Annotated in this window: 106 protein-coding genes, 1 other RNA gene and 1 pseudogene (2 of these 108 cut by a window edge); 58 read left to right on the top strand and 50 right to left on the bottom strand. The window is 66.2% G+C overall.

Annotated features, from left to right (window positions below; translation table 11 throughout):
• The 23 genes from fliM to LE197_RS14695 form a co-directional block, all read left to right on the top strand.
• Positions 1-798, top strand: the 3' portion of a protein-coding gene (gene fliM, locus LE197_RS14805; RefSeq protein ID WP_003083045.1) for a flagellar motor switch protein FliM. Its footprint begins 174 nt before the window's first position; 798 of the gene's 972 nt are visible here — the last part of the coding sequence; the start codon falls outside the window, past its left edge; its stop codon occupies positions 796-798.
• Positions 799-825: 27 nt separating this feature from the next.
• Entirely contained in the window at positions 826-1,299 is a 474-nt protein-coding gene (gene fliN, locus LE197_RS14800) for a flagellar motor switch protein FliN (protein ID WP_003083049.1), read from the top strand.
• Position 1,300: 1 nt separating this feature from the next.
• Positions 1,301-1,753, top strand: a complete 453-nt coding sequence (fliO, locus tag LE197_RS14795) for a flagellar biosynthetic protein FliO (RefSeq protein ID WP_003083051.1) — start codon at positions 1,301-1,303, stop codon at positions 1,751-1,753.
• Positions 1,750-2,517 (top strand): flagellar type III secretion system pore protein FliP, encoded by a 768-nt coding sequence (gene fliP / locus LE197_RS14790; protein WP_003083052.1) that lies wholly within the window; start codon positions 1,750-1,752, stop codon positions 2,515-2,517. The genes fliO and fliP overlap by 4 nt, the downstream gene beginning before the upstream one ends.
• A gap of 44 nt (positions 2,518-2,561) precedes the next feature.
• A complete protein-coding gene (gene fliQ, locus LE197_RS14785; protein WP_003083053.1) occupies positions 2,562-2,831 on the top strand; it encodes a flagellar biosynthesis protein FliQ in 270 nt (89 codons plus the stop codon).
• The gene (gene fliR, locus LE197_RS14780) at positions 2,831-3,607 is read left to right on the top strand and encodes a flagellar biosynthetic protein FliR (RefSeq protein ID WP_003083054.1); all 777 of its coding nucleotides are present in this window, start codon (positions 2,831-2,833) and stop codon (positions 3,605-3,607) included. Before fliQ ends, fliR begins: the two co-directional genes overlap by 1 nt.
• Before the next feature lie 2 nt (positions 3,608-3,609).
• Positions 3,610-4,746 carry a flagellar biosynthesis protein FlhB gene (flhB, locus tag LE197_RS14775; protein ID WP_003083056.1) on the top strand — a complete coding sequence of 379 codons (1,137 nt, stop codon included), beginning with the start codon at positions 3,610-3,612 and terminating at the stop codon, positions 4,744-4,746.
• 72 nt (positions 4,747-4,818) lie between these two features.
• Positions 4,819-6,075 carry a TPM domain-containing protein gene (locus tag LE197_RS14770; protein ID WP_003122943.1) on the top strand — a complete coding sequence of 419 codons (1,257 nt, stop codon included), beginning with the start codon at positions 4,819-4,821 and terminating at the stop codon, positions 6,073-6,075.
• Positions 6,076-6,107: 32 nt separating this feature from the next.
• On the top strand, positions 6,108-7,451 hold the full coding sequence (locus LE197_RS14765) for a TPM domain-containing protein (protein ID WP_023109017.1): 1,344 nt from the start codon (positions 6,108-6,110) through the stop codon (positions 7,449-7,451).
• 138 nt (positions 7,452-7,589) lie between these two features.
• Positions 7,590-9,713: a flagellar biosynthesis protein FlhA gene (flhA, locus tag LE197_RS14760; RefSeq protein WP_003083059.1), complete on the top strand. Its 2,124-nt coding sequence runs from the start codon at positions 7,590-7,592 to the stop codon at positions 9,711-9,713.
• A gap of 83 nt (positions 9,714-9,796) precedes the next feature.
• Entirely contained in the window at positions 9,797-11,086 is a 1,290-nt protein-coding gene (flhF, locus tag LE197_RS14755; protein ID WP_003117138.1) for a flagellar biosynthesis protein FlhF, read from the top strand.
• Between the two features lie 138 nt (positions 11,087-11,224).
• Complete coding sequence (gene fleN / locus LE197_RS14750) at positions 11,225-12,067, top strand: flagellar synthesis regulator FleN (protein WP_003083064.1); 843 nt, start codon at positions 11,225-11,227, stop codon at positions 12,065-12,067.
• The gene (gene fliA / locus LE197_RS14745) at positions 12,064-12,807 is read left to right on the top strand and encodes an RNA polymerase sigma factor FliA (protein ID WP_003083070.1); all 744 of its coding nucleotides are present in this window, start codon (positions 12,064-12,066) and stop codon (positions 12,805-12,807) included. Before fleN ends, fliA begins: the two co-directional genes overlap by 4 nt.
• 101 nt (positions 12,808-12,908) lie before the next feature.
• Complete coding sequence (locus LE197_RS14740; protein ID WP_003083073.1) at positions 12,909-13,283, top strand: chemotaxis response regulator CheY; 375 nt, start codon at positions 12,909-12,911, stop codon at positions 13,281-13,283.
• Between the two features lie 19 nt (positions 13,284-13,302).
• Positions 13,303-14,091: a protein phosphatase CheZ gene (locus LE197_RS14735; protein ID WP_003083075.1), complete on the top strand. Its 789-nt coding sequence runs from the start codon at positions 13,303-13,305 to the stop codon at positions 14,089-14,091.
• Positions 14,092-14,291: 200 nt separating this feature from the next.
• On the top strand, positions 14,292-16,553 hold the full coding sequence (locus LE197_RS14730) for a chemotaxis protein CheA (RefSeq protein WP_003114282.1): 2,262 nt from the start codon (positions 14,292-14,294) through the stop codon (positions 16,551-16,553).
• A gap of 53 nt (positions 16,554-16,606) precedes the next feature.
• On the top strand, positions 16,607-17,713 hold the full coding sequence (locus LE197_RS14725) for a protein-glutamate methylesterase/protein-glutamine glutaminase (protein WP_003083085.1): 1,107 nt from the start codon (positions 16,607-16,609) through the stop codon (positions 17,711-17,713).
• Between the two features lie 88 nt (positions 17,714-17,801).
• Complete coding sequence (locus tag LE197_RS14720; protein WP_003083089.1) at positions 17,802-18,542, top strand: flagellar motor protein; 741 nt, start codon at positions 17,802-17,804, stop codon at positions 18,540-18,542.
• A gap of 12 nt (positions 18,543-18,554) precedes the next feature.
• Positions 18,555-19,445: a flagellar motor protein MotD gene (motD, locus tag LE197_RS14715; RefSeq protein WP_003083090.1), complete on the top strand. Its 891-nt coding sequence runs from the start codon at positions 18,555-18,557 to the stop codon at positions 19,443-19,445.
• 94 nt (positions 19,446-19,539) lie between these two features.
• Entirely contained in the window at positions 19,540-20,328 is a 789-nt protein-coding gene (locus LE197_RS14710; RefSeq protein ID WP_003083092.1) for a ParA family protein, read from the top strand.
• A gap of 91 nt (positions 20,329-20,419) precedes the next feature.
• Positions 20,420-21,310, top strand: coding sequence for a CheW domain-containing protein (locus tag LE197_RS14705; RefSeq protein WP_003083094.1), 891 nt, complete (start codon positions 20,420-20,422; stop codon positions 21,308-21,310).
• A 45-nt stretch (positions 21,311-21,355) separates the two neighbouring features.
• Positions 21,356-21,835, top strand: coding sequence for a chemotaxis protein CheW (locus LE197_RS14700; RefSeq protein ID WP_003083098.1), 480 nt, complete (start codon positions 21,356-21,358; stop codon positions 21,833-21,835).
• A gap of 30 nt (positions 21,836-21,865) precedes the next feature.
• Positions 21,866-22,273, top strand: a complete 408-nt coding sequence (locus LE197_RS14695; RefSeq protein ID WP_003083101.1) for a DUF2802 domain-containing protein — start codon at positions 21,866-21,868, stop codon at positions 22,271-22,273.
• A 27-nt stretch (positions 22,274-22,300) separates the two neighbouring features.
• Here LE197_RS14695 and LE197_RS14690 read toward each other — a convergent pair whose 3' ends face one another.
• On the bottom strand, positions 22,301-22,987 hold the full coding sequence (locus LE197_RS14690) for a glutathione S-transferase family protein (protein ID WP_003083103.1): 687 nt from the start codon (positions 22,985-22,987) through the stop codon (positions 22,301-22,303).
• Between the two features lie 109 nt (positions 22,988-23,096).
• Here LE197_RS14690 and LE197_RS14685 point away from each other — a divergent pair, with 109 nt between their 5' ends.
• The 4 genes from LE197_RS14685 to LE197_RS14670 all read left to right on the top strand — a co-directional run bounded on the left by LE197_RS14685 (position 23,097) and on the right by LE197_RS14670 (position 26,228).
• Positions 23,097-24,068, top strand: coding sequence for a helix-turn-helix transcriptional regulator (locus LE197_RS14685; RefSeq protein WP_003106375.1), 972 nt, complete (start codon positions 23,097-23,099; stop codon positions 24,066-24,068).
• A gap of 90 nt (positions 24,069-24,158) precedes the next feature.
• Positions 24,159-24,575: a hypothetical protein gene (locus LE197_RS14680; RefSeq protein WP_003083108.1), complete on the top strand. Its 417-nt coding sequence runs from the start codon at positions 24,159-24,161 to the stop codon at positions 24,573-24,575.
• 59 nt (positions 24,576-24,634) lie between these two features.
• Positions 24,635-25,357, top strand: a complete 723-nt coding sequence (locus tag LE197_RS14675; protein WP_003087130.1) for a polyphenol oxidase family protein — start codon at positions 24,635-24,637, stop codon at positions 25,355-25,357.
• A gap of 133 nt (positions 25,358-25,490) precedes the next feature.
• Positions 25,491-26,228, top strand: a complete 738-nt coding sequence (locus LE197_RS14670; RefSeq protein ID WP_003083112.1) for an SDR family oxidoreductase — start codon at positions 25,491-25,493, stop codon at positions 26,226-26,228.
• 65 nt (positions 26,229-26,293) lie between these two features.
• Here the strand turns inward: LE197_RS14670 and LE197_RS14665 are convergent, their stop codons facing one another.
• From LE197_RS14665 to LE197_RS14650, 4 genes are all read right to left on the bottom strand, one after another.
• Complete coding sequence (locus LE197_RS14665; RefSeq protein ID WP_003083115.1) at positions 26,294-26,647, bottom strand: hypothetical protein; 354 nt, start codon at positions 26,645-26,647, stop codon at positions 26,294-26,296.
• Positions 26,648-26,754: 107 nt separating this feature from the next.
• A complete protein-coding gene (locus LE197_RS14660) occupies positions 26,755-27,309 on the bottom strand; it encodes a GNAT family N-acetyltransferase (RefSeq protein ID WP_003106372.1) in 555 nt (184 codons plus the stop codon).
• A 100-nt stretch (positions 27,310-27,409) separates the two neighbouring features.
• Complete coding sequence (locus tag LE197_RS14655) at positions 27,410-27,745, bottom strand: EscU/YscU/HrcU family type III secretion system export apparatus switch protein (RefSeq protein WP_003083121.1); 336 nt, start codon at positions 27,743-27,745, stop codon at positions 27,410-27,412.
• Complete coding sequence (locus LE197_RS14650; RefSeq protein WP_003083123.1) at positions 27,742-29,220, bottom strand: flagellar hook-length control protein FliK; 1,479 nt, start codon at positions 29,218-29,220, stop codon at positions 27,742-27,744. The genes LE197_RS14655 and LE197_RS14650 overlap by 4 nt, the downstream gene beginning before the upstream one ends.
• A gap of 285 nt (positions 29,221-29,505) precedes the next feature.
• Between LE197_RS14650 and ccmA the strand changes: the two genes are divergently transcribed.
• The 10 genes from ccmA (at position 29,506) to LE197_RS14600 (ending at position 37,061) form a co-directional block, all read left to right on the top strand.
• Complete coding sequence (ccmA, locus tag LE197_RS14645; RefSeq protein WP_020750654.1) at positions 29,506-30,207, top strand: cytochrome c biogenesis heme-transporting ATPase CcmA; 702 nt, start codon at positions 29,506-29,508, stop codon at positions 30,205-30,207.
• A complete protein-coding gene (gene ccmB / locus LE197_RS14640; protein ID WP_003083130.1) occupies positions 30,204-30,875 on the top strand; it encodes a heme exporter protein CcmB in 672 nt (223 codons plus the stop codon). The genes ccmA and ccmB overlap by 4 nt, the downstream gene beginning before the upstream one ends.
• A 122-nt stretch (positions 30,876-30,997) precedes the next feature.
• Positions 30,998-31,756, top strand: a complete 759-nt coding sequence (locus LE197_RS14635) for a heme ABC transporter permease (protein ID WP_003083135.1) — start codon at positions 30,998-31,000, stop codon at positions 31,754-31,756.
• Positions 31,753-31,929 carry a heme exporter protein CcmD gene (ccmD, locus tag LE197_RS14630; protein ID WP_003083136.1) on the top strand — a complete coding sequence of 59 codons (177 nt, stop codon included), beginning with the start codon at positions 31,753-31,755 and terminating at the stop codon, positions 31,927-31,929. Before LE197_RS14635 ends, ccmD begins: the two co-directional genes overlap by 4 nt.
• Positions 31,926-32,414, top strand: a complete 489-nt coding sequence (gene ccmE, locus LE197_RS14625) for a cytochrome c maturation protein CcmE (protein WP_003107323.1) — start codon at positions 31,926-31,928, stop codon at positions 32,412-32,414. The genes ccmD and ccmE overlap by 4 nt, the downstream gene beginning before the upstream one ends.
• On the top strand, positions 32,415-34,388 hold the full coding sequence (locus LE197_RS14620; RefSeq protein ID WP_023109015.1) for a heme lyase CcmF/NrfE family subunit: 1,974 nt from the start codon (positions 32,415-32,417) through the stop codon (positions 34,386-34,388).
• A 3-nt stretch (positions 34,389-34,391) separates the two neighbouring features.
• Positions 34,392-34,934 carry a thiol:disulfide interchange protein DsbE gene (gene dsbE, locus LE197_RS14615; protein WP_003083138.1) on the top strand — a complete coding sequence of 181 codons (543 nt, stop codon included), beginning with the start codon at positions 34,392-34,394 and terminating at the stop codon, positions 34,932-34,934.
• Positions 34,931-35,398, top strand: coding sequence for a cytochrome c maturation protein CcmH (ccmH, locus tag LE197_RS14610; RefSeq protein WP_003114292.1), 468 nt, complete (start codon positions 34,931-34,933; stop codon positions 35,396-35,398). Before dsbE ends, ccmH begins: the two co-directional genes overlap by 4 nt.
• Positions 35,395-36,618, top strand: a complete 1,224-nt coding sequence (ccmI, locus tag LE197_RS14605; protein WP_003083145.1) for a c-type cytochrome biogenesis protein CcmI — start codon at positions 35,395-35,397, stop codon at positions 36,616-36,618. Before ccmH ends, ccmI begins: the two co-directional genes overlap by 4 nt.
• A gap of 26 nt (positions 36,619-36,644) precedes the next feature.
• A complete protein-coding gene (locus tag LE197_RS14600) occupies positions 36,645-37,061 on the top strand; it encodes a hypothetical protein (RefSeq protein ID WP_003087156.1) in 417 nt (138 codons plus the stop codon).
• Positions 37,062-37,064: 3 nt separating this feature from the next.
• On the opposite strand, the gene LE197_RS14595 is transcribed toward LE197_RS14600, so the two are convergent.
• Positions 37,065-37,871 (bottom strand): helix-turn-helix transcriptional regulator, encoded by an 807-nt coding sequence (locus LE197_RS14595; protein ID WP_003083150.1) that lies wholly within the window; start codon positions 37,869-37,871, stop codon positions 37,065-37,067.
• A 200-nt stretch (positions 37,872-38,071) separates the two neighbouring features.
• Here LE197_RS14595 and LE197_RS14590 point away from each other — a divergent pair, with 200 nt between their 5' ends.
• On the top strand, positions 38,072-39,439 hold the full coding sequence (locus LE197_RS14590; protein WP_003110692.1) for an APC family permease: 1,368 nt from the start codon (positions 38,072-38,074) through the stop codon (positions 39,437-39,439).
• A 13-nt stretch (positions 39,440-39,452) separates the two neighbouring features.
• On the top strand, positions 39,453-40,553 hold the full coding sequence (locus tag LE197_RS14585; RefSeq protein ID WP_023109014.1) for a P1 family peptidase: 1,101 nt from the start codon (positions 39,453-39,455) through the stop codon (positions 40,551-40,553).
• Between the two features lie 7 nt (positions 40,554-40,560).
• Here LE197_RS14585 and LE197_RS14580 read toward each other — a convergent pair whose 3' ends face one another.
• From LE197_RS14580 to LE197_RS14565, 4 genes are all read right to left on the bottom strand, one after another.
• Complete coding sequence (locus tag LE197_RS14580; protein ID WP_003083163.1) at positions 40,561-41,976, bottom strand: glycerol kinase; 1,416 nt, start codon at positions 41,974-41,976, stop codon at positions 40,561-40,563.
• Positions 41,977-41,996: 20 nt separating this feature from the next.
• Complete coding sequence (locus LE197_RS14575; RefSeq protein WP_003114295.1) at positions 41,997-43,235, bottom strand: NAD(P)/FAD-dependent oxidoreductase; 1,239 nt, start codon at positions 43,233-43,235, stop codon at positions 41,997-41,999.
• Positions 43,222-44,631 carry an NAD(P)/FAD-dependent oxidoreductase gene (locus LE197_RS14570; RefSeq protein ID WP_003159947.1) on the bottom strand — a complete coding sequence of 470 codons (1,410 nt, stop codon included), beginning with the start codon at positions 44,629-44,631 and terminating at the stop codon, positions 43,222-43,224. Before LE197_RS14570 ends, LE197_RS14575 begins: the two co-directional genes overlap by 14 nt.
• 184 nt (positions 44,632-44,815) lie before the next feature.
• Positions 44,816-45,592, bottom strand: coding sequence for a DeoR/GlpR family DNA-binding transcription regulator (locus tag LE197_RS14565; RefSeq protein ID WP_003083169.1), 777 nt, complete (start codon positions 45,590-45,592; stop codon positions 44,816-44,818).
• A gap of 346 nt (positions 45,593-45,938) precedes the next feature.
• Between LE197_RS14565 and eutH the strand changes: the two genes are divergently transcribed.
• Both eutH and LE197_RS14555 read left to right on the top strand, forming a co-directional pair.
• Positions 45,939-47,174 carry an ethanolamine utilization protein EutH gene (eutH, locus tag LE197_RS14560; RefSeq protein WP_003083171.1) on the top strand — a complete coding sequence of 412 codons (1,236 nt, stop codon included), beginning with the start codon at positions 45,939-45,941 and terminating at the stop codon, positions 47,172-47,174.
• A gap of 59 nt (positions 47,175-47,233) precedes the next feature.
• On the top strand, positions 47,234-47,590 hold the full coding sequence (locus tag LE197_RS14555) for a DUF1937 family protein (protein ID WP_003083172.1): 357 nt from the start codon (positions 47,234-47,236) through the stop codon (positions 47,588-47,590).
• Positions 47,591-47,671: 81 nt separating this feature from the next.
• Here the strand turns inward: LE197_RS14555 and LE197_RS14550 are convergent, their stop codons facing one another.
• The 10 genes from LE197_RS14550 to gcl all read right to left on the bottom strand — a co-directional run bounded on the left by LE197_RS14550 (position 47,672) and on the right by gcl (position 60,001).
• Positions 47,672-48,670, bottom strand: coding sequence for a sulfate ABC transporter substrate-binding protein (locus LE197_RS14550; RefSeq protein ID WP_003087175.1), 999 nt, complete (start codon positions 48,668-48,670; stop codon positions 47,672-47,674).
• A gap of 128 nt (positions 48,671-48,798) precedes the next feature.
• Positions 48,799-50,451, bottom strand: a complete 1,653-nt coding sequence (gene muiA, locus LE197_RS14545; RefSeq protein ID WP_023109013.1) for a mucoidy inhibitor MuiA — start codon at positions 50,449-50,451, stop codon at positions 48,799-48,801.
• Between the two features lie 123 nt (positions 50,452-50,574).
• Positions 50,575-51,201, bottom strand: coding sequence for a hypothetical protein (locus tag LE197_RS14540; RefSeq protein ID WP_003122930.1), 627 nt, complete (start codon positions 51,199-51,201; stop codon positions 50,575-50,577).
• Positions 51,188-52,039 (bottom strand): ion transporter, encoded by an 852-nt coding sequence (locus LE197_RS14535; protein WP_023109011.1) that lies wholly within the window; start codon positions 52,037-52,039, stop codon positions 51,188-51,190. The genes LE197_RS14540 and LE197_RS14535 overlap by 14 nt, the downstream gene beginning before the upstream one ends.
• A gap of 65 nt (positions 52,040-52,104) precedes the next feature.
• Entirely contained in the window at positions 52,105-53,019 is a 915-nt protein-coding gene (locus LE197_RS14530; RefSeq protein WP_023109010.1) for an urea transporter, read from the bottom strand.
• A gap of 366 nt (positions 53,020-53,385) precedes the next feature.
• Positions 53,386-54,819, bottom strand: coding sequence for a pyruvate kinase (pyk, locus tag LE197_RS14525; protein ID WP_003083183.1), 1,434 nt, complete (start codon positions 54,817-54,819; stop codon positions 53,386-53,388).
• Between the two features lies 1 nt (position 54,820).
• Positions 54,821-56,086, bottom strand: coding sequence for a glycerate kinase (locus LE197_RS14520; protein WP_015503184.1), 1,266 nt, complete (start codon positions 56,084-56,086; stop codon positions 54,821-54,823).
• Between the two features lie 296 nt (positions 56,087-56,382).
• Positions 56,383-57,273 (bottom strand): 2-hydroxy-3-oxopropionate reductase, encoded by an 891-nt coding sequence (locus tag LE197_RS14515; protein WP_003087180.1) that lies wholly within the window; start codon positions 57,271-57,273, stop codon positions 56,383-56,385.
• Positions 57,274-57,347: 74 nt separating this feature from the next.
• On the bottom strand, positions 57,348-58,130 hold the full coding sequence (hyi, locus tag LE197_RS14510) for a hydroxypyruvate isomerase (RefSeq protein WP_003087181.1): 783 nt from the start codon (positions 58,128-58,130) through the stop codon (positions 57,348-57,350).
• Positions 58,131-58,225: 95 nt separating this feature from the next.
• Positions 58,226-60,001 (bottom strand): glyoxylate carboligase, encoded by a 1,776-nt coding sequence (gcl, locus tag LE197_RS14505; RefSeq protein ID WP_003087182.1) that lies wholly within the window; start codon positions 59,999-60,001, stop codon positions 58,226-58,228.
• A gap of 328 nt (positions 60,002-60,329) precedes the next feature.
• Between gcl and LE197_RS14500 the strand changes: the two genes are divergently transcribed.
• The gene (locus LE197_RS14500; RefSeq protein ID WP_003083199.1) at positions 60,330-60,761 is read left to right on the top strand and encodes a GlcG/HbpS family heme-binding protein; all 432 of its coding nucleotides are present in this window, start codon (positions 60,330-60,332) and stop codon (positions 60,759-60,761) included.
• A 42-nt stretch (positions 60,762-60,803) separates the two neighbouring features.
• Here the strand turns inward: LE197_RS14500 and LE197_RS37295 are convergent, their stop codons facing one another.
• Positions 60,804-61,037 carry a hypothetical protein gene (locus LE197_RS37295; RefSeq protein WP_353615303.1) on the bottom strand — a complete coding sequence of 78 codons (234 nt, stop codon included), beginning with the start codon at positions 61,035-61,037 and terminating at the stop codon, positions 60,804-60,806.
• A 97-nt stretch (positions 61,038-61,134) separates the two neighbouring features.
• The gene (locus LE197_RS14495; RefSeq protein ID WP_003087183.1) at positions 61,135-61,785 is read right to left on the bottom strand and encodes a TetR/AcrR family transcriptional regulator; all 651 of its coding nucleotides are present in this window, start codon (positions 61,783-61,785) and stop codon (positions 61,135-61,137) included.
• Between the two features lie 235 nt (positions 61,786-62,020).
• Between LE197_RS14495 and moaA the strand changes: the two genes are divergently transcribed.
• Positions 62,021-63,016 (top strand): GTP 3',8-cyclase MoaA, encoded by a 996-nt coding sequence (gene moaA / locus LE197_RS14490; protein ID WP_023109009.1) that lies wholly within the window; start codon positions 62,021-62,023, stop codon positions 63,014-63,016.
• A gap of 184 nt (positions 63,017-63,200) precedes the next feature.
• Positions 63,201-63,530: a low molecular weight protein tyrosine phosphatase family protein gene (locus tag LE197_RS14485; RefSeq protein ID WP_003087185.1), complete on the top strand. Its 330-nt coding sequence runs from the start codon at positions 63,201-63,203 to the stop codon at positions 63,528-63,530.
• A gap of 91 nt (positions 63,531-63,621) precedes the next feature.
• Here LE197_RS14485 and LE197_RS14480 read toward each other — a convergent pair whose 3' ends face one another.
• From LE197_RS14480 to puuE, 11 genes are all read right to left on the bottom strand, one after another.
• Positions 63,622-64,995, bottom strand: a complete 1,374-nt coding sequence (locus LE197_RS14480) for a nucleobase:cation symporter-2 family protein (RefSeq protein ID WP_171428995.1) — start codon at positions 64,993-64,995, stop codon at positions 63,622-63,624.
• A 683-nt stretch (positions 64,996-65,678) separates the two neighbouring features.
• Positions 65,679-65,939, bottom strand: a complete 261-nt coding sequence (locus tag LE197_RS14475; protein ID WP_003083211.1) for a PAAR domain-containing protein — start codon at positions 65,937-65,939, stop codon at positions 65,679-65,681.
• 12 nt (positions 65,940-65,951) lie between these two features.
• Positions 65,952-67,094, bottom strand: a complete 1,143-nt coding sequence (locus LE197_RS14470; RefSeq protein ID WP_031638038.1) for a T6SS immunity protein Tli4 family protein — start codon at positions 67,092-67,094, stop codon at positions 65,952-65,954.
• On the bottom strand, positions 67,091-68,800 hold the full coding sequence (locus LE197_RS14465) for an esterase/lipase family protein (protein WP_023112557.1): 1,710 nt from the start codon (positions 68,798-68,800) through the stop codon (positions 67,091-67,093). Before LE197_RS14465 ends, LE197_RS14470 begins: the two co-directional genes overlap by 4 nt.
• On the bottom strand, positions 68,797-71,325 hold the full coding sequence (locus LE197_RS14460; protein WP_023109007.1) for a type VI secretion system Vgr family protein: 2,529 nt from the start codon (positions 71,323-71,325) through the stop codon (positions 68,797-68,799). Before LE197_RS14460 ends, LE197_RS14465 begins: the two co-directional genes overlap by 4 nt.
• Positions 71,326-71,506: 181 nt before the next feature.
• Positions 71,507-72,025, bottom strand: coding sequence for an Hcp family type VI secretion system effector (locus LE197_RS14455; RefSeq protein WP_003083317.1), 519 nt, complete (start codon positions 72,023-72,025; stop codon positions 71,507-71,509).
• 484 nt (positions 72,026-72,509) lie between these two features.
• A complete protein-coding gene (locus LE197_RS14450; protein ID WP_003083321.1) occupies positions 72,510-73,787 on the bottom strand; it encodes a urate hydroxylase PuuD in 1,278 nt (425 codons plus the stop codon).
• 48 nt (positions 73,788-73,835) lie between these two features.
• The gene (locus LE197_RS14445) at positions 73,836-74,345 is read right to left on the bottom strand and encodes an ureidoglycolate lyase (protein ID WP_003083329.1); all 510 of its coding nucleotides are present in this window, start codon (positions 74,343-74,345) and stop codon (positions 73,836-73,838) included.
• A gap of 54 nt (positions 74,346-74,399) precedes the next feature.
• On the bottom strand, positions 74,400-75,398 hold the full coding sequence (alc, locus tag LE197_RS14440; RefSeq protein ID WP_023109006.1) for an allantoicase: 999 nt from the start codon (positions 75,396-75,398) through the stop codon (positions 74,400-74,402).
• Between the two features lie 17 nt (positions 75,399-75,415).
• On the bottom strand, positions 75,416-75,931 hold the full coding sequence (gene uraD, locus LE197_RS14435; RefSeq protein WP_003087205.1) for a 2-oxo-4-hydroxy-4-carboxy-5-ureidoimidazoline decarboxylase: 516 nt from the start codon (positions 75,929-75,931) through the stop codon (positions 75,416-75,418).
• Complete coding sequence (puuE, locus tag LE197_RS14430; protein WP_003083336.1) at positions 75,928-76,854, bottom strand: allantoinase PuuE; 927 nt, start codon at positions 76,852-76,854, stop codon at positions 75,928-75,930. The genes uraD and puuE overlap by 4 nt, the downstream gene beginning before the upstream one ends.
• 372 nt (positions 76,855-77,226) lie before the next feature.
• Between puuE and uraH the strand changes: the two genes are divergently transcribed.
• The gene (uraH, locus tag LE197_RS14425; RefSeq protein ID WP_003087207.1) at positions 77,227-77,607 is read left to right on the top strand and encodes a hydroxyisourate hydrolase; all 381 of its coding nucleotides are present in this window, start codon (positions 77,227-77,229) and stop codon (positions 77,605-77,607) included.
• A gap of 240 nt (positions 77,608-77,847) precedes the next feature.
• Here uraH and LE197_RS14420 read toward each other — a convergent pair whose 3' ends face one another.
• A complete protein-coding gene (locus tag LE197_RS14420) occupies positions 77,848-79,197 on the bottom strand; it encodes an NCS2 family permease (RefSeq protein WP_003087209.1) in 1,350 nt (449 codons plus the stop codon).
• 374 nt (positions 79,198-79,571) lie between these two features.
• Here LE197_RS14420 and LE197_RS14415 point away from each other — a divergent pair, with 374 nt between their 5' ends.
• On the top strand, positions 79,572-80,348 hold the full coding sequence (locus tag LE197_RS14415) for a GntR family transcriptional regulator (protein WP_016253618.1): 777 nt from the start codon (positions 79,572-79,574) through the stop codon (positions 80,346-80,348).
• Between the two features lie 53 nt (positions 80,349-80,401).
• Here LE197_RS14415 and guaD read toward each other — a convergent pair whose 3' ends face one another.
• The 5 genes from guaD to alkB2 form a co-directional block, all read right to left on the bottom strand.
• Entirely contained in the window at positions 80,402-81,706 is a 1,305-nt protein-coding gene (gene guaD / locus LE197_RS14410) for a guanine deaminase (protein ID WP_003083342.1), read from the bottom strand.
• 69 nt (positions 81,707-81,775) lie between these two features.
• The gene (xdhC, locus tag LE197_RS14405; RefSeq protein ID WP_003083344.1) at positions 81,776-82,615 is read right to left on the bottom strand and encodes a xanthine dehydrogenase accessory protein XdhC; all 840 of its coding nucleotides are present in this window, start codon (positions 82,613-82,615) and stop codon (positions 81,776-81,778) included.
• A 26-nt stretch (positions 82,616-82,641) separates the two neighbouring features.
• A complete protein-coding gene (gene xdhB / locus LE197_RS14400; RefSeq protein ID WP_003161820.1) occupies positions 82,642-85,041 on the bottom strand; it encodes a xanthine dehydrogenase molybdopterin binding subunit in 2,400 nt (799 codons plus the stop codon).
• Entirely contained in the window at positions 85,034-86,488 is a 1,455-nt protein-coding gene (gene xdhA / locus LE197_RS14395; protein WP_023109005.1) for a xanthine dehydrogenase small subunit, read from the bottom strand. The genes xdhB and xdhA overlap by 8 nt, the downstream gene beginning before the upstream one ends.
• Before the next feature lie 220 nt (positions 86,489-86,708).
• Positions 86,709-87,842, bottom strand: coding sequence for an alkane 1-monooxygenase AlkB2 (gene alkB2, locus LE197_RS14390; protein ID WP_003083349.1), 1,134 nt, complete (start codon positions 87,840-87,842; stop codon positions 86,709-86,711).
• A gap of 180 nt (positions 87,843-88,022) precedes the next feature.
• Here alkB2 and LE197_RS14385 point away from each other — a divergent pair, with 180 nt between their 5' ends.
• The 6 genes from LE197_RS14385 (at position 88,023) to ffs (ending at position 96,336) form a co-directional block, all read left to right on the top strand.
• Positions 88,023-88,682 carry a GntR family transcriptional regulator gene (locus tag LE197_RS14385; RefSeq protein ID WP_003083350.1) on the top strand — a complete coding sequence of 220 codons (660 nt, stop codon included), beginning with the start codon at positions 88,023-88,025 and terminating at the stop codon, positions 88,680-88,682.
• 25 nt (positions 88,683-88,707) lie between these two features.
• Positions 88,708-92,196 carry a chromosome segregation protein SMC gene (gene smc / locus LE197_RS14380; protein ID WP_023109004.1) on the top strand — a complete coding sequence of 1,163 codons (3,489 nt, stop codon included), beginning with the start codon at positions 88,708-88,710 and terminating at the stop codon, positions 92,194-92,196.
• 165 nt (positions 92,197-92,361) lie between these two features.
• Positions 92,362-93,231, top strand: coding sequence for a cell division protein ZipA (gene zipA / locus LE197_RS14375; protein ID WP_003083352.1), 870 nt, complete (start codon positions 92,362-92,364; stop codon positions 93,229-93,231).
• 90 nt (positions 93,232-93,321) lie between these two features.
• Entirely contained in the window at positions 93,322-95,706 is a 2,385-nt protein-coding gene (gene ligA / locus LE197_RS14370; protein ID WP_023109003.1) for an NAD-dependent DNA ligase LigA, read from the top strand.
• A 45-nt stretch (positions 95,707-95,751) separates the two neighbouring features.
• The gene (locus LE197_RS14365; protein WP_003083354.1) at positions 95,752-96,129 is read left to right on the top strand and encodes a hypothetical protein; all 378 of its coding nucleotides are present in this window, start codon (positions 95,752-95,754) and stop codon (positions 96,127-96,129) included.
• 110 nt (positions 96,130-96,239) lie between these two features.
• Positions 96,240-96,336: signal recognition particle sRNA small type (ffs, locus tag LE197_RS14360), an RNA gene on the top strand.
• A 46-nt stretch (positions 96,337-96,382) separates the two neighbouring features.
• Here the strand turns inward: ffs and LE197_RS14355 are convergent.
• Positions 96,383-97,249, bottom strand: coding sequence for a substrate-binding periplasmic protein (locus LE197_RS14355; RefSeq protein ID WP_003122917.1), 867 nt, complete (start codon positions 97,247-97,249; stop codon positions 96,383-96,385).
• A 36-nt stretch (positions 97,250-97,285) separates the two neighbouring features.
• Between LE197_RS14355 and dnaX the strand changes: the two genes are divergently transcribed.
• The 4 genes from dnaX to LE197_RS14335 all read left to right on the top strand — a co-directional run bounded on the left by dnaX (position 97,286) and on the right by LE197_RS14335 (position 101,661).
• Positions 97,286-99,343: a DNA polymerase III subunit gamma/tau gene (dnaX, locus tag LE197_RS14350; protein WP_058160551.1), complete on the top strand. Its 2,058-nt coding sequence runs from the start codon at positions 97,286-97,288 to the stop codon at positions 99,341-99,343.
• Positions 99,344-99,388: 45 nt separating this feature from the next.
• Positions 99,389-99,715, top strand: coding sequence for a YbaB/EbfC family nucleoid-associated protein (locus LE197_RS14345; RefSeq protein WP_003087236.1), 327 nt, complete (start codon positions 99,389-99,391; stop codon positions 99,713-99,715).
• 78 nt (positions 99,716-99,793) lie between these two features.
• Entirely contained in the window at positions 99,794-100,390 is a 597-nt protein-coding gene (gene recR / locus LE197_RS14340) for a recombination mediator RecR (protein ID WP_003087237.1), read from the top strand.
• A 122-nt stretch (positions 100,391-100,512) separates the two neighbouring features.
• Positions 100,513-101,661: an acyl-CoA dehydrogenase family protein gene (locus tag LE197_RS14335; protein ID WP_003087244.1), complete on the top strand. Its 1,149-nt coding sequence runs from the start codon at positions 100,513-100,515 to the stop codon at positions 101,659-101,661.
• A gap of 12 nt (positions 101,662-101,673) precedes the next feature.
• Here the strand turns inward: LE197_RS14335 and LE197_RS14330 are convergent, their stop codons facing one another.
• The 3 genes from LE197_RS14330 to LE197_RS14320 form a co-directional block, all read right to left on the bottom strand.
• Positions 101,674-102,213, bottom strand: coding sequence for a CbrC family protein (locus LE197_RS14330; protein WP_023109001.1), 540 nt, complete (start codon positions 102,211-102,213; stop codon positions 101,674-101,676).
• Between the two features lie 73 nt (positions 102,214-102,286).
• A complete protein-coding gene (locus LE197_RS14325; protein ID WP_003087246.1) occupies positions 102,287-103,174 on the bottom strand; it encodes an SDR family NAD(P)-dependent oxidoreductase in 888 nt (295 codons plus the stop codon).
• Positions 103,171-104,754 (bottom strand): flavin-containing monooxygenase, encoded by a 1,584-nt coding sequence (locus tag LE197_RS14320; protein WP_003121915.1) that lies wholly within the window; start codon positions 104,752-104,754, stop codon positions 103,171-103,173. Before LE197_RS14320 ends, LE197_RS14325 begins: the two co-directional genes overlap by 4 nt.
• Before the next feature lie 92 nt (positions 104,755-104,846).
• On the opposite strand from LE197_RS14320, the pseudogene LE197_RS14315 reads away from it, so the two are divergent.
• A pseudogene (locus LE197_RS14315) lies at positions 104,847-104,996 on the top strand (hypothetical protein); the annotation flags it as partial.
• Between the two features lie 573 nt (positions 104,997-105,569).
• On the opposite strand, the gene mdtI reads toward LE197_RS14315, so the two are convergent.
• From mdtI to anr, 5 genes are all read right to left on the bottom strand, one after another.
• Positions 105,570-105,899: a multidrug/spermidine efflux SMR transporter subunit MdtI gene (gene mdtI / locus LE197_RS14310; protein ID WP_003103934.1), complete on the bottom strand. Its 330-nt coding sequence runs from the start codon at positions 105,897-105,899 to the stop codon at positions 105,570-105,572.
• Complete coding sequence (locus tag LE197_RS14305) at positions 105,893-106,261, bottom strand: multidrug/spermidine efflux SMR transporter subunit MdtJ (protein WP_003087256.1); 369 nt, start codon at positions 106,259-106,261, stop codon at positions 105,893-105,895. The genes mdtI and LE197_RS14305 overlap by 7 nt, the downstream gene beginning before the upstream one ends.
• 408 nt (positions 106,262-106,669) lie before the next feature.
• A complete protein-coding gene (locus LE197_RS14300) occupies positions 106,670-107,506 on the bottom strand; it encodes a metal-dependent hydrolase (protein WP_003087258.1) in 837 nt (278 codons plus the stop codon).
• A gap of 238 nt (positions 107,507-107,744) precedes the next feature.
• Positions 107,745-108,293 carry an adenine phosphoribosyltransferase gene (locus LE197_RS14295; RefSeq protein ID WP_003087259.1) on the bottom strand — a complete coding sequence of 183 codons (549 nt, stop codon included), beginning with the start codon at positions 108,291-108,293 and terminating at the stop codon, positions 107,745-107,747.
• Positions 108,294-108,378: 85 nt separating this feature from the next.
• A complete protein-coding gene (gene anr / locus LE197_RS14290) occupies positions 108,379-109,113 on the bottom strand; it encodes a transcriptional regulator Anr (protein WP_003087262.1) in 735 nt (244 codons plus the stop codon).
• Between the two features lie 245 nt (positions 109,114-109,358).
• On the opposite strand from anr, the gene LE197_RS14285 reads away from it, so the two are divergent.
• Complete coding sequence (locus LE197_RS14285; protein WP_003114670.1) at positions 109,359-109,826, top strand: hypothetical protein; 468 nt, start codon at positions 109,359-109,361, stop codon at positions 109,824-109,826.
• A gap of 48 nt (positions 109,827-109,874) precedes the next feature.
• Here LE197_RS14285 and hemN read toward each other — a convergent pair whose 3' ends face one another.
• Both hemN and LE197_RS14275 read right to left on the bottom strand, forming a co-directional pair.
• On the bottom strand, positions 109,875-111,257 hold the full coding sequence (gene hemN, locus LE197_RS14280; protein WP_003087267.1) for an oxygen-independent coproporphyrinogen III oxidase: 1,383 nt from the start codon (positions 111,255-111,257) through the stop codon (positions 109,875-109,877).
• Between the two features lie 127 nt (positions 111,258-111,384).
• Positions 111,385-111,997: the 3' portion of a sulfite exporter TauE/SafE family protein gene (locus LE197_RS14275; protein ID WP_226034077.1), read on the bottom strand. It continues 71 nt past the right edge of the window; only the last 613 of its 684 coding nucleotides appear in the window; its start codon lies off the right edge, out of view — the gene reads right to left on this strand; it ends in the stop codon at positions 111,385-111,387.

The raw sequence follows: 111,997 nt of genomic DNA, 5'->3' as shown, positions 1-111,997 counted from the left end.
GAGCGTTTCGCCCGCTACACCCGCATCAGCATGTTCAACCTGCTGCGCCGTTCGGCCGACGTCGCGGTCGGCGGCGTGCAGGTGATGAAGTTCGGCGAGTACGTGCACTCGCTGTACGTTCCCACCAGCCTCAACCTGGTGAAGATGAAGCCGCTGCGCGGCACCGCGCTGTTCATCCTCGACGCCAAGCTGGTGTTCAAGCTGGTGGACAACTTCTTCGGCGGCGACGGCCGCCACGCCAAGATCGAGGGCCGCGAGTTCACCCCGACCGAACTGCGGGTGGTGCGGATGGTGCTGGAGCAGGCCTTCGTCGATCTGAAGGAAGCCTGGCAGGCGGTGCTGGAGATGAACTTCGAGTACGTCAACTCGGAGGTCAACCCGGCCATGGCCAACATCGTCAGTCCCAGCGAGGTGGTGGTGGTCTCCACCTTCCACATCGAACTGGACGGCGGTGGCGGCGACCTGCACATCACCATGCCCTATTCGATGATCGAGCCGATCCGCGAGATGCTCGACGCCGGTTTCCAGTCCGACCACGACGACCAGGACGAGCGCTGGATCAAGGCCCTGCGCGAGGACGTGCTGGACGTCCAGGTACCGCTCGGCGCCACCGTGGTCCGCCGCCAGCTCAAGCTGCGCGACATCCTGCACATGCAGCCGGGCGACGTGATCCCGGTGGAGATGCCGGAACACATGGTGATGCGCGCCAACGGCGTGCCCGCCTTCAAGGTCAAGCTGGGCGCCCACAAGGGCAACCTGGCGCTACAGATTCTCGAAGCGGTCGAGCGCTCGCGCTGACCGCTTCCCCCGGAGGAAAGACGAACCATGGCAGACGAAGAAAAAGTGACCACCGAGGAACAGGCACTGGCCGACGAGTGGGCGGCGGCGCTGGCCGAGGCGGGCGACGCCAGCCAGGACGACATCGATGCGCTGATGGCCCAGGGCGGCGCGACTCCCGTGGCGGAGCCGAGTACCCCGCGGGCGCCGATGGAAGAGTTCGGCGCTTCGCCGAAGGCACCGACCATTTCCGGCCTGGAGGGGCCCAATCTGGATGTGATCCTGGACATCCCGGTGACCATTTCCATGGAGGTCGGGCATACCGACATCAGCATCCGCAACCTGCTGCAGCTCAACCAGGGGTCGGTGATCGAACTCGATCGCCTGGCCGGCGAGCCGCTGGACGTACTGGTCAACGGCACCCTGATCGCCCACGGCGAGGTGGTGGTAGTGAACGAGAAGTTCGGCATCCGCCTGACCGACGTGATCAGTCCCAGCGAACGCATCAAGAAGCTGCGCTGACATGCGTCGCTACCTGTTCGCCGGCTTCCTGCCGGCACTCGCCTCGCTGAGCGCGCCGCTGTGCGCCGCCGAGGGGACGACGGGTGCCGCCGCGCCGACGGTGGGCGCCGCTTCCGGCGCCGCCGCGCAACTGGCCCAACTGGTGCTCGGCCTGGGCCTGGTGATCGGCCTGATCTTCCTGCTCGCCTGGCTGGTGCGCCGGGTGCAACAGGCCGGTCCGCGCGGCAACCGCTTGATCCGCACCCTTGCCAGCCAGCCGCTGGGTCCGCGCGACCGGCTGGTGCTGGTGCAGGTCGGTGAGGAGCAGATCCTGCTCGGCCTGACGCCCGGCCGGATCACGCCGTTGCACGTGCTCAAGGAGCCGGTACACCTGCCGGACGGCGAGCCGGCCACGCCGGAATTCGCCCAGCGCCTGCTGGAGCTGCTGAACAAGGACCCCAAGGGCAAGCCATGACTCCGCGCATCTCCCTGGCCGGCGCGCTCGCCGCGCTCTGCCTTCTGCTGCTGGCGCCGTGGCCGGCGCTGGCCGCCGACCCGACATCGATCTCGGCGATCACCGTGACCACCAACGGCCAGGGCCAGCAGGAGTATTCGGTCAGCCTGCAGATCCTGCTGATCATGACCGCGCTGAGCTTCATCCCGGCGTTCGTCATGCTGATGACCAGCTTCACCCGGATCATCATCGTCTTCTCCATCCTGCGCCAGGCGCTGGGCCTGCAATCGACGCCGTCGAACCAGGTGCTGGTGGGGCTGGCGCTGTTCCTGACCATGTTCGTCATGGCCCCGGTGTTCGACAAGATCAACAGCCAGGCCCTGCAGCCCTACCTGAACGAGCAGATTCCCGCCCAGGAAGCCCTGCAAAAGGCCGAGGTACCGCTGAAGGCGTTCATGCTGGCGCAGACTCGTACCTCCGACCTGGAGCTGTTCGTCCGCCTGTCCAAGCGCACCGACATCGGCAGCCCGGAGGCGACGCCGCTGACCATCCTGGTCCCGGCCTTCGTCACGTCCGAGCTGAAGACCGCGTTCCAGATCGGCTTCATGATCTTCATCCCGTTCCTGATCATCGACCTGGTGGTGTCCAGCGTGCTGATGGCGATGGGCATGATGATGCTGTCGCCGCTGATCATTTCCCTGCCGTTCAAGATCATGCTGTTCGTCCTGGTGGATGGCTGGGCGCTGATCATCGGGACGCTGGCGGGCAGTTTCGGCACCGTCTAGCGGTGCCGCCGGCTTGACGCGCCGCTGGCGCGCTGGAGAGAGACATGACCCCTGAGGTGGCACTCGACCTGTTCCGCGAGGCGTTGTGGCTGACGGCGATGATCGTCGGCGTGCTGGTGGTTCCGAGCCTGCTGGTCGGTCTCGTGGTGGCGATGTTCCAGGCCGCCACCCAGATCAACGAACAGACCCTGAGCTTCCTGCCGCGCCTGATGGTGATCCTGCTCACCCTGATCGTGCTGGGCCCCTGGCTGCTGCGGCAGCTGATGGAGTACACCCAGACGCTGATCGGCAACATCCCGCTGCTGATCGGCTGATGCTGGAGCTGACCAACGCGCAGATCGGCGGCTGGATCGCCAGCTTCGTGCTGCCGCTGTTCAGGGTCGCGGCGCTGCTGATGACCATGCCGGTGATCGGCACCCAGCTGGTGCCGGTGCGGGTGCGCCTCTACCTGGCGCTGGGCGTCTGCGTGGTGCTGGTGCCGAACCTGCCGCCGATGCCGCAGGTGGACGCGCTGAGCATGAAGGCCATGCTGCTGATCGGCGAGCAGATCCTGGTCGGCGCCTTGCTCGGCTTTTCCCTGCAGTTGCTGTTCCACGCCTTCGTGATCGCCGGGCAGATCATCTCGATGCAGATGGGCCTGGGCTTCGCTTCCATGGTTGACCCGGCCAACGGCGTCTCGGTGCCGGTGCTCGGCCAGTTCTTCACCATGCTGGTGACGCTGCTGTTCCTGGCGATGAACGGGCACCTGGTAGTGTTCGAGGTAATCGCCGAGAGCTTCGTCACCCTGCCGGTGGGCGAGGGCCTGAGCGGCAACCATTTCTGGATCATCGCCGGCAAGCTCGGCTGGGTGATGGGCGCGGCACTGCTGCTGGCGCTGCCGGCGATCACCGCGCTGCTGGTGGTGAACCTCGCCTTCGGCGCCATGACCCGCGCGGCGCCGCAACTGAACATCTTCTCCATCGGCTTTCCGTTGACCCTGGTGCTGGGCCTGGTGATCCTCTGGATCGGCACCGCCGACCTGCTCAGCCAGTACCAGGTGCTGGCCGGCGAGGCCCTGCAATTCCTCCGTGAACTGGTGCGGGCGAAATAGCCATGGCCGAGAGCGAGAGCGGGCAGGACAAGACAGAGGAACCCACGGAGAAACGCCGCCGCGAGGCGCGCGAGAAAGGGCAGTTGCCGCGTTCGCGGGAGCTGAACACCCTGGCCATCCTCATGGCCGGCGCCGGCGGCCTGCTGATCTACGGCGCCGACCTGGCGGGCGCCCTGTTGCGCCTGATGCGCAGCAATTTCGAGCTGTCCCGGGAAACCGCGATGAATACCGAGAGCATGCTGCAATTGCTCGGCGCTTCGGCCTACCTGGCTGCCCAGGGGCTCTGGCCGATCCTGCTGATGCTGCTGGTGGCGGCGATCGTCGGGCCGATCGCCCTCGGCGGCTGGCTGTTCTCGATGGACGCCCTGCAACCCAAGTTCAGCCGGCTCAACCCGCTGTCGGGGCTGAAGCGGATGTTTTCCGCCAAGTCGCTGCTCGAACTGAGCAAGGCGCTGATCAAGTTCCTGGTGGTGCTGGCGGTGGCCCTGCTGGTGCTCTCCGCCGACCGCGACGCCCTCCTGGCGCTGGCGCACCAGCCGCTCGAGCAGGCGATCCTGCACAGCGTGCGGGTGGTCGGCTGGAGCGCCTTCTGGATGGCCTGCAGCCTGCTGCTGATCGCCGCGGTGGACGTGCCCTACCAGATCTGGGACAACCGCCAGAAGCTGCTGATGACCAAGCAGGAAGTCCGCGACGAATACAAGGACTCCGAGGGCAAGCCCGAGGTCAAGTCGAAGATCCGCCAGATGCAGCGCGAGATGGCGCAGAGACGGATGATGGCGGCGGTGCCGGAGGCCGACGTGGTGATCACCAACCCGACCCACTTCGCCGTAGCCCTGAAGTACGACCCGGCGGGCGGCGGGGCGCCGCTGCTGCTGGCCAAGGGCAACGATTTCCTGGCCCTGAAGATCCGCGAGGTGGCCCAGGAGCACAAGGTGATGGTCATGGAGTCGCCGGCGCTGGCGCGAGCGGTGTACTACTCCACCGAGCTGGATCAGGAGATTCCCGCCGGGCTCTATCTCGCCGTGGCCCAGGTGCTGGCCTATGTCTACCAGCTCAAGCAGTACCAGGCCGGCAAGGGCAAGCGGCCGAGCCCGTTGAAGGACCTGCCGATCCCGCCGGACCTGCGTCGCGACGAGTGACCTGGCTGGAGCTACGCGCCGCGCTGTGGCAGCCTTGGCCGATACCCGCTCGGGATGAGAGCTTTGCCGTTCATGGATCGAACCTTGTCTGATCGTATTTTCCCGCCTGTCCTCCTGTTGCTCGCCCTGGCCTGGCTGCTGCCCTGGATGCCTGCGCACGCCGAAGCGCCGGCGGAATGGGTCGCCTTGCCCCTGTCGGAGCGGGTGGTGGATGCCACCCACACGCTGGACGAGGCGACGCGCCAACGCCTGGTGGAGAAGCTCGAGGCGCTGGAGCGGCGACGCGGTGCGCAGATCGCGGTGGTGATGCTGCCGACTACCGGTACCCTCGATATCGAAGCCTTCTCCGACAAGTTGTTCCAGGCCTGGAAGCTCGGCCGCAAGGCGGTCGACGACGGTCTGCTGCTGGTGGTGGCCAAGGATGACCGGCGCATGCGCATCGAGGTCGGCTACGGCCTGGAGGGTGCGGTGCCCGATGTGGTCGCCGGACGGATCATTCGCGAGCGGATGGCCCCGGCATTTCGCGAGGGCGACTACGCCGGCGGGATCGAGGCCGCGGTGGACGAGCTGATCCGCCTGGTCGACGGCGAAACGCTGCCGGCGGCCGCGTCGTCGGGTGCGCCGAAAGTCTCGCTGGGGCAATTGCCGGCGGAAGCCTGGGCGCTGCTGGTCGCCTTCATCTACGGATCGTTGGCCGGAGTGCTGTTGAGTGCCCGGGCGCTGCGCTGGCCCTGGCTGCTCGGCGGGGCGCTGCTCTGCTGGCTGCTGGGCACGCTGGCCGGCGCTTCCGGCGAATGGATGAGCGTGCTGCTGGTCGCTCCGCTGTGCATGCTGGTCGGCGGCGCGACCTTCGGCGCGCTGTGGACGGTGCGCCCGGCCTTCTACCTGGTGATCGGCGTACTGGTCTATGTAGCCCTGCTCGGGCTGGCGGCGCATTGGTTCAGCGCGGTGTCCTTCATCTACGGCCTGCTGTGGCCGGCCGGGGTGCTGATGCTGGCGGTTCTCTGCTGGTCGAACTACCGCCTGATGCGCTCGCTATGGCGCGAGCGGCGGAAAAGTTTCCACCGCCGACTGTGGGCGTTGCTGGCGGCCTACCTGCTGCTCGGATTGCTGTCCGGTGGCCTGGACGTACCGCTGGTCTGGCTGGCCCTGCTACCGTTCCTGCTCATGCTCGGGCTGCTGGTGTTCGGCCAGGTACGCCTGAGTGGGGGGGGAGGCTCGTCGGGAAGCTCCGGCGGCGGTTCCTCCTCCTCTTCCTCCTCGTCGTCCGGCGGCTTTTCCGGGGGCGGTGGTTCCAGCGGCGGAGGCGGTGCCTCGGGCAGTTGGTAATGGGTTCCCGTTCATTTCATTCGGAGACAAGGATGTCTGCAATCACGCGTTATCTCGCCATGCTTCGCCTGTTCGGCATGCTGCTCTGCGCCGCCGCGATTCCCTCCGTTGCCACCGCGACGGTGGCGGTCACCGTCGCGGTGGCAGCGTCCGATGTCGAGGAGGAGGCCGTGGAGGCATCGGCGGTCGGCGCCGAGGCCGAGGCAGCGCGCGATGCGGGCTACGAGTCCGCGGAGGTTCCGGCGCTGGCGCGGCGGGTGACCGACCTTACCGCGACCCTCGACGCCGCCGAGCGTGCCCGCCTGGAAGCTTCGCTGGCCGCGCTGGAGGTCCGGAAGGGTGCCCAGGTAGCGATCCTGATGGTGCCCAGCACCTATCCGGACAGCATCGAGGCCTATGCGACGCGGGTCTTCGAGGCGTGGAAGCTGGGGCGCAAGGGGATCGATGACGGCGTCCTGGTGCTGGTGGCGAAGGACGACCGGCGCATGCGCATTGAAGTCGGCTATGGCCTGGAAGGAACGATCACCGACATCGATGCCGGGCGGATCATCCGCGAATACATGACCCCTGCGTTCCGTCAGCAAGACTACGCCGGCGGCCTGGAAGCGGCGGCGCAGCGCCTGGTACGACTGATCGACGGCGAGGCGTTGCCGCCGCCGCCGCGCGACCCGCTGGAGCCCGGCGCGGTACGGCAGACCCTGGCTATCGCATTCCTGCTCGGCGCTCTCGGCGGGGTGGCGCTGCTGGTACGTCCGCGCGCCTGGTACTGGACCCTGGGGGCGGTAGTGGCGCTCGCTGCGGCGTTGGCACTGGGGCGGCACTGGCCGGCAGGGGCGATGGTGGCGCTGGCGGAGATGGTGGCGGTCCTGGGCGTCGGCTTCGGCGCGTTGCTCAAGTATTCGCGCGGTGCCCGCTGGTTCTTCGCCATTCTTGTGCTCTATGCGCTGGGGCTGTTCTGGGCCTACGGCCGTTATGGCCTGCCGGTGCTCCATTACGGATTGGCCGTGCCGCTTTCGCTGGGACTGACCCTGCTGATGCTGGCCGGTGCCTGGCAGGGGCTGCGCAGAGGACGGCGCTGGGCCTACCTGCCGGGCCTGCTCGGCCTGCTGCTGACCCTGGCCCTGGAGTGCCTGCTGTTGCTGGTGGACGACCCGCTGAACAGCATCGAGGCGCTGATCATCCTGCCCGCCGCTTGCCTGCCGCTGCTCATCGGTTGCAATTTCAGCGCCGGCGGCTCGGGGGGAGGGCGTCGACGCGGCGGCGATTACGCTAGCTCATCGGGTTCCTCGTCGTCCAGTTCGTCCAGTTCGTCTTCGGACTCGTTCTCCGGCGGCGGAGGCTCGAGTGGCGGCGGTGGCGCCTCCGGTAGTTGGTGATTGGCGAAAACCCTTTTCAATCAATGAATTGAAAAGTTGGAACGGTTCCTGCAATGACCCGCCCGACGCGCATTCCGGCGTCAAAAGTTTGTTCGGCGCCCACCTACGGGCGCCATACGCAGGGCAGGGGAGTCGAGAGTGGATCGCACGCAACTGATCAGCAATGTGCGCAGCAACCTGGCGGGACTGGGGCGCGGCAGCCTCGGCGTGCCGGTCCTGCTGCTGGCCATGCTGGCGATGATGACCCTGCCGATCCCGCCATTCCTGCTGGACGTGCTGTTCACCTTCAACATCGCCCTGTCCATCGTCGTCCTGCTGGTCTGCGTGTACGCCCTGCGGCCGCTGGACTTCGCCGTGTTCCCGACCATCCTGCTGGTGGCGACCCTGTTGCGCCTGGCGCTGAACGTTGCCTCGACCCGCGTGGTGCTGCTCCACGGCCACGACGGCCATGGCGCCGCAGGCAAGGTGATCCAGGCCTTCGGCGAAGTGGTGATCGGCGGCAACTACGTGGTCGGGGTGGTGGTGTTCGCGATCCTCATGATCATCAACTTCGTGGTGGTGACCAAGGGCGCCGGGCGGATTTCCGAAGTCAGCGCGCGCTTCACCCTGGATGCCATGCCCGGCAAGCAGATGGCCATCGACGCCGACCTCAACGCCGGCCTGATCGAGCAGGAGGAAGCCAAGAAGCGCCGCAGCGAGGTGGCCCAGGAGGCCGACTTCTACGGTTCGATGGACGGTGCCAGCAAGTTCGTCCGCGGCGACGCCATCGCCGGCCTGCTGATTCTCTTCATCAACCTGATCGGCGGCGTCGCCATCGGCATGATCCAGCATTCGATGTCCTTCGGCGACGCCGGCAAGGTCTACGCCCTGCTGACCATCGGTGACGGCCTGGTGGCACAACTGCCGTCGCTGCTGCTGTCGACTGCGGCGGCGATCATGGTGACGCGGGTCTCCAGTTCCGAGGACATGGGCCAGCAGGTCAACCGGCAGATGTTCGCCTCGCCCAAGGCGCTGGCGATTTCCGCGGCGATCCTGATCGCCATGGGCGCCGTGCCGGGCATGCCGCATGTTTCCTTCATCGGCCTCGGCGCCCTGGCCGGTGCTGCCGCCTACTGGATCTGGCACCGGCAGAACAAGGCCAAGCAGGTCGCCGAGCAGGAGGTGCAGCGCCAGCAGGAGCTGCTGCCGGCGCAGCGCGCCCAGGAGGTCAAGGAACTGGGTTGGGACGACGTCACCCCGGTGGACATGGTCGGCCTGGAAGTCGGCTACCGGCTGATCCCGCTGGTCGACCGCAACCAGGGCGGGCAACTGCTGGCGCGGATCAAGGGCGTACGCAAGAAGCTGTCCCAGGAGCTGGGCTTCCTGATGCCCTCGGTGCACATCCGCGACAACCTCGACCTGCTGCCCAACGCCTACCGTCTGACCCTGATGGGGGTCAGCGTGGCCGAAGCGGAGATCTATCCCGATCGCGAGCTGGCGATCAACCCCGGCCAGGTATTCGGCAGCCTCAACGGCATCGCCGGCAAGGACCCGGCCTTCGGCCTGGAGGCGGTATGGATCGAGCCCGGCCAGCGCGACCAGGCGCAGTCGCTGGGCTACACCGTGGTGGATGCGAGCACCGTGGTCGCCACTCACCTGAACCAGGTGCTGCACAAGCACGCCCACGAGCTGCTGGGCCATGAAGAAGTGCAACAGCTCCTGCAATTGCTCGCGCGCAGCTCGCCGAAGCTGGCGGAAGAGCTGGTGCCGGGGCTGATTTCCCTGTCCACCCTGCTCAAGGTCCTGCAGGCGCTGCTCCAGGAGCAGGTGCCGGTGCGCGACATCCGTACCATCGCCGAGGCCATCGCCAACGTCGCTCCACGGAGTCAAGATCCCGGCGCGATGGTCGCCGCGGTTCGCGTCGCGTTGTCCCGCGCAATCGTGCAAAGCATTGTCGGGCTTGAGCCGGAGCTGCCTGTGATCACGCTCGAGCCGAGGTTGGAACAGATTTTGCTGAACAGCATGCAGAAGGCCGGACAAGGCTCCGAGGACGGCATGTTGCTGGAGCCGGGGATGGCCGAGAAGCTGCAACGCTCGCTGATCGAGAGCGCGCAACGCCAGGAGATGCTCGGTAAGCCGGCGATCCTGCTGGTTGCCGGACCGATCCGCTCGATGATGTCGCGCTTCGCGCGGATGGCGGTGCCCAGCATGCATGTGCTGGCCTACCAGGAAATCCCGGACAACAAGCAAGTCACCATCGTCGCGACGGTGGGACAGAACTGAACGAGGGCTGCGCCGGCTCCAGGGCCGGCACACCGGGCAACCTGAGGTTGCCGGCAAGACTACTGAACTGAGGGGTTCGGGCAATGCAAGTCAAACGCTTCTTCGCCGCCGATATGCGCCAGGCCATGAAACTGGTCCGCGACGAACTGGGTCCGGACGCCGCGATTCTCGGCAACCGCCGGGTCGCCGGCGGCATCGAGCTGACCGCGGCGCTGGATTACCAGGCCCCGCCGGCGCCGAGCAAGCCCAACCCGGCGCTGGAAGTGGAGCTGCGCAAGACCCAGGCGCGGATCGCCGAGGCGCGCGCCGAGTTGACGGCGCGTCCGGCGGAAAACCAGCGCAAGGACCGTCAATTGTTCGCCGAGGAGAAGCCGGCGCGTCCGACCCTGGCCGAGTCCATGACGGCGGCGCAGGCCAAGCCCCAGGCGGGCGGCCAGACCCTCGAGGCAATGCGTTTCGAACTGAACGGCCTGCGCGAGCTGATCGAGGTACAACTGGGTTCCATCGCCTGGGGCCAGTTGCAGCACCAGCGTCCGCAGCAGGCCAATCTCTGGCGGCGCCTGCAGCGCATGGGCTTGCCGGCGGAGCTGAGCAAGCCGTTGCTGGAGCGGGTCGCCGCGGTGGGCGATACGCGCCAGGCCTGGCGCATGCTGTTGGCGCACCTGTCGCGTGCCGTGCAGACCCCCGAGCAGGACCCGCTCGACGCGGGCGGCGTACTGGCCCTGGTCGGCCCGGCAGGCGCCGGCAAGACCACCACCCTGGCGAAGATGGCCGCGCGCTACGTCCTCAAGTACGGCGCCCAGAGCCTGGCGCTGGTGAGCATGGACAGCTACCGGATCGGCGCCCAGGAGCAGATCAAGACCCTCGGTCGGATCCTCAACGTACCGGTGACCCTGGTCGATCCCGGCCAGTCGCTGATCCAGGCCCTGGCGCCGCTGGCGCGCAAGCGCATGGTGCTGATCGATACCGCCGGCCTGCCGGCCAGCGACCCGGCATTGCGCATGCAGCTCGAGGCACTGGCGTCGCCGAGCCTGAACGTGAAGAATTACCTGGTGATGGCCACCACCAGCCAGAGCCAGGTGCTCAAGTCGGCCTACCAGACCTATCGGCACTGCGGGCTGGCGGGTTGCATCCTGACTAAGCTGGACGAGGCGGGCAGCCTCGGTGAATCGATGGCGCTGGCTATCGCCCAGCGTCTCCCGGTAGCCTATCTGGCGGATGGGCCGCGGATTCCGGACGACCTGCAGGTGGCGCGCAGTCACCAACTGGTCAGCCGGGCGGTGAGCCTGCAGGCACCGGAAGAGCCCAGCGAGGACGCCATGGCCGAGATGTTCGCCGGGCTCTACCAGCAACCGGCGCGGCGTGCCGGCTGAGGATGTGGGAAGAACCGCGCGTGGCGCGGGTGACGGAAGCGAAGGTGGCTTCCGCCGGGCCGGGAGCGATGGCGCATCGTTCCCGCCAATACCGGAGAGCGCTGGAAGGGGCGTTCCGGGAAGACGACAACACAAGGTATGAAGCAGATGGGTAGCATGCATCCCGTACAGGTGATCGCAGTAACTGGCGGCAAGGGCGGCGTCGGCAAGACCAATGTGTCGGTGAACCTGGCACTGGCTCTGGCCGATCTCGGCCGTCGCGTCATGCTGCTGGATGCCGACCTCGGCCTGGCCAACGTCGACGTCCTGCTGGGACTCACGCCCAAGCGCACCCTGGCCGACGTGATCGAGGGACGCTGCGAACTGCGCGATGTCCTCCTCCTCGGTCCCGGTGGCGTGCGCATCGTTCCCGCGGCCTCCGGCACGCAGAGCATGGTGCACCTCTCGCCGATGCAGCATGCGGGGCTGATCCAGGCGTTCAGCGATATCAGCGACAACCTCGATGTCCTGGTCGTCGACACTGCCGCTGGGATCGGCGATTCGGTGGTCAGTTTCGTCCGCGCCGCGCAGGAGGTGCTGCTGGTCGTCTGCGACGAGCCGACCTCGATCACCGATGCCTACGCCCTGATCAAACTGCTCAACCGCGACCACGGCATGACCCGCTTCCGGGTCCTGGCCAACATGGCCCACAGCCCGCAGGAAGGACGCAACCTGTTCGCCAAACTGACCAAGGTCACTGACCGTTTCCTCGACGTCGCACTACAGTATGTAGGTGTCATCCCTTACGACGAGTCGGTACGCAAGGCCGTGCAGAAACAGCGAGCCGTATACGAGGCATTCCCCCGCTCGAAGGCGTCCCTGGCCTTCAAGGCGGTCGCGCAGAAGGTCGATAGCTGGCCGCTGCCGGCCAACCCGCGCGGGCACCTGGAGTTCTTCGTCGAACGACTGGTCCAACACCCCGCGACAGGTTCGGCCGTATGACAGCGGCCTCTGGAGTGCGTATGTATAGCAAGGCGCAAGCGCAGAACTCCCAGGAGCAACTGATCCAGCGTTACGCACCACTGGTCAAGCGCATCGCCTATCACCTGCTCGGCCGCCTGCCGGCCAGCGTGCAGGTGGAGGACCTGATGCAGGCCGGCATGATCGGCCTGCTCGAGGCCGCGAAGAAATACGACGCCGGCAAGGGCGCCAGCTTCGAGACCTATGCCGGCATCCGCATCCGTGGGGCCATGCTCGACGAGGTCCGCAAGGGCGACTGGGCGCCGCGTTCGGTGCACCGCAACACGCGCATGGTGACCGACGCGATCCGCGCGATCGAGGCGAGAACCGGACGCGACGCTAAAGATCACGAAGTTGCTGCCGAACTCCAATTGAGCCTCGAAGATTACTACGGCATCCTCAGCGACACGCAGGGCAGCCGCCTGTACAGCTTCGACGACCTGTTGCAGGACGGCGAACATGGATTGCCGGAAGACACCAGCCTCAGTCACAACGAACCGATCCACGGCCTGCTCGACGAACGTTTCCAGGCGGCCCTGGCGGATGCCATCGCCAAGTTGCCGGAGCGCGAGCGCCTGGTGCTGGCGTTGTATTACGACGAGGAACTCAACCTCAAGGAGATCGGCGAGGTACTGGGCGTCAGCGAATCGCGGGTCAGCCAGTTGCACAGCCAGTGCGCCGCGCGTTTGCGCGCGCGCCTGGCCGATTGGCGGTCGGCCTGAACCGGCCTCGACCGCAGCTTGTAACCGTTAACGCAAAAGAATGTGTGGCGCGTCCCCTGGGGCGCGCTCTGGTCTGTACGGAGGTTTACTTGGACAAGAACATGAAAATTCTCATCGTGGACGACTTTTCCACGATGAGACGCATCATCAAGAACCTCTTGCGGGACTTGGGCTTCACCAATACCGCCGAGGCCGACGACGGCACCACGGCGCTGCCGATGCTGCACAGCGGCAATTTCGACTTTCTCGTCACCGACTGGAACATGCCGGGCATGACCGGCATCGATCTGCTGCGCGCGGTTCGCGCCGACGAGCGCCTCAAGCACCTGCCGGTGCTGATGGTCACCGCCGAGGCCAAGCGCGACCAGATCATCGAAGCGGCCCAGGCCGGGGTCAACGGCTATGTGGTCAAACCCTTCACCGCTCAGGTCCTGAAGGAAAAGATCGAGAAGATTTTCGAGCGGGTCAACGGCTGAAGCCGGCCAAGAGGGTGTCATGGTGCTTGGTAACGATTCCACGGGCGACGAATTCGAATCGACCCTGAAAAAACATGCGCGCGAACTGGTGGACTGTCTCGAACGGGGGCACTTCCAGCAGGCGGTGCAATTGATCCAGGAGCTCAGCCAGGCCAGGGACCGTGGCCTCTACCAGGAAGTGGGCAAGCTGACCCGCGAACTGCACAACGCCATCGTCGATTTCCAGATCGACCCGCATTCCCCCCACGCGCAGGAAATGTCGCAGATCGCCGATGCCACCGATCGTCTTTCCTACGTAGTGGAAATGACCGAGAAGGCCGCCAACCGGACCATGGACCTGGTGGAGCAGAGCGCCCCGCTGGTCAACCAGTTGGGCGACGATTCGCGGGAGCTGCACCAGGAGTGGCAACGCTTCATGCGCCGGGAAATCGACGCTGACGGCTTCCGCGAGCTGGCCAAGCGCATCGAACAGTTCCTCGTGCGCAGCGGCGAGAACGCCGGCCAGTTGTCCTCGCAGCTCAATGACATCCTGCTGGCGCAGGATTACCAGGACCTGACCGGCCAGGTGATCAAGCGTGTCACCAAGCTGGTCACCGAGGTCGAGAGCAACCTCGTGAAGCTGGTCTGGATGGCCGGCCAGGTGGACCGTTACGCCGGGATCGAGCACGACCACGTGAGCATGCGCCACCAGGCCGCGCTGGAGCGTTCGGCCAAGGGCGAGGGGCCGCAGGTCGCCGCGGAAAAACGAGAGGATGTGGTGTCCGGGCAGGATGACGTGGACGATCTGCTGTCCAGCCTGGGTTTCTGACCCGCCCGGCTCAAGACTGCGGCATCGCTGCCGTTAAGTAAGCATTGAACGCTGGCATCCGCGGGCTGCTGGCACAGCCTTCGTCATGCCGGTGATCCCGGCGGGCGGGCTGAAGTCGGTCCGGAAAGCCGGGCCGGTATTTCCGGCAGGACAGCGGTCCTGCCGATCCTTTCGAGTAACACGTCTCTGGGAGCAGCCGAATGAGCTTCGACGCCGATGAAGAAATCCTCCAGGACTTCCTGGTTGAGGCCGGCGAGATTCTCGAGCAATTGTCCGAGCAACTGGTCGAGCTGGAGAGCCGGCCGGACGATATGGACCTGCTCAATGCCATTTTCCGTGGGTTCCATACGGTCAAGGGCGGTGCCGGCTTCCTCCAGCTGAACGCGCTGGTGGAATGCTGCCACATTGCGGAAAACGTCTTCGATATCCTGCGCAAGGGCGAGCGGCGCGTCAGCTCCGAACTGATGGATGTGGTGCTGCAGGCGCTGGATACGGTCAACGCGATGTTCGACCAGGTGCGCGAGCAGTCCGAACCGACCCCGGCGACGCCCGAGCTGCTGGCGGCCCTTGCCCGCCTGGCCGAGCCCGAGGGCGCCGAGCCCGCGGAACCTGTGCAAGCGCCGCCGGCGGCCGTTCCGCCAGCCGAGCCTGCGGCGCCGCCGGAAGCGCCCGCGCAGAGTGCCTCCAGCGATATCACCGACGACGAGTTCGAGCAGTTGCTGGATGCTCTGCAGGGCGACGAAGCGCCGGCCTCCGCCGTTGCAGAAGCGCCCGCGGCTCCCGCTGGCGACGAGATCAGCGACGCCGAGTTCGAGGCGTTGCTCGACCAGTTGCACGGCAAGGGCAAGTTCGTCCCGCCGGCGGTCTCGGCCGAGCCTGCGCAAGTCCCCGCCGAGGCGGTCGAGCCGGCCGCGGCTGCCGCTGGTGACGATATCAGCGACGACGAGTTCGAGGCACTGCTCGACGAACTGCACGGCAAGGGCAAGTTCGGCGATGTCCCGGAAGCCGCCGGCACACCCGCCGCACCGGCTGCCGCGGCTCCAGCGGCTGCGCCGGCGGAGCAGGGCAAGGCGCCGGCCGCCGCGGGCGGCGATGAGATCAGCGACGACGAGTTCGAGTCGCTGCTCGACGAACTGCACGGCAAGGGCAAGTTCAACGGCGCCTCCGAGGCCGTGGCGGCCGCCGCGGCGGTAGCCAAGAACATCGCGGCGAAGAGTCCCGCGGCGAAACCGGTCGCTCCGGCCAAGGCCGCCGCCGCGCGTCCGGCGGCGCCCGACAGGCCGGCGGCGAGCGAGGCGGAGACCACCGTGCGGGTGGATACGGCGCGTCTCGACGAGATCATGAACATGGTCGGCGAGCTGGTGCTGGTGCGTAACCGCCTGGTGCGCCTGGGCCTGAACAGTGGCGACGAGGCCATGGCCAAGGCCGTGGCCAACCTCGACGTGGTCACCGGCGACCTGCAGATGTCGGTGATGAAGACCCGCATGCAGCCGATCAAGAAAGTCTTCGGCCGCTTCCCGCGCCTGGTTCGCGACCTGGCGCGGAACATGAAGAAAGAGATCAACCTGGAGCTGGTGGGCGAAGAGACCGACCTCGACAAGAACCTGGTCGAGGCCCTCGCCGATCCGCTGGTGCACCTGGTGCGCAACGCCGTCGACCACGGCATCGAGAGTCCGGAGGAGCGCGAGGCCGCCGGCAAGCCGCGGGTCGGCCAGGTGGTGCTGTCAGCGGAGCAGGAGGGTGACCACATCCTCCTGATGATCACCGACGACGGCAAGGGCATGGACGCCGAGGTGCTGCGCAACAAGGCGGTGGAGAAGGGCCTGCTGGAGCGCGATGCGGCGGACCGCCTGACCGACCTGGAGTGCTACAACCTGATTTTCGCCCCGGGTTTCTCGACCAAGACCGAGATTTCCGACGTGTCCGGCCGCGGTGTCGGCATGGACGTGGTGAAGACCAAGATTTCCCAGCTCAACGGCACGGTCAACGTGTTTTCGCAGAAGGGGTCCGGCTCGAAGATCGTCATCAAGGTGCCGCTGACTTTGGCGATCATGCCTACCCTTATGGTGATGCTGGGCAGCCAGGCGTTCGCCTTCCCGCTGGTCAACGTCAACGAAATCTTCCATCTTGACCTGTCGCGCACCAATGTCGTGGATGGCCAGGAAGTGGTGATCGTCCGCGACAAGGCCTTGCCGCTGTTCTATCTCAAGCGCTGGCTGGTGCCGAGTGCGGCCCACGAAGAGCAGGGTGAGGGACACGTGGTGATCCTGTCGGTCGGCACCCAGCGCATCGGTTTCGTCGTCGACCAGTTGGTGGGACAAGAAGAAGTGGTGATCAAGCCACTCGGCAAGATGTTGCAGGGCACCCCCGGCATGGCGGGCGCCACCATCACCGGGGACGGGCGCATCGCCCTGATCCTCGATGTGCCGAGCATGCTCAAGCGTTACGCACGGCGCATCTGACGCCGCGTATGGGTTTCCGGCGGCGCAGGAGCGTCGCCCTCTGAGGAGTAGCTATGGCAGTCAAAGTCCTGGTGGTGGACGATTCGGGGTTCTTCCGCCGCCGTGTCTCGGAGATTCTCTCCGCCGATGGACAGATCCAGGTGGTCGGCACCGCCACCAATGGCCGCGAGGCCATCGAGCAGGCGCTGGCCCTGAGACCCGATGTGATCACCATGGATTACGAGATGCCGCTGATGGACGGCATCACCGCGGTACGCAACATCATGCAGCGTTGCCCGACCCCGGTCCTGATGTTCTCCTCGCTGACCCACGAGGGCGCGCGGGTGACCCTGGATGCACTGGACGCTGGAGCGGTCGACTACCTGCCGAAGAATTTCGAGGACATCTCGCGCAACCCGGACAAGGTCCGCCAGTTGCTCTGCGAGAAGGTCCTGACCATCGCCCGTAGCAATCGTCGCTCGATCAGCCTGCCGCCGCTGCCTTCGGCCACCTCGTCCAGCCATGCGCCGGCGTCGTCCTCCAGCGTCGGCGCGAGCGCGCGTGTTGGTGCCGGCGCGTCGCCGGCCCCGGCGTCGACCTCGGCGGCGCCGAAGCGCAAGGCCTACCGGCTGGTCGCGATCGGTACCTCCACCGGTGGACCGGTTGCCTTGCAGCGGGTGCTGACCCAGTTGCCGGCCAACTTCCCGGCGCCGCTGGTACTGATCCAGCACATGCCGGCGGCCTTCACCAAGGCCTTCGCCGAGCGCCTCGACAAGCTGTGCCGGATCAACGTCAAGGAGGCGGAGGACGGCGACATCCTGCGTCCCGGCCTGGCGCTGCTGGCGCCGGGCGGCAAGCAGATGATGGTCGACGGCCGCGGCACGGTGCGCATCCTCCCCGGCGACGAACGCCTGAACTACAAGCCCTGCGTCGACGTGACCTTCGGCTCGGCGGCCAAGGCCTACAACGACAAGGTCCTGGCGGTGGTCCTCACCGGCATGGGCGCCGACGGACGCGAGGGTGCGCGCCTGCTCAAGCAGGGCGGCAGCCAGGTGTGGGCGCAGGACGAGGCCAGTTGCGTGATCTACGGGATGCCGATGGCCGTGGTCAAGGCCAACCTGGCGGACGCGGTGTACGGGCTCGACGACATCGGCCGGCACCTGGTCGAGGCGTGCCAGTAAGCGTGCGTGCAGGAATGAGGAGACTGCCTTCGATGGCCACCCACGTGACGAGCTGCGCGCGCCTTCGCCGAGCCGAGGGGACGCGCTGATGGATGTGCTCAGCCTAGTCGGGATCATCCTGGCGTTCGTCGCCATCGTCGGCGGAAACTTTCTCGAGGGCGGCCACGCGGGGGCCCTGCTCAACGGTCCGGCGGCGCTGATCGTGATCGGCGGCACCCTGGCCGCGGCGCTGTTGCAGACCCCGGTGAACGTGCTCAAGCGCGGCCTGGGCATGCTCGGCTGGGTGTTCTTCCCGCCGCGCGAGGATCTTTCCGGGGGAATCGACCGGATCGTCTCCTGGAGCATGACCGCGCGCAAGGAAGGCCTGCTCGGCCTGGAGAGCATCGCCGACGCGGAGCCCGATCCCTATGCGCGCAAGGGCCTGCAACTGCTGGTGGACGGCGCCGAGCCGGAAGTCATCCGCAGCATCCTTGAGGTCGACCTGTTCACCCAGGAAAGCCGCGACCTGCAGGCCGCCAAGGTGTTCGAGAGCATGGGCGGCTATGCGCCGACCATCGGCATCATCGGCGCGGTAATGGGCCTGATCCATGTGATGGGCAACCTGGCCAACCCGGCGCAGCTCGGCAGCGGCATCGCCGTGGCGTTCGTCGCCACCATCTATGGCGTCGGCTTTGCCAACCTGCTCCTGCTGCCGATCGGCAACAAGCTGAAAACCCTGGTACTGCGCCAGTCGCGCTACCGCGAGATGCTCCTGGAGGGCCTGCTGTCCATCGCCGAGGGCGAGAACCCGCGTTCCATCGAGTTGAAGCTGCAAGGCTTCATGGACTGACCGGAGCCGAGCATGCAGCGTCGCCGTCGCCACCAGGAGGAACACGAGAACCACGAACGCTGGCTGGTTTCCTATGCCGATTTCATCACCCTGTTGTTCGCCTTCTTCGTGGTGATGTATTCGATTTCCTCGATCAACGAGGGCAAGTACAAGATCCTCTCGGAGACCCTCACCGGCGTGTTCAACCAGCCCGACCGTTCGTTGAAGCCGATTCCCATCGGCGACGAGCGGCCGCGCACCACCGAGCCGGAGCGCACCAGCGTCGAGGAGCAGCCCAGCGACAACGCGGCCAGCGCCGACTCGCTGGAGCGGATCGCCGACAGCGTGCGCGATGCCTTCGGCGACTTGATCGCCTCCGACCAGTTGAGCGTGCGCGGCAACGAGCTGTGGATCGAGATCACTCTCAATTCCAGCCTGCTGTTTCCCAGCGGCGATGCGCTGCCCAACGATGCCGCCTTCGATATCGTCGAGAAGGTCGCCAAGATCCTGGCGCCCTACAAGAACCCGATCCATGTCGAGGGCTTCACCGATGACGTGCCGATCCATAGCCCGCGCTATCCCACCAACTGGGAACTGTCGGCGGCGCGGGCGGCGAGCATCGTCCGCCTGCTCGGCAACGATGGGGTCGAGCCGTCGCGGATGGCTGCGGTGGGCTATGGTGAATTTCAGCCGGTGGCGGACAATGCCAGCGCCGAGGGGCGGGCGAAGAATCGCCGGGTGGTGCTGGTGATCTCGCGCAACCTGGAGGTGCGGCGCAGCGTCAGCGGGGTCGGCAGCGGCAAGGCGCAACCGGATTCGGCGCTCCGCCACGCAGGCTCGGCAGCTGGCACGCAAGCTGCAGATACTGGCGGTACGCCGGCGCCCGCGCCGGCAACCGTCAATTCCCCGTCGCCTTCGCCATGAGCGCGCGAACCATGGTTTGCGTACGGGCGCCGGGGCCGAACTGGCCATTAGCGCGGCCCCAACCGGGTAGACCCATGCCAGGAAGAGTAGAGCAATGAAAGTCTGGGCAGTCGCCAATCAGAAAGGAGGGGTCGGCAAGACCACCTCGTCCATCGCCCTGGCCGGCCTGTTGGCGGATGCCGGCAAGCGCGTGGTCGTGGTCGACCTGGACCCCCACGGCTCGATGACCAGCTATTTCGGCTATGACCCGGACACCCTCGAGCACAGCGCCTTCGACCTGTTCCTGCACCAGGGCAACGTCCCCGAGGGGCTGCCGGCCTCGCTGCTGCGCAGCACCAGCAACGAACGCATTTCCTTGCTGCCGTCGAGTACCGCGCTGGCCACCCTGGAGCGCCAGTCGCCGGGCAAGAGCGGTCTCGGCCTGGTGGTCTCGAAGAGCCTGGCGCAGCTCTGGCAGGATTTCGACCATGCGATCATCGACAGCCCGCCGCTGCTCGGCGTGCTGATGGTCAACGCCCTGGCCGCCAGCCAGCACCTGGTGATCCCGGTGCAGACCGAGTTCCTCGCGGTGAAAGGGCTGGAGCGGATGGTCAACACCCTGGCGATGATCAACCGGTCGCGCAAACAGGCGTTGCCCTATACCATCGTACCTACGCTGTTCGACCGGCGGACCCAGGCTTCGCTGAGCACGCTGCGGATTCTCAACGAGAACTACCCGGACAACCTGTGGCAGGCGTTCATTCCCATCGATACCCGCCTGCGCGATGCCAGCCGGGCCGGGGTCACGCCGTCGCAGCACGACGGCAAGAGTCGCGGGGTGATCGCCTACCGCGCCTTGCTCAAGCATCTGCTGGCGCAGCAGCCGGCCACCCGGGTGGCCTGATGGCGCGCCGGTCGCCGCGCCGACAGGCGCATTCAAGCCGCACCGGAGTGCGGCCGATAACCGTTGTAGACCCCTGTCGCGGAATACCCACATGAGCGCCGCCACCGCCACCCGTTCGCAACTGGCCTTGCAGTCCTACCTGGATGCGTTGCTCCAGGAGGCCACTTTCGAGGACCTGGAACCTCTCGTCGAGACGCCGCCAGCGCCTGCGCCCGCGCCGTTGAAGCCTGTCGCGCTGGCGGTCGCCGAAGTGGCGACACCGGCCCCGGCGCTGGAAACGCTGCCGGTCGACCACGGGTTCGACGAGTTCGAGGCCGCGGTGCTCGAGGAGCAGGTCCGCGATGCGCGCCTGGTTCCGCCGGCGCCGGCGGCCCTGCTCGACGAACCGACGACGTTGCGCGAGCTGCCGGTCGAGCCACGGCCCCACGAAGTCATCGAGTTGCGCGTGCCGAGCGCCCCGGCGAGCGTCGGCGAGCCGCCGCTGCTCGACCTGCCGCTGCTCGACGACGGTCGTCCGGCCTGGGCGGCGGAGCCCTTCGAGTGCCTGCTGTTCGACGTCGCCGGGCTGACCCTGGCGGTGCCGCTGGTGTGCCTCGGCTCGATCTATCCGCTGGAGAACCAGGAACTGACCCCGTTGTTCGGCCAGCCCGACTGGTTCCTCGGCATCCTGCCGTCGCAGGCGGGCAACCTGAAGGTGTTGGACACCGCACGCTGGGTGATGCCCGAACGCTACCGCGACGACTATCGCGACGGCCTCAAGTACGTGATCTCGGTCCAGGGCTACGAGTGGGGGCTGGCGGTGCACCAGGTGAGCCGCTCGATCCGCCTCGACCCGGCCGAGGTGAAATGGCGCAGCCAGCGTAGCCAGCGGCCCTGGCTGGCCGGCACGGTCATCGAACACATGTGTGCGCTGCTGGATGTGGCGGCGCTCGCCGAACTGATCGCCAGCGGCGCCGTCAAGCGCCTGCACGGCGACCATTGATAGACAGCTTCCGCCACTTGCGGCGGTTTTCGAGAGGTTAGGGGAATGAGCAAAGCCACCGCGCAAAGCGCCGAAGATCCGATCCTGCAGTGGGTCACCTTCCGCCTGGACAACGAGAGCTACGGCATCAATGTGATGCAGGTCCAGGAGGTGCTGCGCTACACCGAGATCGCCCCGGTGCCGGGCGCGCCGAGCTACGTGCTGGGCATCATCAACCTGCGCGGTAACGTGGTCACGGTGATCGACACCCGCCAGCGCTTCGGCCTGGACCCTGCGCCGGTCAGCGACAACACGCGGATCGTCATTATCGAGGCGGACAAGCAGGTGGTCGGCATCCTGGTCGACAGCGTCGCCGAGGTGGTCTACCTGAAGCAGTCGGAAATCGAGACCGCGCCGAACGTCGGCAACGAAGAGTCGGCCAAGTTCATCCAGGGTGTCTGCAACAAGAACGGCGAGCTGCTGATCCTGGTCGAGCTGGACAAGATGATGACCGAGGAAGAATGGTCGGAGCTGGGCAGCATCTGATGCGTTCTACCGACACGAGGGCCTGCTGAGATGGAGGTCGTCGCGCTGGCACTGGCGCTCGCCGCCTGCCTCGGCCTGGCGGCGGCGTGCCTGTGGCTGCGCCGTGAATTGCGCCGCCTGCAAGCTGCGCTGGCGCAGCAGGCGGAGGAGGGCGCCGCGCGCGAGCGCCGGCTCAAGGAGCTGAGCAAGCGCATCGAGTCCTACCAGCAGGTCAACGTGCGCATGGGCGAGGCCTTGCAGGACCTCGGCAAGCAACTCGCGCCGCTTCCCGACCGGGTCGCGCGCCTGGAGCAGCGCGATCCGACCACGCTGTCGTTCAGCCAGGCCGCACGCCTGGTCGGGCTCGGCGCCAGCGCCGAAGACCTGACCCAGGCCTGCGGTCTGTCGCAGGCCGAGGCCGAGCTGGTGGCGCGCCTGCACGAAGCCAAGGGCAAGTGACGGTCGCCGGCCCGGCGCTGGCGCTTTTCAGGCGAGCAGGCGGCTCGCCACTTCTGCCAGTGTCACCTCTCCCCTGAACTCCCCGCAGCTCTGCGCCGGCAGGCGATCCTCGATGGCATGGGCGAAGCGCACCGCCGGGTCCTGCTCCAGCTTCTCCAGGTGTCGATGCAGGCGCGGAAAGTCGTGTTGCAGGTCGAAGTAGCCCAGCTCCCGTCCCCAGCGAGCGGTACCCGCGAGGTAGGCGTCGGCCACGCTCGGCCCTTCGCCGGCCAGCCACTTGCGGTCGCCGAGCAGCTTGTCGATCCGGCCATAGGCTCGCGCCGCGCGCGTCAGCGCCCTTGCCGTCGTGGTTGCGTCGGCGTCCTCCAGATAGAACAGGGCTCCCCAGGCCGAATGGCATTCGGTATGCAGGAGGGCGAGGGCGAAGTTCAGTTCGTCGAACTCGGCGCTGCCCTGCGGATAACCGAGCTTCCTGCACAGGTCGCGCGCCGCCAGGTGCTGGAGAATGGCCAGGCTTTCGCTGAGCGCGCGGCCGTCCTCCAGGAGCAGGGTGGGCGTCTGGCGAGCCGGGTTCAGGCGCACGTAGGTGCGCTCGCCGGTCTCCAGCGGCATCTCGATCCGACACAGGCGATAGGGGCGGCCAAGCCACTCGAGGGCCACGATCGAGCCGAAGGAACAGCCGTGGGGTACGCCATAAAACAGTACAGGTTCCATTTTCCATCTCCGTTCAGGTAACGCACGTTGCGCATCGCAACTGGGCTGAACGCAGGGTAGGGGTGATATAGGCTATATTCGGTCCTGATTTTTTCCGGTGGATCGAAAAATGTCCAAGCCCACGGTGCGCGTGCTCGCCCTGCTCGAACTGCTGCAGAGCAACGGCCAGCTCAGCGGTAGCGAGCTGGCCAGGCGCCTGGAGGTGGATGGACGGACGCTGCGTCGCTATATCGTCGCCCTCGAGGAGCTGGGCATACCCATCTCGGCGGAGCGCGGACGCCATGGCGGTTACCGCCTGGTGGCCGGTTTCAAGCTCCCGCCGCTGATGTTCAGCGCGGAGGAAACCCTGGCCGTGTCCCTCGGCCTGCTGGCGGTGCGCAGTCTCGGCCTGGGCGAAAGCGAGCTGGCCCTGGAAAGTGCGCAGGCCAAGCTGAGCAGGGTGATGCCCGTTGCGCTGCGGCGGCGCCTCGTGGCGCTCCGCGAGACCGCCAGCCTGGACCTGGCCCGCGCCCGGGCGGGAACCAGTGTGGCGGCGCTGGCGACCCTCGCCGAAGCCGCCCAGGTCCGTGCGCGGGTCGAGTTCCGCTATCGCGACCCGCAGGGCGCCGAAACCCTCCGCCAACTCGATCCCTACGGCCTGGTCTATCGCAACGGCTGCTGGTACGTCAGCGGTTTCTGCCACCTGCGCCAGGCGTTGCGCTCGTTCCGTCTCGATCGCCTGGACGCGCCGCGCATGCTGGCGGAGCGCTTCGAGCGACCGGCGGATTTCGATACCCTCCGCCACCTGCGGGAGAGCTTCGCCCGGATGCCGCGCGCCTACCCGGTGGAAATCCTGATGCGGGCTGCGAGGGAGCAGGTGGTCGCGGTGCTCGGCGAGCCCCTCGGTCTGCTCGCCGAGGTCGATGGCGGTACGCTGTTGCGCGCCAGCACCGACGACCTGGACTGGTTCGCCCGGCGCCTGTGCGGCCTGCCGTTCGACTTCGAGGTCAGGCAGCCGCTGGAGTTGCGCGAGCCGTTGAGGCGCCAGGCCGAGCGTGTCCTGCGTAACCTGGGCCAGGAGGAAGCTTCGGATCACAGGTAGGCATTTAGAGGAAAAGTCCTATTAATTGCGCGGCTGCCGCTTTCTAGAATCGGTCCTGGTCAACCCGCACGTTTCCAGGAGGCCACAAGGATGCCTGCAATACCCCTGCGCGCCATGGTGCTGTGCGCCAACCCCGGCCGTCTGCTCAGGTATGGAGCGCTGTTCAACCGCTGCGGCTACTTCCACTTGAGCCTGTGCCTGGACCGACGGGAGCTGCGGCGCTCCCTGGACCAGGGTTACCCGTACGACTATTGCCTCTACGACGGATTCCGCCTGGACCAGGGCTGCAAGGGCACGCTGGCGATGCTGGGACGCAGCGGCAGCATCCGGCGCTTCCTGCTGGTGGGCGAACTCGATTGCCGCGAGAAGCGCCTGTTGTTCGAGTGGAGCAGAGGCCATGGCCTGAGCATCGGCGCGGTGTCCGACCGGCCTTTGGGCCAGGTCGCCCTGGCCGCGTTGATCAAGCGTGATCGCGGCTGCCCCGACCTCCTGCGCGGCATCGCCTGAGGCGGCTTCCGGGAAGATGAGGTAAGGTCGTTTTCCAACCTTCCATGGCGAGACAGCGCATGACCGTCCAGGCCGACATCCTCAAGGCGATCGAAGGCATCGAGCATGGCTTCCAGCAAGCCGGCCAGGCACTCTCCGAGCGGATATTCCATTGCCGGCAGGTGCATGGCGCCGAGATCGTCGACGCGCGCTCGTTGTCGGAATCGGGACGGCATGCCGCCGACGGCGTTTTCAGCGAAGGGCCGCTGGCGGTCGCGGTGGTCACCGCGGACTGCCTGCCGATTCTCATGAGCAGTCGCGACGGTCGGGTGGTGGCCGCCCTGCATGGCGGCTGGCAGGGGCTCGTCGCCGGTATCGTCGGCGCGGCGGTGGCGCGCTTCAATGCGCGCGGCGTCGCCAGCGCGGACATCCGGGTCGCCATCGGTCCCGGGATCAAAGCCTGCTGCTACGAGGTGAGTGCCGGGTTCATCGAGGCGTTGCAGGTCGGCCACGGCCGCCTCTGGGAAGGCGCGGCGCCTCCCTGGAGCCAGCGTCGTCCGCTCCCCGAGCGGCCGCCCCGGTTCGCTCCGCCCGAGCCAAGGCAGGCGGAGCAGGGCGCCTGGCTGGACCTGGTGGCCTTCTGTCGCCAGTTGTTCCAGGCCGCCGGCGTCGGGCCGGCGCAGATCGAAGCCAGCGCCGTCTGCACCTACTGTTCCGGCGATGCGTTCGCCAGTCATCGCCGACGCCAGCGCCTGGGCGAGGAGAAGCGTCAGCAGTACGCCTGGATCGCGCGCAAGCCGTGACCGCGTATCGGTATTGTCCGGAAATCCTGGATAGTCATGACGGTTGTCTGCTGTTTATCCGCCAATACCCGGCTTCTAGACTTTCCCTGTCGATGCGTGGCTGTCGCCACGCTCATTCCAGGAGAGTCCCAGCATGCCTGACATCACCCAAGCCGCCATCGTCACCGGCGCCTCCCGCGGCATCGGTCGCGCCATTGCCCGGCGGTTGGCCGCCGACGGTTTCGCGGTCGCGGTCAACTATGCCGGCAACCAGACCATGGCCGACGAGGTCGTGGCCGAAATCGTCGCCGCCGGCGGCACGGCCATCGCCGTACAGGGCGACGTGGCCAGCCCGGAGGACATGGACAAGCTGTTCGAAGCCACCAGGGGCGCCTTCGGCCGCATCGACGTGGTGGTCAACAGCGCCGGCACGATGCCCTACCTGAAGATCGCCGACGGCGACCTGGAGGGCTTCGACCGGGTGATCCGCACCAACCTGCGCGGCGCCTTCATCGTGCTCGGCCTGGCTGCCCGGCATGTCGAGCGCGGCGGACGGATCATCGCCCTGTCCACCAGCGTGATCGCCCGGGCGCTGCCCAGCTACGGTCCGTACATCGCGTCCAAGTCCGGGGTCGAGGGGCTGGTGCACGTGCTGGCCAACGAGTTGCGCGGCCAGGACATCAGGGTCAACGCGGTGGCGCCCGGCCCGGTGGCCACCGAGCTGTTCTTCAACGGCAAGAGCGCCGAACAGATCGACCAGATCGCCAGGCTGGCGCCGCTGGAGCGTCTCGGCGAGCCGGACGAGATCGCCGCGGCGGTGTCCTTCCTCGCCGGGCCGGACGGGGCCTGGGTCAATTCCCAGGTGCTGCGGGTCAACGGCGGTTTCGCCTGAGCCGTGTGGGCGGGGCACGAAGAAGCCGGCGCGAAGGCCGGCTTTTTCGTGGTCGCCACTGGCGGTCAGCGGTCGTTCTTGGTCGAGGAGCCGATGGCGTTGCTCAAGCCCTTGCTGTTGTGATCGCCGGGGGTGGTGGCGGAGATCGCGCTGGCCTGCGACAGCCCGCGGCTGTCGCGGGAGCTGGCGATGCCGGAGGTGGCTGAACCATGGCCTTTGCTGGAGTGGCCGCCGAGGTTGCCGCCATGGCTGCCGCCCTTGCCGCCGCCATGACCGCCGCCATGACCGCCACCGTTGCCGCCGCCATTTCCGCCCTTGGCATAGGCGGAGCCGACAGGAGAAAGCTCGCCAGGCAGCAGGGTGCTGCCCGCGAACAGCAGGCCGAGAGCAGCTACGGCGAACAGGGTATGTTTTTTCATTTGAGGGATGCCTCCGCAGGCATGTGGTGTGCCGTCTAAAGACCGTTGCGCGAACGACAGGTTCTGTGGAAAGCGACGGATGGCGGGCCCTGCCGGTGGTTCCTCCTTCAGCGGTTGCGCCAGTGTTCGGCGAGCAATCCGTAGAGCGCCGAGTCGGAGACTTCTCCGGAAACGATCCAGCGTTGTGCGAGCAGGCCCTCCTGGCGGAAGCCCAGGCGCTCCAGGCTGGCGGCCGAAGGCCGGTTGCGCGGATCGATCTCCGCCTCCAGGCGGTTCAGGTCGATTTCATCGAAAGCGAACGCCAGCAGCCTGCGCAGCGCCTCGCCCATGTAACCCCGGCCCTGGGCTGCACGTGCCAGGCAGTAGCCGAGTTCGGCGCGGCGCGAGCCTTTCTCGAAATGGAAGAGGATACAACTGCCGAGCAATTGGCCGTCTTCTCGACGCTCGATGGCCAGGTTCAGGTATTCGCCGTCGGCGAGCGCCTGGCTGTCCCGCAGGATCGCCTCGCGGGCCTGCGCAGGGGTCGTCCACGGCGGTGTGTTCCAGTAACGCATGACTTCCGGGTCGGACATCATGGCGAACAGCGGCGCGGCGTCTTCCTCTCGGAAAGTGCGTAGCCGCAGGCGCGGGGTGTCCAACGGGTGGGGAAAGACGAAGTTCATCGGGCGCTCCTTTGCCGAGGTCGGAGGCTGCGCAGCTTAGCGCGCAGCGGCGAGGTCCTGGAGCTGATGTGCGTGCGGATGTTTCGCCGTGCGGGCTGGCTCAGTCGCCGGGACCGCCGAGTAGCAGCATCTGGTTGCCATCCGCGGCGTCCGGCGCGAATCCCTCGGGACACTTGCCTTTCAGGTGCCAGGCGAAGGCGATGATCTCGGCGATGGTGCGATACAGCGCTTCCGGAATGGCGTCGCCGAGTTCCAGGCGGGCGAGCAGGCGGACCAGCTCGGCGTTCTCGTAGATCGGTACCTCGTAGTCGCGGGCGATGGCCAGGATCGCCTCGGCCAGTTCGGCGTCGCCCTTGGCGGAAAGGGTCGGCGCGGCCTGGCCGTCGTAGCTCAGGGCGATGGCCTGGCGCGGGGCGGGTGATTGCTTTCTGTTCATGCGGTTTCGTCTACCCAGCGTTGTTCGATGGTCGCTCGCGGGCCCTGGGGCGGGCGGCCGCGTTGGCAGGTGATCTCGCCAACGGTCAGGCCGGCGTCGCGCAGGCGTTGGCGCAGGTGGCCGAGTTCATGCTCGACCAGCCGCGCGGTCGCGTCGCGCTCGGCCCAAAGCTGGCTGGACAGGCTGCCGCGTAGCAGGGTCGCCTGGGCGTGCAGCGGTCCCAGCGGCTCCAGGTCGAAGGCCAGTTCGACGCGCCAGAGGCTTTCGCGGGCCTCTTCGCCGGTCTTGCGCTGTTCTTCCTGGAACTTCACCTGCAACGGTACCACCGAGTGCTGATGGCGCATGGGCACCTCCATCTGCCAGGTCGCCAGTTGGGTGCCATCCGGCAGGGTGCTGGTCTGCGCCAGGCTCGACAGCTGATGGGTCTGCAGGCGGGAGATCGCCGCGGCGGCAAGGCGCAGCAGCGACTCCAGTTCCATGTCCTCGTCGAACAGTTGGAGAACCTTGCTCGGCAGGGGAAAGTTCAGTGCCTGGGTCTTGTTGGCGCTCTGTCCCAGGTTGCCCAGGGCGTTGCGGACAAAGGCCGGCAGCGCCTGGGCCAGGTTCGCCGTGTTGCCGGCGAACATGCCCGGCGCCTGGGCGCCGGTCGGCGGCAGCGGCGACAGCTGGGCGAACAGGCGCAACAGGTTGGCCTTCAGGTCCTGGCCGAGATGATCGGTGGCGCCCTGCATCAGGCGCGCCTCGAGGAACAGGCCGCTCTGCTGCAGGGCCTGGCCGAGCAGCTTGGAATCGCCCATCTTCTGCGCCTCCGGCAGGCCGGCGAAGAGGCGCTCCACGGCCTGGCGCAGGCTGTCCGGCAGGTCGTTGCGGCCGTTCAGCCCCTGCAGGGCGGCGAACAGGCCTTCCAGGGAAGCCTGGCGGGCGCTCTGCCCGGCCAGTTGCTGGCCCAGCGCAAGCTGGTCGAGGCGTCCGCTGAGCGGCAGGAAGTCGATCTGCTGGCTGTTTTTCACCAGCGCCGTGAGCAGGCTGCCGACCGGCAGCGCCTGGGGCGAGTCTAGGCTCAGCTTGCTGCCGGCGAGCGGCGTGTTGAGCAGGTTCAGCAGGACCCGGTAGACCACCTGCTGGGCCTTGTCCGCCGGCAGCGCGGTGCTGGACAGGACCTTGCCCTGGAGCAGGGTGCCGGGCGGCAGTTGCTCCAGGTCGAGGCTGCTCAGCGGGCCAGCGCCGGCCATGCTGTCGAGCAGGGTTGCAACCACGCTGGTGTTGCTGGTGGCGCTGACGTTGAGCAGGTTGCCCGGCACCAGCGGCCGATTGCTCTGCACTTCCACCAGGCTCTGCCCGCTGTTCGCCAGGGTCAGCTTGAGCAGGACCTGGAAATTGTTCGCCAGGCCTTCCTTGACCGCGAGCACCTCGGCCTTGCCCGACTCGCCTTCGCCCAGCAGGCCGGCCAGGGTCTGCACCAGCTTCAGGGTCATCTCGGCGTCGGCCTGGGCGTTGCCCTGCGATTGCGCCGGCGGCAGCGGGCGTGGGGCGGAGACCGGGGGTAGTGGCGGGGAAGCGCCTATCTCGGCTGGCATGGGTAACAACCTGTCTTAAACGACCCTGCGGAGGCTGGGGAAGGGCGTGTATAATGCCGCGCCTGTCAAACAGGCTGGCCGCGTCGTCACCAGTATAGCGGCCGTGTTTATCCCGACTTTAGGGTCTGTTCCGTGAAGGCCTCCGGCGCCGCGACGAGGAGAGACGCTTGGCGATGTTGTTCGATGTCCGATCCTGCTGAAGTCCCCACAGCCAGCCCCTTGCTGGAAACCGTCGGGCTCGCCTGCGAGCGCGATTGGCGCATGCTGTTCGAGCGCCTCGACCTGCGCCTGGCCGCCGGCGAGATGTTGCAGGTGGTGGGTCCCAACGGCAGCGGCAAGACCAGCCTGCTGCGCCTGCTGTCCGGACTGATGCAGCCGACCGCCGGGGAAGTCCGCCTGAACGGCCGGCCGCTCGCCGAACAGCGCGGCGAACTGGCCCGCAGCCTGCTGTGGATCGGCCACGCCGCGGGAATCAAGGGCCTGCTCAGCGCCGAGGAGAACCTCACCTGGCTCTGCGCGCTGCACCAGCCGGCCAGCCGCGAGGTGATCTGGCAGGCCCTGGCCGACGTCGGCCTGCGTGGCTTCGAGGACGTTCCCTGCCACACCCTTTCCGCCGGCCAGCAACGCCGCGTGGCGCTGGCCCGCCTGTACCTGGACGCACCGCCCTTGTGGATCCTCGATGAACCCTTCACCGCCCTCGACAAACAGGGGGTGGCGCAACTGGAAGCGCACCTGGCCGGGCATTGCCAGCGCGGCGGGATGGTAGTGCTGACCACCCACCACAGCCTGCAGCAGGTGCCCGCCGGCTACCGCGAGCTGGACCTCGGTGCGCTCAAGGCGGCCAGCGGCGCGACGGTCGAGCCGGCGCTGGGCGATCCGGCATGAGCAACGTCTTCAGCCTGCTTCTGGCGCGCGAGGCGCGCCTGCTGTTCCGCCGACCGGCGGAGCTGGCCAACCCGCTGGTGTTCTTCGCCATCGTCATCGCCCTGTTCCCCCTGGCGGTCGGGCCGGAAAGCCAATTGCTACAAACCTTGTCGCCCGGCCTGGTCTGGGTGGCGGCGCTATTGGCCGTGCTGCTCTCGCTGGAAGGGCTGTTCCGCAGCGATTTCGAGGACGGTTCTCTGGAGCAGTGGGTCCTTTCGCCGCACCCCCTGGCTCTTCTGGTGCTGGCCAAGGTGCTGGCACACTGGCTGTTTTCCGGGCTGGCCCTGGTCCTGATGTCGCCGCTGTTCGCGCTGATGCTGGGCCTGCCGGCCCGTTGCATACCGGTGCTGCTGCTTTCCCTGTTGCTCGGTACGCCGGTGCTGAGCCTGCTCGGCGCCGTCGGCGCGGCCTTGACCGTGGGCCTCAAGCGCGGCGGCCTGTTGCTGGCGCTGCTGATCCTGCCGCTGTACATCCCGGTGCTGATTCTCGGTAGCGGGGCGCTGCAGGCTTCGCTGCAGGGACTGCCCAGCAGCGGACATTTATTGTGGCTGGCGAGCCTGACGGCGCTAGCATTGACACTCACGCCATTCGCCATCGCTGCCGGCCTGAAGATCAGCGTAGGCGAGTGAGTCCGCCCGCCGAAGGCATCGGCGGGCGTGCGGTACCGGGCGGCTGTGCCGCCCACGCTTGACCCGGGCTGGCAGCGGAAGGTCTGTCCGGTATTTCCAAAGAGCCCTGTAAACAGAGCCTGATGATGAATTGGACATGGTTTCACAAGCTTGGGTCGCCCAAGTGGTTCTACGAGATCAGCGGCCGCTGGCTGCCCTGGTTCGCCGTGGCGGCGGCGCTGCTGATCGTCACCGGCTGCGTCTGGGGGCTGGCCTTCGCGCCGCCGGACTACCAGCAGGGCAATAGCTTCCGCATCATCTATATCCATGTGCCGGCGGCCTTCCTCGCCCAGTCCTGCTACGTCATGCTGGCCGTGGCCGGTGCCGTCGGGCTGATCTGGAAGATGAAGATCGCCGACGTGGCGGTGCAGTGCGCCGCTCCCATCGGCGCCTGGATGACCTTCGTCGCGCTGCTTACCGGGGCCGTATGGGGCAAGCCGACCTGGGGCGCCTGGTGGGTCTGGGACGCGCGCCTGACGGCGATGCTGATCCTGCTTTTCCTCTATTTCGGCATCATCGCCCTCGGCCAGGCGATCAGTAACCGCGACAGCGCGGCCAAGGCCTGTGCCGTACTGGCCATCGTCGGCGTGGTGAACATCCCGATCATCAAATACTCGGTGGAGTGGTGGAACACCCTGCACCAGCCGGCCACCTTCACCATCACCGAGAAACCGGCGATGCCGGTGGAGATGTGGTTGCCGTTGCTGATCATGGTCCTCGGCTTCTATTGCTTCTTCGCGGCCATGCTGCTGGTGCGCATGCGCCTGGAAGTGCTCAAGCGCGAGTCCCGCACCGCCTGGGCGAAAGCCGAGGTGAAGGCCCTGGTGGAGAAGGCACGATGAGCTTCGAATCGTTCGGCGACTTCCTCGCCATGGGCCATCACGGCCCCTACGTCTGGTCGGCCTACGGCATCAGCCTGCTGGTGCTGGCGATCAATGTCGCCGAGCCGCTGCTGGCCCGGCGCCGCTACCTGCAAGAAGAGGCGCGTCGTCTGCGCCGGGAGGCCCAGCAGTGAATCCGGTCCGCAAGAAACGTCTGATCATCGTCCTCGCCATCGTGGCGGGTGTCGGCGCCGCGGTGGGCCTGGCGCTGTCGGCCCTGCAACAGAACATCAACCTGTTCTACACCCCGACCCAGATCGCCAACGGCGAAGCGCCGACCGACACCCGCATACGCGCCGGCGGCCTGGTGGAAAAGGGTTCTCTGCAACGCAGCGAGGATTCGCTGAACGTGCGTTTCGTGGTCACCGACGGCGCCAAGGAAGTGACCATCGCCTACCATGGCATCCTTCCCGACCTGTTCCGCGAGGGGCAGGGCATCGTCGCCCTCGGCAAGCTGGGCGGCGACGGCGTGCTGGTGGCCGATGAAGTGCTGGCCAAGCACGACGAGAACTACATGCCGCCGGAAGTCACCAAGGCGCTCAAGGACAGCGGCCAACTGAAGCACTACGAGAACGGCAAGGCCGCCGGCGAGACCTCGTACAACCAGGAGGGCAAGTAGATGATCCCCGAACTCGGCCACCTGGCCCTGATCCTCGCTCTCTGCCTGGCCCTGGTGCAATCGAGCCTGCCGCTGGTCGGCGCCTGGCGCGGCGACCGCCAGTGGATGAGCCTGGCGCGCCCGGCGGCCTGGGGGCAGTTCGCCTTCCTCGCCTTCGCCTTCGGCTGCCTGACCTGGGCCTTCCTGCGCGACGACTTCTCGGTGGCCTACGTGGCCGGCAACTCCAACAGCGCGCTGCCCTGGTACTACAAGTTCAGCGCCGTCTGGGGCGCCCACGAAGGTTCGCTGCTGCTCTGGGCGCTGATCCTCGGTGGCTGGACCTTCGCCGTGTCGATCTTCTCCCGGCAACTGCCGGAGGTCATGCTGGCCCGCGTGCTGGCGGTGATGGGCATGATCAGCACCGGCTTCCTGCTGTTCCTGATCATCACCTCCAACCCGTTCAGCCGTCTGCTGCCGCAGACCCCGATGGACGGCAACGACCTCAACCCGCTGTTGCAGGACGTCGGCCTGATCGTCCACCCGCCGATGCTCTACATGGGTTACGTCGGATTCTCGGTGGCCTTCGCCTTCGCCATCGCCGCACTGCTCGGCGGCCGCCTGGACGCCGCCTGGGCGCGCTGGTCGCGGCCCTGGACCCTGGTAGCCTGGGCCTTCCTCGGTATCGGCATCGTGCTCGGCTCCTGGTGGGCCTACTACGAGCTGGGCTGGGGGGGCTGGTGGTTCTGGGATCCGGTGGAAAACGCCTCCTTCATGCCCTGGCTGGTCGGCACTGCACTGATCCACTCGCTGGCGGTGACCGAGAAGCGCGGCGTGTTCAAGAGCTGGACCGTGCTTCTGGCGATCGCCGCTTTCTCCCTGAGCCTGCTGGGCACCTTCCTGGTCCGCTCCGGCGTGCTCACCTCGGTGCACGCCTTCGCCTCCGACCCGGAGCGCGGGGTGTTCATCCTCGCCTTCCTGCTGCTGGTGGTCGGCGGCTCGCTGACCCTGTTCGCCCTGCGCGCGCCGGTGGTCAAGAGCCAGGTCGGCTTCGCCCTGTGGTCGCGCGAGACCCTGCTGCTGCTGAACAACCTGGTGCTGGTGGTGGCGGCCTCGATGATCCTCCTCGGGACCCTCTACCCGCTGCTGCTCGATGCCCTCAGCGGCGCCAAGCTGTCGGTCGGCCCGCCGTACTTCAACGCCATGTTCCTGCCGCTGATGGCGGCGCTGATGGCGGCCCTGGCGGTCGGCGTGCTGGTGCGCTGGAAGGACACCCCGAGCCGCTGGCTGCTCGGCATGCTGACCCCGGTGCTGGTGGCCAGCGCGGTCCTGGCGGCGGCCGGTTCGATGTACTTCGGCGATTTCAACTGGGCGGTGCTGGCGGTGTTCCTGCTGTCCGCCTGGGTGGGCCTGGCCGGTTTCCGCGACTTCCTCGACAAGACCCGGCACAAGGGCGTGCTGGCCGGCGCCCGCAGCCTGACCCGCAGCTACTGGGGCATGCAACTGGCGCACCTGGGCATCGCCGTGTGCGCCATCGGCATCGTCCTCAGCAGCCAGTACAGCGCCCAGCGTGACCTGCGCATGTCGCCCGGCGACACCGTCGAACTGGGCGGCTACCACTTCCTCTTCGACGGCGCGAAGCACCACGAAGGGCCGAACTACACCTCGGACAAGGGCAGCATCCACGTCAGCCGCGACGGCAAGGAGATCGCCACCCTGCATCCGGAGAAGCGCCTGTACACCGTGCAGAGTTCGATGATGACCGAGGCAGGGATCGATGCCGGCTTTACCCGCGACCTTTACGTGGCGCTCGGCGAGCCGCTGGAGAACGGTGCCTGGGCGGTGCGCGTGCACGTCAAGCCGTTCGTCCGCTGGATCTGGTTCGGTGGCCTGCTGATGGGCCTCGGCGGCGCCCTGGCGGCGCTCGACCGGCGCTACCGGGTGAAGGTGAAAACACGTGTGCGCGAGGCCCTGGGCCTCGCCGGTCAGGGAGCCTGAGTCTTGAAACGAGCGATTCTGCTGCTGCCGCTGGGGATCTTCCTGATCGTCGCGGTGTTCCTCTTCCGCGGCCTCTGGCTGGACCCCAGCGAGCTGCCCTCGGCGCTGATCGGCAAGCCGTTCCCGGCCTTCGACCTGCCCAGCGTGCAGGACCCGGCCCGGCGCCTGACCGAGGCCGACCTCAAGGGCAAGCCGGCGCTGGTCAACGTCTGGGGCACCTGGTGCCCGTCGTGCCGGGTCGAGCACCCGGAACTGACCCGACTGGCCGAGCAGGGCGTGGTGATCTACGGGATCAACTACAAGGACGACAACGCCGCCGCCATCAAGTGGCTGAACGAGCTGCACAATCCCTACCTGCTGAGCATCAGCGACGCCGACGGCACCCTGGGCCTGGACCTGGGCGTGTACGGTGCGCCGGAAACCTACCTGATCGACAAACAGGGCATCATCCGCCACAAGATCGTCGGGGTGGTCGACCAGAAAGTCTGGCGCGAGCAACTGGCGCCGCTGTACCAGCAACTGCTGGACGAGCCGGAGGCCCGATGAAGCGTTTCCTCGCCACCGCGCTGCTCGGTCTCGCCCTCTGCGGCGTGGCCCGGGCCGCCATCGACACCTACGAGTTCGCCAGCGACGCCGAGCGCGAGCGCTTCCGCAACCTGACCCAGGAACTGCGCTGCCCGAAGTGCCAGAACCAGGACATCGCCGACTCCAACGCACCGATCGCCGCCGACCTGCGCAAGCAGATCTACGGCCAGTTGCAGCAGGGCAAGAGCGACGGCGAGATCGTCGACTACATGGTTGCCCGCTACGGTGATTTCGTTCGCTACAAGCCGCCGGTCAACGAGCGTACCTGGCTGCTCTGGTTCGGTCCGGGCGCCTTGCTGCTGTTCGGCGTGCTGGTGATCGGCGTGATCGTCCTGCGCCGCCGGCGCACCGCTGCCAAGGTGCAAACCACCCTGTCCGCCGAGGAGCAAGCGCGCCTCGCCAACCTGTTGAAGAACGACAAATGATCGATTTCTGGCTCGCTGCCGGCCTGCTGCTGCTGGCGGCCCTGGCATTCCTGCTGATTCCGCTGCTGCGTGGCCGTCGCGCCCAGGCCGAGGAAGACCGTACCGCCCTGAACGTCGCGCTTTATCAGGAGCGGATCGCCGAGCTGGCCGGCCAGCAGGCCGCCGGCACGCTGACCGCCGAGCAACTGGAGAATGGCCGCGCCGAGGCTGCCCGCGAACTGCTCGCCGACACCGAGGGCAGCGGCGAAGAGCGTAGCTCGCGCCTGGGCCGGGCGGTCCCGCTGGTCGCGGCGCTGCTGGTGCCGTTGGTCGCGCTCGGCCTGTACCTGCATTGGGGCGCCAGCGACAAGGTCGAGCTGGCCCGCGAATTCGCCCAGGCGCCGCACTCCATGGAAGAGATGACTGCGCGCCTGGAGCGCGCGGTACAGGCTCAGCCGGATTCCGCCCAGGGCTGGTACTTCCTCGGTCGCACCTACATGACCCAGGAACGCGGCGCCGATGCAGCGCGGGCCTTCGAACGCGCCGCCGAACTCAGCGGGCGGCAGCCGGAAGTGCTCGGCCAGTGGGCGCAGGCACTGTATTTCTCCGGTGGCAAGAAAATGACCGCGCAGATCAAGGCCCTGGCCGACGAGGCGCTGAAGGGCGACCCGGCCGAAGTGACCACCCTTGGCCTGCTCGGCATCGCCGCCTTCGAAGAGCAGCGCTACGCCGACGCCATCGGCTTCTGGGAGCGCCTGGTGTCGGTGTTGCCGAACGAGGACCCGGCACGCTCGGCGATCCAGGGCGGCATCCAGCGCGCCCGCGAGCGCATGACCGAGGCCGGGCAGACTCCGCCGGCGCCGGCCGCGCCCGCTGCCGCCGGGGTGACCCTGACGGTGAAGGTGGATATCAGCGACGCGGTGAAGGGCCAGGTCAAGGCCGACGACAGCGTGTTCGTCTTCGCCCGCGCCGTCGGCGGCCCGCCGATGCCGTTGGCAGTGAAGCGCCTGACCGTCGCCGACCTGCCGGCCGAGGTCAGCCTGAGCGATGCCGACGCCATGATGCCGCAGCTCAAGCTCAGCGGTTTCCCGCAGGTCGAGCTGGTGGCACGGGTATCCCGCGCCGGCAACGCCATCTCCGGCGAGTGGATCGGACGCGGCAAACCGTTGTCTACTGCCCAGTCGTCGGCGCAAGCGCTGACCATCGACGGCCCGGACCAGCCCCAGGCGGCCCGGCCATAACGACAATCGGTTGGGGAGGTGCGGCGGTGAAGGCGAAGTATCTGGGTCTGGCGATTCTCCTGGGCGGTCTCGGCGGGTGCGTGGTGCATCCGCCGCAGACCAGCGAACCGCCGGCCTCGCTGCCGCCGCAGAGCCAGCCGCAGCCCGGTCCGTCCAGCGCGCCCGGCGCCACCCCGCCGCGCATCACCCCGCAACCGCAGACTCCGGCGCAGCCCAGCCGCTCGCGTCCGCAGTTCGCCCCGCCGCCAGGCGGCAAGGGCGTCTGGGACGGCAGCCTGGGGGTCTACGTGATCCGTGGCGAGCGCGATCTCTACTACCGCCAGCGCACCTACTACCGGTGGGACGGCGGCTGGTTCTGGTCCACCAGCCCGCAGGGTCCATGGACCGAGACCGACGCTCGCGGCATCCCGCCCGGTCTCAGCCGGCGCTACGCCAATCCATGATCCCTAGGGGTTCTCCGGGTCGTGCCCGAGCGACTGGATGAACAGCGAGAACAGCTCCGGTTGCGAGGAAATGTCCAGCTTGGCGTACAGGTGGCGCCGATGGACCTTGATCGTCTCCGGCGAGATCGCCAGGCGCTCGGCCATGGCCTTCGACGAGTAGCCGCGAAGGATCAGGCGGGCGATCTCCAGTTCCCGTTCCGATAGCACGCTGGCGCCGAAGTGGCTGAGGGCGTCGCGTATCTGCGTGGCCATCTCTTCCTGCGGTGCAGCCGGCAACAGGCGCTGGCTGCGTTGCTGCCAGTGCTGCTGCATCAGCGCCAGGACCCAGCTCGAGAGCAAGCCGAGCATCCCGCATTCCTCGTCGGCGAACATCCTCTGCATGCCCAGCGACAGCGACAGCGCGCCCTGGCCGGGCACCTGTAGGATGAACTGCACCTCGTCCTCCAGAACGTTGTCGTGGAAGTAGCTGAGGTAGTACTCACTCTGCCGGAAATGGTCCGGGGCGATCTCCTCGAGGCGGTACAGGCCGCTGGCCAGGCCTTCCCGGCAAGCCTGGTAGAAGGGGTCGAGCAGGTACAGCCCGTTCAGGTAGGCGAGCATCGAGGCCGGCCCGGCGTGCGGTTCGGCGTCGTATTCCTCCAGGGCCACCGGCACGCCGTTGGCGGGGTAGAAGATCGCCAGGGCGTTGTCGAACGGCAGGTGCTGGCGCAGCAGCAGGATCAATTGCTTCCAGAAACGGTTGCCGCCGATCTGTTCGATGGCGCGGCCCAGGCTGGCGTGCATGCCGATGTCCCGGAACAGGGTGTGCATCCGTATTCGCTCCACGGTGGGTTTTCGCAGGCTCCGGTTTGCGGCTTTTCCACCCGCCGCGTCAAGGGGCGTAACCCCAAAGGGTGATTGGCCCGTCGGTTCCGCGCTCCTAGAGTCGGCGCATAACCAGCGCCCCGGCAAGGGGCCGCCGCGAGTCTCCGTTACTGCCTCAACTTCAATAACAATCAGAGGACAACGACATGAGCTCTTCCCCCGCGCCCGAAAGTGCGCTGAAACCCACGCTGGGCGTGTTCGACGTGGTCGCCATCACCGTTTCCGCAGTCACTCCCGCCAGTTCCGTCTTCGTCATCGCCCCCTTCGCCATCCAGCAGGCCGGCACCGGCGCTTTCTGGGCCTTCGCCCTGGCCGGGGTGCTGGCGCTGATGTTCGCCTGGTGCTATGCCGAGCTGGGCAGGGCGCACAGCACCGCCGGCGGCGAGTATGTCTACGCCAAGCGGGTGTTCGGCGGCTTGGCCGGCTACGCCACCTTCCTCACGGTGCTGGCGATGCTGCTGTTCATCCCGCCGGTGCTCGCCACCGGCGCGGCGACTTACCTGAACGCTGCCCTCGGCACCCACTTCGATGCGCAGACCGTGGCCCTGGCGATCGTTGCCTTCAGCTACCTGCTGGGCATCCTCAACATCCGCGTCAACGCCTGGGTCACGGGTACCTGCCTGCTGCTGGAAGTGGCGGCGCTGCTGGTGATCGTCGGCCTCGGTTTCGGCCATGCACAGCAACCGGCGAGCGTCCTGCTGCAGCCGCAGGTAGTCGGCGACGGCGGGCTGCTGGCGATCGCACCCTGGGCATTGGTGATCGGAGCGGTCGGTACCGCGCTGTTCTCCTACAACGGTTTCGGCGGCGCGGTGCTGCTCGCCGAGGACATGAAGGACGGCGGCCACAGCGTGCATCGCGCGGTGCTCTGGTCGCTGGCGCTGGTGGTGCTGATCGAGATCGTCCCGCTCGCCGCGCTGCTGATCGGCGCGCCGTCGCTTCCGGCGATGCTCGCCAGCCCCGATCCGATCGGCTACCTGTTGAACAGCCATGGCAACGAGACGCTGTCGCGCCTGGTCAGCGCGGGAATCTTCCTCTCGGTGTTCAACGCCATCGTCGCCATCGTCATCCAGAGCGCCCGGGTGATCTTCAGCAGCGGTCGCGACGCGCTCTGGATGCCAGCGTTGAACCGTGCCTTCACCCGTATCCATCCGCGCTGGGAATCGCCCTGGCTGGCCACGCTGTTCCTCGCCATTCCCTCGGCGGCGCTGAGCTTCAGCTCCAACCTGGCCGAACTGACCTCGTTCACCGTGTTGCTGATCGTCATGGTCTACCTGATCGTCGCCCTCTGCGCGCTGTTCAGCCGGGTGCTGCGGCGCGACCGCGAGCATCCCTACCGGATGCCGCTGTGGCCGCTGCCGGCGCTGCTGGCGGTGAGCGGCGCGGGATACCTGCTGCTCAACCTGTTCCTGGCGGCCTCGGCCAGGGACGTGATGATCATTGTCGGACTGCTGGCGGTGTCGGTGATTCTCTACTGCACCTACGGCAAGCTCAGTCCGGCGTTCCAGAAGCTTTGAAACAGGAGTCCGCATGCGCGCTCGACAACTTGGCATCACCCTCGGCCTGGGCACTCCCGGCCCGTTCAACGCGATCACCGACGTTCCCGGCGTGCGCGTCGGCCACAGCACCCTGAACCAGCGGATCGACGGCAGGCAGGTTCGCACCGGCGTCACCCTGGTCCAGCCGCGCGCCGGTGCGGCGCGCCTGCAACCCTGCTTCGCCGGCTGCCATGTGCTCAACGGCAACGGCGACGCCACGGGCCTGGAGTGGATCCGCGAAGCCGGCCTGCTGACCACCCCGATCGCCATCACCAATACCCACAGCGTCGGCGCGGTGCGCGACGCGCTGATCGCCGAGGAGCGCGCCGAACTCGGCGACAGCGGGCTGTACTGGTGCATGCCGGTGGTGATGGAGACCTTCGACGGCCTGCTCAACGATATCTGGGGCCAGCATGTCGGCGCCCGCCAGGTCGGCGAGGCGCTGGCCTGCGCCGAGTCCGGACCGGTCCGCGAAGGTTCGGTGGGCGGCGGTACCGGGATGATCTGCCACGAGTTCAAGGGTGGCATCGGTAGCGCATCGCGGCGGCTTCCGGCGGAGCAGGGCGGCTGGACGGTGGGCGCGCTGGTCCAGGCCAACCACGGCCAGCGCCGCGAGCTGCGGGTCGACGGCTATCCTGTCGGCCGCCGGTTGGGCGACATCCCCTCGCCGTTCAGCGAGGAAGGCACCCCGGGCATGGGCTCCATCGTGGTGATCCTGGCCACCGATGCGCCGCTGTTGCCGCACCAGTGCCAGCGCCTGGCGCAGCGCGCCTCGATCGGCGTCGCGCGCACCGGCGGCGGTACCGAGGACTCCAGCGGCGACGTGTTCCTCGCCTTCGCCACCGGCAACCAGGACCTGCCGCCAGCCGACTATGCGCGCAAGGACCTGCCGCAGAGCACGCCGCTGCGGATGCTCAACAACGACCACATCTCGGCGCTGTTCGCCGCGGCGGCGGAGGCGGTGGAAGAAGCCATCGTCAACGTGCTGCTGGCCGGCGAGGACATGCGCACCGAGGACGGCCGGCTGGTGCCCGCGCTGAAGGGGGAGAGGCTCCTGGCGGCGCTGCGCGAGACCGGCTGGCCGGGACGCTGAAAGCGGCTCAGCGCCAGCCGCGGGTGCGCGCCACCGCTTCGCTGAAACGCACCTGCCAGCGCCGGGCGGTGCCGGCGTCGACCCGCGGCTGGAACTCCGTGCGGGTGTTGCGCGGCTCCGCCAGCTCGTAGCCGAGGCCACGCGCGGCAAGGGCGGCGCAACCGAAGGCGGTGAGTTCGTCGAAGCGCTGGGTGACGATGCGCCGTTGCAGGCTGTCGGCGAGGAACTGGGCGAAGTAGGGGCTGCGCGCCAGGCCGCCGTCGATGGACAGGCGGTCGGTGACCTTCAGGTAGCCGTCCATCGCCTGGATCACCTCGGCGCTGCGCAGCACCACGCCTTCGAGCAGGGCCTGGCAGAGGTCCTCGCGGCGGGTGCCGGCGTCCATTCCCAGCCACATCGCGCCGGCGCTGCGGTCCCAGTGCGGGCATGCGAGTCCCGACAGGGCCGGGACGAAGGCCAGGCCGCGCTCGATGGCCGGCGGCCGGTCGAAGCCGGCCAGTTCCGAGAAGTCGCTGAACAGGCCGAGACGCCCGGCCCACTCGACCGCGGCGCTGGCGTCGTAGACCCCGCCGTCCATGGCGTACACCGGTTTGCCATCGATCTGCCAGGCGATGGTGGCGAGCAGGCCTGTCTCCGGCGAGCGGATGATCCGCTCGCCGCTGAGGGTCAGGGCGAAGGCGCCGGTGCCGAAGGTGATCTTCGCATCACCGGGCTGGCGGCAGCCGTGACCGTAGAGCGAGGCCTGCTGGTCGACCACCGAGGCCGTCAGCGGGGTGTTGCCGATCACCCCGAAATGGCCGACGGTATCGCGGATTTCCGGCAGGCACTCGATCGGCACGCCGAACAGGGCGCACAGGTCGGGGTCCCAGCGGCCCTCGGCGAGGTTCATCAATGCGGTACGCGAGGCGGTGGTGACGTCGGTGGCGAAGGTTCCGCACAAGCGGTCGAGAAACCAGGCATCGCTGGTTCCCAGGCGCAGGCGGCCTGCCTTCAAAGCCCTGCGAGCGGCAGGAAGGTGCTCGACGATCCAGCCCAGCTTGCTGGCCGAGAAATAGGCGTCGAGCGGCAGGCCGCTGCGTTCCAGGACCAGAGCCTCGGCGCCGCTGGCGCGTAGACGCTCGATGTGCGGGGTGGTGCGGTTGTCCTGCCAGACGATCAGCGGCGACAACGGCTCGCCGCTGCGGGCGTCCCAGGCCATGCAGCTTTCGCCCTGGTTGGCGAGGCCGATGGCGTCGACCCGGCCGCTGGCCTCCAGGCAGCGTTGCAGGTTGGCCAGCAGTTCCAGCGGATCGTGCTCGACCCAGCCGGACTGCGGATGGTGTTGCTGGTGACGCAGCGCCAACTGAATATCGGCGCTGCCGTCCTGGCTGGCGACCAGCACGCGGGTACTGGTGGTTCCCTGGTCGAGGGCGGCGATTCGCATGGTTGGTTCTCTTCGCGGGTTCAGTGGCCGGAGGTGAGGAAAGCGACTTCCAGGCGCCGGGTGTCCGGCGGCAGGCGCAGGGCGGCCAGCGGCACCAGCAGGCGGCGCTCCGGCAGGCAGGACAGGGCACGCTCCCACACCGGGCGACCATCGGCCAGGATCCGCAGGCGGCCGCTGGCAGCCTCGCTTACGCGTAGCTGCAGATGCGCCAGGCCGGGTGTCGGGTCGGCCAGCAGCCGCTGCGGCACGCACAGCTTGAGCGGACCACTGCAATCGATGGCTATGCCAGGTGCGGCACTCGGCAGTTCGGCCCGCAGGTCGGCGGCCAGCAGGCCGGCGATCCTTCGTCCCTCGCGGAACGACCAGCCGGCGGTCTCGATCGGCCGGAGCAGGTTGCCGGCGGCGAAATAGGCGGGGTCGGAGCAGCGGCCGAACTGATCGATGCGCGGGCCGCCGCTGGCCGGGTCCAGTTCCAGGTGGCTGAGGCGGACCAGGCTCGATTCGGGAACGAAGCGTCCGCTGAGGAGGATGCCGTCGCAGGCGATCCGTTCGACGCGCCCGTCGCCCAGGCGTACCCGCGCCGCCTCGACCCGGCCGCGGCCTTCGATCTCCAGCAGCTCGCTGGAGAAGTGCATCGGTACTCCGCACAGCCTGGGAAACAACGATAGCGGCCAACGCGCAGTGGCCCGTGCGTTGCGTTCGAGCATGGCCACCGGGCGGATGCCGGCACGCCGGCAACTCATCACGGCGGACAGGCTGACCAGCTCGGTGCCGACGATCAGCGGCCGTTCGAACGGCTTCAGGCCTTGCAGATAGAGATAGGCTTGCAGCGCGCCGGTATTGATCACGCCCAGTGGCCGGTCGCCGCCCAGCAGGCGCGCCGAGCGCGGCGTCTCGCGTGCGCCGGTGGCCAGCAGCACGCGTGTCGCGCGCAGACTGCGCGGGCCTTCCGGGGTGGCCAGTTGCAGCAGGCCGGCGGCGGCGAGAGCAACCACGCTATGGCGCAGGCGGATATCCACCCCGGCCCGTTCGGCCTGTTCGACGTTACGCTGTGCATAGGCCGGGCCGGTCAACAGGCGGCCGTGTTCGCGCAGGCCGAACGGCGGATGCGCGCAATGCCGGGGTATACCGCCGGCCTCGCCGTCGCGCTCCAGCACGCAGACCCGGGCGACGCCCTGGCGGCGTAGTTCGATGGCGGCTGCCAATCCGGCGGGACCGCTGCCGACGATGGCGACGTCGACCTGTTCAGTGATGCTCATGGCAACTCCCGGTGGCGAGGGGCTGGGCGAGGCGGCCGGCGCTCAGCTCGGCGACCCGCGCGTTGCAGTAGAAACCCTGGCAGCGTCCCATGCAGGCGCGAGTGCGACGCTTCAGGCCGCCGAAGTCGCCGGCTGGCAGCGGGCCTTCCAGGGCGGCGAGGATTTCCCGGCGGGTGACCATCTCGCAGTGGCAGACGATCTCGTCGTAGCCGGGACGCTGCCAGTCGCGCGGCAGGTGTTCGGCGAGGTTCGGTACCTGTGGCCAGAGCGGCTCGCGAACCGCTTCGTGGAAGCGCTCGCCCTGGTAGAGACGATAGACGTGGCGTGCGATGCCCAGCGCCGCGGTGAGACCGGTGGAACGGATGCCGCCGACACTGATCCAGTTGCGTCCGTCGACCTGGCGGATGCGGTATTCCTTCTTTTCGCTGGCCGGTCGCAATCCTGCGTAGGTGGCGGTGACCGGCATGCCGCGCAGGCCGGGGATCCGCTCGACGGCGGCGTCGATCAGTCGCTGCAGGGTGTCGCTGTCGACCCGTGCCTGTTCGCGGTCGTCCTGTTCCTCGGCGGTGGGGCCGGCGAGCAGGTTGCCGAAGACAGTACGGGTGAATACCACCCCCTTGGTCCGCTCGTTGGGTACCGGTAGCAGGATGTGCCGCAGCAGCGCCGCGGCGGCCTTGTCGAAGACCACGAACTGGCCCTTGCGCGGATGGATGGCGAAGCTCGCCGCGCCGAGCAGGCGCTGTTCCAGTTGGTCACCGAAGAGTCCGGCGCAGTTGATTACCTGGCGCGCGCGCAGATCGCCGCGGCGGGTATGCAACAGCCATTCGCCGCCGTCGAAGGCGCCGTCCAGCACTTCGACGTCGAAACAGGCCTCGGCGCCATGGGCCAGCGCCTGTTGCAGATAGGCGAGCGGCGCGGACCAAGGGTCGACCAGATGTTCCCCGGGGACCCGCACCGCGCCGAGCACGTTGCCGGCCAACTGCGGCTCCAGCGCCAGGACCTCGTCGCGACCGACCTGGCGGACGTCATCGACACCGTTGCCGTGGGCCTGCTCGACGATAGCCGGCAGGCGCGCCAGATCCTCGTCGCTCCATGCCGCCACCAGGGCGCCGGTTTCCAGCAGCGGCAGGTTGAGGCGCGCATGGATGTCGCGGTATTCGCGATAGCCCTCCTGCATGCAGGCCAGTTCGATGCTGCCGGGCGGCGCGTCGAAACCGGTATGGAGGATCGCGCTGTTGCCCTTGCTGGCACCGGAGAGGATGTCGGTGCTTTTTTCCAGCAGGACCACCCGCGCACCTTCCAGGGCGAAGCGGCGGGCCATGGCGCAACCCACCACGCCAGCGCCGATCACTGCAACGTCGAAGATCGCGGTCTTTGTCGCAAGCGGCTCAGTCATCGTTTCTGCCTGTTTCTTTTGGTATCAGTTTGCTTTTTGACCGTAACACTGATTTTTCACACAGAATTCTATGTGAAATTTGTTGTTTTAATGTGGCAACTGAAAGAGAAACAGTCAATCGATTAATCGACGGGCAGCCACCGGCACAGCCCCGGCCTGTCTCCGGGGCTGCGCGCGAGGGGAGTCAGGCCTGCGGGGTGCGCAGGGGGGCTTCGTGGACTTCCACCCGCGCCTGTTGCAGGGCTTCCCAGAGTTCCCCGGTAGGCTTGCGGTCGACCACCAGGCGGTTGATCCGGCTCAGCGGGAAGACCTGGAACAGGGCGCGCCGGCCGAGCTTCGAGGAGTCGGCGATAACCGTCAGTTGGCGGGCCTGGGCGATCATGGCACGGGCGATCTCGGCTTCCTCGATGGAAAAATCCATGGCGCCATCGCCGTTCAGCGCGCCGACGGTGATCACCGCATGCTCGGCGTTGAACCGGGCGATCTGCTCGATGGCCAGGGCGCCGACGTTCTGTTCGGATTCCGGGCGGTACTCGCCGCCGATCATGAATGCACGGTTGCCGGAGGCGCCGACGCTGCCGGCGATCAACAGCGAGTTGGTGATCACCGTCAGATGGCTCTGGCGCGCCAGTTCGCGGGCGAACAGCAGGGTGGTGGTGCCGGTGTCGATGAAGATGCTGTCACCGGGCCCGAACAGGCCGGCGGCGTAGCGGGCGACTGCGCGTTTTTCCTGGGCGTGCTCGTTCATTCGCGTCTGGAAGGCGTTCTCGTGCTCGCCGCTGGGCGGCAGGGCGGCCCCTCCGTGGAATTTGCTGACCAGGCCTTGTTCGGCCAGCGCGGCGAGGTCGCGGCGAATGGTTTCCTGAGAGGTGGAAAGGGTCCGCGCCAGTTCGTCCACCGAGATCCGCTCGCGCTGGCGCAGCAATTCGAGAATGTGGCGGCGGCGTTCCTCGGGGCGCATCGTGTTCTCCCATGGGCCGCATCCTGGTGCGGCGATTGTTACCGTGAATCGCCCGGTAGCGCCTGGCGGCGCTGGGCGGAAGGGGGCGGGGCGAGGCTTTGCGCAGGCCCGGCGGAAAATCTCACAGGTCCGTAAGGCAGGTACGCTCTTGGATTGGCCGCCTACTTGACCGTATGGGTGACCAATTTAGGTAAAACGAACCTTCAAATCAACACGAAAACCAAATTGTGGCACGCGAAATGCGAGTGTTCGCTTCGGCGGAGCGACCGGCGTGGCCGGCCTCCCGACCAGACAACCAGAAGAACGCATCCCGCTACGGGAGCCTGCCGAGGGGAGAACGACGCAGATGGCCGAGTTCGGAAACTATGTGATTTACCTGATCATGCTGGGTGCGGTACTTGGCGCGCTGGCTTCCATCCTGCGCCCGGAAAGCGGTCTGGGCCGCGAGTTCGTCAACGGCATCCACGCCATCGGTCCGGTGTTCCTCGCCCAGGCCGGCATCATGGTAGCCATTCCCTATCTGTCGAAGGCGATTTCCCATGCCCTCGGCCCGTTCTTCCAGACCCTCGGTTCCGACGTATCCATCGCCGCGCTGTCGATCATCGCGGTGGACATGGGCGGCTACCAGTTGGCCGATGCCCTGACCGCCAACCGCGACATGTGGATTACCGCCATGCTGGTGGGCTACACCTCCGGCGCGACCATCGTCTACCTGATCCCGGTCGGCCTGACCATGCTCGAGCGCAAGGACCACAAGTACCTGGCGCTGGGGGCGATGGCCGGGTTGATCAGCATTCCGTTCGCGGTGCTGGCGGCGTTGCTGCTGATTACCCTCAACCACATCCCGGTGCGCGAACTGGTATCGACCGGTTCGCCGGCCCTGCACTACCTGTCGCTGGACTTCCTCGACATGCTTCGGCTGCTGGCGCCGCTGTTCGTCTTCTGCTTCCTGCTGGCCGCCGGCCTGAAGTACCGGGCGACGGCGATGGTCACCGGGTTCCTGGTATTCGGCAAGGTGATGGACGCGTTCATCAAGATGGCCCTGGCGCTTTCCATCGTCCAGCACTTCACCGGAGTCTTCACCAAGGTCTTCGGCGGCTGGGGCTTCGACCCGATGTTCGCCGACGAGAAAGAGTTGTTCCGCGCCATCGAGATCGCTGGCTACATCGGCATCATGCTGGCCGGGACCTTCCCCATCTGCTACCTGTTCCAGCGCTACTGCAAGCGCCCGATGGCGGTCCTCGGCCGTTACCTGGGGCTGTCCCAGCCGGGCGCCACCGCCTTTGTCATGGTACTGGCGAACATCATCGCCACCTACCACCTGTTCAAATACATGAATGCTCGCGACAAGGTGCTTTGCGTGGCCCTGGGCGTCTGCGCCCAGGCCACCATCGGCGATCACCTGGCATTCACCGCCAACTTCCAGCCGACGCTGATCCTGCCGATCCTGCTCGGCAAATTGTTCGGCGGCCTGCTGGCGGTATTCATCGCCATCCGCATCTCGGTGCCTGCCGCCGAGCGCTATGCGCGGCAGGAGCAGGAGCATGACGAGGCGGAAAAAAGCGCCCTGCACGCAGCCTGAAACATCCCCCGACGAGCGCCGCGAGCCATCGCGGCGTCGCTTTCCGCAACGAGGTAACCATGCGCAAGATATTCCTAGCTTGTCCCTACAGCCATGCCGACGCCGAGGTGGTCGAGCAGCGCTTCCGTGCCTGCAACGAGGTCGCGGCGACCATCGTCCGCGCCGGCCACGTGGTATTCAGCCAGGTCTCCATGTCCCACCCGATCAACCTGTGCCTGGCCGAGCTCGACCGCGCGGCGATCGGCAGGTTGTGGGCGCCGGTGGACGCCTTCTACATGGATCACCTGGAAGAGCTGATCGTCCTCGACCTGCCGGGCTGGCGAGACAGCGCCGGCATCCGCCGCGAGATGGAGTTCTTCGAGGCCGGCGGACAGCGGGTCAGCCTCTGGTCCGAGGTGGAGCACGAGTTTCGCTGAGGCGGCAGTGGCTGAACTGCAAGCCGAATGAAAAAGCCGGAAGCGCGAGCGCTTCCGGCTTTTTCGTCAAGCGGCGAGGGATCAGTTGGGGCTGTAGATCTGGTCGAATACGCCGCCGTCGATGAAGTGGGTCTTCTGCACGCTGCGCCAGTCGCCGAAGGTCTTCTCCACCGAGAAGAAGTCGACTTTCGGGAAGCGGTCGGCGAACTTGGCGAGGATCTCCGGGTTGCGCGGGCGCAGGTAGTTGTTGGCGGCGATGGTCTGGCCCTCGTCCGACCACAGGTACTTCAGGTAGGCCTCGGCCTGGGCGCGGCTGCCTTTCTTCTCGACCACCTTGTCGACCACCGCCACGGGGGGCTCGGCCTCGGCGGACACGCTCGGGTAGACCACCTCGAAGCCGCCTCGGCCGAATTCGCGGGCGATCATCTCGGCTTCGTTCTCGAAGGTCACCAGTACGTCGCCGATCTGGTTCTGCATGAAGGTAGTGGTGGCGGCGCGGCCGCCGGTGTCGAGCACCGGTACCTGCTTGAACAGCTTGCCGACGAATTCCTTGGCCTTGTTCTCGTCACCGCCGTTCTTCAGCACGTAGCCCCAGGCGGAGAGATAGGTGTAGCGGCCATTGCCGGAGGTCTTGGGGTTCGGCACCACTACCTGGACGCCGTCCTTGAGCAGGTCCGGCCAGTCCTTCAGGGCCTTGGGGTTGCCCTTGCGAACGATGAACACGGTGGCCGAGGTGAACGGCGCGCTGTTGTTCGGCAGGCGGGTCGCCCAGTCCTTCGGCACCAGGCCGCCGTTGTCGGCGAGGGCGTCGATGTCGGTGGCCTGGTTCATGGTGATGACGTCGGCGGGCAGACCGTCGATCACCGAGCGCGCCTGCTTGCTGGAACCGCCATGGGACATCTGGATGGTGATGTTCTCGCCTTTCTCCGCTTTCCAGTATTTCTGGAAGGCCGGGTTGTATTCCTTGTAGAAGTCGCGCATCACGTCGTAGGAGACGTTGAGCAGGGGCTGGGCGGCGTGAGCGGCGCCGCCGAGCGCCAGGCCGGCGGCCAGCAGGGAGGCGCTGAACAGTCGTTTCACAGGGCAGTTCCTTTGAGCATGTTGTAGTGGCTCGACTATAACGTCGGGTTATATGCAGGGTAAATATCAAAAACTGCTTTGCTTATTACCCGCTCGAGCCTATGCCGCGGCCGGCGCTTTGGCCAGCGCTAGTCGAGGCCGCTGACCGCCAGGTCCTTGGGATACTCCACGCTGAACTTCAGGGTGGCGCTGCGTTTCTCGCCGGGTTGCAGGGTCCAGTCCCACTTCAGCTTGCCGTCGTCCTCGCGCTTGACTTCCTGCGCCTTGGGTTCCAGCAAGGTGACCTGGATCTGCTCGTTGCGCGAGACCGGCAACTGGTCCTCGAACTGCACGCGTTCGGCGTTCTTGTGGTTGTTGCGCACGTCGATGCGGAATTCGTAGTTGACCCGCGTGCGGTTGCCGATCAGGCCGCTGCTGTCGGTATAGCGCTTGACCAGCTTGCGTTCGATGCCGATGCCCTCGTCGGCGCCCAGTGCCAGTTCGAAGCTCTCGCCGGGCATCACCCCGCGCAGATGGCCGCTGGCGACGAAGCTGTTGCCGAGAAAGGTATTCAGGGTGCCGGGGAGCAGCGGGTAGTCGCTGTCGTTGCGGGTCTCCGCCTCCAGGTAGGCGGTTTCGCGCAGGGCCGGGGCCGCCAGATAGCGCAGCTTGGCCGGCATTTCCAGGCGGGCGATGGTGACCTTCTGCGCGCTGCCGTCGCTGTTCAGGGTCGCCGGCACGGGGATGTGGAAAGAGGCGCTGGCGGCGCCGCTGCTGACCTCCGCGGTGGCGAGCCGCGCCTCGGCCAGCTTCGGCGCCGGGGCCGGCATGGCCATCTTCGCCGAGGTCCTGGCGATGGGAGCGGCTTGCGGCATGGGCGCCGGAGCGTCCTGCATGGCCATCTCGGCACCGTAGTAGGCGTTGGGCGCGTCGATGTCGACGATCCAGGGATTCAGCCGCGGTACGTTGCCGCCCAGGGCCGGACGGGCGGTGGAGAGGGTCAGGTCGATGTCGGTCCAGTCTTCGCCGCTGCTCTGCCGGACCAGGCCCTGGTAGGTCAGTTCGATGGTCTTCGCGCCGTCGCGCAGGCGCGCGTCGTAGGTCGGCTGCCAGGAGGCGTCGCGCAGGGTGTAGTCGAGCTTCACCTCGACCTGTGCCGGTTGCTCCAGGGCGACCCGCAGGACCGCGCGCTTGAAGCGCTTGCCGTCGCCGTTGAGGGTGCCGCGCTGCTCCTGCAACTGCTGCTTGCGCTGTTCCAGTTCGGCGGCGCGGTCGTCCAGCTGGCGCTGCTCGGCGAGCAGGCGTTCGAGGTTGCCTTCGGTCAGTTGCAGCAGGCTCTTCAGCTCGTCGATGCCGGGCATGGGGCGATCCTTGCCGGGCTGGGTGCTGCCGCTCTGGATGTCGGCGAGGAACTTCTTCTGCGCTTCGAGCACGCTGCCGCGGTCATGGATTTCCCGCAGTTGCCGGTCTATCTCGCGCAGTTGCTGGTCGAGCTGCTGCACACGGTTGTCGTCCGGGCGCTCGACCCGTTGCGCGGCGCTGCTGACGTCGAGCAGGGTGGCGGCGCTGGCGCCGAGGGACGCGCGCAGGCTGGTGTCGTCGAGCTGGAAGGGCAGTTGCTCCAGGGCGATCTCATGCTGGCCCTTGGGCAATTGCAGGCGGGCGGTGCGGGTGACCACGGCACGGTCGGCGTAGACGGTGACCGCGCTGATGCGGCTGTCGACCGCTTGTGGCGCGGCCAGCAACGGAGCGCTGGCGAACAGGCCGGCGAACAGGAGCGGAGAGGCGGCGAGTCGATTCACGATATCTCTTCCTTGGGCGGATGGAGGGGCGAGGAACCCATGCGTGCGGTCCCTTCCTGCTGCCTGAGACGCAAGCGCGGCGAAAGACGGGTTAAGCGGCGCGAAGAAATTTTCCCGTGCGGCTCAGGCCGGCTGTTCCAGGCGCTCCAGGGCACCGCGCAGGTTGGCGCGGGCGGCGGCCTCCCAGCGTTGCCGCAGCGGTTCGCAGTGGTACAGCGCCGGTTGCTCCAGCAACTGGCGCAGCAACTTGCCGCGCCCGGCGCGGAACAGCGGTTCCGGCACCCAGGCGTATTCGGCGCGGACGTCCGCCTCGTAGCGTGCGTAGACCGGCGCCGGCGCGGCGAGGATGGCGAGGTCGATATCCACCACCAGGGCTGCGTCGGCGTCTCCCGGCGGCGCCTGGTGACAGGTGGCCATGATCAGTTCGCGCAGGGCCGGCCGCAGCGCCGCCAGCCCGGCCTGGTCGAGCCAGTGCTCGGTGCTGGCGGCGCTGGCGGCCTCGTTGTCCTGGCGCTGGGTGTCGTAGACCAGGTCGTGGGTCCACAACGCCAGCTCCACCAGGTCCGGCCGCAGCGCCAGTTGGCGCCAGCGGTCGAAGTGCTCCAGGCAGGCGAGGATGTGGCGATCGCTGTGGTAGTGCCGGTCGGCCCCGCCATAGGCCGCCAGCAGCGCGTCGAAGGCATCCGCCGGCGGGTTGCCGCCGAGTCGCTGCCAGAGGGCGTCCCAGCGCTGCCGGTCAAGACTTCCCATGGCTGCCTTCCTCGCGAGGGAACAACGGGTTGCCGCAGCGGCAGCAGAATGCCGCCTGCACTTCGTGGGTCGCCTTGCGGCACACCGGGCAATCCCGCTGCAACAGGTTGGCCGGGTCCTGGCGCATCGCGGTGGCGAGTTCGGCGGTGAAGATCCCGGTGGGCACCGCGATGATCGAGTAGCCGGTGAGCATCACCAGGCTGGCGATGGCCTGGCCGAGCGGGGTCTTCGGGGTGATGTCGCCGAAGCCGACCGTGGTCAGGGTGACGATCGCCCAGTAGATGCCGCGGGGGATGCTGGTGAAACCGTGCTCCGGGCCTTCGACCACGTACATCAGCGCGCCGAACACGGTGACCAGGGTCATCACGGTGAGGAAGAACACGATGATCTTCTGCTTGCTGCCGCGCAGAGCGGTGAGCAGGAAATTGGCCTGGCTCAGGTACTGGCGCAGCTTGAGCACGCGGAAGATCCGCAGCATGCGTATCACCCGGACGATCAGCAGGTATTGGGCGTCGGGGTAGAGCAGGGCGAGGAAGCCAGGGAGGATCGCCAGCAGGTCGACCAGGCCGTAGAAGCTGAAGGCATAGCGCAGCGGCTTGGGCGAGCAGTACAGGCGCAGCAGGTATTCCACCAGGAAGATGCCGGTGAAGCCCCATTCGATGTAGGCCAGCAGGTCGCCGTAGTCCTGGTGGATTTCGTCGATGCTGTCGATCATCACTACCAGCAGGCTGGCCAGGATCACCAGCAGCAGCGCGCTGTCGAAGCTCCGGCCGTCGCGGGTGTCGGTCTGGAAGATGACGATGTAGAGGCGTTCGCGCCAGCTGTCGGGTGCGCTCATCGTGGCTCCTGATGATGGATGCGGCACCTTACCAGACTAGCCCGCCGGCGCCAGCGTTCCCCCGCTCAGGAGCGTCGCCGGCCGAGGCACGGACCGAGGCTGCCGGCCAGGCGCAGGTACAGGCGCTCGCCGCCGATGCAAAGCAGGCAGGCGAGGATGAACGGTGCGGTCAGCGCCGGCAGGCCGAGCAGGCCGAACAGCGGTTGCAGCGTCACCGCCAGGCCCATGCCGAGCAGTGGCGGCCAGGCGCTGCGGTAGCGCAAGGCCAGGGCCAGCCCGGCAAGGGCGGCGTTCAGGCCGTAGAGCCCGGCGAGCGCGCTCGCCCAGTCGTAGCCCAGCAGCCAGGCCAGCGGCAGGCTGGCCGCGGCGCCGGCGAGGGCCCAGGCGGCCGAGGGACGCGAGACCAGCAGCAGGCCGAGCCAGACCAGCAGCCCTGCCAGCGGTTCACCGAGGAAGATGATCTCGCCGATCCCCAGCGTTAGCGCCGCCAGCTCCGCCGTGCCGCTCCAGGCGCAGCTGAAGCAGCCGCCATGGGCCGCCGGGGCCAGGCCTAGCCAGGCGCCGAGGGGCACCAGCCACCAGCCGTTGAGGACGAAGCCCAGGGTATAGGGCGGTAGCCAGCGGCGTCGGCGCAGCCCATGCAGGAACAGGCGCTGCAACGCCACGCTGGCCAGGCAGCCGAGCGCTACCAGCGACACCAGCCCCGGCGACCAGGCGAAGCGGAATGCCAGCAGCATGCCGATCAGCACGGCGTTGTAGCCGTACAGCCCGGCCTCGATGTCGCTGTCGGCGCAGTGCAACAGGCGCGCCAGCAACGGGCCGAGGGCGCCGCCAAGGAGGGCGCCGGCGAGCAGCGGCGGCGCGCCGACGGCGATCGCCAGCAGGCAGGCCAGGCCCAGGCGTGGGTCGCCCTGGAGGAACACCTGGCTGATGCCGCGCAGGAGGATTCGGGATGCATTGAGGAGAGATTGCAGGGGCATGGCGGTCAGTGCGGCAAGGGCCGCTCGGCAGGCACGGAGATGCCAGGCCTGCGCGAGGGGCGGGGGTGGTCATTGTAGGGGCTGGCGCGGAGGCGACGCACCCCGGACGAGAAGGCCAGGCGAGGGTCATGCATGCAGGGCGTTCCAAGAAGAAAAAAAGACCTCCGGCAGGAGTTGAACCGGAGGCCTTGAATGTCCATGGCCTGCATGGGAGTGCGCGAGGGAGGCCATGGTCCGACAAGAAGGTCTTTCCCGGATGGATGGAGACGCGGCCCCGTATTTCCGGCCCCATCCATCCGAGAGAGACAAGGGTGGCCCGACCCGCATGCCCGGGGGGACGGCGCGAGCCGGACCGAACTCGTTGCTTCAGAGATCTCCCAGCGGCGGCGCCACGGTCTCGATGCGCAGCATGTTGGTCGAGCCGGGGCGACCGAACGGCACGCCGGCGGTGACCACCACGGTGTCGCCGCGGCGCGCCATGCGCTGGGCCAGGGCGATGTCGAGGGCGGTCGAGCAGATCTCGTCGACGTGCGCCAGTTGCTCGTTGACCACCGAATACACGCCCCAGGCCACGGTCAGTCGCCGCGCGGTGCGCAGGTTCGGGGTCAGGCTGAGGATCGGCGCCTTGGGCCGCTCGCGGGCGGCGCGCAGGGTCGAGTTGCCCGACTCGGTGTAGTTCACCAGCACCGCCACCGGGAGGATCCGGCTGACCCGGCGGATCGCGCAGCTGATCGCATCGGAGACGGTAGCGTCGGGCTGCGGACGGTTGACCTCGAGCTGGACGTGGTAGTCCGGCTCGGCCTCCACCTGGCGGACGATCTTCGCCATCATCTCTACCGCCTCGCGAGGGTATTGTCCGGAAGCGGTTTCCGCCGAGAGCATCACCGCGTCGGCGCCGGCGCCCACCGCGGTGGCTACGTCGGTCACCTCGGCGCGGGTCGGGGCGGGGGAGAAGCGCATCGACTCGAGCATCTGGGTGGCCACCACCACCGGCTTGCCGAGCTGGCGGCAGACCTGGACGATGCGTTTCTGGATGCCCGGCACGCTCTCCGCCGGCACCTCTACGCCGAGGTCGCCGCGCGCCACCATGATCGCGTCGGCGCGCTCGGCGATCGCCTCGATGGCGCTCACCGCGCTGGGCTTCTCGATCTTGGCCATGAGGAAGGCCTTGTCGCCGATCAGCCCACGGGCCTCGTCGATGTCCTCCGGGCGTTGCACGAAGGACAGCGCCACCCAGTCGACCCCCAGTTCCAGGCCGAAGGCCAGGTCGCGGCGGTCCTTGTCGGTCAGCGGGCTGAGTTGCAGCACCGCTTCCGGCACGTTGACGCCCTTGCGATCGGACAGCTCGCCACCCACCGCCACGCGGGTCTCGATGGCGTCGCTGTGGCAGTTGACCACTTCCAGGCGGATCTTGCCGTCGTCCAGCAGCAGGCTCATGCCCGGTTCCAGGGCATGGATGATCTCCGGATGCGGCAGGTTGACCCGCCGCTCGTCGCCGGGGGCGTCGCTGAGGTCGAGGGTGAAGGTCTGCCCACGCTGCAATTGCACGGCACCGGCGGCGAAGCGGCCGACTCGCAGCTTCGGACCCTGCAGGTCCATGAGCACGCCGATCGGGTAGTTCAGCTCCGCTTCCACCTCGCGCACCCAGGCGAAGCGCTGCGCGTGATCGGCGTAGTCGCCGTGGCTGAAGTTCAGGCGGAACAGGTTGGCGCCGGCCTCCACCAGGGCACGGATATCGTCGCGGCTGCGGGTGGCCGGGCCGAGGGTGGCGAGGATCTTGGCTTTCTTGTCGGCTGTCATGTCAGGACTCGAGGATGAGAATGGCGCGGAAGTCGTTCACGTTGGTGCGGGTCGGTCCGGTCACCAGCAGGTCGCCGAGGGCCTGGAAATAGCCGTAGCCGTTGTTGTCGTCGAGCTCGTCGCGGATCTTCAGCCCGGCCTTTTCGCCGCGGGCATGGGAGCAGGGCGTCATCAACGCGCCGGCGTTGTCTTCCGAGCCGTCGATGCCGTCGGTGTCGCCGGCCAGGGCCCAGATGTTCGGTTCGCCCTTGAGCTCGGCGGTGAGGCTGAGGAGGAACTCGGCGTTGCGTCCGCCGCGACCGTTGCCGCGCACGGTGACGGTGGTCTCGCCGCCGGAGAGGATCACGCAGGGCGCCGCCAGCGGCTGGCCGTGCTTGCGGATCTGCCGGGCGATGCCGGCGTGGACCTTGGCGACTTCCCGCGCCTCGCCCTCCAGGTCGCCGAGGATCAGCGTCGAGAAGCCGGCCGCGCGGCACTTCACCGCTGCTGCGTCGAGGGCGTTCTGTGGCGTGGCGATCAACTGGAAGTGGCTGCGCGCCAGGCACGGGTCGTCGGGCTTGACGGTTTCCGAGCGCGGGTCGGCGAGCCAGTCGAGGACGTTCTGCGGCACGTCGATGGCGTAGCGCCTGAGGATCGCCAGGGCATCGGCGGAGGTGGTCGGGTCGCCGACGCTGGGGCCGGAGGCGATCACCGTGGCCTCGTCGCCGGGAACGTCGGAAATCGCGTAGGTATAGACGCTGGCCGGCCAGCAGGCCTTGGCCAGGCGACCGCCCTTGATCGCCGAGAGGTGCTTGCGCACGCAGTTCATCTCGCCGATGGCGGCGCCGGACTTGAGCAGCGCCTTGTTCACCGCCTGCTTGTCCGCCAGGCCGATGCCTTCGGCAGGCAGCGAAAGCAGTGCGGAGCCGCCGCCGGAGAGAAGGAAGATCACCCGGTCGCTCTCGTTCAGGCCGCTGATCAGTTCCAGCACGCGACGGGCGACGCGCTCGCCGGCGTCGTCGGGCACCGGATGGGAGGCTTCCACCACCTCGATGCGACTGCATTGCGCGCCGTAGCGGTAAGGCGCCACTACCAGGCCCTGGATCTCGCCCTGCCAGTGCTTCTCCACCACTTCGGCCATGGCTCCGGCGGCCTTGCCGGCACCGATGACGATGGCGCGCCCGCTGCGATCTTCCGGCAGGTGGTCGGCCAGCACCTGGTAGGGATGGCCGGCTGCCACCGCGGTATTGAACAGCTCGGTGAGAAAGGCGCGTGGATCGGTACTCATGACAGGCTCCGAATTTCTTGTTGTCGTGCCGCCGGTCGGACCGGCGGTCGCAGCGTCGTCGACGCTTCCATTCCGCAGCACCCGCGCCGGCGGGAACTGGGGAATGGAAGCGAGGCGCCCGGACGCAGAGGCCGTGAATCTCCCGGCCGGGCGTTCGCTTCCTTTACCCCGCCTTGTGGGCGGGGAAGGAAGAGGGCGGCGGCGAACACCGGAGTTCGCCGACCGTTCCTCTCCCCGAGCCCTTCGAAAAGGGGTTCGTCGCTCCGCGCGGGGTGACGGCCCGCGCGGACTGCGGATCACTCGTCGCGGATCGAGAAGTTGGCCATGTGCTCCAGGCCCTTGATCAGCGCCGAGTGGTCCCAGTTACTGCCGCCGATGGCCGCGCAGGTGCTGAACACCTGCTGGGCGTTGGCGGTGTTGGGCAGGTTCAGGTTCAGCTCGCGGGCGCCGGCCAGGGCCAGGTTGAGGTCCTTCTGGTGCAGGCTGATGCGGAAGCCCGGGTCGAAGGTGCCCTTGACCATGCGTTCGCCGTGTACCTCGAGGATCCGCGAGGAGGCGAAGCCACCCATCAGCGCCTCGCGCACCTTGGCCGGATCGGCGCCGTTGCGGGCGGCGAACAGCAGGGCCTCGGCGACCGCCTGGATGTTCAGCGCGACGATGATCTGGTTGGCCACCTTGGCGGTCTGGCCGTCGCCGTTGCCGCCGACGCGGGTGATGTTCTTGCCCATCGCCTGGAACAGCGGCAGGGCGCGTTCGAAGGTGTTCGGGCAGCCGCCGACCATGATGCTCAGGGTCGCCGCCTTGGCGCCGACCTCGCCGCCGGAGACCGGGGCGTCCAGGTACTGCGCGCCGGTAGCCTTGATCTTCTCGGCGAAGCCCTTGGTGGCGGTGGGGGAGATCGAACTCATGTCGATCACCACCTTGTTCGGGCCGACGCCCTCGGCGATACCGTCCTTGCGGAACAGCACATCCTCGACCTGCGGGGTGTCCGGCACCATGACGATGATGAACTCGGCTTCCTGGGCCACTTCCTTCGGGTTGGCCAGGGCAATGGCGCCGGCCTCCAGCAGGTCGGCCGGAGCGGCGTCGTGGTGGGTGGAAAGGAACAGGCTGTGGCCGGCCTTCTGCAGGTTCTGCGCCATGGGCTTGCCCATGATTCCGGTGCCGATGAATCCGATCTTGGCCATGAGAGTGTCTCCTGGTTCTGTCTGTCGAGTGGCTCCGCGCAGGGAGGCGGGAGCGTCTTGTTCGTGGGTGCGGATCAGACGACGTTGTGCGTCTTCATCCAGCCGAGGCCGGCTTCGGTGGTGGTGGCCGGCTTGTACTCGCAGCCGATCCAGCCCTGGTAGCCGATGCGGTCCAGGTGCTCGAAGAGGAAGCGGTAGTTGATCTCGCCGGTGCCCGGTTCGTGGCGGCCGGGGTTGTCGGCGAGTTGCACGTGGTTGATCGCCGCCAACTGGTTTTCCAGGGTGCGGGCCAGGTCGCCTTCCATGATCTGCATGTGATAGATGTCGTATTGCAGGAACAGGTTGGCGCTGCCGACCTTGTCGCGGATCTCCAGGGCCTGGCGGGTGTTCTGCAGGTAGAAGCCGGGGATGTCGAGGGTGTTGATCATCTCCATGACCAGGCGGATGCCTGCGGCTTCCAGCTTGTCGGCGGCGTAGCGCAGGTTGTCGACGAAGGTCTTCTCGACGCTGGCGCAGTCGTGCCCCTGCGGCCGGATCCCGGCGAGGCAGTTCACCTGGCGGTTGCCCAGCACCCTGGCGTAGGCGATGGCCTTGTCGACCCCCTCGCGGAACTCCTGGACCCGATCCGGGTGGCAGGCGATGCCGCGCTCGCCCTTGGCCCAGTCGCCGGCCGGCAGGTTGAACAGCACCTGCTCCAGGCCGTTGGCTTCCAGGCGGGCCTTGATCGCCTCGGCCTCGACGTCATAGGGGAAGAGGTACTCGACGCCGGCGAAGCCGGCCTTGGCGGCGGCGTCGAAGCGTTCGAGGAAATCCACCTCGGTGAACAGCATGGACAGGTTGGCGCAGAAACGGGGCATGTCTTGCTCCTATCGTTCGGTCAAACGTTCGGGAGGCCTTTCGCCGGGGGCGGGGTGCCGCACGCACCGTCCGCGCCTCCGGGAAAGGCCGGCGATCAGTCGAGCAGCGAGATGGCGGTCGGCGCGTCGGCGCCTTTCTCGGCCAGTTCCTCGAACTCGTTGATGGCGTTGATCTCGGTACCCATGGAGATGTTGGTGACGCGCTCCAGGATCACCTCGACCACCACCGGCACCTGGTGCTGTTGCATCAGTTCGCGGGCCTTGGCCAGGGCGGCGCCGATCTCGTTCGGGTCGAACACCCGGATCGCCTTGCAGCCCAGGCCCTCGACCACCGCGACGTGGTCGACGCCGTAGCCTTCCAGCTCGGGGGCGTTGATGTTGTCGAAGGCCAGCTGCACGCAATAGTCCATGTCGAAGCCGCGCTGCGCCTGGCGGATCAGGCCCAGGTAGGAGTTGTTCACCAGTACGTGGATATAGGGCAGCTTGAACTGCGCGCCGACCGCCAGTTCCTCGATCATGAACTGGAAGTCGTAGTCGCCGGAGAGCGCCACCACCTGGCGGCTCGGGTCGGCCTTGACCACCCCCAGCGCGGCGGGAATGGTCCAGCCCAGCGGGCCGGCCTGGCCGCAGTTGATCCAGTGGCGCGGCTGGTAGACATGGAGGAACTGTGCGCCGGCGATCTGCGACAGGCCGATGGTGCTGACGTAGCAGGCATCCTTGCCGAAGAACTCGTTCATCTCTTCGTAGACGCGCTGCGGTTTCACCGGCACGTTGTCGAAGTGGGTCTTGCGCTGCAGCGTGCGTTTGCGCTGCTGGCAGCTTTCCAGCCAGGCGGCGCGCGACTTCAGCTTGCCGGCGGCCTTCCACTCGCGGGCCACTTCGAGGAATGCGTCGAGGGCGGCGCCGGCGTCGGAGACGATGCCCAGGTCGGGCATGAACACCCGGCCGATCTGGGTCGGTTCGATGTCGACATGGATGAAGCGGCGACCTTCGGTATAGACCTCGACGCTGCCGGTGTGGCGGTTGGCCCAGCGGTTGCCGATGCCGAGCACCAGGTCGGATTCCAGCAGGGTGGCGTTGCCGTAGCGGTGCGAGGTCTGCAGGCCGACCATGCCGGCCATCTGTGGGTGGTCGTCGGGGATTACGCCCCAGCCCATCAGGGTCGGGATCACCGGGATGCCGGTCAGCTCGGCGAATTCGCGGAAGCGCTCGGCGGCGTCGGCGTTGAAGATGCCGCCGCCGGCCACCAGCAGCGGGCGCTCGGCTTCGTCGAGCATGGCCAGGACCTTCTCGGCCTGGACCCGGGTGGCCTTCGGCTTGCTCACCGGGAGGGGCTCGTAGGCGTCGATGTCGAACTCGATCTCGGCCATCTGTACGTCGAACGGCAGGTCGATCAGTACCGGGCCGGGCCGGTCGCTGCGCATCAGCTGGAAGGCCTTCTGGAATACATAGGGGACCTGGGCCGGTTCCAGCACGGTGGTCGCCCACTTGGCCACCGGCGCGGCGATGCTGGAGATGTCGACCGCCTGGAAGTCTTCTTTGTGCAGGCGGGCGCGCGGTGCCTGGCCGGTAATGCAGAGAATCGGGATGGAGTCGGCGGAGGCGGAGTAGAGGCCGGTGATCATGTCGGTGCCGGCAGGGCCGGAGGTGCCGATGCAGACGCCGATGTTGCCGGCCTTGGTACGGGTGTAGCCCTCGGCCATGTGCGAGGCGCCTTCGACGTGACGGGCCAGGACATGGTCGATGCCGCCGATCTTCTTCAGCGCGGCGTACATGGGGTTGATCGCGGCACCGGGGACGCCGAACGCGGTATCCACGCCTTCGCGGCGCATCACCAGTACGGCGGCTTCGATTGCTCTCATTCTGGCCATCGTTTTGTTCCTCGTTCTTATACTAATTGTGTACAAAAGTTGGAACGATTCTAGGCAGAGGGGGAGCGCAAGGTCAAGATGGGTTGTATACGCTGGAAAAAGCCGCTGAAATCAATTTTTCCATAATAAAAACAATGAATTACAATTTTTGTTAGCAAGCTTATAAAACCAGCGTTTGAAAAAATGTATACAAAATTATGTTCATATTGTTCTGGAATGTTGCTTTCGTAGGGCCGGTCGGCTACTAGATTGGGTACAAATTTTCGAACGCGCCCGCATAGCGGGTGGTTTCCCGATTTCTAGCCTTAACAACTCGAGAGGAACGACCATGACCACCATCAGTCTGGAAACCGCGCTGGGCATTACCCGCCAGGCGCTGGCGGTGGGGCGCGAGCTGTCCACCGCGCCCCTGACCATCGCGGTGCTCGATGCTGGCGGCCACCTGGTGGCGCTGCAGCGCGAGGACGGCGCCAGCATGCTGCGACCGCAGATCGCCATCGGCAAGGCCTGGGGCGCCGTGGCCCTGGGCAAGTCGTCGCGGCTGCTGGCGGCGGATGCGCAGCAGCGGCCTTCGTTCATTTCCGCGGTGAACACCCTGGCCCATGGCAATCTGGTTCCGGCGCCGGGCGGGGTGCTGATTCGCAACGACAAGGCAGAGGTGGTCGGCGCGGTCGGTATCAGCGGCGATACCTCGGATATCGACGAGCAATGCGCGATCCAGGGCGTGCTGGCGGTCGGGCTGGTGCCCGACGCCGGTTGAGCTTGCGGCCCGCTCACCAGGACCGGGCCTTCGCTCCCTTCTTCAGGTAGCGTACGCCGCCATCCACCAGGCTCTCCGTGCCATACCTGCAGCGGGGCTCGTTCGAGGCCAGGAATAGCGCGGCACTGGCGATCTCCAGCGGCTCCCCCAGGCGTCCCGGCCAATCTTCTCCCTCAGCGCCTGGGTGGCCTCGACATCGGTAGCGGCTTTGTCCAGCGCTGGCGTCCGGGTCGGCCCCGGGTTCAGGGCGTTGACCCGGATACCGCGCTCGAGCAACTCCGCCGATAGCGTCCAGGCGAGGTGTATGCGGAGCTGCCGCCGCGGGTCGAATACCGCGTCACGCCGCTCGGTGCGAAGCCGGCGCTGGGGCGGGTCAGAGCGGCAGCGGCCGAAGCCGGCCGGCGCTCTTGCCGGATTGCCCGTCGGGCGTGCAGCCTTTCAGGACCAGGCGGGTGATGGTTTCCACCGCAGCGTCGTAGTCGGCGTCGCTGAGCTGTTCCTTGCCGGTGACGATGGAAATCTGCCAATCGAAGTCGGCATAGGTCTGGGTCGCCGCCCAGATGGCGAAGAGCAGGTGATGCGGGTCCACCGGGGCGAGCTGGCCACGGTCGATCCAGGTCTGCAGGCAGGTGACGTTGCGCTGGGCCTGGGCGTTCAGTTCGTCGAGGTATTCCTTCGGCAGGTGCGGCGCGCCGTGCATGATCTCGCTGGCGAAGACCTTGGAGGCATGCGGCAGCTCGCGGGAGATGCGGATCTTCGAGCGGATGTAGGCGGGCAGGGCGAGCAGCGGGTCGTCTTCCACGCGGAACGGCGCCGACGCTTGCAGCAGCGGCTCGACGATGCTTTCCAGCACGCAGCGATAGAGGTTTTCCTTGGACTGGAAGTAGTAGTAGACGTTGGGCTTGGGCAGGCCGGCGCGGGCGGCGATGTCGCTGGTCTTGGTCGCCGCGAAGCCCTTGTCGGCGAATTCCTCGCTGGCGGCGCGGAGGATCAGGCGCTTGTTGCGCTCGCGGATGCTGGTCATCAGTCCTTGTTCTTCATTGCTGCAACGGCGGCAGGAAGCCGAGGATGGTAGCACCCGCCCGGAGCGCCCCTCAAGCAAGGTGCGAGCGAGGCGGAGGCCCGGGAAATCCTGACCCGCCGGTTCATTTGCCCTATACATTTCCCGGTATTTGGAGTATTCGTTAGGGGTATCGAGTCGCCCGCTCGCACTCACCCACCGAGCGCCGGGCGAGCCCCCCGGAACAGAACGAGTCACTATGTCCGATTCCCGCCTGGTCGATCCCTTCGGCCGTCGCATCACCTACCTGCGCCTGTCGGTGACGGATCGCTGCGACTTCCGCTGCACCTACTGCATGAGCGAAGACATGCAGTTCCTTCCCCGCGACCAGGTCCTCAGCCTGGAAGAACTGTACGCGGTGGCCGACGCCTTCATCGGCCTCGGCGTGCGGCGCATTCGTATCACCGGCGGCGAGCCGCTGGTGCGCAAGGGCATCACCGGCCTGCTGGCACGCCTGGGGCAGCGTGCGGAACTGGAAGACCTGGCGATCACCACCAACGGTTCGCAACTGCGCGAGCGCGCCGCCGAGCTGAAGGCCGCCGGCGTCCGCCGCCTCAACGTCAGCCTCGACTCGCTGCAGCGCGAACGCTTCGCCGCCTTCACCCGTAGCGATCGCCTGGAGCAGGTGCTGGACGGCATCCAGGCGGCGCGCGAAGCCGGTTTCGAGCGGATCAAGCTGAACTGCGTGGTACAGAAGGGCCGCAACGACGACGAGATCCTCGACCTGGTCGAGTACGCCCTGGCCAACCAGTTGGACATCAGTTTCATCGAGGAAATGCCGCTGGGCAGCATCACCAGCCACCGTCGCGAACTGACTCTCTGCACCAGCGACGAAGTCCGGGCGATCATCGAGCGCCGCTGGCCGCTGACCCCGAGCCTGGCGCGCAGCGGCGGGCCGTCGCGGTATTACCAGATCGGCGACGAGCCCAGCCGGATCGGCTTCATCTCACCTCACAGCAATAATTTCTGCGGCGACTGCAACCGCGTGCGCGTCACCGCCGAGGGCAAGCTGGTGCTCTGCCTCGGCCACGAGGGGGCGCTCGACCTGCGCGAACTGCTGCGCAGCCATCCCGGCGACTGCGAGCGCCTGAGCGCGGCACTGGTGGCGGCGCTGAACCTGAAGCCGGAGCGGCATCACTTCGACGCCCAGGAGCAGGTCCAGGTGCTGCGTTTCATGAGCATGACCGGCGGCTGACGGTATCCTCCTGGGGCGATGGCACCAACGGCGCCATCCGCCGCTTCCTCCCCCATGCCACCCGGGCGACCGTGTTCCGGCACGCACCGCTCGCTGCCCCGTCCCGGGAAAAGCGACGCGGCGCAACACCGAAACGCGGCGAAGAAGTCATGCTGCCTGCCGCGCCAGCAAAGGAAAGCCTCCCATGCACCGGGTCCTGTTCATCTGCAGCCGCAACCGCCTGCGTAGTCCCAGCGCCGAACGGCTGTTCGCCGACTGGCCGGGCGTCGAGACCGATTCCGCCGGGCTGGCGGCGGACGCCGAAACGCCTCTGGAGCGGGAGCAACTGGAGTGGGCGACGCTGGTCGTCGTCATGGAGCGCCGCCACCGGCAGGCGCTGCTGCGCCGGCACGCCGCGGCGATGAAAGGCAAGCGCCTGGTCTGCCTGGATATCCCGGACGACTACGCCTACATGCAGGCGGAATTGCTGCATCTGCTGGAGCGCAAGGCGGGGCCTTTCCTTCGGCGGGACTGAGTGGTGCGGACCGCGAGCGGAAAAAAAGAAGCCGGACGAAGTCCGGCCCGAGGGAAGGGCGGACCGGGAGTGTCGCCGGTCCGCCAGGGAGTCAGGAGTGCTTGGGCGCCGGCGCGTGGCTGCCGCACAAGTGGCTGCGGTCGTTGCGGCTGAGGATGTTGAACAGCAGGTTCAGCACCACCGCCCAGATCGCGGTCATGGCGATGCCGCTATGGGTGATCGGCTCCATCCAGACCGGCAGGCGGGCGAAGAAGTCCGGGCGCACCACCGGCACCATGCCCATGCCCATGCCGATGCTTACCGCCACCAGCAACTGGTTGCGGCGGTCGGTGATGTTGGCCTCGTGGAGGATCTGGATGCCACTGGCGGCGACCATGCCGAACATGGCGATGCCGGCGCCGCCGAGTACCGCCGGCGGGATCGAGGCGACCAGGAAGGCGGCCTTGGGCAGCATGCTGAGGAGGATCAGGAAACCGGCGGCGGCCACCGTGACGTAGCGGCTGCGCACCCCGGTCATCTGCACCAGGCCGATGTTCTGGGCGAACGAGGAATGGGTGAAGGTGTTCAGGAAACCGGCGAAGAACGAGGCGCCGGCGTCGCAGAGCAGGCCGCGGCGCAGTTCGGTCGGGGTGATCTCGCGGCCGGTGATCTTGCCCAGGGCGAGGAACATGCCGGTGGACTCGACGAAGATGATCACTACCACCAGGCACATCGACAGGATCGGCGCCAGGTCGAAGGTTGGCGCGCCGAAGTGCAGCGGGGTGACGATGTCGAACCAGGGGCGCTCGGCCAGACCGCCGAGGTCGACCATGCCCATGCCGCCGGCGATCGCGTAGCCCAGGCCCATGCCCATCAGCACCGAGATGTTGACCCAGAAACCGCGCATGAAGCGGTTGATCAGGAGGATGGTGCAGAGCACCAGGCTGGAGAGGAACAGGAAGTGCAGGGAGCCGAAGTCTTCCGCGCCCTTGCCGCCGCCGGCCCAGTTGATCGCCACCGGGAACAGGCACATGCCGATCGAGGTGATCACCGTGCCGGTCACCAGCGGCGGGAAGAAACGCACGATGCGCGACATGAAGGGGGCGATGAGCATGCCGAAGAAGCCGGCGGCGATGGTCGCGCCGAAGATCCCGGTGATGCCCACGCCGGGCATCCCGGCCATCGCCACCATGCTGCCGACGGCGGCGAAGCTGGCGCCCATCATCACCGGCATGCGGATGCCCATCGGGCCGATGCCCAGCGACTGGACCAGGGTGGCGATGCCGGCGACCAGCAGGTCGGCGTTGATCAGGAAGGCGATTTCCTCGCGCGAGAGGCCGGCCGCCTGGCCGACGATCAGAGGCACGGCGACGGCGCCACCGTACATCAGCAGCACATGCTGGAAGCCCACCAGCAGCAGCTGCGTCAGAGGCAGGCGCTGGTCTACGGGCGAGTCGGGGATGCGGCGATCAGTTACCACGGACATGCAACACCTCAGGCGTTTTTATTGTTGTCAGTCGCAGGCGGACACCGGAAAAGGCAGGTTCCGGCGGCCGGGTATTTCTGGCCGAACATCCACCCCAGGCTTCAGGGCGATGCGGTGGGGTGTTTTATATCCCCGTTGTGTGCTCGATTCAATCGATTTTTTGTATACAAAGTAATTTTTTGTAGTTGACCAATCGGTCTACTACAGGCTTTCCAGAGCTGCTTCCACTGTATCCATAGAACTGGCGCCGGCTACCCCCGGGACGCCCGGCGGTGTACGACATTGGTCGGATAGCCGACGTGCTCTAGCCGCTGGGAGTTTTCAGCGACCCCTACCTCAGTGAGCGCAAGCCCGGTGCAGCAAGGCCTTGAACCCTGTCGCCCGGGATCAGCCATGGGTCTTTGCGGAACGCCTGCTTGCATTGGCGACTACAAGCAGCGACGTGCGCGAGAGCAACCGGCTATCTGAGCGCCAGTAGATCCTGGCGGCAATGGAGACGCTCAACGAGCAAAGAGAATGCCGCCAGCGCTTGCTGGAGTGCACAACGGCAGACTGGCCAAGGTGCCAAGGCTCGGGGCAGGTCAGGCTGGACAAGAAGCCGGCGGAGTTTTCCTGAGCGTTCTACAGGAGAGGCACGAAGGAGGTCGCCGAAGTCGTTCGGCATATCGAACGTCCCCCCTTTTTCAGTTTTCGGCAGCGCCCAACGGGCCACTGGCAATCAGGCTGGCACCACAAGCTGTTTTCATCCCATGTAGCGCGACCGGGACCCCATTCACATCCAGCAGGGCGCTACCTTCGGTAATGGGGAAGGTTCCCTTGCACAAGGGGCAAACCACTTGGTGGCCTACACCGGCCATCGGCTTGCCGTTGAGGTCGGTCTGGCCGAACGCCTCAATCACCGTGCCTCCATGGCTGGTGGTGTCGCCAAGGCGAATGATGTCCATCGCGGGTTGCTCCTATAGATCGTCCAGCCAGCTGTCTTTTGGCTTCAGGCTGGAGAGGAATTCCTCATAGACATAGTCATCACCGAGCGTTTGGCCGCCAGGCGTAGCGGGTTTCGGAGCAGGGGAAGGACCGGCATTTCCGCCACGCGGCGATGAAGACGTCGGGCGCACGCGGATCGAATCGACAATGGCGTCCCACAGTTCCAAAGCCTCTTTGTCCGATTTGAAGGCAGGGGGCGGTGGTTTACCGTTTTCATTGCTGCGTTCCAGTACCGCCAGTCCCGCAGTAAGATGGGGCTCGGTTAGCGATTCCTCCTTGCCTTGAACCTCCCACATGAAGGTATAGCCGCGCTGCCCCTTATCGCTTCCCGCAACCAGATATTCCTCTCCAGGAAGGCCCCCGACAGGATGCTTTCCTTTTCTTAACCTTTCCATGCCTGCAAACGTGGAGAGCATGTTTTGCACGAAGCCGTCGACTCGCTCAAGAAGGCTGTTTAGCTCAGCTCCCGTGGAGGAGCGGAATTCAAAGCGCGCGCCGGGGTGCTCAGGGAAAGTGACTCCCACTCCAAACCTCTCCACTTGAAAACTATCCCCTGCAATATAAGCGTGGTCGATGCAAAAGCCCGGCTCGCTGGGGATTTCTTTTGGCGCGCGAGAACGTAGATTTCGAGCTAAAGCCCTAGATATCTCCACAGCATGTTGCTCTCTGTCTACCGAAACTTTCCCTTTCCAACGATAGGCATGCCACGTAGGCTTAGATGTAACATAGGTATCCAATAAATAGGTTTTAGAGGCAACCTCTGAAGACCAAGACAATAAACCTACTGATTCATTGCCAAAGTCAATTTTACGAAGAAACATGTTGCCTTTGGATTTATGTCTCTGAGTCCTCCACTCTTGTTCAAGACGATCAACCCTGGCTGCCAGTTCGGTAGGTTTATCATCTAAGTACTCAATTCTGTCTCCCCATAGGTAGTATCCGGCATTGATTACCGCGTCAGGTGGCAGATCAATCAGAAAGCGACCAAAGCAATGAGTAATCCATCCGGTCTTGTCCATGGAAGAGCTCCGAGAAGAAGAAAACGAAGTGCAACTGGTCATGCTGGTCAAGACCACCACTCCAAGTACAGCAAGCAACCGACGGGGATGCATCATGTCCCTCCTTTGTCATTAGGATGCCAATCTGCCAACTGGGTGATTTTGATCACCCCATATAGCGCTGCCCATTGAGCACGAGCATCGTTGTAACTCTCCTGGTGCTCATAGCCCCGTTTGGTATTGGCCTGTCCCTTGCCCTTGCTGCCATGCCGAAAGCTGGCCTTGACGCCCGCCAGGGCAGGCGCCTGGCCGGAGTCGGTCGGTACCGTTTCGTCACCTCCGCTACCGGAAGCGTCCAGAGGATTTCCCGTCTCCAGCGGACCCTGCACTATGGTGGGCAAGCCCCGGCGGAACCAACTGTTGTAAGTGCCGTTCTCATCGTCATTGAGTGTGGCACCGGGGGTCTCCAGAGGGGTAGGGTCACCCTTCCAGATCAGGTCGCGCCAACTATGGCGGCTATCGTCAGCTCCGTAATGGGCATAGGTCTCTGAGTGATATCCTGCTGCTGACAATTCACCATGAAAATTAGCAATGCTATCTATCAAGTCTTCAAAGTTATCACGGGGGCCAACTCTTAAACCTTCTTTTTTGTCTGACATGTCCAGATATTGTGAATTTTGCTCAGGCACCAATCCATACCACGTAGTGTTCTTGTATATCTCTTCATAAGGGTCCTGATTCTGCGGATAAGCCCGAGGCTTTCCATCGATATCCTTGAGCACCTGCCCCTGCGCGTCGCACAGAAATAGCCAAGGACGCCCTTCCCGGTATTCGGCGCTAGGGGCCAATTCCAGCGCGCCGGCCGAATTGGCGACAATGGCTGTCACTTCACCGGCATTTCGCCCCAGCACGACCTGTGCGATACCTTCATAGCCACAGCGCATATGATGGTAGATGGTCGAGGAACCCGTCGCAGGTTGTACGCCATGCACCACCCCCAATACGCGCTCATAGCCGTGCAACTGTGTCAGGGCGCGAGCCACCAGCCCTCCCATCGAATGGGTGACCAGAATGACCTTCATACGTCTCACCTGCTCGGGATCGAGACCGCACTCCTTTTGGTAGAAAGGCAACACGGTATTCTCGATATAGTCGCGTACATCCAGCGCCGACTGCCGGTTGGACTGTAGCCAGTTATAGCCGGCGCACCAGACATCGAACTGGTATCGGCTGGCCCTGAGCAATTCCTCTTCATCGATCGGCCCCACCTTTCCCTGCTCCTCACCCTGATCTCCAGGAGGAGAGAGGGCTTCGTCATTCCACCATGCCTGGAGTTCCCGCCGGCTGACGATGTTATCCAGTCGCCTCTCCATTAATCCCATGACCGGGTTATACGCACTGCGCATGACCTTGCCCCAGCCGCGCAGGCGGGCAGCTTCTTCGGACAAACCAGATTGACCGACATCGATCGTACCCTGGTCATCGACTTCTACTTGCTCAGCCTTCAGGAGCTCCTGACGGGCCTTTGGACCCCTCCAGGCCCAAGTCCACAACGCACCGATGGAGGCAAACAGGTCATCCATGGGCCACAGACCATTCGGCGGCCTCCAGACCTCGCTTTTATCTGCCTTGTTGCGCAGGTTGGTTCCCATGATCCCCGGAATGAAGATCACCGGCAGGGGAGCGGTCTGCCGAATCAGTGCCACCTTTTCGCTCTGGTTGTCGGTACGGGTCAACTGCGCCTTGTAGACAGGCCGTCCCAGACTGTCGCGAGAGCGAGGGATGATCACATCCTGATTCGGCTCGAGCGGTTCGCTGCTCATGTGTTGGACTCCGTGTCGCTGTTGTGACTGCCCTTGCCCAGGATGCGTATCTGCACCGGGTCCATGGCCAGGTGTTGTTGCTTGGGTAAACGGCCCTGGCTGTCGGTCATCAGTTTCACCACACCACCATCGCCTCGTATCACTTCAACGGCGATATTGGGTAACGGCTCCAGCGTGGCTTCGTCGCGCAGGACATACCGGTCATCGAACGGTGTCGAATCCCAGGCGTTGAAGCTGGTCGATGCATGAGCGGGACCGACATGACTGTGCTTCGCCGCCTTGACCACGAAGTTGCCGGGCATGCCCAGCTCGATGTTGCCGCCCTTGAGGGTCAGGTAGGCGCCGCCGCACATCAGGGTGATGTGCTCCTTCGCGGTGACCAGCACGTGCTGCTGGCTGGCGCTGACCTCCACGCTCTGCTCGGCCTCCAGGCGGATGTCGTTCTTCTGCGCCTGCAGCAGCATCGGCCCCTGGTGGGTGATCTGGCGCAGCTCGCCGCCCTGGGCGAACAGGCCGATGTCGCTGCCGGCGTTGATCACCACCTTCTGCCCGGCGGTCACCTGCTGGTTCTGCCGGGCCACGCTGTCGACGTGCTCGCCGGCGGCCAGGGTCAGGCTCGCCGGCGTCGCCGCGGCGATCCCTGCCGGACCGCTCAAGGCGATCGCCGGCTTGCCTCCGTTGCTCTTGCCGGACTCGTCGTTGGCGCCGTGGCCGAGGTCGCGCACGGCTTCCTGGAGGGTTTGCTGCGGCGCCGCGTCGTGCCCCACGCCCTGGTGCTCCCCGGCGTAGTCGCCCAGCTCGCGGGCCAGCTCCAGCGCGGCCTCCAGCACCTGCACCACGACGCCTCGGTCGAGATGGCCGGCGCCGGCCCTGAGCTGCTCCTCGGTGCTCAGCAGCAGCCCCTTGGCCGCACGCACCGCGCCATGTTCGTCGGTGCGCAGTTCGAAGCCCTCGCCGCGCGGCTTGCCGCCTTCGGGCCGAGGATGGGTCAGGTAGCCCAGGTGCAGCGCGCTGGCACCGTGGTCGCTCATCAGCGCCGCACTGATCTGCGCCGTGGTGTCGTCGATGCGCAGCTCGTTGGCCCGACTGCCCTTGTACTCCTTGCTCTTGATGGTGCTGAGGATCTTGTGGTCGGGCAGCGCGTAGGGCGGCCGGTTGGTCGCCCGGTAGGTACGCCCGGTGACGATCGGCTGGTCGCAGTCGCCGTCCAGGTAATCGACGATCACCTCCTGGCCAATCCGCGGGATCGCCATGTGCCCCCAATCGGCACCTGCCCAGTTCTGCGCGACCCGTATCCAGCAGGTACTGAATTCATCGTGACGTCCCTCGCGATCCCAGGGGAACTGGACTTTCACCCGTCCCCACTCGTCGCAATGGATCTCTTCCCCTGCCGGGCCGACTACCGTCGCGATCTGCGGACCATCGATACGTGGCCGAGGCAGCGGTGCGGGACGCCATTCGACGTCCTCGGGTACCAGTTCGGCGCGCAGGTCGTAGCTCACCCCCAGAGGGGCGTCGGCGGACTCTTCCTCCTGGCCGGCATACTGGGTGCCGCGATGGACCACCCGTACCGGCCGCCACCAGGCGTTGAAGTCGGCACGCGGATGACCTTCCATGGCAAAGGCGTGGCCCGGGATCAGCCGCGGGTCGTCGCCGCTGACCGATGCCACCCGCGCATCGCGCCGGTGCCCTCTGAGGCGGCTTTCGGTGAAAGGCCGGCCGGCGCCGCTCCGCTTGTAGCGACCGGGGTAGTCGTAGCGCTCGTAGGACGAGCCCTGATGCTCGAGCGCCTCGCCAGCGAGATGATGCTCCTGGTCGTAGGTCGGGCGCTTGAAGCTGTAGTCCCGCTGGGTCTGTCGAGCCGTACGAACATTTTCGCTGTAGCGGAAAGAATGAAGCACCGGCTGCGGGTTGTCGCCCTCCGGCTGGGCGCTGAACAGTACCGGGCCGCCGGCGATACGCTCCTGGACGTAGAGCCGGTCGCTGCAGACCAGGGTGTGGCGGTGTTCGTCGAAGCGGAAGTAGTAGACCAGGCCTTCCTCGAAGGCCAGCCGGTCGTGCAGGTAGTGATCGCTGTCGCCGGCCTGCACGCAGTATTCGCGTGGCAGGTGCTCGTGGTAGATACGCTGTTCGTAGTCGAGCACCCGGTGCTCCTTGAGCAGCGCCTGGAGAATCTCCGGAACACTCTTCTCCTGGAATATCCGCCAGTTGCAGCACAGCTCCAGGCGCGCCAACTGCGGTTCCAGCAGCAGTTCGTAGCGGGTCCGGCGAAAACCCGAGCTGCCCTGGGTGAAGTGGCTGACGATGCCATGGACGTAGCGGGCCGGACGGCCGTCCTGCCAGAGGGTGAAGGTGCCCGGCTGGTCGAGTACCTGCCTGAAATCGATGGCGTTCTTGTCGCTGGCCAGCTTCAGGTTCAGGCGGAAAGGCTCGCAGAGCGCTTCTTCCAGTTCGAACTCGACGACATCGAACGCGAGTTTCCCTTCGCCGACGACGAAGGTGAATTTCAGGTCCCTTTGACGCATGGATCGTTCCTTGTTCCTGGCGGGCGGTTCCTCCCCCATCCGTTGGAGAAGCGAGCCCCACGTTACTCTTGCTCAGCCGCTGCCGAAAGTCTTGGCTCGGTGTCTATTTCGCGAAGTAGCGGACATTTTCGGCTCGACGGAGAACCGGCCGTACAGGTGTACGACCGGTGTGCCTGTCAACTCACCCTGCCACCGGCGAGCGCCAGTCGTCGGAGCCGGAGGTGCCGGAGACTTCGTGGGTCCAGGTGATCTTGCGGTAGGTGAAGTGCACGTCTTCCAGGTGGGTGAAGTGGGCGTTGCCCGGGTCCTGGCAGTTGTGCATGTAGTCCTTGATGTCGACGATGATCGCGTCTTCCAGGACGGTGGTGTAGTAGTGCTCCTGGGTGCCGGCGGCGGAGGTGCGGTACCACTGGATCTCGACCTTGGTCAGGCGCTCGCCGGAGGTCAGGGCGGCCAGCAGCAGCGGCGAGGCCTTGTCGAAGACCTTGGTGATGACCACCGGCTTGTGCACGCGCTGGCCGGTCGGCTGGCCGGACTGCGGGTCGCGCGGGATGATCACTTCGTGGTTGAAGCCCTGGACCATCACCTGGTCCTCGTGGCCTTCCTGGTAGGTGTTGCCGACCGAATCCTCGGTGAAGGCGCCGGCGGTGATCAGGCCCTGCTTGGTGCCGGTGATGGACATATAGGCGGGGGTTGCCATGGATACGTTCCTTGTCGTTGAAAGTGCCCAGGCGATATGCCGGGGTCACCGGTGCTAGACAAGAACCGTGCCACTGGTCTTGAAACTCTTTTCCATCAAGGCGTTATTGGGGGAAACCAAAAATTCGCTGGCGATTCTCATGGGAAGAACACTGAAAATTGCGCAACTTTTGCGCACCGCTTGCAAAAAGTTGCGCACTCTCTCGGAGCCCTTTGGGTATTTGTTCCCTAGCGTTCTATCCACAACGTTATCAACCAAAAAGTTGCACAGTTCTTCATTGGCAAGGTAGGCGAAGATAGCGCCGCACGGTTTCGTTCCATCGGCCCAGGGTGAAGGAAAGTGAGTTATCGGAGAGGTTGGGGGCTGAAAGATATGGCGAGTTATGGCCAAAAGCCCTCTATGGAGAGGGCTTTTGGGGTAGGGCCAGCAGGGTTGTTCTGCTGCGGGGAACCGGAGGTGCGGTTCTTCGCCTTTCGGCCAAGGCTCAGTTGATCTGTGCGCCCTTGGCGATCCAGCTGCCGATCAGGTTGCGTTCTTCCTGGGTCATCTGCGTGATGTTGCCCAGCGGCATGATCTGCGAGGCCACGGCCTGGGCCTGGATCTTCGGTGCCAGTTGCTGGATCTGCTGCGGGGTGTCGAGCATGATCCCGCCTGGCGCGGTGCTGAACAGCTGGCTGGTCGGTTTCGCCGAGTGGCAGACGGTGCAGCGCTCCTGGATCACGTGATGGACCTTGTCGAAGTCGGCTCCGCTCGCGGCCCCGGCATTGGAGGCCTGGGTCGCGGCGGGCGCGGCTGGTGCGTCGCCGCCGGTCGCCGGTTGTGCCGGTGCCGCCGCCGGGGTGCTGGCCAGCGGTGCGGAAGCCTGCTGGTAGTTCGGCGTGGTGACGAAGGCCAGGGCGATCATGCCCAGCGCGCCGGCGGGCAGTGCCCAGGCGAAGCGGTTGCTTTCGTGGCGGGTGTTGAAGTAGTGGCGTACCAGTACCGCGAGCACCGCGATGGCGGCCAGGATCAGCCAGTTGTACTGGCTGCCGTAGGTGCTCGGGAAGTGGTTGCTGATCATGATGAACAGCACCGGCAGAGTGAAGTAGTTGTTGTGCCGGGAGCGCAGCAGGCCCTTGGCTGGCAGCACCGGATCGGGCTCGCGGTTTTCTTCGATGGCTTTCACCAGCGCGCGCTGGGCCGGCATGATCACCCTGAACACGTTGCCGACCATGATGGTGCCGATGATCGCGCCGACGTGCAGGTAGGCGCCGCGGCCGCTGAACACCTGGGTCAGGCCGTAGGCGGCGGCGACCAGCAGGACGAACAGGACCAGGCCGAGCAGGGCAGGGGTCTTGCCCAGCGCCGAATCGCAGAGGATGGTGTAGACGAACCAGCCGCAGACCAGCGAACCGATGCCGATGGCGATGGCCGCCGCCGGCGCCAGGTCGCTGCCGGGGGCGATCAGGTAGAGGGTCGGGTTCAGGTAGAACACGATGGTCAGCAACACCACCCCGGACATCCAGGTGGAGTAGGCCTCCCATTTGAACCAGTGCAGGTTCTCCGGCATTTTCGGCGGAGCCAGCTTGTACTTCTCCAGGTGGTAGATGCCGCCACCGTGGATTGCCCAGAGGTCTCCGGACAGGCCTTCACGCGGGTTGCTGCGGTTGAGGTTGTTCTCCAGCCAGACGAAATAGAACGAAGCGCCGATCCACGCGATCCCGACGATCATGTGAATCCAGCGCACCAGCAGGTTCAGCCATTCGATGAGATGTGCTTCCACAGTCTTGTACCTCTTGCCCTGGCCGGCGGACCGGCGGCAGGACCTCTCTTATTGGTTTGATTGGGGGTCGAGGAGGAGCTGTTCGTCCTCGGTGAAGAAATGCTCGTCGCAGTTGTTCCCGGAACCGCTGCGATCGACCACCAGGAAGTCATCCCGCTTTTCGATCGTCAGCACCGGATGGTGCCAGACGCCGCGGTGGTAATTGACGCCCTGCCTTCCGTTGGTCAGGAAGGCGCGGACGAGGCCCGGTACAGGTACATCGCCAAGTGGCGCGACCACGACCAGAAAGGGGTTGCCGAGCAGCGGGATGAAGGCCTGGCTGCCCAGCGGATGGCGTTCCAGCATGCGGATGCGCAACGGCATTTCCAGCTTCTCGGCGCTGAAGATGCTGATGATCGCGTTATCTTCCGGCTGCGCGGTCTCGACCGTGGCCAGCTTGTGATAACGGCGGGTGGAGCCGTTGTTGATCATGAAATAGTCGCTGCCGGCGGTTTCGATCACGTCACCGAACGGGGCGAAGGCTTCCTTGGTCAACGGCTCGATCTTGAGAGTGCGCATACTGATCCTGTCGATTCTGTTTGTTGTATTCCGGACGCACGTGGGGCCCGGGTCTCACGGTAATTGTGGCCTGCCGAACAGGCGCAGGCGGCTGACGCCGCCGTCGGGAAAGATGTTCAGGCGTACATGGCTGATCGGGCCGAGGGCGTTGAGGTGCCACTCGAACCGATGTTCCTGGTGCATTTCCAGCTTCTGCGCTGGCAGCAGCTCGCGCCAGAAGAGGCTCTGTGCCTCGATCCGGGCCTCGTTTCCGCCTTCCACGAAGGCGGCCTGAATGCTGCAGCTTTCCGGATAGTTGCCCTTGAAGTGCAAGGTATCGACGACCGCCGCCTCGATGCTGCCGGGATGGCCGAGGGCGACGATCACCCAGTCGTGGCCCGGCGTGCGGCGGCGGCCGGTTTCCCAGCCGTCGCCCATGTTGATGGCACGTCCGGGGTTGAGCAGGTTGCCCATGCGTCCGAAATGCTGGTCGGAACAGGCCAGCGCCCGGCCGCCGTTGACCGCTGCGGCCAGGTCGAGCGCCGTTCCCGGCGGCAGGCTGCTCCAGTCGCGGTAGGGCACGCCATAGAGGCGCAGGCGGGCGATACCGCCGTCCGGGTAGATGTTCAGACGCAGGTGGGTCCAGGGACGTTCGTCGTCTATCGGGTGGTAGTGATGGCTATCGCCCTGCAGCCCCACCGCCGGCAGCACTTCGCTCCAGGACGTGCTGTCGTCCGGGTCGCCTTCGGTGCAGAAGCAGCCATCCAGGGAAGCCGCCGGCGGATGGTTGCCGGTGAAGAAGCGGGTGTCGATGTCGACGCCCTTCAGCACGCCCGGCACACCCAGGCGGATCACCGCCTGGTCATGGCCCTCGAAGCGCTTGCGGCGGGTTTCCCAGCCGTCCATCCACTTGCCGCTGTCGTCGAACACGCCTTCCTTCCACACCGGTTCGCCGGCCTGCAGCATGCGGCTGGCCGGGGCGAACCATTCGTCGCTGACGGCGACCACCTGGCTGCCCAGGCGCGCGTCGGCGAGGTCGAGGTAGTGGCGGAAGGGCGCGTGTTCGGCGTTCATGCTCGTCTCCGCAGGCCTCAGAGCTGCTGCAGGCGGAACAGGGCGATCTTGTTGATCTCGGCCAGCGCGGTAGCGAACTCCTCGTCGGCGGAGTGCTGGATGCGTTCCTCGAAGGCCGCCAGGATCTGATGGCGGTTGCTGCCCTTCACCGCCTTGATGAAGGGGAAGCCGAACCTGGCCTTGTAGGCGTCGTTGAGTTCGGTGAAGCGGGCGAACTCCTCGGCGCTGCATTCGTGAATCCCGGCGCCGGCCTGCTCGGAGGTGCTGGAGGCGGTCAGTTCGCCACGGATCGCTGCCTTGCCGGCGAGGTCCGGGTGGGCGTTGATCAGCGCCAGCTGGGCCTCGCGGCTTGCCGACAGGAGAATGTCGGCCATGCGCTGGTGCAGGCCCTCGATATCGTTGAGGCTGTCGTCGATACCCAGGTCATAGGCCTTCTCGGCGACCCAGGGGGAGTGTTCGTAGATGTCGGCGAAGGCTTCGACGAAGGCCTCGCGGGACAGCGAGGCGGGGGTCAGGGTCTGGAAACGGCTCATGCCTCGGTCTCCTGGAAAGGATGCTCACGGTGCCAATGGCGGGCGATGTCTTCGCGGCGGGCGAACCAGACCTTGTCGTGGCTCTGCGCGTACTGGATGAAGCGCTCCAGGGCGGCCATCCGCGCCGGGCGACCGATCAACCGACAATGCAGGCCGATGGAGAGCATCTTCGGCGCCGTCGCGCCTTCTTCGTAGAGCACGTCGAAGGCGTCCTTCAGGTACTGGAAGAACTGCTCGCCATTGTTGAAGCCCTGCACCTGGGTGAAGCGCATGTCGTTGGTGTCCAGGGTATAGGGAATCACCAGATGCGGTTTCTCCGCGGTGCTGGCCGGGTCCCAGTAGGGCAGGTCGTCGTCGTAGGTGTCGGAGTCGTAGAGGAAGCCGCCTTCCTCCATCACCAGGCGCCGGGTGTTCGGGCCGGTGCGTCCGGTGTACCAGCCCACCGGGCGCTGGCCGGTGAGTTCGGTGAGGATGCGGATGGCTTCGAGCATGTGCTCGCGCTCCTGGGCCTCGTCCATGTACTGGTAGTCGATCCAGCGGTAGCCGTGGCTGCAGATTTCGTGGCCGTCGGCGACCATCGCCCTGATCACCTCAGGGTTGCGCTGCGCCGCCATGGCCACGGCGAACACGGTGAGCGGCACGTTGCGTCGCTTGAACAGCTTGAGCAGGCGCCAGACCCCGGCGCGGCTGCCGTATTCGTAGAGCGATTCCATGCTCATGTGGCGCACGCCCTGCAAGGGCTGGGCAGCCACCATTTCGGAAAGGAACGCCTCGGACTCCTTGTCGCCATGCAGGACGCAGCGCTCGCCACCTTCTTCGTAATTGAGCACGAAGGACAGGGCGATGCGCGCATCGCCGGGCCAGTGAGGGTGGGGAGGGTTATTGCCGTATCCGATCAGGTCGCGTGGGTAGTCAGCGCTCACAGCAGTGTTCCTTATTGTGGATGGGGCGGCGGGCCGGACGGGCCGGGGATGCCGTGATGGATTTATTGTATACAAGTTTGCCTGCGGTCTGTAAATACAATCCTGTTTGCCGATCCCTGCCATTCATCCAGCAAAAAACCTGCCCGACTGGTCAGTTAGCGAAGAATGAGGCCCTGCGGGGTGGGGCTTGTGGAAGGAATGCTCGATTTCGGGGCGGCTGCCGCATTTTCGGTTGTGGCGGTGTTTTTTGTATACAATTCATCGAAAGATAACTTATATTGCTTCGCAAGCGGCTCCCTGGCGGGCTGCAAGCGAGCGGCGCCGGGCAGGTCCCGGAGCGATCCCCATCGAACGAAGGCAAGAGGAGGAGTGGTGTCCGCCAGCGGGCGCCCGCAACCCATGGGACGTTTGACCACGCATGTACTGGATTCCGCACACGGCTGCCCCGGCCATGGCATCAAGATCGAGCTGTACCGGGTAGAAGGCCAGCAACTGGAACTGATCGCCACCACCCTGACCAACCACGACGGCCGCTGCGACCAGCCGGTGCTGCAAGGCGAGGACTTCCGTCCCGGGGTCTATCAACTGGTGTTCAACGCCGGCGACTACTATCGCGCCCGCGGCGTGCAATTGCCGGAGCCGGCCTTCCTCGACCAGGTGGTGCTGCGTTTCGGCATCGCCTCCGCCGACGATCACTACCACGTGCCGCTGCTGATCTCGCCCTACAGCTATTCGACCTATCGCGGCAGCTAGGTGCGTGCCACGAAACACTGACTCTCCGAGTCCTTTTCCCTGGCCCGCCATCGAGCGGGCTTTTTTTCGTTCGCGGGGAGTGCGCCGAGGGTTGCCGGTTATCCGCCACTCGTGGGCAGGAAGGGAAATGCGGCGCAGGGTACGAATGGGCGGGGGATGAAGCTGCGCGTCGCGAGCCCTGCGGGGCAACGACAGGTTCGAGGCGGATAGCCGCGTGCGGCCATCCGCCATCCGGGCGGGTCAGAGGAAGATGAACTTGGCGACGAATATCACGAACAAGGCATAGAGGCTGGCCGAGACTTCGCGGTGCTTGCCGGTGAGGACCTTCATCGCGACGTAGGTGATGAAGCCCAGGGCGATACCGTCGGCCACCGAGAAGGTCAGCGGCATCATGATCACCGTGACGATCGCCGGGATGGTCTCGGTGTGCTCGTCCCAGTCGATGTGCGCCATTCCGCCCATCATCAGCATGGCCACGTAGATCAGCGCGCCGGCGGTGGCGAAGGCGGGGATCATCCCGGCCAGCGGGGCGAAGAACATCGCGGCGACGAACAGCACGCCGACCACCACCGCGGTGAGCCCGGTACGTCCGCCGGCGGCCACGCCCGCGGCGCTCTCCACGTAACTGGTCACCGGCGGGACACCGAGCATGCCGCCGAACACGCTGGAGGCGCTGTCGGCCTTCATCGCTTTCGACAGGTTCTCGATGCGCCCGTCCTCCTTCACCAGGTGCGCGCGCTGGGCGACGCCCATGAGAGTGCCGGCGGTATCGAACATGTGCACGAAGAGGAAGGCCAGGATCACGCTGATCATGGTGACGTTGAACGCGCCGGCGATGTCCATCGCCAGGAAGGTCGGCGCCAGGCTCGGCGGCGCCGAGAACACCCCGCCGTACTGCACCAGGCCGAGGGCCCAGCCGACCAGGGTGACGCTGAGGATGCTGATGAGGATGCCGCCGAACACCCGGCGGTACTCGAGCACGGCGATCATCAGGAAGCACAGTGCCGCCAGCAGCGGGCCGGGCGAGGTGAGGTGGCCGAGCTTGATCAGGGTCGCCGGGCTGGCCACCACGATGCCGGCGGTCTTCAGGCCGATCAGGCCGAGGAACAGGCCGACTCCCGCACCCATGGCGAACCTGAGGCTGCGGGGGATGCTGTTGAGCAGCCATTCGCGGACCCGGGAGAAGGTCAGCAGCATGAACATCACCCCGGAGATGAACACCGCGCCCAGGGCGATCTGCCAGCTGTAGCCCATGGTGCCGACCACGGTGTAGGTGAAGAAGGCGTTCAGTCCCATTCCCGGCGCCAGGCCCACCGGCCAGTTGGCGTACAGGCCCATCAGGAAGCAGCCGAGGGCGGCCGCCAGGCACGTGGCGACGAACGCCGCGCCGTGGTCGATGCCGGCGTCGGCCATGATGTTGGGATTGACGAAGATGATGTAGGCCATGGTGATGAAGGTGGTCAGCCCGGCCGCCAGCTCGGTCCTGACCGTCGTACCATGCTGGCGGAGCTTGAACAGGCGTTCGAGCAGGCCGGTGGCGGGCGGTGTCGCAGCGTAGATCCCTTGTTCTTCTTGTTTGGTGCTTTCCACAGCAGGTACTCCTCATCGCTCTTGTTGTTAGGTCCTGCGGGCCGGTTGGTTACCAGGTCCCTGACGCGGCTCGAAGGTGATGTGAGGGCACGATTTTCTGACCTCTGGGTCAAGAACTCGTGCGAGCGATTATGCCTTTGTATACAAAAAGGTCAAAGAATGTTTGAGGGTGTTTCGCCACATTTTTATCAGCTTTCCGTCACGCCCCCTTCCGGGCGGAGCCGCGCGCTCGGAACGAGGGGCGGAAAGGGGTGGTGCGCCGGATGCCGCTGCTTGTGTACACTATTTCGCTATCAGCCGCCGGCGTGCCTCACCCACGCCCGTGAGCGAGGATCAGCCCAGGCCACAAGCCGGACGCACAAGGTTCGAGACCGATGACCGATCAGTTGCAACACATCAGGAAGCCGCCGCGCACCGGCAAGGCCCGCAGCGGTACCCAGGACGAGATCGTCTACGCCCACATCTTCGACGCCATCCTCGAACAACGCCTGGCCCCCGGCACCAAGCTGAGCGAGGAAGCGCTCGGCGAGATATTCGGTGTCAGCCGCACCATCATTCGCCGCGCCCTCTCGCGCCTGGCCCACGAGCAGGTGGTGCTGTTACGGCCGAACCGCGGCGCGGTGGTCGCCAGCCCGAGCATCGACGAGGCCCGGCAGATCCTTTTCGCCCGCCGCACAGTCGAGCGCGCCATCACCGAACTGGCCACCGACAACGCCACCGCCGAGCGTCTGGCCGAGTTGCGCGAGATGGTGGTGCAGGAACAATCCAGCTTCGCCCGTGGCGACCGGGGCGCCGGCATCCGCCTGTCCGGCGAGTTCCACCTGAAGCTTGCCGAGATGGCGCGCAACGCTCCTCTGGTGAGTTTCCAGCGCAGCCTGGTGTCGCAGACCTCGCTGATCATCGCCCAGTACGAAAGCGGCGGTCGCTCGCACTGCTCGTTCGACGAGCACAACGAGATCCTCGACGCCATCGAGAAGGGCGACAAGGAGCGCGCGGTGACCCTGATGATGCACCACATGGAGCATATCGACAGCAAGCTCAACCTGGAGAGCGACAACGCTTCCGGCGACCTGCACGCGGTGTTCTCGCACCTCCTCGGCGGCAAGAAGAAGCCACGCCGGGCCAAGGCCGACAGCGACTCGGCGGCCTGATCCGAAGCATGAAAAAGCCCCGCGATGCGGGGCTTTTTCGTTTCCGCCGGGAGTCAGTCGCGGCGATGCACCGAGCGACCGGCGGCGAAGGTTTCCTTCACCGTGCGGTCGTCGCCGAGGATGGTCAGCGCGAACAGCCGTTCGGCCAGGCTGCCGGCCTGGCTCAGGCGGTAGGAGAGCAGCGGGGTGGCGTGGTAGTCGAGGACCACGAAGTCCGCCTCGTTGCCGGTGGCGAAGCTGCCGATCCGGTCGTCCAGCTCCAGCGCACGGGCGCCGCCGAGGGTGGCGAGGTAGAGCGACTTGAACGGATCGAGGCGGGCGCCCTGCAACTGCATGACCTTGTACGCCTCGTTCAGGGACTGCAGCTGGGAGAAGCTGGTGCCGGCGCCGACATCGGTGCCGAGGCCGACCTTGACCTTGTAGCGCTCCAGCTTCGGCAGGTCGAACAGACCGCTGCCGAGGAACAGGTTGGAGGTCGGGCAGAACGCCACTGCCGAGCCAGTCTCCGCCAGGCGCTGGCATTCGCCGTCGCACAGGTGCACGCCATGGGCGAACACCGAGCGCGGCCCGAGCAGGCCGTGGTGGTCGTAGACGTCCAGGTAGCCGCTGCGCTCGGGGAACAGCTCCTTCACCCACTCGATTTCCTTGAGGTTCTCCGACAGGTGGGTGTGCAGGTATACGCCGGGATGCTCGCGCAGCAGCCGCGCCGCCATGTCCAGCTGTTCCGCGGTGCTGGTCGGGGCGAAGCGCGGGGTCACCGCGTAGAGCAGACGGCCCTGGCCGTGCCAGCGCTCGATCAGCGCCTTGCTGTCGCGGTAGCTGCTCTCGGCGGTGTCGGTCAGGTAGTCCGGCGCGTTGCGGTCCATCATCACCTTGCCGGCGATCAGGCGCAGGTCCAGGCGCCGGGCGGCCTCGAACAGCGATTCCACCGATTGCCGGTGCACGCTGCCGAAGACCAGCGCGGTGGTGGTGCCGTTGCGCAGCAGTTCCTGCAGGAAGATCTCGGCGACCTGGTCGGCATGGGCCTGGTCACCGAATTGGCGCTCGGTGGGGAAGGTATAGGTGTTCAGCCAGTCCAGCAGTTGTTCGCCGTAGGAGGCGATCATCCCGGTCTGCGGGAAATGGATGTGGGTATCGATGAAGCCGGGGGTGATCAGCGCGTCGCGGTACTCGAAGACCTCGACCTCGCCGATCTCGCCGAGCAGGGTTTCGGCGTCACCGAGGCGAGCGACCTTGCCGTCCTCCACCAGCAACAGGCCGTCCTCGAAGTATTCGTAGGAGCGTTCGACGCCGACCTCCGCGGGGTCGGCGATGCTGTGCAGGATGGCGGCGCGGTAGGCTTTGGCGTTGCGGGTCATGGCAGTCTCGAAAAAAGGTTCGTGGGAGGTCCGCCGCCTGGCGGCGGACGCGGGGGAGCGGGGGGCCGCTCAGGATTCGTGGGCGCGGCGCGACTCCGGGGTCAGCCGGGTGACGCTCGACGGCCCCTGCTTGCGTTCCAGGCCGAAGGCGGCGTTGTAGGTGGCGATCACCTCGCCGGCGATGGAGATGGCGATCTCCGCCGGCAGCTTGCCTTTCACCTGCTCCAGGCCCATCGGGCAGCGCATCCGTTGCAGGCGTTCGGCGTCGACGCCACGTTCGCGCAGGCGGTGCTCGAACTTGACGCGCTTGGTCTTCGAGCCGATCAGGCCGAAGTAGGCGAAGTCGTTGCGCGCCAGGATCGCCGCGGTAAGCTCCAGGTCCAGCGGGTGATTGTGGGTCATGACGATGAAGTGGCTGCCGGGCGGCATCCGCTCGACCTCGTCGAGCACTTCGTCGTTCACCACTTTCTCCACGCCGTCGGGCAGGAGCGCGGGAAATTCGTGTTCCCGCGAATCGATCCAGCGCACCCGGCAGGGCAGGCTGGCGAGCAAGGGTACCAGGGCGCGACCGACGTGGCCCGCGCCGAACACGGCGATGTGTGCCTGCGGCTGGCCCATCGGCTCGAACAGCAGCACCGTGGCGCCGCCGCAGCACTGGCCGAGACTGGCGCCCAGGCTGAAGCGCTCCAGGCGGGTGTCCTGGGTCCGCGCGGCGAGCATTTCCCGGGCAATGGCCTGGGCCCTGTATTCCAGGTGGCCGCCGCCGATGGTGTCGTAGAGCCGCTCGGCGCTGACCACCATCTTCGAGCCGGCGTTGCGCGGGGTCGAGCCGCGCTCCTCGATGATGGTCACCAGGACGCAAGGTTCGCCGCTACGCTGCAACTCGGCCAGGGCACTGATCCAGTTCATCTCGTCATCCTCCCGATCGCGGCGGTTCAGGCCGGTTCGACCGCGGCGTCCGCCGCTTGCGCCTGGGCGGCCTTCAGCCGGCGCATCTGTTCCACGCCCCAGAGCACCCGCTCGGGCGTCGCCGGCGCGTCGATGGCGGGTTGCGCGCGGTAGTCGGCGAGGCTGGCCACGGCGTCCTTGATCGCGCACCAGACCGAGATGCCGAGCATGAACGGCGGCTCGCCCACGGCCTTGGAATGGAACACGGTCTGCTCCGGATTCTTGCGGTTCTCCAGCAGTTTCACCCGCAGGTCCAGCGGCATGTCGGCGACGGCGGGAATCTTGTAGCTGGCCGGGCCGCTGGTCATCAGCTTGCCCTTGGCGTTCCAGACCAGTTCCTCCATGGTCAGCCAGCCCATGCCCTGGACGAAGCCGCCTTCGACCTGGCCGATGTCGATGGCCGGGTTCAGCGAGTCGCCGACGTCATGCAGGATGTCGGTGCGCAGCATGCGGTATTCGCCGGTGAGGGTATCGACTATCACCTCCGAGCAGGCGGCGCCGTAGGCGAAATAATAGAAGGGCCGGCCACGGGCCTGCTCGCGGTCGTAGAAGATCTTCGGCGTGCGGTAGAAGCCGGTGCTGGACAACGAGACCTGGCCGAAGTAGGCCTGCTGGATCAGTTCCTCGAACGGCAGGATCAGCTCGCGGATACGCACCTGGTTGTTGCGGAACTCGACGTCTTCCTCGCTGACCTTCCAGTGCCGCGCGGCGAACTCCACCAGGCGCCGCTTGATGGTTTCGGCGGCATTCTGCGCGGCCTTGCCGTTCAGGTCGGTGCCCGAGGAGGCGGCGGTGGGCGAGGTATTGGGTACCTTGTCGGTATTGGTGGCGGTGATCTGGATGCGCTCCACGTCGACCTGGAAGACCTCGGCGACCACCTGGGCGACCTTGGTATTGAGGCCCTGGCCCATCTCGGTGCCGCCATGGTTCAGGTGGATGCTGCCGTCGGTATAGATGTGGATCAGCGCACCTGCCTGGTTGAGGAAGGTCGCGGTGAACGAAATGCCGAACTTCACCGGGGTCAGCGCCAGGCCTTTCTTCAGGACCGGGCTGGCGGCATTGAAGGCACGGATTTCCTCGCGGCGGCGGGCGTACTCGCTGCTCGCTTCCAGCTCGGCGGTCATCTCCGCCAACAGGTTGTGCTCGACGGTCTGGTGGTAATGGGTGACGTTGCGCTCGTCCTTGCCGTAGTAGTTGAGCTTGCGCACCTCCAGCGGATCCTTGCCCAGGCTGCGGGCCACGGCGTCCATGATCTCCTCGATGGCGACCATTCCCTGGGGCCCGCCGAAACCGCGGTAGGCGGTGTTCGAGGCGGTGTTGGTCTTGCAACGGTGGCCGTAGATGGTGGCGTTGCCGAGGAAGTAGGCGTTGTCCGAGTGGAACATGGCGCGGTCGACGATCGAGCCGGAGAGGTCCGGCGAATAGCCGCAATTGCCGGCCAGGTCGATCTGGATGCCGTGCAGGCGGCCATCGTCGTCGAAGCCGACGTCGTATTCGACGTAGAACGGGTGACGCTTGCCGGTGATCTGCATGTCCTCCATGCGCGGCAGGCGCATCTTCGCCGGACGCCCGGTGTGGTAGGCGACCACCGCGCACAGGCAGGCCGGCGCCGCGGCCTGGGTTTCCTTGCCGCCGAAGCCGCCGCCCATGCGGCGCATGTCGATGACGATGCGGTTGAAGGAAACCCCGAGGACCTCGGCCACCAGCTTCTGCACTTCGGTGGGGTTCTGGGTCGAGCAATAGACGATCATGCCGCCGTCTTCGCTGGGCATTACCGAGGAAATCTGCGTCTCCAGGTAGAAATGCTCCTGGCCGCCGATGTGCAGCGTGCCTTGCAGGCGATGCGGCGCGCCGGCCAGCGCGGCGGCGGAATCGCCGATGCGGTGCTGGTGGCTGTCGAGGACGAAATGGCGCTTGCGCAGGGCCTCGACCACGTCGAGCACCGGCTCCAGGTCTTCGTACTCGACGATCGCCGCCATGGCCGCCTTGCGCGCGGTTTCCAGGCTGTCGGCGGCGACCGCCAGGACCATCTGTCCGACATACTCCACCTTGCCATCGGCCAGCAGCGGGTCGCCGGCCACCACCGGGCCGATGTCCAACTGGCCGGGAACGTCGGCGGCGGTGAGGGCGATGGCGACGCCGGGGAACTGGTAGCAGGGCGTCACGTCGAGGCGGGTGATGCGGGCGTGGGCGCGCTCGCTCAGGCGCGCATAGACGTGCAACTGGTTGGGAAACTCCAGGCGATCGTCGATGTAGATCGCCTCGCCGCTGACGTGCTTGGGGGCGCTTTCGTGCTTGACGCTGCGGCCGACTCCGGTGGTCAGCTCGGCGCGGAACAGGTCGGCCAGCTCTTCCTGGCTCTTGTGCGGCTTGCGATGGTTAGACATAGGCGGTCACCCGGGTTTCGACGGCGGGAGCGTGCAGCTCCAGGAAGCATTTGCGCAGCAGGTTCTGCGCGGTCAGCAGGCGATATTCCTTGCTCGCGCGGAAGTCGCTGAGCGGGGTGAAGTCGTTCGCCAGGGCGGCGGCGGCGCGTTCGAAGCTGGCGGCTTCCAGGCGCGCGCCTTGCAGCGCCGCTTCGCAGGCGGTGGCGCGCTTGGGAATCGCCGCCATGCCGCCGAAGGCGACCCTGGCGCGGGCGATCCGGCCATCTTCCAGGTCGAGGCTGATGGCGGCGCAGACCGCGGAAATATCGTCGTCGATGCGCTTGGAGACCTTGTAGGCCTTGAACGCCTGGCTGGGCCGGGCACGCGGGACCAGGATCTTCTCGATGAACTCGCCTTCTTCGCGGGCGGTGACCTTGTAGTCGAGGAAGTACTCCTCCAGCGGCAGCTCGCGGCGCCGTTCGCCGCGGCGCAGGACGATCTTCGCGCCGAGGGCGATCAGCAGCGGCGGGGCGTCGCCGATCGGCGAGGCGTTGCCGATATTGCCGCCGAGAGTGCCCTGGTTGCGGATCTGCAGGGACGCGAAACGCTGCAGCAATTCGCCGAAGTCCGGGTAGTCCGCGGCCAGCGCCTGGTAGCAGTCGGTCAGCGGGGTGGCGGCGCCGATTTCCAGGCAGTTGACGCCCACTTCGATGCGTTTCATTTCGCGGATGTGGCCGACATAGATCATCACCGGCAGTTCGCGATGGAACTGGGTGACCTCCAGCGCCAGGTCGGTGCCGCCGGCCAGCAGGCGTGCCTGCGGATTGGCGCCGTAGAGGTCGGCCAGGTCGGCGACGGTGAGCGGCAGCAGGCAGCGCCGGTCACCGCTGTTCAGCTCGGCGGTTTCGCGCGGAGCGATGGCGCGCAATTGCTCGATGGTGGCGGCTTCCCGGGCGTCGAACTGGTCTGCGCGCTTGTGGCAGCAGGCCTGCTCGGCGGCGTCGAGGATCGGCCGGTAGCCGGTGCAGCGGCAGAGGTTGCCGGCGAGCGCCTCGTGGGCCTTGGCCGGATCGGCGCCGGCGCTGTTCTTCTGCAGGGCGAACAGCGACATGACGAAGCCCGGCGTGCAGAACCCGCACTGCGAGCCATGGCAGTCGACCATCGCCTGCTGCACGTCGTGCAGGCGGTCTCGGTGCTTGAGGTCCTCGACGGTGATCAATTGCTTGCCGTGAAGGGCGGAAACGAAGGTCAGGCAGGAGTTCAGGCTGCGATAGCGGATGCGTTCGGCACCATCCTCGCCGGTGACCAGTTCGCCGACCACCACGGTGCAGGCGCCGCAATCGCCGGAGGCGCAGCCTTCCTTGGTGCCGGTCTTGCCGAGGTGCCGGCGCAGGTAGTCGAGGACGGTGAGGTTGGGGTCCAGGCGTTCTTCGACGCGGATCTCCCGGTTGAGCAGGAACCTGATCAAGGCGTGCCTCCAGGCGGGTTCTTGTTATTGAATTCTAGGCCTTGCAGGAGAACCGGCCGGAGTGGGGCGGTTTCCGCACAGGGCTCCACGGTAGGAGCTATGGAGGCGAATCTAGAAAAAACTGACTTTTGAGTCAAATAATTTTTTGACCTGTAGGTCAGTCAGTTTGCCCATAAACGAAAACGGCACCCGAAGGTGCCGTTTCCCAGGGGCGGGACGCTCAGATGCGCTGGGTGTCGGTAAGCTGGTATTCCTCGCCGGCATAGTAGGCACGCACCTTCGGGTCCATCACCGCGCGCCAGAGCGGTGGGAACAGGGCGAGGACGATCATCCCGGCGTAGCCGTTGGGCAGTTGCGGGCTGCTGTCGTAGTGGCGCAGCACCTGGTAGCGGCGCTTGGCGTAGGCATGGTGGTCGGAATGGCGCTGCAGGTGGAAAAGGAACAGGTTGGTCAGGAGGAAATTGCTGTTCCACGAGTGTTCCGGCGTGGTGCGTTCGTAGCGGCCGTTGTCCAGGCGCCGCCGATGCAGGCCGTAGTGCTCGACGTAGTTGACGATCTCCAGCAGGGTGAAGGCCATCACCGACTGGCCGAGGAAGAAGATCGCTCCCAGCCAGCCGAAGGCCAGGCTGAAGCCGAGCAGGAAGAGGGCGCTGATGGCGTACCACCAGATCAGCTCGTTGCGCCAGTGCAGGGCCGGCAGGCCCTTGCGCTTCAGGCGCTCGGCCTCCAGGCGCCAGGCGTTGAGGAAGTTGTGCTTGTAGGCGTGCGGGAGGAACGAGTAGAGGCTCTGGCCGTAGCGCGAGGACGAGGCATCTTCCGGGGTCGAGACGTGTACATGGTGGCCGCGCACGTGTTCGACCTTGAAGCCGGCATAGCACACCGCTGCCAGCAGCAGGCCGCCGGCGTTCTGTTCCAGTTGCGGGTCCTTGTGGATCAGTTCGTGGGAGACGGTGATGCCGATGGCGCCCATCACGGTGCCCACCGACAGGATCCAGCCCAGTTGGCCGACCCAGTCCCAGCGGGTCTCGTGGGCGAGGATCCAGCCGGACCAGACGAGCATGCCCAGCAACAGCGGGACGGTGGCCAGGGACAGTACGCGGTAGTAGCCCTGTGCTTCCATCTCCGGCACTTCGCTGGCTTCCTCGGGGTTGGCCGGATCGCGGCCGACGATGGCATCGAGGATCGGGATCAGCCCGAACACCACGCTGATCACCAGCCAGGGCCAGGCGTTGGGGTAGTCGCTACCGAGCGACCACCAGTAGCTGAGCGGGATGCCGAGCACCGCGATCAGCCAGATCCAGTAGCCGTACTTTTTCAGACGCAGCATCCAGGCAGAGGAAAGCGAGGCAAACATGGGAAGTCCTCCTATTTATCTTGTTAGATTGTCTGACAATTGTCCTCCCTTGGCCGGCCTGCCCCATCCCAACCTTCGTTCTGTCCGCCGCTTCGCCGGGAAGCCGGCGGGGTAACGCCCTGTGTTACACTTCCCATCCATATACCCCCGGAAAACGCGCCCCTGGATAAAAGGATCACCATGACGTTCAAGGCCCCGGACAGCCTGGCAGAGCAGATCGCCCACCACCTCGCGGAACGCATCATCCGGGGAGAACTCAAGGAACGGGAACGTATCCAGGAGCAGAAGGTCACCCAGACCCTCAACGTCAGTCGCGGCTCGGTCCGCGAGGCGCTGCTGATTCTCGAACGCCGCCACCTGGTGAACATCCTGCCGCGCCGCGGCGCCCAGGTGTCCGAACTGTCCCCGCAACATGTGGAAAGCCTCTACGCGCTGATCGTGCAGCTCTACATCCTGCTGGCGGAAAGCGTCGCCCGGCGCTGGCGCAGCGAAGCCGAGCTGGCACCGTTCCTGGTCATCCAGCAGCGCCTGCTGAACAACCTGGCGCAAAGCGATATCGACGGCTTCGTCGAGGCCAGCTTCGACATCATGCGCGCGGCCTTTCCTTTCGCGAACAATCCCTACCTGCAGGAGACCGTCGAAAACCTGCTGCCGGCGGTGAGTCGCGCCTACCACCTGGCGCTGGAACGGCGCAAGGCGGAAATGAACCAGTTCCTCGGCAGTTTTGCTCAGCTCCTGCAAGCGGTGATCGCCCGTGACGAGGCGAGGATCCGCGAGGTCCTGCTGGAATACGGCCGCCACAACTGCCAGCTGGTGCTGGCCGCGCTCGCCGAACGCTGATGGCGACCCTGGCGGGAGCGCACGCATGCGCCTGAAGAGCATCAAGCTGGCGGGGTTCAAGTCCTTCGTCGATCCGACCACGGTGAACTTCCCCAGCAACATGGCGGCAGTGGTAGGGCCGAACGGCTGCGGCAAGTCGAACATCATCGACGCGGTGCGCTGGGTGATGGGCGAAAGCTCGGCGAAGAACCTGCGCGGCGAGTCGATGACCGACGTCATCTTCAACGGCTCGAATACCCGCAAGCCGGTGAGCCAGGCGAGCATCGAGCTGATCTTCGACAACGCCGAGACCACCCTGGTGGGCGAATACGCCCAGTACGCCGAGATATCCATTCGCCGGCGGGTCTCGCGGGATGGGCAGAACACCTATTTCCTCAACGGCACCAAGTGCCGGCGGCGCGACATCACCGACATCTTCCTCGGCACCGGCCTGGGGCCGCGCAGCTACTCGATCATCGAACAGGGCATGATCTCCAAGCTGATCGAGGCGCGTCCGGAAGACCTGCGCAACTTCATCGAGGAAGCCGCGGGCATTTCCAAGTACAAGGAGCGCCGCCGCGAAACCGAAAGCCGCATCCGTCGGACCCAGGAAAACCTGGCACGCCTCACCGACCTGCGCGAAGAGCTGGGGCGGCAACTGGAACGCCTGCACCGGCAGGCCCAGTCGGCGGAAAAATACCAGGAGCACAAGGCCGAGGAGCGCCAGCTCAAAGCCCAGCTGGGCGCCGTGCGCTGGCGCGACCTGAACGAGCAGGTCGGTCAGCGCGAGCGGGTCATCGGCGACCAGGAGATCGCCTTCGAGGCCCTGGTGGCCGAGCAGCGCGGTGCCGATGCCGGCATCGAACGGCTGCGCGACGGCCATCACGAGTTGTCCGAACGCTTCAACCAGGTGCAGGCACGCTTCTATTCGGTCGGCGGCGACATCGCCCGGGTCGAGCAGAGCATCCAGCATGGCCAGCAGCGCCAGCGCCAGTTGCAGGACGACTTGCGCGAAGCCGAACGGACCCGCCAGGAAACCGAATCGCACCTCGGGCATGACCGTACCTTGCTCGCGACCCTGGCCGAGGAAATGGCCATGCTCGCACCGGAACAGGAACTCAGCGCGGCCGCCGCGGAAGAAGCGGGCATCGCCCTGGAACAGGCCGAGCAGGGCATGCAGGCCTGGCAGCAGCAGTGGGATGCCTTCAACCAGCAGAGCGCCGAACCCCGCCGCCAGGCCGAGGTGCAGCAGTCGCGCATCCAGCACCTGGAGCAGAGCCTGGAGCGCCTGCAGGATCGCGAGCGGCGCCTGCAGGTGGAGCGTGGCCAGTTGGCGGCCGACCCCGAGGACGCGGCGATCCTCGAACTCAACGAACAGGTGGCGATCGCCGAACTGGCCCTGGAAGAACTGCAATTGCAGGAGCAGGGCCAAGCCGAGCGACTCGAACAATTGCGCCAGGAATTGCAGCAGCTAGCCGCCGAACAGCACCAGGCGCAGGGCGAGTTGCAGCGCCTGAACGGGCGCATCGCTTCGCTGGAGGCCCTGCAGCAGGCCGCTCTCGATCCCGGACAGGGCGCCTTGGAGTGGTTGCGCGAGCAGGGCCTGGAACAACGTCCGCGCCTCGCCGAAGGCTTGCGTGTCGAGCCGGGTTGGGAGCTGGCGGTGGAGACCGTGCTCGGCGCGGATCTGCAGGCGGTCTTGCTGAACGGCTTCGACGGGCTCGCCCTGGCCGGCTTTGGCAAGGGCGAGCTGCGCCTGCTCAGCCCCGCTCGCGGAGCCGCGACGGCGGCCGGTTCGCTGCTGGACAAGGTCCGCGCCGACGCCGACCTGAGTCCCTGGTTGGCCCGGGTGAAACCGGTGGAGACCCTGGAACAGGCGCTCGCCCAGCGCGGCGCCCTGGACGACGGCGAGAGCCTGATCAGTCGCGATGGCTACTGGGTCGGCCGGCACTTCCTGCGGGTCCGGCGCAGCGACGAGGCCCAGGGCGGCATGCTCGCCCGCGCCCAGGAACTGGAGGCGTTGCAGGAGCGGCGGGAGGCCCTGGAAACCCGTGTCGCCGAAGGCGAGGAGCGTCTGGCTGCGGCCCGCGACGAGCAGCGCGAGCTGGAAGGCGCGCGCGAGCAGGTGCGGCGCCAGGTCCAGGAGGAGGGGCGCCGGCACGGCGAGCTGAAGGCGCAGTTGTCCGCGCAGCAGGCCAAGGTCGAGCAACTGGTACTGCGTCGCCGCCGTCTCGACGAAGAAGTGGCGGAACTGGCCGAGCAGCGCGCGCTGGAACAGGAGCAACTGAGCGAGGCGCGCCTGACCCTGCAGGAAGCGCTGGATAGCATGGCGCTGGACACCGAGCGCCGGGAAACCCTGCTGGCGGAGCGTGACGCCCTGCGCGAACGGCTCGACCGGATTCGCCAGGATGCCCGCACCCACAAGGACCATGCGCACCAGTTGGCGGTGCGGGTCGGCTCGCTGAAGGCGCAGCACAATTCCACCCAGCAGGCCCTGGAGCGCCTCGACCAGCAGTCGGCGCGCCTCAACGAGCGTTGCGAACAGCTCAACCTCAATCTGGAGGAGGGGGCGGCACCGCTGGAAGAGCTGCGCATGAAGCTCGAGGAGTTGCTGGAGCGGCGGATGGCCGTCGAGGACGAACTCAAGCAGGCGCGGCTGGCCCTGGAAGACGCCGATCGCGAACTGCGCGAGGTGGAGAAGCGCCGCGGCCAGGCCGAGCAGCAATCGCAACTGCTGCGTGGCCAGCTGGAGCAGCAGCGCCTGGAGTGGCAGGGGCTGGTGGTGCGGCGCAAAGCCTTGCAGGAGCAGCTCGCCGAAGACGGCTACGACCTGCATACGGTACTGGCCAACCTGCCCCTGGATGCCAGCGAACGCGATTGGGAGGAGCGTCTCGAGAGTCTCGCGGCGCGCATCCAGCGTCTGGGGCCGATCAACCTGGCGGCGATCGAGGAGTACCAGCAGCAGTCCGAGCGCAAGCGCTACCTGGACTCGCAGAACGACGACCTGGCCGAAGCGCTGGAGACGCTGGAAAACGTCATCCGCAAGATCGACCGGGAAACCCGCAATCGTTTCAAGGAAACCTTCGACCAGATCAATGCTGGCCTTCAGGCATTGTTCCCGAAGGTATTCGGCGGCGGTACGGCATATCTGGAACTTACCGGCGAAGATCTACTCGATACCGGTGTGGCGATCATGGCGCGCCCGCCGGGCAAGAAGAACAGCACCATCCACTTGTTGTCCGGCGGGGAAAAGGCGCTGACCGCGCTGGCGCTGGTATTCGCCATCTTCCAGTTGAACCCGGCGCCGTTCTGCATGCTCGACGAAGTCGATGCGCCATTGGACGATGCCAACGTCGGACGTTATGCGCGATTGGTGAAGGAGATGTCGGAAAAGGTGCAGTTCATCTATATCACCCACAACAAGATCGCCATGGAAATGGCCGATCAGTTGATGGGCGTGACCATGCATGAGCCGGGCTGTTCACGGCTTGTTGCAGTTGACGTGGAAGAGGCGGTCGCATTGGCTGAAGCCTGAGTGTCAGGCAGTGTAAACTTGTGCATGGGCATGTTAGTTTAATGGCCACTTTTTGTATCGCGTGGGAAAGTTCTGTCAGAACAAGGTTGGCTCCACGTTTCAAGGGACAGGACGTCCTTTTTTTCATTTTTTATTCACCATTTTCACTAGGGGCTACGGAATTACATGGATATCGGTCTGCGCGAATGGCTTATCGTTATCGGGCTTATCGTGATCGCCGGCATTCTCTTCGACGGTTGGCGGCGGATGCGGGGCGGCAAGGGCAAGTTGAAGTTCAAGCTCGACCGCAGTTTCGCCAATCTGCCGGACGACGACGGCGACTCGGCTGAACTGCTGGGGCCGGCGCGCGTGGTCGAGCATCGCGAGCCATCCTTCGACGAACAGGACCTGCCCAGCGTCAGCGCCCGCGAAGCCAAGGAACGCAAGGGCGGCAAGCGCCAGGAAGAGCCGCGCCAGGGCGATCTGGACCTCGACGAGGGGCTGGCCCTGGAGGCGGACCCGAGCGATGCCGCCGAGACGGTGGAGCCGCGCAAGGGCAAGTCGAAGGGCCGCAAGGAGAAAGAGCGGGAGAAAGCCCCTGCGGTTGCTGCCGAACCTGCCCCGGTCGACGAGGTGCTGATCATCAACGTCATCGCCCGCGACGAGAGCGGCTTCAAGGGGCCGGCATTGTTGCAGAACATCCTCGAGAGCGGCCTGCGCTTCGGCGACATGGACATCTTCCATCGCCACGAAAGCATGGCCGGCAATGGCGAGATCCTGTTCTCCATGGCCAATGCGGTGAAACCGGGCACTTTCGACCTGGACGACATCGACAACTTCAGCACCCGCGCCGTGAGCTTCTTCCTCGGCCTGCCGGGGCCGCGCCATCCGAAGCAGGCCTTCGACGTGATGGTTGCCGCCGCGCGCAAGCTGGCCCACGAGCTGAACGGCGAGCTGAAGGACGAGCAGCGCAGCGTGTTGACCGCCCAGACCATCGAGCACTACCGCCAGCGCATCATCGACCATGAGCGTCGCAGCCTGATGCAGAAGCGCTGATCCGGCCACAGCCCCTTTCTTCGTACGGGAGGGGGCGAACTACTCTATAGAGCAGCCGAGGCTGCTCTTTTCGTTTCACGGACTCCCACCATGACCGACACCCAGGCTGCCGCCGAACGCATCGCGCAACTGCGAACCGAACTGGACACCCACAATTACCGTTACTACGTGCTCGACGAACCGAGCATTCCCGACGCCGAATACGATCGCCTGTTCCGCGAGTTGCAGGCGCTGGAGGCCGAGTACCCGCAACTGCTGATGCCCGACTCGCCGACCCAGCGGGTCAGCGGCACGCCGGCCTCGGCGTTCGGCGAAGTGCGCCATGAGATCCCCATGCTCAGCCTCGGCAACGCCTTCGAGGAGCAGGACCTGCTGGACTTCGACCGCCGCGTACGCGAAGGACTGGCCGACCTGTTGCCTGGCGGCGACCTGCTCGGCGGTGGCGCGGAGGTCGAGTACAGTTGCGAGCCGAAGCTGGACGGCCTGGCCGTCAGCCTGCTCTACGAACGCGGCCAACTGGTGCGCGGCGCCACCCGTGGCGATGGCAGCACCGGCGAGGACATCACCAGCAACGTACGCACCATTCGCAACGTACCGCTGAAGCTGCACGGCGAAGGCTGGCCGGAGATCCTCGAAGTGCGCGGCGAGGTGTTCATGTCCAAGGCCGGTTTCGAGGCGCTCAACGCCAAGGCCGTGGAAACCGGCGGCAAGACCTTCGCCAACCCGCGCAACGCGGCGGCCGGCAGCCTGCGCCAGCTGGATTCGAAGATCACCGCCAGTCGCCCGCTGGAATTCTGTGCCTACGGCTTCGGCCAGGTCAGCGGGACGCTGCCGGACACCCAGGTGGGCATCCTCGAGGCGTTCCGCGGCTGGGGTATCCCCATCAGTCGCGAGCTGCGCCTGGTCAAGGGCGCCCAGGCCTGCCGCGACTACTACGACGACATCGGTCGCCGACGCGATGCGCTGGCCTACGAGATCGACGGCGTGGTGTTCAAGGTCAACCGCATCGCCTTCCAGCGCGAACTGGGCTTCCGCGCGCGCGAGCCGCGTTGGGCGATCGCCCACAAGTTCCCCGCGCGCGAGGAGTTGACCGAGCTGCTGGGTGTCGAGTTCCAGGTCGGCCGCACCGGCGCCGTGACCCCGGTGGCACGCCTCAAGCCGGTGCAGGTGGCCGGCGTCACGGTGTCCAATGCGACCCTGCACAACATGGATGAAGTCGCCCGCCTGGGCCTGCGCATCGGCGATACGGTGGTGATCCGCCGTGCTGGCGATGTGATTCCGCAGGTCATGCAGGTGGTGCTCGAGCGCCGCCCGGCGGATGCGCAGGCTATCGAGGTGCCCGAGCATTGCCCGGTCTGCGGCTCGGCCGTGGAGCGGACCCAGTTGGTCAAGCGCAGCAAGGGCAAGGAGTCGATCAGCGAGGGCGCCATCTATCGCTGCGTCGGCCGCCTCTCCTGTCAGGCGCAGTTGAAGCAGGCGATCATCCATTTCGTATCGCGCCGGGCAATGGATATCGACGGTCTTGGCGACAAGATCGTCGAGCAACTGGTGGATCGCGGGCTGGTCGCCTCGCCGGCGGATCTCTATACCCTGACCTATGAACAGGTGTTCGAGCTGGAAGGGTTCGCCGAGCTGTCCACCAACAACCTGCTGGCGGCCATCGCCGATAGCCGCAAGCCTTCGCTGGCGCGCTTCATCTTCGCTCTGGGGATTCCCGACGTCGGCGAGGAAACCGCCAAGCTGCTGGCGCGTTCGCTGGGTTCGCTCGAGCGGATCGGCAAGGCGCTCCCGGAAGTGTTGACCTACCTGCCGGACGTCGGCGCCGAGGTAGCCTACGAGATCCACAACTTCTTCGCCGACGAGCACAACCGCCAGGTGATCGCCCAGTTGCGCGATGCCGAACATGGCGTGCAGTTGCAGGAAGAGGGCGAGGTCGCCGCGGAGTTCGCCGCCTGTGCCTCGCTGGCCGGTTTCATCGACAAGCTGAACATTCCCTTCATCGCCGCCACCGGCGCGGAAAAGCTGGCCAGCCGCTTCGGTTCGCTCGACGGCATCATCCGCGCCGACTGGCTCGATCTACGCCAGGTGGAGCGTCTGCCCGAGCGAGCGGCGAAAAGCCTGCGCGATTTCTTCGACGAGCCGGCCAACGTGCAGCGTGCCCTGGCCATCGAGGCGCAGTTGCGTGAGTTCGGCATGCATTGGCAGAGCGAGCGCAAGGCGGTCGAAGGCCTGCCTCTGGCCGGGCAGACCTGGGTGCTGACCGGCACCCTGGAGGCGATGAGCCGGGACGTGGCCAAGGACAAGCTGGAAGGGCTCGGCGCCAAGGTGGCCGGCTCGGTGTCGGCCAAGACCCACTGCGTGGTCGCCGGGCCCGGCGCCGGCTCGAAGCTGGCCAAGGCCAACGAGCTGGGCGTGAAGGTGCTCGACGAAGACGGCCTGCTGAAACTGTTCGACGAGCACGGCGTCGCCCGCTGAAGCGGCGGCGCTGCTGCGAAAGATTTCCGAAGACTGGAGTTAACGATGGACAAGGCAAGAAAGCAGCGGTTGCTGGGCGTGCTCGCATTGGTGGTGCTGTTCGGCGCCTACGTGGGTTGGAGCGAGCGGCCGCGCATCCTGCTGCATTACAGTGGCCAGGCTTCGGCGCCGATCGCCTACAGCTACAAGGAGCAGGGCGTGGAAACCTTCTCCGGGGAGATCCGGCCCGGCCAGGTCCGCGAGTTTCCGGTGAAGCTGTTCGGCGGCAGCGATTACCGGATCGCCTTCTCCTTCCATCGCGGTGAGGAGAAGTATGCGTCGTTCAGCACCAAGCCGGGCTGGGGCACCCTGGACCTGTATGTCGATACCGAGCTGAGCGTATCGACCCAGCCGCCGCCGGAGGGTCTGATCCAGCAGCAATGAACCGCTTTCGCGAAATGGATTGCAAACGTAAGTGCTTGAAGTGGTTGTAACTTACGCGCAAGCCGGTAGAATGGCGCGGCCTACCCGAGGGTAGGCTGCAATGGTGGCCCTGTCGGTCCCCCCGCAACGATTACCCGTCAACCTGGTCAGGTCCGGAAGGAAGCAGCCACAGCGGGAACATCGTGTGCCGGGGTGTGGCTGGCGGGGCCGCCTCCATTTCAGGCCCGCCATTTTCCGCACGCCGCCGCCGCTCTTATCGGTAGCGCTGCAGTATCTCCTCGATCTCTCCGCTGCGCTTCATTTCCTCGAACGTCTTCAGTATCGCTTCCACCGGAACCTCTGCGGAGTCCCGCACCATGCAGCTCACCGCCGTCTCTTCGAGCTGCGCGGCTTCCTGGAGTGGCGGCTGCCCCGGCGCCTGGCGGTTGCTCCAGTGCAGCGACAGTTGATGGCTGACCGCGTAGCGGTAGCGGCCGGCGCGCAGCTTTTCCAGCACCAGATCCTGGGTGCGCGCATCGTCGCGGCGCAGTCGGCCGATGTCGAACAGCGCTTGCAAGCGGGGATAGCTGTAGCCAAGGACGGTACCGATACGCTGGGCCGGCAGCGCCTCGGGAATCGGCGCGAAGCCTTCGCGGGCGACCAGGATGTCGCGTTGCACCAGCAGCGCGACGCTCCAGCGATAGCCGGGGAAGTCGTGGCTGAGCCAGGCGGGGCTGATGTAGCAGCGGACATCGATTTCGCCAGCGTTCATCGCCTGCTCGATGCGCCCGCGCGGGTAGGGGTGGTAGAGCGCCTTGCGGCCGACCTGCCGGGCAAGGGAGCGGGTGATGTCGTAGACGATGCCGTCGATCGGCTGGCCCCGTTGCAGGCGGACCAACGGCATGCTCCAGCTTTCCATCACCGAGAAGCGCAATGGCGTCGCGTCGGTCTCCACGGCCGTCGCTGGCAGGGCCGCGAGCAACTGCAGCAGGAGCAGCGCAGGTGCGCCGAAATGAGGCATGAACGATGTCAGGGAAGGTAGAGTCATTGCCACCGACGAGGGCTGCTGAAGGGCCAGGGGAATTCTTAGCACGCAGTTTGCCAAGTCGGCGAGCGCAGAAGGGGTAAATTGCGCTAGCATTGGCCGACTTGTGCTTCCCTTCTGCGACGGTTTTCGATGAGTTATCAAGTTCTTGCGCGTAAATGGCGTCCCCGTTCCTTCCGTGAAATGGTCGGCCAGACCCATGTGCTCAAGGCTCTGATCAACGCCCTGGACAACCAGCGGCTGCACCATGCCTACCTGTTCACCGGTACCCGCGGGGTCGGCAAGACCACCATCGCGCGGATCCTGGCCAAGTGCCTGAACTGCGAGACCGGGGTCAGCTCCACGCCGTGCGGCGAATGCTCGGTCTGTCGCGAAATCGACGAAGGCCGCTTCGTCGACCTGATCGAAGTGGACGCCGCGAGCCGGACCAAGGTCGAGGATACCCGCGAGCTGCTCGACAACGTGCAGTACTCGCCGACCCGCGGACGCTACAAGGTCTACCTGATCGACGAAGTGCACATGCTCTCGTCGCACAGTTTCAATGCGCTGCTCAAGACCCTCGAGGAGCCGCCGCCGCACGTCAAGTTCCTGCTGGCCACCACCGACCCGCAGAAGTTGCCGGTGACCATCCTCTCGCGCTGTCTGCAGTTCTCCCTGAAGAACATGCCGCCGGAGCGGGTGGTCGAGCACCTGACCCACGTGCTCGGAGCCGAGAACGTGCCCTTCGAGGATGACGCCCTGTGGTTGCTCGGGCGCGCCGCCGACGGCTCGATGCGTGACGCCATGAGCCTGACCGACCAGGCCATCGCCTTCGGCGAGGGCAAGGTGCTGGCCGCAGACGTGCGGGCGATGCTCGGTACCCTCGATCACGGCCAGGTCTATGGCGTGCTCCAGGCCTTGCTGGAGGGCGATGCGCGCGCCCTGCTCGAAGCGGTGCGCCACCTGGCCGAGCAGGGGCCGGACTGGGGCGGCGTGCTTGCCGAAATACTCAACGTGCTGCACCGCGTCGCGATCGCCCAGGCCCTGCCGGAAGCGATCGACAATGGCCAGGGCGACCGCGAGCGGGTGCTGGCCCTGGCCCAGGCGTTGCCGGCGGAAGACGTACAGTTCTATTACCAGATGGGCCTGATCGGCCGCCGCGACCTGCCGCTGGCGCCCGATCCGCGTAGCGGCTTCGAGATGGTGTTGCTGCGGATGCTCGCGTTCCGCCCGGCGGACGCCGACGGCGCGCCGAGGACGCCGCTAAAGGACCTGGGGATCAGCAAGGCCACGACTGATCCCGCCAACTCCCCCGTGGCCGGCGCGGCCTCGCCTGCGCCGGTCGCTGCCGTTGCTCCCGCGCCTGTCGTGGCTGCGCCCGTCGAAGCCCCGGCTGCCCCGCCGGCAGCGCCATCCGCGCCGCCGGCGGCGGTCGAGGCGCGCGTCGCGGAAGCGGTTGTCGAAGAGCCCGCCGCCGCAGCAGAGGTCGTCGACTTGCCCTGGGAAGAGCCGGCGCCGAGCCTCGCTGCCGAGCCCGAGCCCGAGCCCGAGCCCGAGCCCGAGCCCGAGCCGCTAGCCGTGGAGGCTCCCTCGGTCCCTCCGGCAGTGGCGGTCGAGGCGGTGGTGGAAACCGTTCTGGAAGCCCTGCCGGCTGCGTTGCCGGTAGCACCTGACGAGCAGGACGAGCAGGACGACGAGCCACCGCCCGCGGACGACTATTACGAAGTCGATATGGATACCCTGGCCTACCTGGATGCCGCGCCCGAGCCTGACGTGGTCGTGGTGGAGGAGCCGCTGCCGGCGGCGAAGCCGGCCACCGGCCTGGCCGCGGAGTGGCTGGAGCTGTTCCCGCGGCTCGGCCTCGGCGGCCTGACCGCCAGCATCGGTGCCAACTGTACGCTGGTAGCTGCCGACGACGACCACTGGCATCTGCATCTCGATCCGGGCCAGAGCGCGCTGTTCAACGCCACCCAGCAGCGGCGGCTGAACGATGCGCTGAACCAGCACCTGGGGCGCACCCTCAAACTGGAGGTGACCCTGCAGAAGCCTGAGCAGGAGACCCCGGCCCAGGCAGCGGCACGCCGGCGTGCCGAGCGCCAGCGGGCGGCCGAGGCATCGATCGATGCCGACCCGTTGGTCCGGCAGTTGCGCGAGCAGTTCGCCGCGGTGGTCCGTGACGGTACCATCGAACCTTTGGAAGCCAAGGCCTGACCGGCGCTTGGCGCACGCAACAAGACGACATTCGAGGTGAAGAACATGATGAAAGGTGGCATGGCCGGCCTGATGAAGCAGGCGCAGCAGATGCAGGAAAAGATGCAGAAGATGCAGGAAGAACTGGCCAACGCCGAAGTGACCGGGCAATCCGGCGCCGGTCTGGTCAGCGTGGTGATGACCGGGCGCCACGACGTCAAGCGCGTCAGCCTGGACGACAGCCTGATGCAGGAAGACAAGGAAATCCTCGAAGACCTGATCGCCGCCGCGGTCAACGATGCGGTGCGCAAGATCGAGCAGAACAACCAGGAAAAGATGTCCGGCTTCACCTCGGGCATGCAACTGCCGCCCGGCTTCAAGATGCCCTTCTGATCCCGCGTTCGTGCCGGGTCCGCCTTCTTCGGACGGCGCCCGGCAGCCATTCCCCTCCCTCTATCCGACGAGTCCTGCATGAGTTTCAGCCCGCTGATCCGCCAACTGATCGAGTCCCTGCGCATTCTTCCCGGTGTCGGGCAGAAGTCGGCCCAGCGCATGGCGCTGATGCTGCTGGAGCGCGATCGCAGCGGCGGCCTGAAGCTGGCCCAGGCGTTGACCGCCGCGATGGAAGGGGTCGGTCATTGCCGGCAGTGCCGTACCCTCAGCGAGGAGGAGTTGTGCCCGCAGTGCGCCGACCCGCGACGCGACGACTCGCTGCTCTGCGTGGTGGAAGGCCCGCTGGACGTATTCGCGGTGGAGCAGACCGGCTACCGCGGCCGCTATTTCGTGCTCAAGGGACACCTGTCGCCGCTCGACGGCCTGGGGCCGGAGGCGATCGGCATTCCCGAACTGGAAGCGCGGATCAGGGACGGAGCCTTCAGCGAGGTGATCCTCGCCACCAACCCCACCGTGGAAGGCGAGGCCACCGCCCACTATATCGCCCAGCTACTGGCCGGCCGCGGCCTGACCTTGTCGCGTATCGCCCATGGCGTGCCGCTGGGTGGCGAGCTGGAGCTGGTCGATGGCGGCACCTTGGCCCACGCCCTGGCCGGACGGCGGCCGATCTCCTGAGCTCTGTGCCTCCCGTGTCCGTAGGAAGGGCGGCCTATACGCCCTCGCCGATGGCCAGTTTCCCGTATTGAAAACCAAGCAAGCGCTAGGTAAGTTCTGAGGCTCCCATCAGGAGCCCGGCCATGACTGACTTCCAGCAGTACTTCGACGAGTCCCATCAACTGATCCGGGATTCGGTGCGCCGTTTCGTCGAGCGCGAGGTGTTGCCGCACATCGATGAATGGGAGGAGGCCGAGGAATTTCCCCGTGAACTCTATCTCAAGGCCGGCGCGGCCGGGATCCTCGGCATCGGCTACCCGGAAGCCTACGGCGGCAGTTGCGAAGGCGATCTGTTCGCCAAGGTGGCGGCCAGCGAAGAGCTCATGCGCTGCGGTTCCGGCGGCTTGGTCGCCGGGTTGGGATCGCTGGATATCGGCTTGCCTCCGGTGGTCAAGTGGGCCCGTCCCGAGGTGCGCGAGCGGGTGGTGCCGGCGGTGCTGCGCGGCGAGAAGATCATGGCCCTGGCGGTCACCGAGCCCTCTGGCGGCTCCGACGTGGCCAACCTGAAGACCCGTGCGGTGCGCGATGGCGATCATTATCGCGTCAGCGGCAGCAAGACCTTCATCACCAGCGGCGTGCGCGCGGACTACTACACGGTGGCGGTGCGTACCGGCGGCGAGGGTTTCGCCGGCATCAGCCTGCTGCTGGTGGAGAAGGGCACTGCCGGGTTCAATGTCGGCCGCAAGCTGAAGAAGATGGGCTGGTGGGCGTCGGATACCGCCGAACTGTTCTTCGACGACTGCCGGGTGCCTGCGGAAAACCTGATCGGCGTGGAGAATGCCGGCTTCGCCTGCATCATGGCCAATTTCCAGAGCGAGCGCCTGGCCCTGGCGGTGATGGCCAACATGACCGCGCAACTGGCTCTGGAGGAGTCGCTGCGCTGGGCGCGCGAGCGAGAAGCGTTCGGCAAGCCGATCGGCAAGTTCCAGGTGCTGCGCCATCGTCTCGCGGAAATGGCCACGCAACTGGAGGTTTCCCGCGAGTTCACCTATCGCCAGGCAGCGAAGATGGCTGTCGGCAAGAGCGTGATCAAGGAGATCTCGATGGCCAAGAACTTCGCTACCGATGTCGCCGATCGCCTGACCTATGATGCCGTGCAGGTGCTCGGCGGCATGGGCTACATGCGCGAAAGCCTGGTGGAGCGGCTGTATCGCGACAACCGGATTCTCTCCATCGGCGGCGGTTCGCGGGAAATCATGAACGAGATCATCGGCAAGCAGATGGGGTTGTAGGGCCGCGTTCTATCAGGTGAAGTCCAGGTCGTAATGCGCCTGGCCACAGTGCAGGCAGTCGAAGCGGTAGATGGCCGGATTGCCGCCGGGCGTATAGGCGTCGACGAGGCGTTGCCAGGTGCTAGCCGGCCAGGCGAAATCGGCGAAGCGCTGCGCCAGGCCCTCGGCTCCCAGTTGCCCGATTTCCTCACGCCCCGCGTCGCCGCGAAAGGCGCAGGCATCCTCGCAGCAAACCAGCCAGCGCTCCTGCTGCCAGGAGGTGTAGCCGGGCGTGCGCTCGCAGACTTCGGTGACGATATCCGCGGCGACGCCGGCGTCGAGCAGCGGATAGTCGTCGGAAAAGCTCGCTTCGTAGCGCGCGGCCGCGCTGCCGTCGGCTATGCACCAGGGGCAAAGGCTGCCGGGCGGCAACTCGTGGCGGGAATAGGGCGAACCGGTGTAGACGTAGCCACGAGCCTTGCCACAGCACTGGCAGGTGGCGGCGGAAGCCTCGATGCTGCCGCTGGCGAGCGGTTCGGGATGGTAGCGGAAGTGAGGAAGGGGAGGGTTCATGACGGCCGTGCCCTGGAGACTGGCCGTCGAGTATGACGTGCCGGGCAGCCTAGCGGCTACCCGGCGGGCCTGTTCACTCGCTGGCTTCGCGGGCGCCCTGGGGGCTCTTCGGGCGCGGCGCGAAGCGCGCTGCCAGGCGCATGCTGGCGGTGACCACGCGCTGGTAGAGCACTGGCGCCAGGCGCAGCATCACGTCGATCGCGTGGGCGTCGGCGCCGATCAGGATGCGCCGGCTGTCGCGCTGCACGCCGCGCAGGATGACCTGGGCGGCCTTCTCCGGGGTGGTCCGCAGCAACTGGTCGTTGAATTGCTGGCGAGCCTTGTCGGCAGCCTGGCCGGTGACCTTGGCCATGCTCTCGTTCATTCTCGCGGTCTTGGCGATGTTGGTCTTGATCCCGCCGGGATGCACGCAACTGGCGGAGACGCCGGAGTCCTCCATGTCCAGTTCCTGGCGCAACGACTCGGTGAAGCCGCGCACCGCGTACTTGGTGGCGTTGTAGGCGCTCATGCCGGGCTGGGCGAACAGCCCGAAGACGCTGGAGACATTGACCACGTGGCCGTTGCCGGAGGCCTTCAGGTGCGGAAGGAACGCCTTGGTGCCGTTCACCACGCCCCAGAAGTTGATGTTCATGATCCACTCGTATTCCGAGTAGTCGCTGCCTTCCACGGTACCTGCGTGGGCGACGCCCGCGTTGTTGAAAATCAGGTTCACCCGGCCATGTTCGCTGGCCGCCTTGTCGGCCCAGGCCTGCACCTGCTCGCGGTCGGCCACGTCGACGACCGCGGTGGAGACGCGTACCCCGCTGCTGGCGAGCAATTGGCGGGTTTCCTCGAGAGCTGCGGCATTGACGTCGGCCAGGGCCAGGTGACAACCCTGCCTGCCCAGCTCCACGGCCAGGGCGCGACCGATGCCCGAGCCTGCGCCGGTGATGGCGGCGACTTTGTTTTCGAACGACTTCATGCGGGTACCCCTTCGGCCTGTTGGCGGGCTTCGTTGCTCAGGGCGGCGAGCGGTGTCGTGGTGAGGTGGTAGGCGGAGGCGTCGAACTGCCGGGTCAGGGCACGGAAGCGCCAGGTGAATCCCGGCCACAGGGTGCAGTTGCGGCCGCTGACCGGATGCAGGTACCAGCTCTTGCAACCGCCCACGCTCCAGACGCTGCGGTCCAGCTTGCGCTGGAGGTATTCGTTGTAGCGTTCCTGCACCGGGGCCTTGACCTCGAGACTGAGCAGTTCGCGGCGCTTCATCAGCTTCAGCGCATCGAGGACGTAGGCGATCTGCGACTCGATCATGTAGACCATCGAGTTGTGGCCGAGGCCGGTGTTCGGTCCCATCAGGAAGAACAGGTTGGGGAAGCCGGCGGTGGTAGTGCCCTTGTAGGCTTCCGGGCCCTTGGTCCAGCTGTCCAGCAGGTCGCGGCCGTCGCGACCGAAGACCACTCCGCGGGGGATAGGGTCGTTGGCGGTGAAGCCGGTACCGAAGATGATCGCGTCGACCTCGCGTTCCCGGCCGTTGCCGTCGACGATTCCATTGGCGGTGACGGCGCGGATGCCTTCGGTGATCACCGTGGAGTTGGCGGCAGCCAGGGCAGGGTAGTAGTTGTGCGACATGAGGATGCGCTTGCAGCCGATGGTGTAGTCCGGCGTGACCTTGCGGCGCAGTTCCGGATCCTTGATCTGCTTGTGGATGTGGCGGATCGCCAGGCGCTGCACCAGCTTCATTACCTGCGGGGCGAAGGTGAAGCCCAGCACCCGCCCTTCGAGCAGGCTGTAGAGGCCGCCGCGCCAGAGCTTCTGCACCAGCGGGAAGCGCCGGAAGCGCCGGCGCTCGGTTTCGCTGATTGCCCGGTCGGGTTTGGGCAGGATCCATGGCGGAGTGCGCTGGTAGAGATCGAGCGCGGCCACCAGCGGCTGGATCTCCGGGACGAACTGGATCGCCGAGGCGCCGGTGCCGATCACCGCCACGCGTTTGCCCTTGAGGTCGTAGTCATGGTCCCACTGCTGGGAATGGAAGACCTTGCCCTGGAAGTTCTCCAGGCCATCGAGGCGTGGATAGGCCGGGGTGGACAGGCCGCCCATGCCGGAAACCACGGCGTTCGCGGTGTAATGGTTGCCCTGGGCGTCATGCAGGTGCCAGAGGCTTTGCCGCTCGTCCCAGGCCAGTTTGCCGATCTCGGTGTTCAGCAGGGTCTTTTCCTGCAAGCGGTATTTTTCCCAGCACTTCTCCAGATAGGCGCGGATTTCCGGCTGGCGGGCGAACATCCGCGTCCACTCCGGGTTCGCTTCGAAGGAGAAGGAATAGACGTGGGATTGCACGTCGCAGGCGCAACCAGGGTAGTTGTTGACTCTCCAGGTGCCGCCGACGCCGGCGTCCTTTTCGAAGATCAGGAAGTCGTCCTCGCCTTCCTGGCGGAGACGGATCGCCATCCCCAGCCCGGAGAAACCGGTGCCGATGATGGCGACCTTGCAGTGCCGGGCGGCGGCAGGGGTGGGTTGGGTACTCATGGCCAAGCTCCTGTTATGATTGTTTGCTGGCGTATACACTCGTCTACCTGCGAATGTAGACATCTGTATACTTCAGGGTCAAGCCAACCTTAGGTAGGGTCGGCGCGGCGCAACGGCCGAACTTGTGGCGCATGGAAACAACCAGGTGGAACATGAGCGATATGAACGAAACGAAGGACAGGGTTGCCGACGCTCCCGGCAAACGCGCCTTGCTGGAGGCGGCCTTGCGCCTGGGCAGCAGCAGCCGCAGCCTGGGGGCCATCGGCTTGCGCGAGCTGGCGCGCGAGGCGGGCCTGAATCCGAACACCTTCTATCGGCATTTCCGCGATATCGACGATCTTGGCCTGACCATGATCCGCGACATCTCTACCCAGCTGCGCCAGCCGCTGCGCCAGCTTCGCCGCGAGGCCGCGACTCGTGCGGCGCCCGGCGCCCGAGCGCAGACGACGCCGTTCGGGCTGGACCTGGAAAGGGGGCGGCGGGTCTGCCGGGAGACGGTGCGGCTGTTCTTCGACTTCGTGGAGAGCAATCCCGCCGCGTTCATCGTCGGCGTGCGCGAACTGCATGGGGCTTCGCCGGTGCTGCGTGGTGCCCTGCGTCAGATCATGGATGAGTTCGCCGAGGACATGTCGGAGGACATCATCGAATTCAGGTTGTTGCCGGCGGTGAGCGAGGCGACCATCCGTCGCCTCTCCAGCCTGATCGGCCGCCAGCTGTTTCAGTTGTCGCTGGACTATATCGGCCAGCCGGAGCGGCGTCGGGAAATCTGCGCCCTGGGTGAGGAACAGATACTGCTGTTGTTCACCGGCGCCGCGGTCCTGCAGATGATGGGCGTTTCGTTGGACGCCGAGGCGTCAGGCCAGCTTGAGCAGGCTCATGCCGGCCAGCAGCAGCAACAGGCCGAGCCAGCCGCGCCAGGCCAGGCGCTGGCCGAACAGCGCCCAGCCCATGGCGACGGTGGCGAGGATGCCGAAGCCGCCCCAGATCGCATAGGCGAGTGACAGCTCGATGTCCTTCACCGCCTGCGCCAGCGCGGTGAAGGCGGCCATCACGCAGAGGATCGAGGCGATCCCGAGGCCGCGCCTGCGGAAACCGTCGGAGTATTTCAACAGCAGGTTGGCGACGACCTCGAGGGCGATCGCCAGGCCGAGCCAGGCGAAGGGAATCCAGTTCAGGGTCAGCATGTGACGGCCTCCCCACGGGGCTGCGCCGGCGTGCCGCTGGCGTTGCGGGTGCCGGACTTGATCAGCAGGATGCCGGCGATCATCACGCCGAGGCCGACGGCCTTGTACAGGCCGATGCTTTCGCCCAGCCAGGCGACGCTGACCGCCGTGATCAGGACGATGCCAATGCCTTCCCAAAGGGCGTAGGCGACTCCGACGGGGACACGCTTGACCGCCAGGGCGAGGAAGAAATAGGACAGGCCGATCATCCCGTACATCAGCAGCATGCCTGCGACAGGGGCGTGGGTGGCGGCCAGTTTCATCGAGGTGGTGCCGATCACTTCGGCGCCGATAGCCAGTAACAGATAGATCCAGGAACGCATGTTGCCCTCCCATGGGCACCGCGGAATGGAAGCCGCGGCCAAAGATGACGAAGAGCGGTGGCGAGGGGCGGGAAAGACCGCGAAGCGCAGGGGCGGTCGCCACCGACAGCAGGTGTCGAGGGAGGGAGCTAGAGGTCGCCGGTCCAGTGACGCTCGCGGGAGACCAGACGGGAAGTGGGGAGAGGTAATGCCTTAGTGTTCAACATAATGAACATGATATTACCTCAGGGCATCGTAAAAAGCCAATCGATAGGAATTGACTAATTATTTCCTCCGTAAAATGGCGGATTCAGGAACGGTAGTCGAAACGGAGGCTTTTCCGTGTGCAATATCCTGTTCTTCTCTCGAATAAGAAACGCCAGGCGGGGCCTGGCGTCGGGGGCGGAGCGGCACTGGCGGAGGCGGGCTTCAATCGGCGAAGGCCAGTTTGTCCTTCCAGTATTTCTCCAGTTTCGCGGTGTCGTGGTCGCTGGGGTGGAAGCCCGGCCGGTAGTAGTCCAGGTAGGGCAGCAGCAGGCGGGTGAAGAAGCCCTTGCGCAGGCCGAACAGGGTGCCCAGGCCATGCTTCCAGGAGCGCCAGTTGAACAATTGGCCGTCCTTGCGTAGCAGGTCGAGCTGGAACCAGCCGATGACGCCGAAGAACATCAGGGTGGTCAGCATCATCACCAGAACCCGGGTGAAGTAGCCGCCGTAGACTTTCTGGTACACATCGTAGGCGACGTTCTTGTGTTCGTTCTCCTCGATGGCATGCCACATCCACAGCTTGTACATCTTCGGCGACTGCATCTGGATGGTCAGGTCTTCGCGCTTGAGCAGCTGCGCGGCCATGGTCGCGGTGAAATGCTCGAGGGCGCAGGTGATCGCCAACTGGTGTTTCCTGGTGGTGACCTTGCTGACGTTTTCCAGCAGGACCTTGATCCGCAGTTCGAGGCACTCCAGGTCGACCCCGTGCTCCTCGGCATATTCGTTGTAGGCGGCATGCTCCTTGGAGTGCATCGCCTCCTGGCCGATGAAGGCGCTGACGTCCTTCTTCAGTTGCGGATCCTCCAGGCGGTCGCGCACCGCGCGCACGCTATCGACGAAGAATTTTTCGCCGTAGGGGAAAAGCGAGGACAGGTTGTTCATGAACTGGGTCATGAAGGGTTGGCCGTCCCACCAGTACTTCGGGGTTTCGCTGAAGCTGAAATCCATCCGCCGCACGGGGAAATTGGCGCGAACCGGGGAGGCGGTGCCAGTGGCAGTCATGGCTAACTCCTTTTGTTGTTCTGGGGAGGGAAACGCACAGGTTTCCTCGGGTTCCCTATGGCGAGTTCGCTATAACACCTCTGAATGTGTCATTAGCTGATGTAATTATTGCAGGATTGTCCAACAGCGGGAGGTCATTCCTGGCCATTTCGAAGTCATTAATGGCCAGGTCGGCTCGACCAGACGGAAGATGGGGCGCAAGGAGCGAGCGCGGGGCGCCAGGGCGCCCCCCGGCGTATCAACGCTCGTCGAGAGCGAACGCGGTGAGACTGAAGGTGGAGATGCCGGCGTCCTGCAGGCGAGTGGAGCCGCCGAGTTCCGGCAGGTCGATGATCGCCGCGGCCTCGAAGACCCTGGCCCCGAGGCGTCGTACCAGGCTCGCGGCCGCCAGCAGGGTCCCGCCGGTGGCGATGAGGTCGTCGAAGATCAGTACGCTGTCGCCTTCGCAGAGGCTGTCGGCATGTACTTCGAGGAAGGCCTCGCCGTATTCGGTCTGGTAGCCCTCAGCGAGTACGTCGGCGGGCAGCTTGCCCTGCTTGCGGAACAGGACCAGCGGCTTGTTCAGCGCATAGGCCACCGCCGAGCCGATGAGGAAGCCGCGGGCATCCATGGCGCCGATGTGGCTGAAATCGGCCTCGATGTAGCGCTGGACGAAGCTGTCCACGGTCATGCGCAGCGCGCGCGGCGACTGGAACAGCGGGGTGATGTCGCGGAACACCACGCCGGGCTTGGGAAAGTCCGGCACGGCGCGGATCTGCGACTTGAGGGTGAACTCGTCGAAAATCATGGAAGATCCTGGGCTGGGCGTTTTTCGGGGCCCATCATACAACGGGCCCGCGCTGAGGCGGGCCCGTCGGCGGTTCGCAGGCGCTTCAGCCTTCCAGCTGGCCGCCGGCGAGGGCGCACAGCTCGATGGAGTCGAGGATGTGCACTTCCTTGCCTTCCGCGCTGATCAGGCCGTTCTGCTGGAAGCGGGTGAAGACCCGCGACACGGTTTCTACGGCCAGGCCGAGATAGTTGCCGATCTCGTTGCGCGACATGGCCAGGCGGAACTGCTGGGCGGAGAAGCCGCGGGCACGGAAGCGCGCCGACAGGTTGACCAGGAAGGTGGCGATGCGCTCGTCGGCAGTCTTCTTCGACAGCAGCAGCATCATCTGCTGGTCATCGCGGATTTCCCGGCTCATCAGGCGCATCAGTTGGCGGCGCAGTTGCGGCAGCTGCTCGGACAGTTCGTCCAGGCGCTCGAAGGGAATCTCGCAGACCGAGGTGGTTTCCAGGGCCTGGGCGGATACCGGATAGGTCTCGGTATCCATCCCGGACAGGCCGACCAGCTCGCTGGGCAGGTGGAAGCCGGTGATCTGCTCTTCGCCGGCATCGGTGATGCTGAAGGTTTTCAGGGCGCCGGAGCGCACGGCAAAGACCGAGCCGAAAGGATCGCCCTGGCGGAACAGGAATTCGCCTTTCTTCAGGGGACGACCGCGCTTGACGATCTCGTCCAGCGAATCCATGTCTTCCACGGTCAGCGACAGGGGGAGGCACAGCGGGGCCAGACTGCAATCCTTGCAGTGTGCTTGGGGCAGTGCGCGCACCTTGATGGTTTCGGCCATTGAGGGGTCCTTGCTAGGTTAAAGGCACAACAGGAGTAAGGGTAACGCAGCCGCGATGCGGGTGCCAGCCATAGGTCTGGCAACGACCATTTCTGACAGGCCGATGGCGTTTCCAATCAGTGACTTGCGTCAAACAACTGCGACTACCTGTCGCACCCTGTCAAGGGGCGACGAAAAGGGGGCTCAAGTTCGCGACGCGTGGGCCGATCCAATGGAAGAATTCCATTTTTCCCGGAGTGACTGGAATGTTGACCCTCAGTGGCTGGATCACCACCCAGGTGCCGCCCTCGTCGCGCGCCGCCGCGGACGCCAAGGCCGCGCGGACCGGCACCGCCGAGCAGGCGGAAGACCCGGCCGCCGGCACCGACGCCGCCGATCAGCATGTACAGCTTTCCCAGGCAGGGCGCGAGCTGGCCGCCACCATGGGGGTGCCGGTGGAGGAGGAGGACGAGGATATCCCGCAGGAGTTGCGGCCGATGGTGAAGATGATCCGCGAGTTGAAGAAGAAGATCGAGGAGAAGCTCAGGGAGCTGCAGGAGGCCATGAGGTCGTCCGATCCGGGGGCGAAGGAGGCTCGCGTGCCTGAGTTGCAGAAGGAGTTGCAACAACTCAACTCCGCCCTGCAGACGGCAACGGCAGCGATGGCATCGGCCATCAAGGAGATGGGTATCAGCGACCCGGCGCTGATCATGAAGGTCATGGGCAGCCGGTAGAAGGGGCGGGGATTCACCGCCCTGTCGTGCGGGCAGGGCGGTGCGCTTTCAGATCACCCGGGAGAAGCGCTGCCGGTTGAGGCTGGGCAGGTAGCGGTCGAACAGCATGCAGATCGAACGCACCAGCAGACGTCCGGAAGACGTGATGTCGATGCCCTTGGCGTCCAGGCGGATCAGGCCGTCGGCGGCGAAGCGTTCGAGATCGGGCCACAGCTCGGCGAAGTAACTGCGGAAGTCGATGCCGAACTCTGTCTCGATATCCTCGAAGGCCAGTTCGAAGTGGCAGATCAGTTGCTGGATCACCGCGCGCCGCACCCGGTCGTCGCTGTTGCAGTGCAGGCCGCGACGGATCGCCAACTGGCCGTTGTCGAGGCTGGTCTGGTAGTCGTTGATGTCGCTGCTGTTCTGGCTGTAGAGGTCGCCGATCTGGCTGATCGCCGAGACCCCGAGACCTACCAGGTCACAGTGCCCGTGCGTGGTGTAGCCCTGGAAATTGCGTTGCAGGGTGCCGTCTTCCTGGGCGCTGGCCAGCTCGTCGTCGGGCAGGGCGAAGTGATCCATGCCGATATAGCGGTAGCCCGCCGCGGCGAGTTGCTCGGTGGTGCGCTGGAGCATTTCCAGCTTCTGGCCCGGGCTCGGCAGGTCGTCGGCGTTGATCCGCCGCTGCGGCATGAAACGCTCGGGCAGGTGGGCGTAGTTGAACACCGAGAGGCGATCCGGCTGTAGCGCGATCACTTCGTCGACCGTGCGGGCGAAGCTGTCCGGCGTCTGTTTCGGCAGTCCGTAGATCAGGTCGAGGTTGATCGAGCGGTACTGCAGGGTGCGCGCGGCCTCGACGATGGTACGGGTCTCCTCCGGGGTCTGCATGCGGTTGACCGCCTTCTGCACCTCCATGTCGAAGTCCTGTACGCCGAGGCTGACGCGGTTGAAACCGAGTTCGCGGAGCAGGCCCATGGTCGACCAGTCGGCCTCGCGCGGGTCGATCTCGATGCCGTAGTCGCCCGAATCGTCGTCCAGCAGGTTGAGGTGGGTGCGCAATTGCGACATGAGTTCGCGCAACTGGCCGGGACTGAGGAAGGTAGGGGTTCCGCCACCGAAGTGCAGTTGCTCGACCACCTGCTCGCGGGAGAGGTGGCGGCTGACGATCTCGATCTCGCGGACCAGGCGCGCGAGGTACGGCGCGCTGCGCCCGCGATCCTTGGTGATCACCTTGTTGCAGGCGCAGTAGTAGCAGATGTTGGCGCAGAACGGGATGTGCACGTAGAGCGACAGGGGGTGTCCGGCCTTCCGGCTGTCGCGCAGGGCGTGCAACTGGTCGAACGGGCCGATGCCTTCGTGGAACTGCACGGCGGTCGGATAGGAGGTGTAACGCGGGCCGGAAAGGTCGTAGCGCCGAATCAGGTCAGCGTCCCAGCGAATGGTGTCGAGCATGCCAGAGATCCCCAGTTGGCGAGCTTTAGTCGGGAAGTCTAGGGATTGCGCCGGGAAGGCCTGTTGATTTGTATCAAGCGGGTGAATGTATACAGGATGTGTCGCCCGATGTTGGGACGGGCGTCCGTCAATGCCCCATCAGCCAGGCCTGGTGCGGTCCTGGGAGGGTCCAGAGGCCGAAGAGGATGACCATCAGGCCGCCCACGATGCGTACGCCGCGACGGCGCAGCAGGGCGGTCACCCGTTCGGCGGCCATGCCGGTGGCCAGCAGAACCGGCCAGGTGCCGAGGCCGAACGCCAGCATCAGCAGCGCGCTGTCCAGTGCCGATCCCTGGCTGGTGGCCCAGAGCAGGGTGCTGTAGACCAGCCCGCAGGGCAGCCAGCCCCAGATCGCTCCGAGCAGCAGGGCCCGTGGCAGGCTGGAGACCGGCAGCAGGCGCCGGGCGAAGGGTTCCAGGTGGCGCCAGAGGCCGCGACCGAGCGCCTCGACGCGGGTCAGGCCGCTCCACCAGCCGGCCAGGTAGAGTCCCATGGCGATCAGCAGCAGCCCGGCGACCACCCGCAGCGCGCCGGCCAACGGGGTGCGCGCCACCGCCCAGCCGGCCAGGCCGAGCAGCAGGCCGGCGCAGGTGTAGCTGAGGATGCGGCCGAGGTTGTAGGCCAGCAGCAGGCGCAGACGACGGCCGCGCTGTTCGGCGGGAATGGCCAGGGTCAGGGCGCCCATCAGGCCGCCGCACATG

This window comes from Pseudomonas sp. PS1(2021) (genome assembly GCF_020405165.1).
Lineage (GTDB): Bacteria > Pseudomonadota > Gammaproteobacteria > Pseudomonadales > Pseudomonadaceae > Pseudomonas > Pseudomonas aeruginosa.
This window is presented reverse-complemented; position numbering and strand designations above follow the sequence as displayed.

Bases quoted from the DNA above. Each gene is read 5' to 3' on its own strand.
- ccmA (WP_020750654.1), top strand. From the start codon at position 29,506: ATGTCCGATCCTGCTGAAGTCCCCACAGCCAGCCCCTTGCTGGAAACC.
- LE197_RS14530 (WP_023109010.1), bottom strand. From the start codon at position 53,019: ATGCCCCTGCAATCTCTCCTCAATGCATCCCGAATCCTCCTGCGCGGC.
- LE197_RS14345 (WP_003087236.1), top strand. From the start codon at position 99,389: ATGATGAAAGGTGGCATGGCCGGCCTGATGAAGCAGGCGCAGCAGATG.
- LE197_RS14595 (WP_003083150.1), bottom strand. From the start codon at position 37,871: ATGCACACCCTGTTCCGGGACATCGGCATGCACGCCAGCCTGGGCCGC.
- LE197_RS14765 (WP_023109017.1), top strand. From the start codon at position 6,108: ATGTCTGCAATCACGCGTTATCTCGCCATGCTTCGCCTGTTCGGCATG.
- fleN (WP_003083064.1), top strand. From the start codon at position 11,225: ATGAAGCAGATGGGTAGCATGCATCCCGTACAGGTGATCGCAGTAACT.
- mdtI (WP_003103934.1), bottom strand. From the start codon at position 105,899: ATGCTGACCCTGAACTGGATTCCCTTCGCCTGGCTCGGCCTGGCGATC.
- alkB2 (WP_003083349.1), bottom strand. From the start codon at position 87,842: ATGTTTGCCTCGCTTTCCTCTGCCTGGATGCTGCGTCTGAAAAAGTAC.
- ligA (WP_023109003.1), top strand. From the start codon at position 93,322: ATGACCGACACCCAGGCTGCCGCCGAACGCATCGCGCAACTGCGAACC.
- ccmB (WP_003083130.1), top strand. From the start codon at position 30,204: ATGAGCAACGTCTTCAGCCTGCTTCTGGCGCGCGAGGCGCGCCTGCTG.
- LE197_RS14355 (WP_003122917.1), bottom strand. From the start codon at position 97,249: ATGCTAGCGCAATTTACCCCTTCTGCGCTCGCCGACTTGGCAAACTGC.
- LE197_RS14580 (WP_003083163.1), bottom strand. From the start codon at position 41,976: ATGCGAATCGCCGCCCTCGACCAGGGAACCACCAGTACCCGCGTGCTG.
- LE197_RS14690 (WP_003083103.1), bottom strand. From the start codon at position 22,987: ATGGAACCTGTACTGTTTTATGGCGTACCCCACGGCTGTTCCTTCGGC.
- anr (WP_003087262.1), bottom strand. From the start codon at position 109,113: ATGGCCGAAACCATCAAGGTGCGCGCACTGCCCCAAGCACACTGCAAG.
- LE197_RS14385 (WP_003083350.1), top strand. From the start codon at position 88,023: ATGACGTTCAAGGCCCCGGACAGCCTGGCAGAGCAGATCGCCCACCAC.
- LE197_RS14460 (WP_023109007.1), bottom strand. From the start codon at position 71,325: ATGCGTCAAAGGGACCTGAAATTCACCTTCGTCGTCGGCGAAGGGAAA.
- eutH (WP_003083171.1), top strand. From the start codon at position 45,939: ATGGCCGAGTTCGGAAACTATGTGATTTACCTGATCATGCTGGGTGCG.
- LE197_RS14660 (WP_003106372.1), bottom strand. From the start codon at position 27,309: ATGAACTTCGTCTTTCCCCACCCGTTGGACACCCCGCGCCTGCGGCTA.
- ccmI (WP_003083145.1), top strand. From the start codon at position 35,395: ATGATCGATTTCTGGCTCGCTGCCGGCCTGCTGCTGCTGGCGGCCCTG.
- LE197_RS14650 (WP_003083123.1), bottom strand. From the start codon at position 29,220: ATGACCCTGAAGCTGGTGCAGACCCTGGCCGGCCTGCTGGGCGAAGGC.
- LE197_RS14735 (WP_003083075.1), top strand. From the start codon at position 13,303: ATGGTGCTTGGTAACGATTCCACGGGCGACGAATTCGAATCGACCCTG.
- LE197_RS14710 (WP_003083092.1), top strand. From the start codon at position 19,540: ATGAAAGTCTGGGCAGTCGCCAATCAGAAAGGAGGGGTCGGCAAGACC.
- dnaX (WP_058160551.1), top strand. From the start codon at position 97,286: ATGAGTTATCAAGTTCTTGCGCGTAAATGGCGTCCCCGTTCCTTCCGT.
- LE197_RS14445 (WP_003083329.1), bottom strand. From the start codon at position 74,345: ATGCGCACTCTCAAGATCGAGCCGTTGACCAAGGAAGCCTTCGCCCCG.
- LE197_RS14680 (WP_003083108.1), top strand. From the start codon at position 24,159: ATGCCTGCAATACCCCTGCGCGCCATGGTGCTGTGCGCCAACCCCGGC.
- LE197_RS14585 (WP_023109014.1), top strand. From the start codon at position 39,453: ATGCGCGCTCGACAACTTGGCATCACCCTCGGCCTGGGCACTCCCGGC.
- LE197_RS14565 (WP_003083169.1), bottom strand. From the start codon at position 45,592: ATGCGCCCCGAGGAACGCCGCCGCCACATTCTCGAATTGCTGCGCCAG.
- recR (WP_003087237.1), top strand. From the start codon at position 99,794: ATGAGTTTCAGCCCGCTGATCCGCCAACTGATCGAGTCCCTGCGCATT.
- LE197_RS14570 (WP_003159947.1), bottom strand. From the start codon at position 44,631: ATGACTGAGCCGCTTGCGACAAAGACCGCGATCTTCGACGTTGCAGTG.
- fliA (WP_003083070.1), top strand. From the start codon at position 12,064: ATGACAGCGGCCTCTGGAGTGCGTATGTATAGCAAGGCGCAAGCGCAG.
- zipA (WP_003083352.1), top strand. From the start codon at position 92,362: ATGGATATCGGTCTGCGCGAATGGCTTATCGTTATCGGGCTTATCGTG.
- LE197_RS14575 (WP_003114295.1), bottom strand. From the start codon at position 43,235: ATGAGCATCACTGAACAGGTCGACGTCGCCATCGTCGGCAGCGGTCCC.
- LE197_RS14555 (WP_003083172.1), top strand. From the start codon at position 47,234: ATGCGCAAGATATTCCTAGCTTGTCCCTACAGCCATGCCGACGCCGAG.
- motD (WP_003083090.1), top strand. From the start codon at position 18,555: ATGCAGCGTCGCCGTCGCCACCAGGAGGAACACGAGAACCACGAACGC.
- fliR (WP_003083054.1), top strand. From the start codon at position 2,831: ATGCTGGAGCTGACCAACGCGCAGATCGGCGGCTGGATCGCCAGCTTC.
- LE197_RS14465 (WP_023112557.1), bottom strand. From the start codon at position 68,800: ATGAGCAGCGAACCGCTCGAGCCGAATCAGGATGTGATCATCCCTCGC.
- LE197_RS14670 (WP_003083112.1), top strand. From the start codon at position 25,491: ATGCCTGACATCACCCAAGCCGCCATCGTCACCGGCGCCTCCCGCGGC.
- LE197_RS14540 (WP_003122930.1), bottom strand. From the start codon at position 51,201: ATGGGAAGTCTTGACCGGCAGCGCTGGGACGCCCTCTGGCAGCGACTC.
- LE197_RS14495 (WP_003087183.1), bottom strand. From the start codon at position 61,785: ATGACCAGCATCCGCGAGCGCAACAAGCGCCTGATCCTCCGCGCCGCC.
- fliN (WP_003083049.1), top strand. From the start codon at position 826: ATGGCAGACGAAGAAAAAGTGACCACCGAGGAACAGGCACTGGCCGAC.
- xdhB (WP_003161820.1), bottom strand. From the start codon at position 85,041: ATGTCTAACCATCGCAAGCCGCACAAGAGCCAGGAAGAGCTGGCCGAC.
- LE197_RS14740 (WP_003083073.1), top strand. From the start codon at position 12,909: ATGAAAATTCTCATCGTGGACGACTTTTCCACGATGAGACGCATCATC.
- xdhC (WP_003083344.1), bottom strand. From the start codon at position 82,615: ATGAACTGGATCAGTGCCCTGGCCGAGTTGCAGCGTAGCGGCGAACCT.
- LE197_RS14685 (WP_003106375.1), top strand. From the start codon at position 23,097: ATGTCCAAGCCCACGGTGCGCGTGCTCGCCCTGCTCGAACTGCTGCAG.
- fliO (WP_003083051.1), top strand. From the start codon at position 1,301: ATGCGTCGCTACCTGTTCGCCGGCTTCCTGCCGGCACTCGCCTCGCTG.
- LE197_RS14470 (WP_031638038.1), bottom strand. From the start codon at position 67,094: ATGATGCATCCCCGTCGGTTGCTTGCTGTACTTGGAGTGGTGGTCTTG.
- LE197_RS14325 (WP_003087246.1), bottom strand. From the start codon at position 103,174: ATGAAGTCGTTCGAAAACAAAGTCGCCGCCATCACCGGCGCAGGCTCG.
- LE197_RS14475 (WP_003083211.1), bottom strand. From the start codon at position 65,939: ATGGACATCATTCGCCTTGGCGACACCACCAGCCATGGAGGCACGGTG.
- pyk (WP_003083183.1), bottom strand. From the start codon at position 54,819: ATGACAGCCGACAAGAAAGCCAAGATCCTCGCCACCCTCGGCCCGGCC.
- LE197_RS14485 (WP_003087185.1), top strand. From the start codon at position 63,201: ATGCACCGGGTCCTGTTCATCTGCAGCCGCAACCGCCTGCGTAGTCCC.
- LE197_RS14335 (WP_003087244.1), top strand. From the start codon at position 100,513: ATGACTGACTTCCAGCAGTACTTCGACGAGTCCCATCAACTGATCCGG.
- LE197_RS14665 (WP_003083115.1), bottom strand. From the start codon at position 26,647: ATGAAAAAACATACCCTGTTCGCCGTAGCTGCTCTCGGCCTGCTGTTC.
- LE197_RS14720 (WP_003083089.1), top strand. From the start codon at position 17,802: ATGGATGTGCTCAGCCTAGTCGGGATCATCCTGGCGTTCGTCGCCATC.
- LE197_RS14415 (WP_016253618.1), top strand. From the start codon at position 79,572: ATGACCGATCAGTTGCAACACATCAGGAAGCCGCCGCGCACCGGCAAG.
- flhF (WP_003117138.1), top strand. From the start codon at position 9,797: ATGCAAGTCAAACGCTTCTTCGCCGCCGATATGCGCCAGGCCATGAAA.
- LE197_RS14500 (WP_003083199.1), top strand. From the start codon at position 60,330: ATGACCACCATCAGTCTGGAAACCGCGCTGGGCATTACCCGCCAGGCG.
- LE197_RS14305 (WP_003087256.1), bottom strand. From the start codon at position 106,261: ATGCGTTCCTGGATCTATCTGTTACTGGCTATCGGCGCCGAAGTGATC.
- ccmD (WP_003083136.1), top strand. From the start codon at position 31,753: ATGAGCTTCGAATCGTTCGGCGACTTCCTCGCCATGGGCCATCACGGC.
- LE197_RS14705 (WP_003083094.1), top strand. From the start codon at position 20,420: ATGAGCGCCGCCACCGCCACCCGTTCGCAACTGGCCTTGCAGTCCTAC.
- guaD (WP_003083342.1), bottom strand. From the start codon at position 81,706: ATGACCCGCAACGCCAAAGCCTACCGCGCCGCCATCCTGCACAGCATC.
- LE197_RS14620 (WP_023109015.1), top strand. From the start codon at position 32,415: ATGATCCCCGAACTCGGCCACCTGGCCCTGATCCTCGCTCTCTGCCTG.
- LE197_RS14655 (WP_003083121.1), bottom strand. From the start codon at position 27,745: ATGAACAGAAAGCAATCACCCGCCCCGCGCCAGGCCATCGCCCTGAGC.
- smc (WP_023109004.1), top strand. From the start codon at position 88,708: ATGCGCCTGAAGAGCATCAAGCTGGCGGGGTTCAAGTCCTTCGTCGAT.
- LE197_RS14455 (WP_003083317.1), bottom strand. From the start codon at position 72,025: ATGGCAACCCCCGCCTATATGTCCATCACCGGCACCAAGCAGGGCCTG.
- flhB (WP_003083056.1), top strand. From the start codon at position 3,610: ATGGCCGAGAGCGAGAGCGGGCAGGACAAGACAGAGGAACCCACGGAG.
- LE197_RS14535 (WP_023109011.1), bottom strand. From the start codon at position 52,039: ATGAGCGCACCCGACAGCTGGCGCGAACGCCTCTACATCGTCATCTTC.
- alc (WP_023109006.1), bottom strand. From the start codon at position 75,398: ATGAACGCCGAACACGCGCCCTTCCGCCACTACCTCGACCTCGCCGAC.
- LE197_RS14590 (WP_003110692.1), top strand. From the start codon at position 38,072: ATGAGCTCTTCCCCCGCGCCCGAAAGTGCGCTGAAACCCACGCTGGGC.
- LE197_RS14635 (WP_003083135.1), top strand. From the start codon at position 30,998: ATGATGAATTGGACATGGTTTCACAAGCTTGGGTCGCCCAAGTGGTTC.
- LE197_RS14700 (WP_003083098.1), top strand. From the start codon at position 21,356: ATGAGCAAAGCCACCGCGCAAAGCGCCGAAGATCCGATCCTGCAGTGG.
- LE197_RS14725 (WP_003083085.1), top strand. From the start codon at position 16,607: ATGGCAGTCAAAGTCCTGGTGGTGGACGATTCGGGGTTCTTCCGCCGC.
- hemN (WP_003087267.1), bottom strand. From the start codon at position 111,257: ATGCTCGACACCATTCGCTGGGACGCTGACCTGATTCGGCGCTACGAC.
- LE197_RS14365 (WP_003083354.1), top strand. From the start codon at position 95,752: ATGGACAAGGCAAGAAAGCAGCGGTTGCTGGGCGTGCTCGCATTGGTG.
- ccmH (WP_003114292.1), top strand. From the start codon at position 34,931: ATGAAGCGTTTCCTCGCCACCGCGCTGCTCGGTCTCGCCCTCTGCGGC.
- LE197_RS14520 (WP_015503184.1), bottom strand. From the start codon at position 56,086: ATGAGTACCGATCCACGCGCCTTTCTCACCGAGCTGTTCAATACCGCG.
- LE197_RS14330 (WP_023109001.1), bottom strand. From the start codon at position 102,213: ATGAACCCTCCCCTTCCTCACTTCCGCTACCATCCCGAACCGCTCGCC.
- LE197_RS14770 (WP_003122943.1), top strand. From the start codon at position 4,819: ATGGATCGAACCTTGTCTGATCGTATTTTCCCGCCTGTCCTCCTGTTG.
- LE197_RS14295 (WP_003087259.1), bottom strand. From the start codon at position 108,293: ATGATTTTCGACGAGTTCACCCTCAAGTCGCAGATCCGCGCCGTGCCG.
- LE197_RS14285 (WP_003114670.1), top strand. From the start codon at position 109,359: ATGTTGACCCTCAGTGGCTGGATCACCACCCAGGTGCCGCCCTCGTCG.
- hyi (WP_003087181.1), bottom strand. From the start codon at position 58,130: ATGCCCCGTTTCTGCGCCAACCTGTCCATGCTGTTCACCGAGGTGGAT.
- fliQ (WP_003083053.1), top strand. From the start codon at position 2,562: ATGACCCCTGAGGTGGCACTCGACCTGTTCCGCGAGGCGTTGTGGCTG.
- fliP (WP_003083052.1), top strand. From the start codon at position 1,750: ATGACTCCGCGCATCTCCCTGGCCGGCGCGCTCGCCGCGCTCTGCCTT.
- LE197_RS14480 (WP_171428995.1), bottom strand. From the start codon at position 64,995: ATGTCCGTGGTAACTGATCGCCGCATCCCCGACTCGCCCGTAGACCAG.
- LE197_RS14515 (WP_003087180.1), bottom strand. From the start codon at position 57,273: ATGGCCAAGATCGGATTCATCGGCACCGGAATCATGGGCAAGCCCATG.
- LE197_RS14300 (WP_003087258.1), bottom strand. From the start codon at position 107,506: ATGACTGCCACTGGCACCGCCTCCCCGGTTCGCGCCAATTTCCCCGTG.
- uraD (WP_003087205.1), bottom strand. From the start codon at position 75,931: ATGAGCCGTTTCCAGACCCTGACCCCCGCCTCGCTGTCCCGCGAGGCC.
- moaA (WP_023109009.1), top strand. From the start codon at position 62,021: ATGTCCGATTCCCGCCTGGTCGATCCCTTCGGCCGTCGCATCACCTAC.
- LE197_RS14675 (WP_003087130.1), top strand. From the start codon at position 24,635: ATGACCGTCCAGGCCGACATCCTCAAGGCGATCGAAGGCATCGAGCAT.
- LE197_RS14695 (WP_003083101.1), top strand. From the start codon at position 21,866: ATGGAGGTCGTCGCGCTGGCACTGGCGCTCGCCGCCTGCCTCGGCCTG.
- gcl (WP_003087182.1), bottom strand. From the start codon at position 60,001: ATGGCCAGAATGAGAGCAATCGAAGCCGCCGTACTGGTGATGCGCCGC.
- LE197_RS14730 (WP_003114282.1), top strand. From the start codon at position 14,292: ATGAGCTTCGACGCCGATGAAGAAATCCTCCAGGACTTCCTGGTTGAG.